Here is a 115,343-nt window from a genome sequence, read left to right as displayed (position 1 = left end):
GGCGCCCTCGCGGTGCGCCGGGGCGAGGCGGCCGATGCGGTCCTCGCAGCCGCCCGGCAGGCCGATGCGACGGCGGTCTGGGCGTCGCAGGAGTACACGCCGTCCGGCGTGCGCGAGCAGAAGCACGTCGCCGCGGCTCTCGAGGCCGACGGCCGCGAGCTGCGCATGATCGGCTCTCCCTATGCCGTGGCGCCCGGGCGCGTGACCAAGGGAGACGGCACCCCGTACCGGGTCTTCACGCCGTATCGCGGCGCGTGGCGCGAGCACGGCTGGCGCTCCCCCGCCGCCCCCGCCGATGCCGACGCCTTCGTGCGCCTCCCGAGGGACTCGGCCGACGCCGACCTCGACCAGATCGCCGCACACGCCGACGCGGAGGATCCCCTCGAGCGCACCGAGGAGTTCCGCGAGCGCCGCGTACGGGAGGACCTCGAGGCCTTCGTCGACGACAGAGTCGAGCACTACGGAGACGAGCGCGATCGCCCCGACCTCGACTCCACGTCCCGCCTGTCGAGCGCGTTGGCGTTCGGGCTCGTGCACCCGCGTACCGTGCTCGCGCTCACCGGCGCCGTGGACCACCCGGCGGCCCGCACCTTCGAGTCCGAGATCGCCTGGCGCGAGTTCCATGCCGACACCCTGTGGCACGAGCCGCAGGCGCGGCGCGAGTCGCTCTCGACCGTGGTCCTGGAGGACGACTGGGCGACCGGCGCGGAGGCCGACGCGGCCTTCGTCGCGTGGCGTGACGGCCGCACGGGCTTCCCGCTCGTGGATGCCGGAATGCGGCAGCTCGCCTCCACGGGATGGATGCACAACCGCGTGCGCATGGTGGTCGCGAGCTTCCTGGTGAAGGACCTCCACCTGCCGTGGCAGCGCGGCGCCGACTACTTCAGGCGAGCGCTCGTGGACTACGACCATGCGCAGAACCAGCTCAACTGGCAGTGGGTGGCCGGCACCGGCCGGGACGCCTCCCCGTACTTCCGGGTCTTCAATCCGGAGACGCAGGCGGGCAAGTTCGACCCGCATCGACGCTACGTCGAACGCTGGGTGCCAGAGCTGGACACCCCCGCCTACCCAGCACCGATGGTCGACCACAAGGTCGAGCGCGAGCGGGCTTTGGAGCTCAACCGGCGCGCGAAGGCCCGCGTCCAGCGGTAGCGTCGACACCATGCGGAGGGACGAGGTCGACCGGTGGATGGGCCACTACGACAATCCGATGAAGGACGTCGTGCAGCGCATCCGGCAGATCATCCTGGCGAGCGACGACCGCGTGAGCGAGTGCCTCAAGTGGTCCACGCCCACCTTCGTCTACAAGGGCAACATCGCGAGCTTCTTCCCCAAGTCCACGCACTACGCGACCCTCATGTTCCATCAGGGCGCGCTGATTCCCGGCCACTTCCCGAGCCTCGTAGGCAACGGGCCCGAGGCTCGCGCTATGAAGATCGTGTCGATCGCCGAGGCCGAGGAGCATCGCGACGAGATCAACGCCCTCATCGAGGCGTGGATCGAATGGAAGGACATGGACTCCTCGGGGACGTGACCCTCAGGCGGGGAACGCGCCCATCATGACGAAGTTGACCGGGTCGTCCCCGTGGCGCACCGCCTCGACCTGCTTGCGCACCAGCGCGATGTAGCGCTTGTCGGTGAGCAGCGCGAAGCCGGCGACGTGCGGGACGACGATGCACCCGGGCGCGGAGAACAGCGGGTGGCCGTCGGGAAGCGGCTCGGGGTCCGTCACGTCCAGCGCCGCACGCAGCCGTCCCGCCTGGAGCTCGCCCAGCAGCGCCTCGGTGTTCACGACCTTGCCGCGGCCCACGTTGACCACCAGCGCATCGTCAGGCAGCGCCGCCAGGAAGTCGGCGTCGACCAGGCCCTCGGTCTGCTCGGTGAGCGGAGTGACGAGGAACACGATCTCGGCGTCCGGCAGGAGCGCCGGCAGGTCGTCGATCGCGCGCACGTCGGTGCCGTCGGGCGCGGTCCGCGCCGACCTCGCCACGCCGGTCACCTGGGCCTCGCACGCACGCAGGCGCGCCCCCAGCGCAGCGCCGATGCTGCCGTAGCCGATGACGAGGCACCGGCGGTCCGCGAGCGACGGGGCGTAGACATCCGCATCCCACGTGCCACGTGACTGCGCATCCCAGAACTGCGGCAGGCGCCGCTGGCTCGCGAGCGCGAGGGCAAGCGCCATCTCTGCGGTCCGCGAGTCGTGCACTCCCCTGGCGTTCGCGAGCTTCTTTCCGGCCGGCACGAACGGAGCGGCGTGCTCGTAGCCGGCGGAGGGGATCTGGATCACCCTCAGGTCAGGGCACTCGGCGATGCGGTCGTAGACGGCCTTGCCACCGGACAGGTGCGGAATGCACGCGATGGTGACGCGCTCGCGCTCATCCTCGGGGACGGGGCCGGAGGTGGGGTCCCAGACGATGACCCGGGCGTCATCGCCGAGCTCCCCGAGCGCATCGGCGATTCTTTGGTGTGGGACAGCGACGGTGATCATGCGGCCAGTCTTTCACCCCGCGCGCCCTGGTCAGGGGATGGAGGCGGGGCGCACCGTGGCGGGCGGGGGCGCGGTGCTGCCGCGGACGACCAGCTCGGTCGACATCCGCACGTGAGTCTCGCGCTCGACGCCGTTGATGATGTCCAGCAGCATCTCCATCGCGGCACGGCCCATCGCCTGCATGGGCTGGCGCACGGTCGTGAGCTGCGGCACCGCGAGGGATGCCTCGGGGATGTCGTCGAAGCCCACCACCGACACGTCCTCGGGAACGCTGAGCCCGTACTCGTGGGCGACCTCCATCGCGCGAATCGCCGTCACGTCGTTCGCGGCGAAGATCGCGGTGGGGCGATCGGGCAGCTCGAGCAGGTCGCGGGTGATCTCGGCGGCGCGGTCGGGCGCGTAGCGGGACTCGCGCACGAGCGACGGATCCACGGGGACGCCCGCCTCCTCCATGGAGTCGCGGTAGCCGGCCTCGCGCAGGTGGGCGGAGTCCAGCTCGGAGCGGCCACCGAGGAAGGCGATGCGGCGGTGCCCCAGCGAGATCAGGTGCTCGGTCGCCTGCTTGGCGCCCGAGTACGAGTCGGCGTCGATGGTGGGCATCGACGACGGCCCGAAGTGGGGGTCGACCGCGACCGCGGGCACGATGGTGCGGGCGTCGAGCACGGTGGGGGTGACGAGCACGGCACCGGCGATCAGCGTGCCGCCCAGGCGTGACAGCGAGCGGCGCTCCCAGCCGTGCTGGTCGCCTCCCGAGTGCGACAGGAGCTCGTAGCCGCTTCCGCGGGCGCCGAGCGCGGCGCCCTTGAGGAGCTCAGCACTGAAGGGCTCGAAGTCCGGCACCAGGATGCCGAGCACGTTGCTCGTGTGGCTGCGCAGGGATGCGGCGATGAGGTTGGACTCGTAGCCCATGTCGTTGATGACGCCCTGCACGAGCTCCACCGTGTCCTTGGCCACGCCGTAGCGGCCGTTCACCACTTTGGACACGGTCGCGACGGAGACGCCCGCCTTCGCGGCGACGTCTGCCATCTTGACGCGAGGAGCGGGTTCCATGGGCTGATGCTACCGCGCCGACGGACTGCAACCTCGTTGTGACTAAAACGTTATCCATAACGATTGACACCGTAGCGAGCCGGGTGTCATAGTTCCCGTGTTCAGCTGGTCAACGAAGATCGAAAGGACAGGACATGGCGAACATGCGACGATTGGGTGCCTTCGCGGCATTCACCACATCTGCCGCTCTCCTGCTGGCTGCTTGCAGCAGCGGAGACGGCGAAACCACGGATCCCACTGATTCCCCCACCAACGGTGAGGCGGAGCAGAGTGCGGAGCCGGTCACCCTCACCTGGTGGCACAACGCGGTTGCGGGCGACAACGGGGAGAACGCCCTGGGCGACTACTGGCAGACCGTTGCCGACGCCTACACGGCGGAGAACCCGCACGTGACCATCGAGATCGAGCAGGTCCAGAACGAGGACCTGCAGCGCACGCGCATCCCGCTTGCACTGCAGTCCGGGGACGCTCCTGACCTCTTCCAGGCGTGGGGCGGCGGCGAGCTGGCGAGCCAGGTCGAGTCCGGCTACGTCCAGGATCTGTCGGAGACGCTTGCGGACGACATCGAACGCCTCGGCGGCGGTGTCTCTCCGTGGCAGCACGAGGGGTCGACCTACGGCCTGCCCTTCACGTTCGGCGTCGAGGGCATCTGGTACCGCGAGTCTCTCTTCGAGGAGGCCGGGATCACTGAAGAGCCCGCCACCATGGACGAGCTCAACGCCGCGGTGCAGGCGCTCAAGGACGCGGACATCACCCCCATTGCGGTGGGTGCTGCTGACGGATGGCCCGCTGCGCACTGGTGGTACAACTTCGCTCTGCGCTCGTGCTCGCAGGACGTCATGGCGGCCGCAGGCGTCGACCGTGACTTCTCGGACCCGTGCTGGGTCCAGGCTGGCGAGCAGCTCGAGGAGTTCCTCGGCACCGAGCCGTTCCAGGACCAGTTCATCTCCACGGTCGCCCAGACGGGTGCGACGTCCTCTGCTGGACTCGTCGCCTCCGGTGACGCGGCCATGGAACTCATGGGCCAGTGGAACGTCTTCGTGTACGAAGGCTTCACGGACGGCACCGACGAGGGCATCGCTGCGCTGCAGGATGACCTCGGCTGGTTCCCGATGCCCGCGACTGACGGCGGCAACGGTGACCCGAGCGCTGCCCTCGGCGGCGGCGACGGCTTCTCCTGCTACGTCGACGCTCCGCCGGAGTGCGCTGACTTCCTGTCGTTCATCGTGAGCGACGCGAACCAGATGGAGTTCACCGAGGCCACGGGCGCCCTGCCCGTCGCACCGGCCGCGGCAGACGCCGTGACCAACCCGGTGCTGGTCGAGCTGGCCCAGGTGGCCGGTAACGCTGAGTACGTCCAGCTCTGGCTGGACACCTCCTTCGGCACCAACGTCGGCGGCGCGATGAATGACGGAATCGTCAGCATCTTCGCCGGCACCGGTGAGGCTCAGGACGTGGTGGATCTCATGACCGCCGCCGCCCTGACCGAGTAGGACTCATCCACCCGACCCCCTGATCCCAAGAAAGCGAGGCTCCCTGGTGACTGCACTAGAGGCCTCGGGTACGGGAACGGGCCCCGCCACCGATGCCAAGGCATCGGTGGCGGGGTCCACCCCTGTCACCCCCGCCGCATACAACCCCCGCCGCGACCGCCGCCGCAAGTGGCTCGAGATCGTCATCTTCGTCGGCCCCGCCCTGCTGCTCTTCCTGGTCTTCGTGATCTTCCCGATGATCATGGCCGCGCGTTACAGCCTCTACAAGTGGGACTCCCGCCAGCCGTTCGAGCTCGCGGAGTTCATCGGATTCGACAACTACACCCGCGCTCTCATGGGCGGCACCGACCCCGAGACCAAAGAGATCTTCTGGAAGGCGTACGCACAGCCGTTCTGGAATGCCGTGGGCAACAACGCGCAGATCATCGCGCTGTCCATGCTCGTGCAGCTGCCGATCGCGATGATCATCGCGCTGGTGCTGAACCGCAAGTTCCCCGGCCGCTCGAGCGTGCGACTCATCATCTTCGCGCCCTACGTCCTCAGCGAGGTCGTCGCGGGCCTGATGTGGCTCATGCTGCTCGACCCTCGCGGTCCCGTGACGGAGATGCTGGCGGCGATAGGGATCTCCGATCCCGCAGGAGGGTGGCTCGAGGATCCACAGGCGGGCTTCTGGACGTTCTTCTTCATCGTGTCGTGGAAGTACATCGGCCTGGCGATCATCTTGTTCCTGGCAGGCCTGTCCGGCGTGCCGCCGGAGCTTCAAGAGGCCGCGTCGATCGACGGCGCGAGCTGGTGGCAGGTGCAGTGGCGCATCAACATCCCCCTGATCGGCCCCACCGTCCGCGTCTGGGCGTTCCTGTCGATCATCGGCTCGATCCAGCTGTTCGACATGGCCTGGGTGCTCAACAAGGGCGGCTCGACTGGCCAGTACTCCACCATCGCGACGCTGATGGTCGACATCGGCACGCAGCGCAACGACGGTGGCTACGCCTCCGCCCTCGCGATCATCATGTTCATCTTCTCCATGGTCGCCGCGATCACGTACATGACGATCGTCATGCGCCGTGACAACGGTGCTCGTGCCGGAAAGGGGGCCTGACATGGCCACCGCAGTCAAGGACGACGTCAAGAAGCGCCGGTCGAGCCAGTCACGCGCTCGCACCAGGCTTGGAGGCGACTCGTCGATCTACGTCACGATCTTCGTGGCCCTCATCGCGGTGGGACTCACGCTCGGCCCCATTCTCTTCCTGGGTCTGGGCGGGTTCCGCACCAACGGCCAGATCGCCGAAGACCCGACCGGCCTGCCGAACCCGTGGGTGTGGCAGAACTACTGGGACATCCTCACGGGATCCACCTTCTGGGAGTTCACGCTCAACTCGGCGATCATCTCCATCGCGACCACGGCCGGCGTGGTGCTGTTCGGCACCATGGCGGCGTACCCGCTGGCCCGGTACTCGTTCCGTGGCCGCGAGGGCGTGTTCCTGATGTTCACCGCTGGGCTGATGTTCCCCCTCACCGTCGCGATCTTCCCGCTGTTCCTGCTGCTGCAGGACCTGGGGCTGGGCGGCATGTGGGGTCTGATCATTCCGCAGATCGCCTTCGCGCTGCCGGTGACGGTCATCATCATGCGCCCGTTCCTCGCGGCGCTGCCGGACGAGCTCGAAGAGGCGTCGTTCATGGATGGACTCACGCGGGTGGGCTTCTTCTTCCGCATGGTCCTGCCGCTGGCGCGACCCGGCATGGTGACCGTGGGCGTGCTCGCGTTCCTCGGTTCGTGGAACGCGTACCTGCTGCCGTTGGTCATGCTCACAGGACGCGACGCGCCCACGACGCTGCCCCTCGGCGTGACTCAGTTCCAGGGCCAGAATGCCGCGAACTTCGCGGGCATCATGGCCTACACCTTCCTGGCCATGATCCCCGCACTGGTGTTCTTCCTCATGATGGAGAAGCGCATCGTCGACGGACTCTCTGGCGCGGTGAAGGGGTAATGACGATGAGCACCAATTTCATCAGCGCGCCCCCGCGCGCCGGCGAACGCCCGGAGGGCATCAGTCCTCGGGTGCGTGCGATCGTCGCGGAGATGTCGCTGGACGAGAAGCTGGCGCAGATCGTCGGCTTCTGGGAGGGCGAAGAGGGCGACTCCGTCGCCCCGCTCCAGGGCGAACTCGCCAGCACGGGCAAGCTGGACGATGCGATGGCGCACGGCCTCGGCCACCTGACTCGGGTCTACGGCACCAACCCCGTCGATCCCGACGAGCGGGCCGCGTACCTGTGGAAGCGGCAGCGGTCGCTGGTGACGGACACGCGGCCGGGAATCCCGGCGCTCGTCCACGAGGAGTGCCTCACCGGACTGGCGGCATGGAAGGCCGCCACGTTCCCCACGCCACTGGCATGGGGAGCCGCGTTCGATCACGCGCTCGTCGAGCGCATGGGGTCGCTGATCGGCGGCTCGATGCACGCCCTCGGCATTCACCAGGGCCTCGCCCCGGTGCTTGACGTCATCCGTGACGTCCGGTGGGGACGCGTCGAGGAGTGCATCGCCGAGGACCCGTACCTCGTGGGCACCGTCGGCACGTCGTACGTGCGCGGGCTCCAGTCCGAGGGCGTCGATGCGACGCTCAAGCACTTCGTGGGCTACTCGGCCTCGCGTGCGGGACGCAACTTCGCTCCCGTCCACGCGGGTCGACGCGAGCTGCAGGACGCCCTGCTCATCCCGTTCGAGATGGCGGTGCTCGACGGCGGCGTGCACTCGATCATGCACTCGTACGCAGAGATCGACGGCCTCCCCGTCGCGGCCGACCCGGAACTGCTCACCACCAAGCTCCGCGACGAATGGGGCTTCACCGGCGTCGTCGTCGCCGACTACTTCGGCGTCGCCTTCCTGCACCTCCTCCACGGGGTGGCCGCGGATCTGGGCGACGCGGCGGCGCAGGCACTGGCCGCCGGCGTCGACATCGAGCTGCCCACGGGCGACGCCTACCTGGCGCCACTCAAGGCCGCGCTCGAGTCCGGGGTCGCGGACATCGCGCACGTCGACCGCGCCGCCGAGCGCGCCCTGGCGCAGAAGGAGCGCCTGGGTCTGCTCGACGCCACGTTCGAGGAGGACCCGCCCACGGGCGTCGACCTCGACTCCCCCGCTCACCGCGAGGTGGCCAGGGAGCTGGCGGAGAAGTCGGTGGTGCTCGTCTCGAACGACGGCGCGCTGCCCCTCGATGCCACGGACGAGCGTCAGGTGGTGGGCGTCATCGGCCCCAACGCGGACACGTTCGCGGCGCTCTTCGGGTGCTACTCGTTCGCCAACCACGTGCTGTCACAGCGCCCAGGCGTCGAGCTGGGCTTCGAGGCGCCGTCGGTGCTGGAGGGCATCCGCGAGGAGTTCGCCGGCACGGTGCTCGCCGCTCAGGGCTGCGGCATCGACGACGACGACCGCTCCGGCTTCGACGAGGCGGTCACGATCGCACTCGAGGCCGACACGGCGATCGTGGTAGTCGGCGACGAGGCCGGCCTCTTCGGCCGCGGCACCGTCGGCGAAGGCTGCGACCGCGACGATCTCGAGCTCCCCGGCGTGCAGCGTGACCTGGTCGAGGCGATCCTCGACACCGGCACCCCCGTCGTGCTGGTGATGCTCACCGGACGCCCGTACGCGGTGTCGTGGGCCATCGAGCGCTGCGCGGCGGTCGTCCAGGCCTTCTTCCCGGGTGAAGAGGGCTCCGGCGCGATCGCACGGGTGCTGTCCGGACGGGTCAACCCCTCCGGCCGCCTGCCCGTGACGCTGCCGCGGTCGGTGGGCGCTCAGCCGTACTCGTACCTGCACCCCAAGCTCGGCGGCGATGGCGAGGTGACCAACCTCTCCACCGGCCCTGCGGCGTGCTTCGGCCACGGGCTGTCGTACACGACGTTCGCGCACGAGAGTCTCGAAACGTCCGACGCTCCGACCGACGGCGAGATCGTCGCTGCGGTCACGGTGACGAACACCGGCGACCGTCACGGCGAGGACGTCGTGCAGCTGTACGCACACGACGTCGTGGGATCCATCACCCGGCCCGTCGCTCAGCTCGTGGGCTACCACCGGGTGGCTCTCGGCCCCGGCGAGAGCGCGCGAGTGGAGTTCACCGTGCCGACCACGCGTCTCGCGTTCTCGGATCGCTCGTTCACGAGGGTGGTCGAGCCCGGCGCCATCGAACTCTGGACCGGCACCAGCGAGGAGCGTTTCGCAGAGGCGAGCCTCACGCTGGTGGGCGACGCTCACCCTGTCACCACCGCATCGGCCCGCTGGACCACGACGAGGGTCGTATGACACCTGTCCACGACGTCGACCACCGCATGGGCGAGGGGACGGTGACCGTCACCGACGGTGGCGGCGTCCCTCTCGCCGATGCGGTGATCACGGTGGAGCAGACGCGCCACGACTTCGCCTTCGGCAACATCGGGTTCGACCTGATCGAGTGGATCGGCGGCGACGGCGAGGCGGGCACGCACCTGTTCGGCGGAGCCTCCGCCGCATCGGCCCCCCTGCTGGCCGAGAAGTACCTCGAGCTGTACAACGCCACCACGCTGCCGTTCTACTGGCGGGGCTTCGAGCCCCGCCAGGGCGCCCCTGACACCGACCGGCTTCGCCGTGCCGCGCAATGGTTCGTGGACCGGGGGGTCGCCGTCAAGGGCCACCCGCTGCTGTGGCACACGCTGGCGCCCGAATGGCTGCTCGACCTCGACGACGTCGCGGCCGAATCGGTCATGCGTGCGCGCATCACGCGCGAGACCCGCGCATTCGCCGGCGTGGTGGACCTCTGGGACGCGATCAACGAGGCAGTGATCCTCCCCGTGTTCACGGCCGAGCACAACGCCGTCACCCGGCTGGCTCAGTCCAAGGGACGCATCGAGATGGTGCGCCTCGCGTTCGAGTCGGCACGCGAGGGCAATCCGCACGCCAGGCTCGTCCTCAACGACTTCGACCTGTCCGCCGATTACGAGCGCCTCATCGAGGAGTGTCTCGACGCGGGCATCGAGATCGACGCCATCGGCCTGCAGACCCACATGCACCAGGGGTACCGCGGCGAGGAGGCCGTGTGGGACATCCTCGAGCGGTTCGCGAGGTTCGGGCTGCCGCTGCAGATGACGGAGACCACTCTCGTCTCTGGCGACCTCATGCCCGCCCACATCGTCGACCTCAACGACTACGTGGTGGACGACTGGCCGTCGACGCCCGAAGGCGAGGCCCGCCAGGCGGACGAAGTGGTGCGCCACTACCGCACGCTCGTCTCCCACCCGGCCGTGGAGTCGATCACCTATTGGGGCCTGACGGACGAGGGCGCCTGGCTGGGCGCTCCGGCCGGGCTGCTGAGGCGCGACGGAACGGCCAAGCCCGCCTTCGACGCCCTGGTGGGGCTCATCAAGAGCGAGTGGTGGACGCACCCCACGGACATGAGAACCGACGCGGACGGTCGAGTGCACGTGCGCGGCTTCGCTGGTGACTACCGCGTCTCGCACGGCGGTCGCAGCGCCGAGCTTCACCTCGAACGGGGCGCCACCGCTCCCCTGCGCGTGGCGCTGGAGTAGGTGCCACGATGACCTCCGACCGACAACGACGTCGATCACCCCGGGTCACGATCTCGCAGATCGCGGAGGAAGCCGGCGTCTCCATGCCGACCGTCTCGCGTGTGCTCAACGGTCGGACGGGCGTCTCCGATGAGACCCGCGCCGCGGTCCAGGCACTGCTGGACGAGCACGGGTATCAGCGTCGCGGCACCGCGCAGCGACAGCGCGTGGGACTCATCGACTTCGTGCTGCGCGACCTCGATCCGATCTGGGCGATGCCGCTCATCCAGGGCGCGGAGACGGAGGCGATGAGGGCGGGCGCCAGCATCGTGCTGACCTCGACGCATGGGCGATCGGTCGGCAACCGCCGCTGGATCCAGCACCTCGCGAGCCGTCGCACCGACGCGGTCGTGATCGTCGTCTCCGAGCTCTCGGAAGGCGCCGCGGCCGAACTGGGGCGCCTGCACACCCCTGTCGTGCTCGTCGATCCCGTCGGCTCCGCCCCCGGGAACATGCCGACGGTCGCCGCCGCCAACCGCGCGGGCGGCCGCATGGCCACCGAGCACCTGTTCCGGCTCGGCCACCGACGCATCGGCATCGTGACAGGACCGCAAGGCGTCCGGTGCTCCGAGGACAGGCTCGAAGGCTACCGGGACGCGCATCGGCGCCATGGGATCCCGCTCGACCCACACCTCCAGGACTACGGGGACTTCATGCCGGCCTCCGGCCTCGCGTCCGCGCGGCGCATGCTGGGGATGTCCCGCCGCCCCACGGCGATCTTCGCCGGCACGGACCAGACTGCATCGGGCGTCTACACGGCCGCCCGCGAGCGCCACCTTCGCATCCCCGAGGACCTGTCCGTCGTGGGGTTCGACGACGTCATCCTGTCCGAATGGCTGCAGCCGCCGCTCACGACGGTGCGCCAGCCGCTCGAGCAGATGGCTCGCGCGGCGATCCGCGCGGCCGCCCAGATCGCCTACGAGGGCCGCGCTCCGTCCGGGCGTCTCGAGCTGCCGACGTCGCTCACGCTCCGCGCGTCGACGTCAGCGCCCATGCGTGCGGCCGCCTGACAGTCAGCCAGGCGCGAGCACCGAACGGCCGATGCGCACAGTGGCGGCGGTCACCGCGTCGCGTCCTCGGGGCGGAGGCTGACGCGGCGCAGCAACTGCGCATTCGCCGCCACCACGATGGTCGACAGGCTCATCGCGATCGCCGCCGCAGCCGGTGGCATCGTGACTCCCGCCCACGCGAAGGCGCCGGCCGCCACCGGAATGGCGATCACGTTGTAGCCCGTGGCCCACACCAGGTTCTGGCGCATCTTCCGATACGACGCTCGCGACAGGTCGATCACCGACAGCACGCCGCGCGGGTCGGAGCTCGCGAGCACCACGCCCGCGGCCTCCATCGCCACATCAGTGCCGGCGCCGATCGCCAGGCCCACGTCCGCGCGGGCGAGCGCCGGTGCGTCATTGACGCCGTCCCCGACCATGGCGACCTTCTTGCCCTGGCTCTGCAGCCTGCCCACGGCGTCGTCCTTGTCGCCCGGAAGCACCTGGGCGAAGACCTCGTCGATCCCCAGGTCGTGGGCGACCGCATCGGCCACGGCCTGCGAGTCGCCCGTGACGAGCGCGACCGCGATGCCCCTGGCATGGAGCGCATCGACGGTGGCGCGAGACTCGTCTCGCACCGGGTCCGCGGTCGTGAAGGCGCCCACCACCTCGGCATCGACCACCACGTGGAGCACAGCGCCGCCGCGCTCGTGCCACGGAGCCGTCGCCCGCGCCAGCGACTCGGGTTCCGACACGCCGAGATCGGCCAGCAGTGCGGGTCCTCCCACCGCCACCTCGTGACCGTCGACGACCGCACGCACGCCCTTCCCTGGCACGGTCTGGACGCTGTCCGCAGAGGGGACCTCGATGCCACGGTCCGCGGCGGCAGCCATGACGGCGCGACCCACGGGGTGCTCGGAGTCGCGTTCGGCCGCCGCCGCGAGCGCGAGCACTCGATCCAGCTGACCGTCGGAGACCGCCGCGGAATCCGTCACCACGTGGGATCCCTCGGTCAGCGTCCCGGTCTTGTCGAACAGCACCGTGTCCACCGTGCGCATCGCCTCGAGCGCCTGGGTGTCCTTGATCAGGATCCCGTGCTGGGCGCTCGAGGAGGTGCCGATGGCGATCACCAGGGGGATCGCCAGGCCCAGCGCGTGGGGGCAGGCGATCACCAGCACGGAGACGGCCCGCGTCAGACCGGTCGCAGGGTCATCGACGATCGCGGTCACGATGAAGGTCAGGGCGGCGACGACGAGCGCGATCCAGAACAGCCATGCAGCCGCGCGGTCGGCCAGTCGCCGCGTTCCGGAGCGCGATTCCTGCGCGGACTGCACCATGCGCTGGACGCCGGCCAGGGCGGTGCCCTCCCCCGTGGCCGTGACTCGGATCCTCAGCGAGCCGTCGGTCGCCACGGTGCCCGCGACGACCGCATCGTCCGCGTGCTTGGCGACGGGAGCGGACTCACCCGTCATCAGCGACTCATCGACGGCAGCGTCTCCCCGCAGGATCGTTCCGTCCGCCGGGATGCGGCCGCCCGGGCGGACCACCACCACGTCGCCTTCACCAAGATCGGAGATCGGAACGGTCTCGGTGGCGTCGCCGTCGACGACTCGCTCGGCGTCGTCCGGCAGCAGCTCGGCGAGCGCTTGGAGCGCGCCCCGCGCCTGTCCCACCGCCTTCATCTCCTGCCAGTGGCCCAGGAGCATCACGACGATGAGCGCCGCGAGCTCCCACCAGAAGTCGAGGTCGCCGAGGCCGAGGGTCGCGCCTGCCGACGCGAGGAAGGCGACCGTGATGGCGAGCGAGATCAGCGTCATCATGCCGGGCCGGCGCGACGTGATCTCGTCCCGCCACGCCATCGACAGGAACGGCCAGCCGCCCCATACGAAGATCACTGACCCGAGCAGCGGAGGGATCCACACGGTGCCGGGCAGATCGTAGCCGAACCAGTGCTCGACCATCTGGCTGGTCGCGATCACCGGAACGGCGATGACCAGGTTCCACCAGAACAGCCGGCGGAACATGTCGGCGTGGCCCGAATGGTCCGTGCCGTGGTGCTGCTGGTGCTGCTGGTGCGCCGTGTGCTGTGCGTGCTGCTGATGTTCCATGGGGACCTCCTGGTAGGAGAACGTCCCCTCACCGTAAACCTTCCAGTCAACTGGAAGGTCAAGCGGTCATTCGTCTGGCATTGCCGCGCGACTGCAGTCCTCGCCGCTGGACAGGCGGCTCAGACGGTTCACGCGGCGGCTCAGGCGGCTCCGGAACGGCGCCGGTTGACCACGTCGAACGCCACTGCCGCCAGGAGCACCAGGCCCTTGATGACCTGCTGCCACGCGGAGTCGATGCCCATGATGGACAGCCCCTGGTTCAGCACCCCCATCACGAGCGCGCCGATCACGGCACCCGACACCCTGCCCACGCCGCCCTGGACCGCCGCACCTCCGATGAAGACCGCAGCGATCGCGTCCAGCTCGTAGAAGTTGCCCGCGCCGGACTGCGCCGCACCCGCGCGCGACGTGGTCACCACCGCCGCGATGGCGGCGAGGACGCCGATGTTGACGAAGATGAAGAAGTCCACCCACTTGGTCTTGACGCCGGACATCATCGCGGCGAAGCGGTTGCCGCCCATCGCGTAGATGTGGCGACCGAACACCGTGCGGTTGAGGATGAACGAGTACGCGAGCACGAGCACGCCGAGCAGGATCAGCACGTACGGCGTGCCGTTGTGCTGGGCGAGCAGGTACGCAAAGAACAGCATCGCTCCGGAGATCAGGACGATCTTGCCGACGAAGAGCGGCATCGACTCGCGCGGCAGGCCGCGCGCCCTGAGCTTGGTGCGAGCCCTCAGCTGGGAGACCGCGTAGCCGACGGCGCCGAACGCGCCGATCAGCAGCGTCAGGACGTCGAGTTCGTTGACCGTGCCGAGCCAGTCGGGAATCCATCCCGCGCCGATGGCCACGTATCCCTGGGGCAGGCCGCCGATCGTGCCGCCGGTCAGGAACACGATGGCCAGGCCGCGGTAGATCAGCATGCCCGCCAACGTGACGATGAACGCTGGCACACGGACGAATGCCACCCAGAAGCCCTGCCACGCACCCACGACCGCGCCGACCAGCAGCGACACGAGGATGGAGACCCACACCGGCTGGCCCCACTCGCTGATCGCGATCGCCGAGACTGCACCGATCATGGCGACGAGCGATCCCACCGACAGGTCGATGTGGCCGGCGATGATGACCATCACCATGCCGATCGCGAGAATCACCACGTAGGCGTTCTGGCTGATCAGGTTGTTGAAGTTCGCGGGCAGCAGGAGCTTTCCGTCGGTGAACCAGAACTGGAACAGCGCCACGATGACGACGAGGGCACTGAGCAGGCCGTAGTCGCGCGCACTGACACCGACCGAGGACTTGCGCTTCTCGGCCGCTTTCTTGGTAGATGGCTCGGACATCGTCAGTTCTCTCCTACCGTCATGAGTTGCATCAGTCGTTCCTGTGTTGCGTCCTTGCGAAGCACATCTCCCGTGACGCGGCCCTCAGAGATGGTGTAGATGCGATCGGAGAGCCCCAGCAGCTCCGGGAGCTCGGACGAGATCACCACGATCGCCTTGCCCTGGGCGGCGAGCTTGTTGATGATCCCGTAGATCTCGTACTTCGCCCCCACGTCGACGCCCCGCGTGGGTTCGTCGAGGATCAGCACGTCAGGCGTCGTGTTGAGCCACTTGGACAGCACGACCTTCTGCTGGTTCCCGCCCGACAGGGTGCCGACGACGCGGCTGACCGAGTCCGTCTTGATGTTGAGCGACCTCCGGTACTCCTCGGCCACCTCGATCTCCTCATGCAGATCGATGACGCCGTAGTCCGACACACCACGGAGGTTCGCGCCCGTGATGTTGGCGGCGATCGTCGCGATGAGGTTCAGGCCGTACCGCTTGCGGTCCTCGGTGACGTACGCGACGCCGTTGGCGATCGCATCGTTCACCGACCGCGTCGAGATCTCCTTGCCGTGCTTCAGGACCCGTCCCGAGACGTGCGCGCCGTATTGGCGGCCGAAGAGGCTCATGGCGAGCTCGGTGCGCCCGGCGCCCATCAGACCCGCGAAGCCCACCACCTCGCCCGCCCGGACGTAGAACGACGCGTCCTTCACGACCTGGCGGCCGGTGTCGACAGGGTGGAAGGCGTTCCAGTTCTCGACGCGGAACACCTCCTCGCCGATGTCCGGCGTTCGCGGTGGGAAGAGGCTGTCCAGCGGGCGACCCACCATGGAGCGGATGAGACGGCCCTCCGAGTTGTCCTCGTCGGACATGCTGAAGTCGTCGACGGTCTCGCCGTCACGGATCACCGTGATCGTGTCCGCGACCGCGCGGATCTCCGCAAGCTTGTGCGAGATGATGATGCTGGTGATGCCCTCGTCCCTCAGGCCCCTGATCAGGTCCAGGAGGTGCGCAGAGTCATCGTCGTTGAGCGCGGCCGTCGGCTCATCGAGGATGAGGAGTTTGACGTCCTTCGAGAGCGCCTTCGCGATCTCGACGAGTTGCTGCTTGCCCACGCCGAGATGGAGGACCTGGGTCGTCACCTCCTCGTTGAGGCCGACTCGCTTCAGGAGCTCCTGCGCCCGCTCGTTGGTCTCGTGCCAGTCGATGACGCCGCGCGACGCGCGTTCGTTGCCGAGAAAGATGTTCTCGGCGATCGACAGGTACGGGGAGAGCGCCAGCTCCTGGTGAATGATGACGATTCCGGTGTGCTCGGAGTCGTTGATCGAACGGAACTCGACCGGCTCGCCGTCGAACTCGATCTGACCCTCGAAGTGGCCGTGCGGGTACACGCCCGACAGCACCTTCATCAGCGTCGACTTGCCGGCGCCGTTCTCGCCGCAGATGCCATGCACCTCGCCACGGCGAACATCGAGGGAGACGCCGTCGAGTGCACGCACCCCGGAGAACTCCTTCACGATGTCCGTCATCTTCAGGATGAGATCCGACACAGTGTTCCTTCCCATAGCGCCCACAGTGGGCAGACGGTGGCGGCCGCCGCGAGCGACGACCACCACCGTCGGTGGAGACTTACAGGCCCACGTCCGCGGGCTGGAGGAAGCCCGAGTCGATCAGCTTCGACTGCACGTCGTCCGCCGTCACGACCTCAGGGGTGATGAGGTACGAAGGAACGACCTTGACGCCGTTGTCGTACGTCTCGGTGTCGTTCACCTCCGGCTCCTCGCCCGCAAGGATGGACATGATCATCGTCTCGACGCGCTCGCCGAGAAGACGGGTGTCCTTCCAGACCGTCATGGACTGCTCGCCCGCGAGGATCTGCGTCACTGCGGCCTTGTCGCCGTCCTGACCCGTGAGGATCGGGAAGTCGTCGGCGGTGTAGCCGGAGGTGCGCAGGGCCTGGGCGATGCCCACCGCGAGGGAGTCGTTGGGCGAGAGCACCACATCGACCTTCTCGCCGCCGGCGTAGAACGAGCTGAGACGGTTCTCCATCTCGGCCTGAGCGTCATCGGAGCCCCAACCAAGGATGCCGATGGACTGCCAGTCGTCGACGGAGGCCGGAGCCTTGTTCGACGGCACGACGAGCTGTCCGCTGTCGACGTACTCGCTCAGGACGTCCCACGCGCCGGCGAAGAAGAACCGTGCGTTGTTGTCGTCCGGGCTTCCGGCGAAGGGCTCGAAGTTGTACGGACCATCACCGTTCGCGAGGCCGAGCTCCGACTCGATGTACTCACCCTGGAGGGTGCCCACCGAGTAGTTGTCGAACGTGGCGTAGTAGTCCACATTCTCCGACTCGAGGATCAGGCGGTCGTAGGCGATCACGGTCGCATCGGCGTCGCCGGCCGTCTGGAGCACCGGCCCAAGTGTGGTCCCATCGATGGCGGCGATCACCAGGATGTTCGAACCGTTGGCGATCATGTTCTGCAGCTGTGAGATCTGCTGGTCGGTCTCGTTGTCTGCGTACTGCAGGTCGACGGTGCAGCCGTTCTCCTCAAGGCGCGCCTTGAGGCCTTCACCGTCATTGATCCAGCGTTCGAGTGAGCGCGTGGGCATCGCAATGCCCACGTTGCATTCGTCTGACGCGGCCGGGGCGCCTCCGGACGTGGAGTCCGCCTCAGGCGTCTCCTCCGCCGACGAACATGCAGCGAGTGAAAGCGCCAAAGCGCTGAAGCCCGCGACGAGCGCAAGCCTGTTCCTCTTGATCATGCGTAGAACTTCCTTCCTTGAGTGCCGATCGGCACCGTGCGGTGGCGCTCGTTCACTCTCGGGGACCGCGGCGTCGCGCTCCCCGAGCAGATGAACGTGCGGATGATGCTGCCGCCGGAGGAGTGGGGAGTATCGAACGAGGCGTCTTCCAGCACTGGGTCAACCCCCCTGGTCACAGATGCTGTTGTCATACCTCACTCCTTTGTCAGGCTCTCGCATCGCAAACGTCACACTATGTTGACTTCGCAAACATATCGCTGGCGCGACGGGTCCGCAGTGTCAGAGCGCCACCGTTACGGGATCGTGACCAAAGGAGAATCACGAGCACCGGCGCGAAATGTTAACGCTACGCATTTCGATGCCTCAGGTGAGTGCTCACCGGACGCACGCGCGCATGCGGGCAACCACCCGCGGGCACGCGTGCCCGGGGTGTGACTGCTGCCTGCGTCAGCCCTCGACGCCTGCCCGCTGGAGAATGATCTCCCGCACCCGCCCCGCATCGGCCTGACCCCGGGTGGCCTTCATGACGGCCCCCACGATCGCGCCGGCCGCCTGCACCTTGCCGCTCTGGATCTTCTCCAGCACGTCGGGCTGTGCGGCGAGCGCCTCGTCCACGGCCTTCTCGAGCGCCGAGTCGTCAGAGACCACCTCGAGGCCTCGAGCAGCGACCACGTCCGCGGGCGACCCCTCGCCTGCCAGCACGCCCTCGAGCACCTGGCGAGCCAGCTTGTCGTTGATGCGGCCCTCGTCGACCAGTCCCTGCAGCTCGGCGACGTGGGCGGGCGTAACGGGGAGGTCGCGCATCGCCACGTCGCGGTCGTTCGCGGTCCGCGCGAGCTCGCCCATCCACCACTTGCGCGCCGCCTGGGGCGTGGCGCCCGCGGCGACGGTCGCGGTGATGAGGTCCAGCGCATCGGCGTTGACCGCGTCGCGCATCTCGAGATCGCTGAAGCCCCAGTCCTCCTTGAGGCGGGCCCGCATCTTGGCGGGGTGCTCGGGCAGCGTGCCGCGCAGCTCCTCGACCCACTCCCGGCTCGGCTCGACCGGCAGCAGGTCGGGCTCAGGGAAGTAGCGGTAGTCCTCCGCCTCCTCCTTGGATCGCCCGGGCGTCGTCGAGCCGGTGTCCTCGTGCCAGTGACGGGTCTCCTGCACGACGGGCTCGCCGGCGAGCAGCAGCCCAGCCTGGCGCGAGGCCTCGTGATGGATGGAGCGCTCGATGGCACGCAGCGAGTTGACGTTCTTGGTCTCGCTTCTCTTGCCGAACGGCACGGCGTTCTGGTCCTCACCAGGAGCGGCCTTGGGTCGCAGCGACAGGTTCACGTCGGCGCGCACCGAGCCCTGCTCCATGCGGCCATCGGAGATCCCGAGCGCCTTCACGATGTCGCGGATGGTCGCGACATACGCGCGGGCGACCTCAGCGGTGCGCGCACCCGCGCCCGTGATGGGCTTGGTGACGATCTCGACCAGCGGGACGCCGCCGCGGTTGTAGTCGACGAGCGAGTGGCTCGCGCCCTGGATTCCACCGGTGCCACCCACGTGGGTGTTCTTGCCGGCGTCCTCCTCGATGTGGGCGCGCTCGATGCCGATGGTCACGACGGTGCCGTCGTCGAGCACCACGTCGAGGCTGCCCTCGAAGCAGGTGGGCTCGTCGTACTGGGAGATCTGGTAGTCCTTCGCCAGGTCCGGGTAGAAGTAGTTCTTGCGGGCGAAGCGGCTCGATTCGCGGATCTGGCAGCCGAGCGACAGGCCCAGCCGGATCGCGGACTCGACCGCCTTCTCGTTGGTCACAGGCATGGACCCCGGGAGGCCCAAGCACACCGGGCACACCTGAGTGTTGGGCTCGGCCCCGAACTCGTTCGCGCAGCCACAGAACATCTTGGTCTTGGTGTTGAGCTCGACGTGGACCTCGATGCCGAACACCGGGTCGAACTGCTCCATGGCCTGCTCGTACGTCAGCGCGGTCACTTAAGCCACCTCCAGCTCGGGGGCCTGCGCAGCCAACGGGCCGCCCCAGTCCTCGGCGAGCGCCTTCTCGAGCGCGGCGCCGATGCGGTAGAGCCGCGCGTCCTCATGTGCGGGGGCGAGGATCTGGAACCCCGCGGGGAGCCCGTCCTCGGGTGCCGTGCCCGAGGGCAGCGACATGCCAGGAATGCCCGCGAGGTTGGCGGGGATGGTGGCGACGTCGTTGAGGTACATCGCCAGCGGGTCGTCGATGCGCTCGCCGAGCTTGAACGGCGTGGTGGGCGTCGTGGGGCTCACCAGCACGTCCGCCTTCTCGAAGGCGGCCGCGAAGTCGCGCTGGATGAGCGTGCGGACCTTCTGCGCCGAGCCGTAGTACGCGTCGTAGTAGCCGGCGCTCAACGCATAGGTGCCGAGGATGATGCGGCGCTTGACCTCGTCACCGAAGCCCTCCGCACGGGTCGCCCCCATGGTGCGCTCGATGTTTCCCTTCTCGACGCGCATGCCGAAGCGCACCGAGTCGAACTTCGCCAGGTTGGACGAGGCCTCCGACGGCAGGATCAGGTAGTACGCCGCGAGGGCGTACTCGAAGGACGGGCAGGACACCTCGACGACCTCGGCACCGAGGGCGCGGAGCTTGTCGAGTCCCTCCTCGAATCGCTGCTCGACACCGGCCTGATAGCCGTCGCCCGAGAGCTCCTTGATGACGCCCACGCGCACGCCTGAGAGGTCGCTCTCGCGTCCCTGACGCGCGGCGTCGACGCAGCCGGGGACGGGCTCGTTGAGGCTGGTCGCGTCCATCGGGTCGTGACCGCCCATGACCTCGTGAAGCATCGCGGCGTCCTCGACGGTGCGCGCGCACGGGCCGAGCTGGTCCAGTGAGCTGGCGAGAGCGATCGCGCCGTAGCGAGACACCCCGCCGTAGGTGGGCTTGACCCCCACGGTGCCAGTCACGGAGGCGGGCTGGCGGATCGAGCCGCCGGTGTCGGAGCCGATGGCGAGCGGGGCCTCCCACGCGGCGATCGAGGCCGCGGAGCCACCGCCCGAACCACCGGGGATGCGGTCGAGGTCCCACGGGTTGCGAGTGGGACCGAACCCCGAGTGCTCGGTCGACGAGCCCATCGCGAACTCGTCCATGTTGGTCTTGCCGAGGATCGGCATGCGCGCCTCGCGGACCTTGCGGGTCACCGTCGCGTCGTACGGCGGTTCCCATCCCTCGAGGATGCGCGAGCCGGCCGTCGTGGGCATGCCCTGGGTGACGAGGATGTCCTTGATCGCGATGGGGACGCCCGCGAGCGGCGGCAGGTCCTCTCCGGCGGCGCGGGCCTCGTCGACCTCGCGGGCCGTGGCGAGTGCGCCCTCGGTGTTGATGTGAAGGAACGCGTGGACATCGCCATCCACGGCGGCGATGCGGTCGAGGTGGGCCTGGGTGAGCTCGACGGAGGTCACCTCGCCTGCCTTCATGGCCGCGGCCATCTGCGCCGCGCTCAGGCGGGTCCAGTCGTGAGGGGCGGTCATGCCTCCTCCCCCAGGATCTGGGGAACGCGGAATCGGCCGTCCTCGGCCTCCGGCGCGCCGGACAGCGCTGCCTCCTGCGACAGCGAGGGACGGACCACGTCCGGGCGGTGCACGTTGGACATCGGGATGGGGTGGCTGGTGGCGGGGACGTCCTCGCCAGCGACCTCGGCGACCTTGGCCACCGAGTCCACGATGTCGTTCAGCTGACCACCCAGCCGGTCGAGGTCCTCGTCGGTCATGTCGATGCGTGCGAGCGCCGCGAGGCGCGCCACGTCTGCGCGTTCAAGAGACATGCCCCCGAGTGTAGTGGCGGCGCGCACGCCGTCTCCCCCGCGCATCGGCCGCCTGCCCGGCTGGCCGCGCTCTCCCCCACCGGGTTCGCGTCGGTGCGCGGGTGGCGGCTCAGGGCTCCCAGGAGTAGCCGATGAGGCGAATGCCGCCTTCGGCCTCCGAGACCTTGGAGACGCTGCCGTCGGCGTTGTCGATCACGGTCCAGTCGAGGTCCTCGCGGCGCGTGAACCCCATGCGCTCGTAGAGGCGGTGCGCGACGTGCATGGACTCCATGGTCGACAGCACGATGCGCGAGGCGCCCTTCTCGACGGCCAGATCCATCGCCGCGCGCGTGAGCGTCTGGCCGATGCCGCGCCCCCGCTCGATGGGTGACACCGCCAGCATGCGCAACTCGAACTCGTCGCCCTGCGCGAGCTCGACGAAGCTCGATCCAGGCGGCACCACCGTGATGGTGCCCACGACCGGGCCCTCACCCTTCTCGCCGTCGGCCATCATGAGCAGCAGGGCGTCTTCGGCGCGGGCGTGAGCGTCCTTGAGCTGCGGGATGTACGGGTGCGCCTGGTCGACGAGCCCGTCCGCCAGGTACGCCAACGCGGTCAGCTGCCCGATCTCCGTGAGCCGGCTGGACTCGCTGGGATCGACGATGCGGATGGTCTGGGCCATGACACTCCTTGGACGACCTGCGTGCGGGCTGAATCCAATGTAGCCCACCATCCGCGGGCGCGAGCGGGGCGGCGGCAGGGCCTAGGCGAGCGCCTCCGGCCCGCCGTCGAGGAGTCGTTCGAACTGCGCCTCATCGAGCGTGGGGACCCCCAGCTGCTCGGCCTTGGCCGCCTTCGAGCCGGCGTTCGCGCCCACGACGACGTAGTCCGTGTTCTTCGAGACGGACGATGCGGCCTTGCCTCCGCGCGTGATGATCGCCTCCTTGACGGAGTCGCGAGTGAAGCGCTCGAGCGACCCGGTGGCGACCACTGTCAGGCCCTCCAGGGTGCGCTCGACCGCCTCATCACGCTCGTCGGCCATGCGCACGCCGGAGGCCGCCCACCGCTCGACGATCTCAACGTGCCAGTCGACCGCGAACCAGCGCATCACTGACTCCGCGATCACGGGCCCCACGCCCTCGACTGCCGCAAGATCCTCCTCGCTCGCCGCACGGATGGCGTCCATGGTGCCGAAGGCGGTCGCGAGCGCACGTGACGCGGTGGGGCCCACGTGCCTGATCGACAGCGACACGATCACGCGCCACAGCGGCTGCTCCTTGGCGGCCGCGAGGTTGTCGAGCAGCCGCTGCCCGTTGGTGGACAGGTCGCCCGCCACGCGCACGACGCCGTCCTTCTTCGAGTCCGAGTCGAGGGTGAACAGCGGGACCCGCTGCAGGTCGGTCGCGGTGAGGTCGAACAGGCCGGCCTCGTTCACGAGCACGCCCGACTCCACCATGGCCGCCGCGGCCTTCTCGCCGAGCACCTCGACATCGAGCGCCCCTCGTGAGCCGATGAAGGCGATGCGATCGATGATCTGGGCCGGGCATGCCTTCGAGTTGGGGCACCGCAGGTCCTTGTCGCCCAGCTTCTGCTCGGCGAGCGCGGTGCCGCACGACGGGCAGTGGGTGGGCATGGACCACTCGCGCTCCTCGCCGGTGCGTGCCGCGACCACCGGGCCGACGATCTCAGGAATGACGTCGCCGGCCTTGCGCAGCACCACCGTGTCGCCGATCAGCACGCCCTTGCGCTTGACCTCGTGCTGGTTGTGCAGCGTCGCGTAGGTGACGGTGGACCCCGCGACCGTCACGGGCGTCATCACTCCGTACGGCGTGACCCGCCCGGTGCGCCCCACGTCCACGCGGATGTCCTCCAGCGTGGTGTGGACCTCCTCCGGAGGGAACTTGTACGCGATCGCCCAGCGCGGCGCACGTGAGGTCGAGCCGAGCTCAGCCTGCACGGCGCGGTCGTCGACCTTCAGCACCGCGCCGTCGATCTCGTGGACCATGGCGTGGCGCCGCTTCTCGAGGTCCACGAGGAAGTCCTCGATGGGCCCGATGCCGTCCAGCACCCGCGCGAACTCGCTGACCGGCAGGCCCCACTCGGCGAGCACCTCGTAGATGCCCGATTGGGTGCCGATGCTCGGGTGCGGGGTCGTGACGCCCCACTCGAGCGCGCCGAGGGCGTACGTGGTCAGCGCCAGCGGGCGGGTCGCCGTGACCTGCGGGTCCTTCTGCCGGAGCGACCCCGCCGCCGTGTTGCGCGGGTTCGCGTACGGATCCTTGCCCTCCTCGCGCAGCCGGTCATTGAGTTGCTGGAAGGCCTCGACCGGCAGGTACACCTCGCCGCGCACCTCGACCAGCGCGGGCACGTGATCACCGGCGAGAGCGTGCGGGAGCCCGGCAATGGTGCGCACGTTGTCGGTGACGTCCTCGCCAGTGGTGCCGTCGCCCCGGGTGACTCCCTGGGTGAGCTCGCCATCGACGTACGTGAGCGAGATCGACAGCCCATCGATCTTGGGCTCGCACACGATCCGACGGTCGCCGGCCTCCTTGCCGATGCGCGTGAGCCAGGCCTCGACCTCCACCAGGGAGAACGCGTTGTCGAGGCTCATCATGCGCTCGCGGTGACGGACCGACGCGAACCCAGTGTCTCCGCGCGCCGCGCCCACCACCTGAGTGGGGGAATCGGGCTCGACCAGCTCAGGATGGCTGGCCTCCAGGTCCTTCAGCTCGCGCTCGAGAGCGTCGTACTCGGCATCCGAGATGGTGGGAGCGTCGTCGCCGTAGTAGCGGGCACGATGCTCCTCCACCTGCTGCACCAGATCTTGGTGGCGGACTCGTGGGTCCACCTGCACGGGACGGGAATCGTTGGTCTCGCTCACCCCCCTATCTCACCACGCAGGTCCGACACCCGTGGCGCGAGCATCGGCCCTCGCCAGGCCCCTCCTCGCCCCCGTATCCTGGTGCGGTGCCTTCTCGTCTTGCCCTCCTGACCCTCGCTGCCGCCGTCGCCCTCGGCGGCTGCTCCGTCCTGTCGCCCTCCCCCACGCCGACGGTCACCGTCGAGGCCGTGACCACAGCGACGGCGACCCCCGAGCCGGAGCCCGAGCCGGTGGTCTCCGAGCAGCCGGACCGCGATGACCACGACGATCTCTACGCGCGACCGATATGGCTCGGCACCATCCCCCTCGCGATCCAGGAGGACAACCTGGGGCAGCGCAAGCCCACCCCGGAGGAGCTGCAGGACCGTCAGCTCGCCCCGCGCCCGTGGCTTCCCGACCCCGAGTCCGAGGAGTTCGCGTACGAGATCACCGAGGTGCCGGATGACGTCGCGGCGCGCTCGTCCTGGCGCCGCGAGTGCCCCATCGGTCTGGATGAGCTCCGCTACATCACCATGACCTACTGGGGCTTCGACCAGGAGCCGCACACGGGCGAGATGCTGATCCACCGCGACCGTGCCGAAGAGGTGGTGGGCGCGTTCGAGAAGATCTACGACGCGCGCTTCCCGATCGAGGAGATGCGCGTGATCTCCCTCGAGGAGCACCTGTCCCCGCCCACCGGCGACCAGAACGTCACGAGCGCCTTCTGGTGCCGGCGCGTGGTGGGCGCCGCGACCGTGTGGTCCGAGCACTCCAAGGGGCTCGCGGTCGACATCAACCCGTTCCACAACCCGTACTACAAGGGCGAGGAGCTGTTCCCCGAGCTCGCCGAGTCGTACAAGGACCGCGAGTGGAAGCGCGACGGGATGATCTACGACCCCAGCGTGGTCTACGACGCGTTCGAGGAGATCGGCTGGACCTGGGGCGGCCACTGGGACGGCCGCGAGGACTGGATGCACTTCTCGGCAGAGGGTGGTTGAGCGGCGGGATCCGTCCGTGAGTGCCGGACAGCGGGTTGAAGCCATCCGTAGGGGTCCGTGAGTGCCGGACAGAGTGCGGCCGATGCGCGGGTCCTGGGCGATTCGCCGCTCGGCACGGCAGACTGGTGGAGTGACCACGATTCCGACCGCTGACGACATCGCGCGCGCGGGCGAGGCCATCGCCGCCCACGTGCGCCACACTCCGATCATCGAGATCCCAGGAGAGACGCTCGGCATCGACGCCACCCTGGTGTTCAAGCTCGAGTTCCTGCAGGTGACAGGGGCGTTCAAGGCCCGTGGCGCAACCCACTACGTCGCGACGCAGCCCATCGCGCCCGCCGGGATCGTCGCGGCCTCGGGCGGCAACCACGGCGCGGCCGTCGCCTACGCCGCCCGCGAGTTCGGCCATGAGGCCCACATCTTCGTTCCCACCACCGCCAACCCCTCCAAGGTCGAGCGGCTCCTGAGCCTCGACGCGCAGGTCCACTCGATCGGGGTCTCCTACGGCGATGCCCTCGACGCCGCGGCGGAGTACCTCGCCGAGCACGACGCCACCAGCATCGAGGCCTTCGACGATCCGGTGGTGATGGCCGGTGCCGGCACCGTCGCGATGGAGTTCGACGAGGACTCCCGGGCAAGCTCAGGCCGTGCCCTCGACGCGATGATGCTCGCCATCGGCGGCGGCGGGCTCGCCGGCGGCGCTGCGGCCTGGTGCGGGGATCGGATGCGCATCATCGGCTGCGAGACCGTCGGCACCGCGTCCTACGCGGCCGCCGTCGAGGCCGGAGAGCCGGTGACCGTTCCCGTGTCCGGGGTGGCGGCGGACCACCTGGGCGCTCGGCGCATCGGCGACGTGCCGTGGGCCGCCCTCTCCCGGGCGAAGGCCGAGTCGGTCGTGCTGACCGACGATGAGGTCCTGGACGCGCAGGCCCGGCTGTGGCGGCTGCTGCGCGTGGTCGTCGAGCCGGGCGTCGCCGCCCCCTTCGCCGCGCTGCTCACCGGACGCTGGGTGCCGGAGCCGGGATCGCGCATCGGCGTGGTGCTGTGCGGGGCGAATGTCGTGATGCCCGCCGTGGGACGCGCCCCCATCGTCGAAACGATTTGATAGTCGGCGCGAACTCCGATTGGATGGGCGCATCACAGCGCCCAGGACAGTCGGGGGGACCGGCCTGGGCGCTGTGGGACCCCTCAGTCCGTGCGCGACCCTCGCTACATCTGCGTCGTCTGCCCCATCCCCATGCGGGCCAGCACCGTGTTCTCGACGATCTGGATGACGTTGTAGAGCACCAGCGACACCGCGGTGACCACCACCACTGACGCCCACATATCCGTGAATCTCGCCTGCGCGTAGTAGCCGTTGATGACTCCGCCGATGCCGCCGCCGGTGGCGAGCCACTCGGCGAGCAGCGCGCCCGTGATGGCGCCTGGCACGGAGATGCGCACGGCGGCGAAGAACGCGGGCAGCGACGCCGGCATGGCGATCTTGCGCAGCGCCGTGAGCGACGACCCGCCGTAGACCTTGACCACGTCGAGCATCTGCGGCGACGCGGACGACAGTCCGTAGGCGATGTTCACGAGCGCCGGGAACAGGACGACGATGCCTCCCATCACGGCCGTGGTCCACACCCCGCGGCCGAAGATGAGGATGACCACGGGGGCGAACGCGATCAGCGGGACCGTGCGCAGCAGCAGCGCGATCGGCATGAGCGCCGCCTCGACGCCCTTGGACAACTGGAACACCACCGCCACCACGATGGCGATGACAAGGCCGGCGATGAATCCGATCACCGCATCGCCCAGCGTCACCGCGAGGTTCGCTCCGAGCTCCGCGCGGTTGGCGGCGGCATCCGGTTCGGTCACGAGGTACCGCCACACGTCGACGGGCCCCTTGGCCACATAAGGCGAGAGCCCGAAGACGATCAGCGATCCCTGCCACAGGATCAGCACCGTGACGATGGTCGCGCCGAACGTGAGCAAGGACGAGCGCAGCGCCCGGACCGTGGCCGCACGGGCCTCGGAGCGCATGGTCGTGGCGAGGTCGACGGTCTGCCGCGGGTCGATGACGACGACGTCGGTCATGCCGCGCTCCCCTTCGCCCACGGCGCCGCCATGCGCGCCACCATCCCCACCGCGACGTACGCGATGAGCGCCACGGCACCGGAGGCGAGCGCGATGGCCCACACGCGCGGCGCGTTCAAGGACTGCTGCGCGATCACCATCGCGGGGCCGATGCCCACCTCGACCTTGCCCAGGTACTCGCCGAGGATCGCGCCCAGGAACGCAGCCGGCACCGCGATCTGCAGCGCGGTGAGGGTCGCGGGCAGCGCCGCGATCACGCGCACCTTCCGCAACTGCATCAGGCGCCCGCCGCCGTACACCGCGACCATGTCGAGGCTCGCGCGGTCTGCGGACTTGAGCCCCAGCATCGTGCCCACCACGGAGGTGAAGAACACGCTCATGGCCGCAAGGAAGACCGCGGTCGAGGACGGTTCGCCGGCCGTGGGGACGCCGAGGATGAGCAGCAGCAGCGGGCCGATCGCGACGATGGGGATGCAGTACGAGATCACGGCGAGCTGCATCGCGACGGTCTCCAGGCGCGGCAGCACCAGCACCACGGCGGCGAGCAGCAGCGCCAGTCCGTTGCCCCACAGATACCCCCACGCGGCCTCGGAGAGCGTCACCGAGAAGTTGCGCCAGTAGGACTCCCAGCCGGACTCGGCATAGCTGGCGAGCACTTCCCCTGGCCCGGGGATCGCGGGTGCGCCGCTCGAGCCGACGCTCGACAGCACGGTCACGGACAGCAGCCACCAGAGCGCCACGATGGCCACGGCGCCGATGAGGCTGGTCGCCCACGCCGGCAGCGACCGCGGCATCAGTCGTCCTGCGCTGACATCAGTCGTCCTGCGCCGCGCCGCCCGCGCCGAAGAGCAGGTCGGAGGCGTGATCCACGTAGGCGTGGAACTCAGGGGTGCGCTGAATCTCGGGGGTGCGCGGCCGCGGCAGGTCGATGTCGATGATCTCCTTGACGCGTCCCGGCCGCGGGCTCATGACAGCGACCTGGTCCGCGAGGAAGATCGCCTCCGTGATGCCGTGCGTGACGAGCAGCGTCGTAGCCGGCTTCGCGGCCAGGATCCTCATCAGCTCCATGTTGAGCCGTTGACGCGTCATGTCGTCGAGTGCGCCGAAGGGCTCGTCGAGCAGCAGCACCGACGGCTTGAGCACCAGGGAGCGCGCGATCGACACGCGCTGGCGCATGCCGCCGGATAGCTGCGCAGGCTTGGCCTTCTCGAAGCCCGTGAGGCCCACCAGAGCGATCAGCTCCGAGATGTAGTCCTCATCGACGCTGACGCCTGCGACCTCGAACGGCAGGCGAATGTTCTTGCGCACCGACCGCCACGGCAGCAGGGCGGCGTCCTGGAACGCGATGCCGAGCTCGTTGTAGGCGCGCAGATCCTCGGGCGAACGTCCGTCCACGCGGATGGTGCCCGAGGTGGGCTCCTCGAGACCCGCGAGGATGCGCAGAATCGTGGACTTGCCGCACCCGGAGGGCCCCAGCAGGGCGAGCAGGCTTCCCTGCTCGGTGCTGATGTGAGCGTCCTGCAGCGCGGCCACCGGGCCGCTGCGCGTGGTGAAGACCTTGCTGAGGCCGTCGATGTGCAGGCCGGTGCCCAGGGTGGTCCCCTGGGCACCGGCCTCGCTCGTGCGTGTCATATCAGTCAGGCGTCCGGTCGATCAGCCCGCGTAGTCCACGAGCTCGGGGTACTCCTCGTACACCTCGGCGAGCAGCGACATGTCGAACAGGTCCGCCGCGCTCACCTCGATGCCCGCTCCGGCGAGCGACGCGATGGTCTCCTCCTGAAGCGACTCGGTGATGGCGAACAGACCGAACTCCTCGGTGTCCGGCGAGACCACCAGCTGCTCCGCCTGGGTGGTCGACCCCAGCGCCGAGACCTCGGGGTTGAGCTCCAGATCCACGCCGTACTCCTCGACGGCCAGGCGCGAGCCCTCCGCCGGGTCGTTGACCGCGTCGGTCCAGCCCTTGATCTCCGCCACCAGGAACGCCTTGAGCATCTCGCGGTCGTTCGCGATCGCGTCGTCGGTCACCGTGAAGGTCTCGGCGACGAACGGCAGCCCGTTGTCGGCGAAGGGAAGGTTCGCCGTGGCATAGCCTTCGCTCTCCACGATGAGCGACTCGTTGGTGAGGTACGCGATGAAACCGTCGACCTCTCCCGAGATCAGAGGGGCCGGGTCGTACTGCACCGGGACGATCTCGAGCTCGTCCGGGCTGATGTCGTTGGCGGCCAGCAGCGCGTTGAACAGGGCGGTGTTCGAGTCCTGGACGCCGATGCGCTTGCCGATGAGGTCCGCTGGGGTCAGGATGTTGCCACCATCGGCCAGCGACAGCACCGTGAACGGGTTCTTCTGGTACGTCGCGCCGATGATCTTGAGCGGTGCGCCCTCGTTGCCGATGCCTGCGCCGATCGAGACCGCATCGGACAGCGCCACGTCAACGGTTCCCGACACGAGCTCGGCGACTCCGGTCGACGGTCCAGGCACCAGGTTCACCGTGTCGAAACCGGCCTCCGTGTAGTACCCCTTCGAGTCCGCGAAGAACTCGCCTGCGAACTCTTCGTTCTTGATCCACGACAGCTGGACGGAGATGTCTCCGTACGATGCCGCCTCCGCGGGGGCCGTGCCCGACGCGTCAGGCGTCGCGGAGCCCTCGTCGGATGAACCCGACGCGCAGGCCGCGAGCGACAGTGCGGCGGCGGCTGCGACGGCGGTGGCGGCCATCCGCTTGGCACGTGAACCGAATGCCTCAACAAGCAGGGACATGAATGCTCCTTCGTCCACAGTGACGCGCCCCAGAGCCCCGGGGCGCAGTGTCCCGCTCGCCATCAGCAGCGGGCTCCCCCTCCCTGGGGTGTCACTGCGCTGGACACTACGACCGGGCTGTTTCCGCCACCGATCCCCTGGTGTTTCGCGGACGTAAATTTCCCGCCGAATGGCGAGAGGAGGCGTCACACTCGTGGCAGATTCGTCAGGAGCACGGCCGATGCGATGGCCGGGGCACGGGGTTCAGGAGAAGGTGGAGACGTGGATCTGACGGCGGTTCAGGGGGTGAGGGTGGCGCGCTCGCGCGCGGACCTCGCTCTGGTCCCTGGCGAGCGCTACCTTGCCGGGGGCACGTGGCTGTTCTCCGAGGACCAGCCGGGCGTCACCGGCCTCGTCGATCTCTCCGCGCTGGGCTGGGACGAGCTCGCGATGACCGCCGAGGGCGGCCTGCGCATCGGCGCGATGACCACCATCGGTGCGCTCGAGCGATGGGCGGGCGCCGCGACCTTCCCCGCGGCGGCGCTGTTCGGCCAGTGCGCCGAGTCCCTGCTCGCGAGCGCCAAGGTGCGCGCGGCCGCCACCGTCGGGGGCAACATCGTGCGTTCCTACGCCGCCTCGTCCATGGTCGCGCTCGCCGCGACGCTGGATGCCACGGCGACGATCTGGAGCGCCGACGGCACCGAGCGTGTGGTTCCTGTCGCGGACCTGCCCACGGGCAATGGCACGACCGCGCTCGCCGCGACCGAGGTGCTGCGGGACATCCTGTTCCCTGCATCGGCCCTGGGGGCGCGCACGGCCCATCGCCGCATCGCGCTGGCGCAGCACGGGCGCTCCGGAGCGCTGCTGACCGGGAGGCGCGATGCGGACGGCGCCTGCACGTTCGTCATCACCGCCGCGACGCTCACCCCCACGGTGCTGCGGTACCCGACGCTGCCGCCGGCGGCCACGCTGGACGCCGATGTGCGCGGCGCCGACGGCTACTACACCGACCCCCTCGGGACGGCGGACTGGCGGCGCCAGGTGAGCGCGGTGCTGCTGGCCGAGGTGCGCGAGGAGCTCGTGCCATGAGGGTCGACGGCGATGAGATCACGGGAACGCCGGCGCCCGGTCAGTGCCTGCGGACATTCCTGCGCGAGGAGGGGCACACGGCCGTCAAGAAGGGCTGCGACTCGGGTGACTGCGGCGCCTGCACCGTGCTGGTGGACGGCACGGCGGTGCACTCGTGCCTCACGCCGGCCTTCCGTGCCATGGAAAGCGAGGTGACGACGGCGGCCGGGCTCGCCCCCGACGACGAGCTCAGCGCGATGCAGGAGTCCTTCGTGGACCACTTCGGGTTCCAGTGCGGCTTCTGCACTCCTGGCATGGTCGTGGCGGCGTCGGCACTCACCGAGGACCAGACGGATGACCTCGCGCGCCAGATGCGCGGCAACCTGTGTCGCTGCACCGGGTACCGCGCGATCCAGGACGCGATCCAGCACTGCGGCGATGCGCGCGAGGGCTGCGGCGGGTGCGAGCGCGGCCTGGTGCGCACGGCCGATGCGCGGGTCGGGGTCGAAGGGGTCGGGGCCGCGGCCTCTCCCCCGGCCGCGAGGCGCGTGGTGCAGGGTCGCGAGCCCTTCACGTTCGACGAGCTTCCCGAGGGCACCGCGCACCTCGCCGTGGTGGGATCGCCCCACGCCCATGCGCGCATCGTCGCGATCGACGCCTCCGCGGCGCTGGCGATGGAGGGCGTGCTCGCCGTACTCACCCACGAGGACGTGCCGCAGGGCCGGTTCTCGACGGCGCGGCACGAGCACCGCACGGACGATGCGGACGACACCCGCGTGCTCGACGACACGGTGCGGTTCATCGGCCAGCGAGTCGCGGCGGTGGTGGCGGAGAGCGCCCGGATCGCACGCGAGGCGGCGCGCGTCGTCCGCGTCGACTACGAGGTGCTGCCCGCGGTGCTCGACCCGGAGGCGGCACGCGCCCCTGGCGCACCGTTGCTGCACCCCGACCGCACGCCATCGGAACGCGTCGCGGACGCCGGGAGGAACGTCGTCGCCCAGGCCCACAGCGAGGTGGGCGATGTGGAGTCGGCCCTGGACGCCTCGGCCGTGACCGCATCGGGCACGTGGACCACCTCACGAGTGACGCACGCTCAGCTCGAGACCCACGGCTCGATCGCGTGGGTCGCGGACGACGGTCGGCTCACGGTGCGCACCAGCTCACAGGTGCCGTTCCTGGTGCGCGATGAACTCGCACGGCTGCTGGGCCGTGAACCGGCCACCGTGCGGGTGTTCACGGCGCGAGTGGGCGGTGGGTTCGGCGGCAAGCAGGAGATGTTCACCGAGGACATCACGGCGATCGCGACGCTGGCCGTGGGGCGACCCGTGGCCTACGAGATGACTCGCGACGAGGAGTTCACGCGGACAGCGGTGCGCCACCCGTTCCGGGTCTCGGTGCAGGCCGGCGCGGATGCCTCGGGACGGCTGACAGCGCTGGCGGTGGACGTGCTCAGCGACACCGGCGCGTACGGCAACCACGCCGCCGGCGTGCTGTTCCATGGCTGCCACGAATCCATCGCGATCTATCGGGTGCCCGCGAAGCGGCTCGACGCCGAGGCGGTCTACACCAACAACGTTCCCTCGGGCGCGTTCCGCGGGTACGGGCTGGGGCAGGTGATCTTCGGCATCGAGTCGGCGCTCGACGAGCTCGCACTCGAGCTGGACATGGACCCGTTCGAGCTGCGGCGCCTCAACGCCGCACGGCCCGGCGACCCGTTCGTGGTGGCGGGCGCCCCTGACGACGACATGGTGTTCGGCTCGTATGGGCTCGATGAGTGCCTCGAGCAGGCGCGCACGGGTCTCGCCGCCCCCGATGACGTCACTGCGCCCGACGGTCCGGCGTGGTCGATCGGCGAGGGCATGGCGGCCTCGATGATTGCGACGCTGCCGCCACGCGGTCACCGTGCCGTGGCGTCCGTGAGCGTGGGGTCGGACGGCGTGTATCGCGTGGGCATCGGCACCGCGGAGTTCGGCAACGGGTCCATCACCGTGCACTCCCAGATCGTGTCCGAGGTCATGGGCGTGCCACGCGACCAGGTGGTGCTGACTCACTCCGACACCGACGCGACCACGTACGACTCGGGCGCATTCGGATCGACGGGCATCACCGTCGCGGGCAAGGCGCTGCACGCGGCATGTCTCGAGCTACGCGAGGCGCTGATCGCGGCCGGGGCGCGCGTGCTGGGCGCCGAGGCGAGCGACTGCTCTCTCCAGGCCGACGGCGTACGGGGCCTGGGCAGGACGGCCCCGTGGGAAGTGGCGGTCGCCGCCGTCGACGCGGCGCACTCGGTTGACGGCGCGGCGCGCGCCGAGTCCTCCCTGGATCAGTACGTGCGATCCGTGTCGTTCAACGTGCAGGCGTTCCGCGTCGCCGTGAACCGTGACACCGGGGAGGTGCGGATCCTGCGGTCCGTGCAGTCGGCGGACGCGGGCACCGTGATGAACCCCGAGCAGTGCCGCGGTCAGATCGAGGGCGGCGTCGCGCAGGGCATCGGCTCGGCACTGTACGAAGAGGTCATGATCGACCCGGACGGTGCGGTGGAGAACCCCGCCTTCCGGCAGTACCGGGTACCGCAGATGGCGGACGTGCCTCGCACGGAGGTGCTGTTCGCCTCGACGTCCGACGAGCTGGGCCCCTATGGCGCGAAGTCGATGTCGGAGTCGCCGTACAACCCCGTGGCGCCCGCGCTGGCGAATGCGATCCGGCGGGCCCTCGGCACGCGACCGTATGCGCTGCCGATGTCCCGTGACCGCGTGTGGCGGCTGGCGGCCACCGCGGACTGACCGCACCCACCGCGAGGAGCTCGGATCAGGCGAGGGCGGCGCCCGCGTGGATCGGACCCACGGTCTCGCTGAGCCGCGGCGCTTGACTCGCACGCGCATCGGCGACGATCTCGGCGACGATCGAGATCGCGGTCTCCGCGGGAGTCACCGCGCCGAGGTCCAGGCCGATGGGGCTGCGCAGGCGTGCGAGTGCCTCTGGGTCGACGCCGGCCTCGCGCAGCAGCTCGCGCCGGCGCACGTCGGTGCGACGCGAGCCCATGGCGCCCACGTACGCGGCGTCGGTCGCAAGCGCAGCGGCCAGGGCGGGGATGTCGAACCGTTCCTCGTGCGTGAGGACGCAGATCACGTCACGGGGACCCACGTCAGTGCCTGCCAGGTACTCCCCTGGCCAGGCACGGATCACCTCGTGCGCATCGGGGTGGCGTGCGGCCGTGGCGAACGCCGGGCGCGCATCGACCACGGTGATGCGATAGCCGAGCGGGCGCGCGGCAGTGGCGAGCGCTGACGAGAAGTCGACGGCGCCCACGATGATCAGTCGCGGTGCTGCAGGGCGCCTCAGGTGGAGCACGCCGTCCTCCAGCCGGGTGGCGACGTCATCGGCGGCGATCGTGGTCGAGACCGTGCCCTCGGCGAGCGCGAGATCCAACGCGGCCGCTGCGCCGCCCACAGCCGCGCGCAGCTGCTCACGCACCTCCGCATCGGCCGGCGTGAGCACCGTCGCAATCACCGAGAGATGGCCGCCGCAGGACAGACCTGCCGCGAGCGCGTCGTCGTCGGACAGCCCCAGGGTCGCGGCGGGCGCGGCATCGCCGTCGAGAACGGCCGAGGCGAGCGCGTGCGCCTCGGACTCCACGCAGCCACCCGAGATGGCGCCGATCACCTGGCCGTCATCGGTCACCGCCATCGCGGACCCGACGGCGCGAGGCGCGGAGCCGTGCACGGCTGCGACCGTGACGACTCCCACCCGATGGCCGGCCTCGAGCACCCGCTCGAGCTCGGCGGCGATGTCCAGCATGAGCCCAATCTAGGCGGCGGACGTTTCGCGCGCGTTGCGGCTCGGAGGCGAGTCCGCGTCAGGACGCGTCGAGGTCGACCGCGAAGTCACGCCCGAGGAGCGACCCGAGCCTGCGCGTGGCCGCCCCCAGCTCGGCACGGGGGATGTCGCCCGCCTCCGGGAACCAGACGACGGCGAGGCTGTCGCGCTCTGCCCGCCACGTGCCAGCGACCCTTCCGGAGTGCAGCACCACGCTCGCCCCCCGGGTGACGGCCTGACGGCGCTCTGGCGGCACCACCACCGGGTCGGCCGTGCCGGGTCCGAGGACCCACTGGTCGTAGCCAGGCAGCAGCACCACCGACGTGTCGCCATGGTGGGACCGGAGCTCCCCCACATGCTCGCCCGCGCACAGCATCGGCTCGCCATCGACCTCCACCGTCACAAGCTCGGCGTCGAGCCCCGCCACCCACGCGGCGATGCTCCGTTTGGCGGCGCCGAGACCCTCGCCCAGCCAGTAGTGGAGGCGGCTCACGTGCGCGGGTCCGTACGCGCCCAGGTACGCCATGACGGCCGCAGGGCCGGCGACCTCGAGAGGGGGGAGTCCCTCCCAGCCCGCCAGCGCATCGGGCCGCTGATAGGTCACCACGCCGTCGCGGCCCGGGCCGAAGCACATGTCCCCCTGCCACGCGAAGGGCTTCAGGAACGCGTCATCCGGCTTCATGAAGGCCGGCCGCAGGTGAGAGAACCGCGCGATCCTGGTCACCTCGGTCGCGATCTCGTCGCGTGACAGAGGACCCGCCGCGAGCGCCTCCCGAACGGCGGCGCGCAGGTCCGGCCAGTCGGCGGGCTCGAGGCCGTAGTAGCTCACCCACGACGCGCGCTCCCACATACGGCTCGAGGCGCGGAGGGCCATCGCCACCCCGGCCGTGCGCGGAGTCATGAGGTGCGTCGCACCCCGGTAGGCGTAGGTCAGCATCAGCTCCCCCTCGCGCCGCGCCAACGCCGCCACCCCCGGTTCCGAGGAGCCGAGCCGCGCCCGAATCGCGAGGTCCGGGTCACCCGAGATCGCCGGCACGGCACCGAGCCGGTCCACGACTGCCACGGCGGACTCCGCGGGCGTCGTCAGGAAGTGCCGCCCGAGCCGCCACGACAACGCCTGCTCTCGAGTGATCGTCACCGCCGAGGCTCCGTCCCCGCGAGTCCGTGCTCGCTGACCACAGTGTCGGCCATGCGACGCGGATCGCGCCAGCGCAACGTCAGTGCGTCACCGCTTGGACACGCGCGCGCAACATCCAGGCCGTACCCTCACGCCATGACGGACTTCGACCTCGTGGTGCGCGGCGACCGCGTCCTGATCGACGGCACCTGGAAGCGCGCCGCCGTGGGAGTGAAGGACGGCATCGTCGCGCGCATCGGTCCTCGTCACGCGGAGTGGAGCGCGACCCAGACCGTGTCTCTCGCGACGGACGAGGTGCTGATCCCCGGCGTGGTCGACACCCACGTGCACGTCAACGAGCCGGGACGCACCCATTGGGAGGGATTCGCGACGGCGACCCGCGCCGCGGCGGCCGGCGGCGTGACGACCATCATCGACATGCCCCTCAACTCGATCCCGCCCACCACCACGGTCGCCGCCTTGGACGCCAAGCGCGCGGCAGCTGCGGAGAACGCCGCCGTGGACGTCGGGTTCTGGGGCGGCGCGATCCCCGCCTCGCTGGGAGCGCTCGAGCCTCTGCACGACGCCGGTGTGTTCGGCTTCAAGGCGTTCCTGTCGCCGTCCGGGGTCGACGAGTTCCCGCACCTCTCCGCAGCGCAGCTGCGCGCGGCACTCGCCGAGACCGCCCGGTTCGGCGGCATGGTGATCGTCCACGCGGAGGACCCGGCACGCCTGGAGAGGTACGCCGGCAGCCGCTATTACGAAGACTTCGTCGCCTCGCGGCCCGACGCGTCCGAGACTAGCGCGATCGCGACCATCATCTCGGCGCTCCGTGCGACCGGCGGCCGTGCGCACATCCTGCACCTCAGCTCCGCCGCTGCGCTCAATCAGATCCGCGGCGCCAAGGCCGAAGGCCTCCAGCTGACGGTCGAGACCTGCCCGCATTACCTGACGTTCGACGCCGACCACATCCCGGACGGCGCGACCGAGTTCAAGTGCTGCCCGCCGGTGCGCGACGAGGACAACCGCGAAGCGCTGTGGGGCGCGCTGGTGGACGGCACCATCGACTTCGTCGCCTCCGACCACTCCCCGGCGACCGCCGAGCTCAAGGTGGGGGCGGACGGCGACTTCGGCCGCGCGTGGGGAGGCATCTCGGGACTGCAGGTGATGCTCGCGGCGGTGACCAGCGGCGCCGCGACGCGCGGCATCCCGCTCGAGACGGCGCTGTCGTGGCTGACGTCCAAGCCGGCGGCTTTCGTGGGGCTCGAGGACAAGGGCACGATCCGTGAGGGCGCCCGCGGGGACGTCGTGGCGTTCGCGCCGGGCCGCGCGTGGACCGTCGACGCCGCGGACCTGCAGCACCGCAACAAGGTGTCGGCGTTCGACGGTCGCACTCTCACGGGACAGGTGACGCGCACGTGGGTGGGCGGCGCGCAGGTGCACCCGGCCGTGCCCGACGCGCCACTGGCGGGCCGCTTGATCGCGCGGCCAGCGCTCGCCGTCCAGGGCGCGGCGGCCGTCGACCAGCCCTAGTCCCGACGCCCCAGGGCGAACAGCGGATCGCCCGCGAAACGCCACCGAAACTCGGAATGGCTAACGTGAGGGGATCGGCAGGCGTGCCACCACGCCCGCACTCGTGAAAGGCGTGACCATGGCGATCATTCTGGGCGACCATCAGTACGGCAAGGCGGAGAACCGCATCGTGCGCATCGTGCGCGACACCGCTCGCCACACGATCGCGGACGTCAACGTCTCGACCTGCCTGCGCGGCGACTTCGACGCAGCGCACCTGACCGGCGACCAGGGCGCCGTGCTGCCAACGGATACCCAGAAGCAGACGGCCTACGCCTACGCCAAGACCATCGGACTCGAGTCGATCGAGGCCTATGCCCTCGCCTTGGCCACGCACTTCGTCGACGATGTGGAGCCCGTGCGCGAGGCACGCGTCGAGGTCGAGCGCTACGACTGGACGCGCGTGGACGCCGACGGCACGGGCGCGGGCCATGACCACACGTGGGTGCGCTCGGGCCAGGAGGTCAGGACCGCGTCGGTCACCGTGTCCGGGACGGCCGATGCGCGCCGCACCTGGGTGACGGGAGGACTCAAGGACCTGGTGATCCTCAAGTCCACCGGCAGCGAGTTCCACGGCTTCCTCGAGGACGAGTTCACGGTGCTCGAGCCCACTCACGACCGCGTGATGGCGACCGCCCTGAACGCCAAGTGGCGATTCGACGGCACCGAGGTGGACTGGAACGCGACCTACGCCGCGATCAAGCACGCGCTGACGTCGACCTTCGCCACTCAGCACTCGCTCGCGCTTCAGCAGACCCTGTACGCGATGGGCACTGCGGTGCTCGAGTCGGTGCCCGCGGTGGTCGAGGTGCGCCTGTCCGCGCCCAACAAGCACCACTTCGAGTACGACCTGGGACGGTTCGGCATCGAGAACCACGGCGAGGTCTTCCACGCCGACGACCGCCCGTACGGCCTCATCCAGGCCAGCGCGATCCGGGACGATGCGCCCGACGCAGGTCCCGCATGGACCCCGTACACCGGGCTCGTCTGAGCGGTGACGGCATGACTCACATCCCCGGCACGCGCATCTTCCGCGCGCACCTCTTCCACATCGCCGGCTCTCCTGCGCAACAGGACGTGACCCAGGCGCTGGTGTCGATCCCCGACGGCGCGCTGGTGGTGAGCGGAGACCACGGCGAGATCGCGTGGGTCGGACCGTGGGCGGACCTGCCCGCCGAACACGCAGGTGCACCCGTCACGCGGGCCGACTACCTGATCCCCGGGTTCGTGGACTCGCACGTCCACTACCCGCAGTCGTATGCGACCGCAGCCCACGGCGGCGGCCAGCTGCTCGAGTGGCTCGACCACTGCATCTTCCCCACCGAGACGCAGTACGCGGACCCCGAGTTCGCCGGGCGCGCGGCCCGATACTTCACGCGCCGCCGCATCGCTGCGGGAACGACCGCCGCGATGGTGTTCGGCAGCGCCTTCCCCGTGGCGCAGGACGCGCTGTACCGCGAGACGCTCGCCTCGGGACTGCGCGTCGTGTCCGGCCGCGGCATCCAGACCGTGGGCCCCGACGCCGCATCGGCACTCATCACCGACGAGAAGACGGCGATCGACCTGGTGGCGAAGGAGATCAACCACTGGCACGCCGTCGACACGGGCGACCCGCGCACCGCGCGCGTGCAGGTCGCGATCGTGCCGCGCTTCTCCCTGTCGGTCACAGCGCAGACTCTCGGCGCGCTCGGCGAGCTCTACGACGAGGCGCGCATGCGCGGCGTGTACTTCCACAGCCACCTGAACGAGAACAACCGCAAGGGCGACGGCGAGATCGCCGCGGTGCTGGCGACCTACGGAGTCGAGACGTACCTGGACACGTACGACGGCAGGTTCCTGAGCGGATCGCGCGAGGGCGGGCGCACGCTGCTTGGCCGGCGCTCATCGCTGGCGCATGCGGTGCACTCGCAGCCGCGCGAGCTCGCCCGCATGGCGGAGACCGGCACATCGATCGCCCACTGCCCCACCTCACAGCTGTTCCTGGGCTCGGGAACGATGCCGTGGCAGGCGACCATGGACGCCGGAGTCAACGTGGCGCTCGGCACGGACATCGGCGCGGGCGACGAGTGGCTGATCTCCCGTGTGGCGGGCGACTGCTACAAGGTCCACATCTCCGAGGAGGGCGACGCCGGCACCGCGCTGCACCCGGCCGAGCTGCTCTTCGCCGCGACCCTTGCCGGTGCCCGTGCGCTCGACATGGAGCACGCGTTCGGCAACCTCGACGTGGGCAAGGAGGCGGACTTCCTGCTCATCGAGAAGTCCCGCTGGGAGCCGCTGGACGGCATGCTCACCATGGGCATCCGCTCCGACGACGAGGCGGAGGCGACGCTCGAGGAGCTGTTCACGCTGCTCATGGGCCTGCGCCAGCCCGCGATCGCCGGGGTCTACGTGCAGGGCCAGGAGGTCGTGACGCCAGGCCTCGACCCCGACTGACCCTCCTCCCTACCCCCTGTCCGGCACTCATTGACGTCTACGCGACGTCTCGACGTGCTGTCCGGCACTGGTTGACGCCGGCAACGGGCCCGCGTCTCCTCGTGGGCACTCAGTGTCGCTCGCTACGGATCCGCCTGAAGAACACGAAGTGGCTCACGAAGACCGCCGCCGCCGGAACAGTCGCGAGCGCCGCACTGGCGACATACGCACCGCTGAGGTCACGGGTGTGGAAGCGCTCCGTGTGCTCGCGGAGGTCGGCATACATCGCCAGTTCCACGGGCCCCTCCTCCTCCACCGGCGGCGCCTCGGGCGTCGGGTTCAGCGCCGTCACGATGCCGATGAGCATCGCCGTGCCGGCGCAGTAGACAGCCACCGCGGGAATCGCGGCCTTCGCGACCAACGGCAGGCCGACCGCCTTCCGCATTGCGCCCAGGAGCAGCAGCTCAATGGCGCAGAGGACCACCGCCGCGACGACCATCAGCGGGCCGAACCACAGCAGCGTCCAGGCGATCTCAAGGAATGTGACGGTACCGCCGCCTACCCACACCGCCACGATGTAGACCGCGAAGGCGGCCGCGAAGCCGCCGATCCATGCGCCGAGGTGGGTGAGTGAGATCCGCGTCCAGGTGCGCGAGTCAGAGGTCATCCCTGTCACGGTATCTCGATCGTGCTGCGAGACCACGAGGCGACCCGCGTGCCGTCCACGTCTCCGCCTTAGCGTCCCCGTGGGCGCTTAGTGTCGGTTCCGACGGGTCCGCGTCACCTGGTGGACGCTGAGAGTCGCCTCGCCCACGTGGAACAATCGCGCTCATGGCCGTCATCACCGATCGCATTCGCGAGCACCTGGTCGAGGCGTTCCGCGCATCGGCACCCGGAGTGCAGAGCCGCCTCGAGCGCCTTCCGGTGGGCACCGGTGTCGACCCCGAGCGACTCCACGCCGGCGTCCTGATCGCAGCGCGCGGCAACCTCAGCCTGTTCGACGACGCCATTGAGCACGCGCGCGACGACTGGCGCGACCTGCTCGACCGCGCGAATCTCGCCGATGCGGACTGGCCGGAACGCATCGACGCTCAGTTCGGCAGCGCGTAGCGAGTGCCCGTGCGCGCTGTGAGTGCATGAGCCCACAGTCCGGGGCGAGTTCTTGCACTCATGCACTCGTGGGGCGAAGGACCGAGCGGATCGGCTGGGCACACCGTCCCGGTGACGCAGCCTCCGAACGGCACTAGCCTGGGAGGCGTGAACTCACCCATTGATGCCACCGCCACTTCCGCCTGGGCCGAGCTCGAGGCCCACCAGCGCGACTTCGCGCCCGACCTGCGCGGCTGGTTCGCCGCCGACGCGGGCCGCGTAGGCCGCATGAGCCTCCCCCTGGGCGATCTCCACGTCGACCTGTCCAAGAACCTCGTCACCGACGAGGTCATCGCGTCGCTGGTCAAGCTAGCAGACGAGACCGGAGTCCTCACCCGCTACCAGGCCATGCTCGCGGGTGAGCACATCAACACCACCGAGGACCGCGCCGTGCTGCACACCGCGCTTCGCCGCCCGGCCGATGCGACACCCGAGTTGGTCGTCGACGGCCAGAACATCGACGAGGACGTCCAGGAGGTGCTGGGTCGCGTCAACGAGTTCGCGGACCGAGTGCGCTCGGGCGAGTGGACCGGCGTCACCGGCAAGCGCGTCGAGACGATCGTCAACATCGGCATCGGCGGCTCGGACCTGGGGCCCGTCATGGTCTACGAGGCGCTCGAGCCCTACGCCAACGCCGGCATCTCGGCGCGGTTCGTCTCCAACATCGACCCCACCGACATGGGCCAGAAGGTCAAGGGCCTCGACCCCGAGACCACGCTGTTCATCGTCGCCTCCAAGACGTTCACCACGCTCGAGACGCTCACCAACGCGCGCCTGGCGCGCGCCTGGCTCTGGGAGCAGCTGGCCGAGGCGGGCGTCGACGTCTCCGACGATGACAAGCGGGCCGATGCGGTCGCGCACCACTTCGTCGCCGTCTCCACCGCGCTCGACAAGGTGGAGGCATTCGGCATCGACCCCACGAACGCCTTCGGCTTCTGGGACTGGGTGGGCGGCCGCTACAGCGTCGACTCGGCCATCGGTCTGTCGCTCGCGATCGCGCTCGGACCGGACGTGTTCGGGGAGCTGCTCGACGGCTTCCACACGGTGGACAGGCACGTCGCCGAGACTCCGCTCGAGCAGAACGTCCCCGTCCTCATGGGGCTGCTGAACATCTGGTACGTGAACTTCCTGGGCGCGCAGTCGCACGCCGTGCTGCCCTATGCGCAGCAGCTCCACCGCTTCCCTGCCTATCTGCAGCAGCTGACCATGGAGTCGAACGGCAAGTCGGTGCGGTGGGATGGCTCTCCTGTGACTACCGAGACCGGCGAGATCTTCTGGGGCGAGCCCGGCACCAACGGCCAGCACGCCTTCTACCAGCTCATTCACCAGGGCACGACGCTCATCCCCGCGGACTTCATCGCGGTCGTGAACCCGGCGTACGAACTCAAGGACGGCGACCAGGACGTCCACGCCCTGTTCCTCGCCAACTTCCTCGCGCAGACCAAGGCGCTGGCGTTCGGCAAGACCGCAGAGGAGGTCGAGGAGGAGGGCACCACGGGCGCTCTGGTGGCCGCACGGACGTTCGCGGGCAACAAGCCCACCACGTCGATCTTCGCGCCGTCGCTCACCCCCGCCGTGCTCGGCCAGCTCATCGCGCTGTACGAGCACATCACCTTCACGCAGGGCGTGATCTGGGGCGTCAACAGCTTCGACCAGTGGGGCGTGGAGCTCGGCAAGCAGCTCGCCGTGCAGATCGCGCCCGCCGTCGAGGGCGACCAGTGGGCATTCGCCGCCCAGGACGCCTCGACCCAGTCGCTGATCGAGTACTACCAGGCGCACCGCAACTAGCGCACACCAACGCTCGAAGGGGCCCAGCCAACCGGCTGGGCCCCTTCGAGCGTCAACGGGCCTGTCGCTCCTCGTACGGCGTGCGGCCGATGCGGTCGGCGGGTTGGGTGCGGCCCGGTCAGTCGACCGAGTTCAGGGTGAGCGTGCTCAGCTTGCGCGCGCCCAGGTACACGGCTCCCGCCGTGGTGAGTGCGAGCAGGATCAGCCCGGTCGCGATGCCCACCTCGGATGTGAACGACCACTCGGCGGCCTGGGATCCGAGCATCTGCTCGCCTACGGACAGCGCCCATTGGCGCACGCTCACCGCGCGGATCCCGGGAACGTATCCGCCGAGCACGGTCTCCCATAGGAGGGCGTAGAGCAGGCCGAACACCACGGCGTTGCGGGTGACGATGCCGAGCGTCACGAAGATGGCGGTGTACGCGACTGCGGCGAACGCCGCGGAGACGCCAAAGGCGAGCGTGAGCTGACCGCCCTCATCTCCGGCGATCGCCACCGCCGCCATGATGGGGAGCACCGCGAACAGCAGGACGGCGGCGAGGCCCACGGCGAGCTTCGAAAACAGGATCACCCGGCGCTTGAGTGGCTTGGCGAGCATGTAGACGATCGAGCCGTCGTCGATCTCGGCGCCGATGACTCCGGTGGCGACCAGCAGGCACATGAGCGGCAGCAAGGTGCCCATGGCGAAGCCGTTGGCCAGCATGCTGGACGCGCTGGGCGAGCCGTCGGACGCCCACCGGGTGAGCGCAGCGAGCACGAGCAGCAGCGCTGGCAGGATCACCAGGAGCAGCGCCCGGCGCCGTCCGAGCAGTCCCCGTGCGGTGAGTCGCATGACGGTGACGTTCATCGTGTGGGCCCCATTCCGTGCGCGGTCATCGCGCCACCAAGTACGCGAACACGCTCTCGAGAGATTCGTCGGCGGGTGTGACCTCCAGCAGTCGCACCTGGCCGTCCTGCGCAAGGCGGGGCAGCGCCGCGACGAACCGCCCGAAGTCCGCAGCCTGGACGGCGAGCGATCCGGACGAGACGTCGACGCTGTCCGCCGAACCGTCCGCGATGATGGCGGCCGCGAGCGCACGGTCGTCGCTCGAGCGGATCGTGTACTGGTGCGGGCGCTGCGTCATGAGTTTGCGGATGCGCCGGAAGTCCCCCGATGCCGCGTGCCTGCCGGCGACCATCACCTCGATGGTGCCGGCGATCTCCTCGACTTCCTCGAGAATGTGGCTGCTGAACAGCACGGTGCGGCCCTGTGCCGCGAGCGACTGGAGCAGTTCCATGAGGTGCAGGCGCTGGCGCGGGTCCATGCCGTTGAAGGGCTCGTCGAGCAGCAGCACGGCAGGGTCGTGAACGAGCGCGGTCGCCATCTTGATGCGCTGCTTCATGCCCTTCGAGTAGCCGGAGATGTCGCGGTCCTTCGCGTCCATCATGTCCACCTGCTCGACAGCTGCACGCGCGGCCGCGACGGGGTCAGCGAGCCCGTGGAGTCGCGCGTTGGCGAGCACGAACTCCCACCCCGAGATCATGTCGTACATGGCCTCGGTCTCCGGGACCAACCCGATGGACCGGTAGGCGTCGGTGTCTCGCCACACCGGTGCGCCGTCGAGCGTGACCGTCCCCGCCGAGGGCGGAAGGAACCCGCCCATCATCGAGATCAGTGTCGACTTCCCGGCGCCGTTGGGGCCGAGCAGTCCGGTCACGCCGGGGCCGACGGTCATGGTGACGTCGTTGACGGCCACCACGTCGCCGTACCAGCGCGAGACGCCCGTCAGCTGAAGCGTGCTCATGCGATGCCCACCTTCCTGTAGCGACGCATCAGCAGAGCGATGCCGCCCGCGACGATTGCGGCGGCCCACACCATGAAGACCAGCCCGCCCAGAGGACCGGGATCGGCGTCGAGGCCGATCGCCGAGTCCACACCGAACCATGACACCGCGATGCCGTCGACCAGCAGGAACGGGTCGATCGCCGCGAGGTACCCGCCGAGGGTCGCGCTCCCGTTCTCGGTCAGCAGTGTGGATACAACGGTCCCGACGCCGCCCAGCACCACGAGCGCCGTGATGATCACGGCCACCCCCATCCCGCGTCGAGGCGTGAGCGCCGCGAGGACGAGGCCGATGGCGCTGAGCACCAGCGCGACCAGGGCCGACGCGACGAGGCCCTGCGCGTAGCCGACGATCTGGGCGCCCACCGGCAGCTTGGCCAGCAGAGCGCCGACGAACAACAGGGTCTGCGCGGCGGCCAGCACAGAGAACAGTGCGAGCGCCATGCCCGCGAACTTGGCGAGCACGTAGTCGTCGCGATGGATCGGCCTTGACAGGTACAGCGGCATCACGCCGTGGCGAAGATCGCGGGAGACGCAGTAGGGAGCGCGGCTGGCGACGAACAGCGACACCACGAACCCCATGGTCGGCAGGTACTCGGTATAGGACGTCGGCAGCTCATCGAGCCCCAGCAGCACCGCGATGAGCGCGAAGATCAGCGGCGGAGCCATCAGGATGCCCACGAGGATCCACGGCATGATCTTGGCCTTGGCCGGGCGGCCGAAGCCGAACACTCCCCGGAAGGTCTCGACGAGCAGCGACCTGACGATCCAGCCGCGGCCGAGGCGGGGTCCGTCGTAGTGCCGGAAGCCGATGTCGTGGATGACGCCCTGAGACTGCGGGGCGGCGGGCTCCGCGCCACCGGGGGCGGCGCCGAGCGGCGGCGTGTGGTCAGCCATGGAGCGCCTCCTGCGGCGTCGAGAACATCTCGGTGAGGTGGTGACGGCCGCGCTGCATGCGGATGAGGCCGACCCCGAGGTCCACCACCACGCTACGCACGTCGTCGAGCACCTGCTCGTCCTTGATCGCCACCACGAAACTGTGGGCCTGAGCGCCGGTGGTCACCTTGGCCCCGAGCGCGTGGAGCCGCTCGACCACCTCCGGCCCGCGGTCGGTCACCTCGACCAGCATCATTCCGCTGAACTCCGTGGCCGCGGCCGTGGAGGTGGAGTGCTGGAGCACGCCCGCCTCGATGGACACGATGTGATCGGCGATGCGCTCGAGCTCGCCCAGCAGATGCGACGTCACGACCACGGAGATGCCGAAGTCCGCGCTGATGCGCCGGATGAGCTCGAGCATGTCGTCGCGGCCCGCGGGGTCGAGCCCATTGGTGGGTTCGTCGAGCAGCACCAGCTGGGGGTCATGCACGAGCGCCTGAGCGAGCTTGACGCGTTGGCGCATGCCCGTGGAGTAGCCGCCGATGGGACGGTAGCGCTCTTCGTACAGCCCCACGTGCCGCAGCGTGTCCGCGGTGCGCTCCCGCGCCACGTCCGTCGGCAGCCCGGACATGCGCGCCATGTGCACGATGAACTCGGTGGCCGAGACGTCGGGCGGCAGGCACTCGCTCTCCGGCATGTAGCCCACGACCTCACGGATCTTGAGACCGTCCGAGAGGCAGTCCAATCCCAGGACGGTCGCAGTCCCCGACGTGGGGGGAAGCAGACCAAGAAGGATCTTGATGAAGGTCGACTTGCCGGCTCCGTTGGCGCCCACGAGTCCTACCACCCCGGTGGGCATCTCGACGGTGAGCTGTGACAGCGCGGTCACGGGGCCGAAGGACCTCGTCAGGCCTTGCGTGGCGATGGCGGGCATGGTCCGAACCTACCGCGATGCCCCCGCCGCGCCCGTCCCCCACGTGGATGACCGTTCCCCTGACTTCGTCTCGGGGAGAACCCCCAGACGACCCGTGACGCGAGGCGGGAATGCGGCGGCTATCAGCGAGGTTATGAGCGGACAACAGGTCGGTTCACCGCTCAATGAAGAGGGACATCATGGACACCGCGCTCGCCAAGCTCCGCCCGTTCAACCTGATCGCCGGCCTGCTTCACCTCGCCTCGTTCGTCGCCATCGTGGCGCTCGCCAACGACGCCACCCTGCCCGTCCGTGCGACGTACCTCAACGGCCCACCCGGGTCCGATGCGTTCGGCGAACCGGTGACTCTGCTCGACATCAACATCGGGTACGCGGTGGCGGGGTTCCTGCTGCTCTCTGCGGTGTTCCACTTCCTCGTGATCTCACCGATGTTCTTCCCGCGCTACACGGCGGGACTTCGCGAGAACCGGAACACCTTCCGCTGGGTCGAGTACTCGCTGTCGTCATCGATCATGATCGTGCTCATCCTGCAGCTCAACGGCATCTCCGAGTTCACCGCGCTCGCCGGCCTCTTCACCGTCAACGCCAGCATGATCCTGTTCGGCTGGCTGCAGGAGCGCTATGCGACTCCCGGCGACGGCGACCTGCTGCCCTTCATCTTCGGCAGCATGGTGGGAATCGTGCCGTGGCTCATCATCGCGATCAACCTCATCGGCCCCGGCAACACCAGCGACGAGACTGTGCCCGGATTCGTGTGGGGGATCATCATCTCGCTGTTCGTGTTCTTCAACACGTTCGCGGTGGTGCAGTGGCTGCAGTACCGCGCGAAGGGGAAATGGGCGAACTACCTGCGCGGCGAGCGCGCCTACATCGTCCTCAGCCTGGTGGCCAAGACCGCTCTGGCGTGGCAGGTCTTCTCCGGCGCGCTCGCCAGCTAGCCGGGCGCGGCGCCGGAGCGACCCGCGCATCGGCCGTCCGCCCCAGAGCCCCCGGTCTCCGCTGCGCCTGGACCTCCTCGCCGCGATGTGGCTACGATGCAAGGGCAAACGCGGGGAGCTCGGGGCAACCGAGCTGAGAGGACGGCCACCAGCGCGCCGTCGACCCGAGAACTTGACCTGGGTAATGCCAGCGTAAGGACGTGTCGACGGCACGGGCGTGAGCATCGTGGGGCCTGCCGTGGCCCTGGAGCGCACTCGCCCTCACGAGCCGTCGACGGCTGACTGTGCGCCGTGCGGACCCCAGGTCCGACGCCAAGGAGTCACCCGTGATCGCCGAGATCCAAGTCCTTCCCCGCCCTGTCGGCACGCCCGACGACCGCTACGCCCACGTCGACGCGGCCATCGCCACCATCGAGGCCTCCGGCCTGTCCTACGAGGTGGGCGGCATGGGCACCACGTTCGAGGGCACGCCCGACCAGGTCTGGGCCCTGCTGCGCCAGGTCCATGAGTCCACCATCGCTGCCGGAGCGGAAGGCTGCCTGTCCGTCATCAAGGTCTCTGGCGCGGCCGGTGACCGCGGGCCGAGCGTCCAGGATCTGGTGAGCAAGCACCGCCGATGACGCGCGGCAGCCGAGGCCACGCCGCCCTCATCGGCACCGCCACGGTCGTGCTGCTGCTGGTCACCTGGGAGGCATCGGTGCGGCTGGGCGAGCTGCCCGAGTTCGTGCTGCCCAGCCCCTCCCAGGTGGTCAGCGCGGCCGTCGACCAGGCACCCACCCTCGGACGGCACATCGCGACGACCGCCACCGAGGCGGTGCTGGGGCTCGCCCTGGGCACCGCACTGGGCTGGCTGCTGGCCGTGCTGACCTCGGCCGTGGCCTCCGTCGGCCACGTCGCCCGGCCGGTGGTACTGCTCAGCCAGACCATCCCGACGGTCGTGCTGGCGCCGCTGATGATCCTGTGGGCGGGCTTCGGCCTCACCTCCAAGGTGGTGCTGGTCGCACTCACCGTGTTCTTCCCCGTCCTGGTCGCCGCCACCGCGGCAATACGCGAGGTGGACGCCGAGTACTCGGACACGGTGGCCGGCCTCGGTGGCGGTCGTGCCCACCAGCTGTGGCTGGTGCGACTGCCCGCGTCCATCCCGGGTGCGCTTGCGGGCCTGCGCATCGCGGCCACCTACGCCGTAGGCGCCGCGGTGGTATCGGAATACCTCGCGGGCGAGTCCGGCATCGGCGTCTTCATCCAGCGCTCCCGCAAGGCGTACGCCGTCGATCAGATCTTCGTCGGAATCCTGCTCATCGCGCTGCTTTCCGCAGTCATGGTCGCCGCGATCACGCTGCTGAGGCGCGTCGCCACCCCGTGGCGGGCCCCCGTGGCGCGCCACTGACCGCCCTCGCCCACCACTCGACACTCGACACTCGACACCTAGGAGAATCCGCATGAACCCCCTGTTCCGCACCGCATCGCTCGCCGCCCTTGCCGCAGGCACAGCCATCACCCTCGCCGCCTGCTCCAGCGCCCCGGCAGCGATCGCTCCCACCGACTCCCCCGCCGAGTCGACCCCCGTCACGGTGGTGCTCGACTGGACGCCCAACACCAACCACTCCGGCCTCTACCTCGCGCTGGAGAACGGCTGGTACGAGGACGCCGGGCTGGACGTCACAGTGATCGAGCCCGGTGAGACGTCGGGCCTGCAGCTGATCGCGGCCGGGCAGGCAGACTTCGCGTTCTCCGTCGCGGAAGGGCTGCTCCCCGCCCGCGCCGCCGGGGCCGACGTGGTGTCCGTCGCCACCGTCATCGAGCACAACACCTCGTCGCTGCTCTCGCTCGCAGAGGACGGCATCACCCGACCGCGCGACCTCGAGGGCAAGCGCTACGGCTCATACGGGTCAGACCTGGAGGAGACGATCATCTCGAGCCTGGTCGCATGCGACGGCGGCGACCCAGCGCTGGTGGAACACGCGCCGCTGGTGAGCAATGACTTCCGCATCGGCCTCACGCAGGACGAGTTCGATGCCGCGTGGGTCTTCGACGCCTGGGACACGGTGCGACTTGGGGAGGTCGACGGCCTGGACGTCTCGACCATCGCCTTCCGAGACTGGTTCGACTGCATCCCCGACTGGTACACGCCGCTGCTCGCCACCACCGGAGAGACCATCGACGGCTCGCCCGAGGTGGTCCGCGCGTTCGTCGAGACCACCGCGCGCGGGTACGCGACAGCCATGGAGGACCCCCAGGCCGCGGCCGATGCGCTCATGGACGTCGCTCCCGAGCTCGACCAGGAGCTGGTCACCGCGAGCGCCCAGTGGCTCGCCTACGAGTACGCCGCGTCTCCGGACGCTTGGGGCGTGCAGCAGGAATCGACCTGGACGGAGTTCTCGCAGTGGCTCACGGACGGCGACATGCTCGACGGCGACCCCGACGTCGACGGAGCGTGGACGAACGCGTTCCTGCCCTCGCAGCCATGACCGACGTCACCGTCACCCCGGCCGATGCGCGGGCCGGGTCGGTCTCCGCGCCCGTCCTGGCGGTGCGTGACCTGAGCATCACCTTCCCTCCGTCGCGCCGCGGCGAGCGCGGTCTCGAGGTGCTGGATGGGCTGGACCTCGCGATGGGGGACGGCGAGTTCGTCGCCGTCCTTGGGCCCTCCGGATGCGGCAAGTCCACGCTGCTGCGCGCGCTCGGGGGGCTGCTGGATCCACGTGCACGAGTCACGGGCGAGATCGCCGTGCCGCGGGACGCGAGTGGCCGTCGGGCGACGGCATGGATGCCTCAACGAGATGGGCTGCTGCCGTGGCGCCGGGCGTTGCCGAACGCGATGGTGGGTGCCATCGCGGCCGGGGTCCCTCGGGAGCGGGCCCTCCCGCGGGCGCGGCGGCTCTTCGATGAGTTCGGCCTCGGCGGGTTCGAGCGGGCCTGGCCGCACGAACTGTCAGGGGGGATGAGGCAGCGTCTTGCGCTGCTCCGCACCTGCCTCGCTGAGCGCCCCGTGCTGCTGCTCGACGAGCCGTTCGGGGGGCTCGACCCGGTCACCCGACGGCGCATGAACGCCTGGCTCGCGTCGGTCCGTCTGACCGAGCGTGCCGCCGATGCCACGGCTCTCGACGCTGAGGAGCCGGCCGCCGCGGGCTCCGGGGTGGTGCTGGTCACGCACGACATCGACGAGGCGATGATGCTCGCGGACCGCATCGTGGTGCTCTCGGACCGGCCGGGGCGGGTGGTGCACGAGTCTCGAGCGCGATCCGGCGACCGCTACGACCGCGACACGCTGCTCGCCGCCCTCGACTGCTGAGCACGCGAGCGTGCGGCGTCGATCTAGAGGGGCTCGACTGCGTCCTCCTGGTCGCCGTGTCTGCGGCGGAACAGGTTGCTGGGCCGCCGGCCGATCTGCTCGGTGTACCGCACGGCCCGGTCGCGGCCCTGCGCCTTGGCCTCGTACATCGCCAGGTCCGCCTCTTCGAAGACCTGATCGCCCGGAACACCGTCGTGGGGCCCGGCGAAGCCGTAGCTGACCGTGGGAAGCGGGAAGTCGAACGTGCTCGTTCGCGCCGCGAAGTCGTCGCTGATGGCGCGCAGCCGCACCAGCGCCTCGGCGTCATCCACGTCGAGGAGGACCAAGCCGAACTCCTCGCCGCCGAGCCTTCCCGCGCGCTCCCCTGGCCGGAGGTGGTCCGTCAGCACCGCAGCGAAGGCCATGAGCGCGCGATCCCCCGCGGCGTGACCATGGGTGTCGTTGATGTCCTTGAAGTGGTCCAGGTCCGCCACCACCAGCAGCGCGCGTTCCCCGCTGGACTCCGTTCCGGACAGCGCGCCCTTGGCCTGAGCACGGAACTCCGTCCGGCCCAGCAGTCCGGTGAGGTCGTCGTGCATGGCCCGGCTCCGCAGGTCGTGTGCCTGCTCATCCCACCCGATCGCCGAGACACTGAACGTGACGGCCACCAAGAAGACCAGCAAGAGCGCGTCTTCCGCACTGGAACCCACGACCATCTGAAACGCATCGCTCGCCGGTCCGAAGACGACGTTCATCACCGTGCGCAGAACGTAGAACGCTGCGAGGGCGCTCCCCGCGATGGCGATCACCAGGAGCGCCACGAGTGCCTCACGATTCAGTGCGTGCTGAGCCATGGCGCGCCGCGCCTTCCACGCCATCCACATCTCCACAGCGGTCGCGACGAACATCACCGCCATGTAGAGGCTGAGCGCGCCATGATCGACCCACGTGTCTCCGACAGGCTCATACCCGACCGCTGACACCAGAATCGCGACGGGCGCGACGCCCAATATCCATCGCGGCAGCCGCTCACGCCGCAGAGCCCGCGTCGCGAACCACACACACGTGGCGCCGACCGCAGCCAACGCCATCGATCCGGAATTGACGACGAGCTCCAGTTCGCCGCGGTTGAACAGCAGCAACGTGCTCGAGGTGCCCGCGCTCAACAGCGACAGCGTCCACCAGCCGGAGAAACTGGACCGGGTGGGCCGATACACGCCCAGGTAGAACAACAGGAGAACCACCAGCGACACCGCACCCAGGGCGATGCGCATGGTCTCGTCGTCCAACATGGGGCCAACCTACGCTGACGTAGGGCACGCCACGCAGAGCGCGTGACGTACCTCACCCGGGCGCCGCACGCGAGCGCACGGCATCGGACTAGAGGGGCTCGGCCACGTCCTCGCGGTCGCTCTGCCTCCGGCGCAGCAGGTTGCTGGGCCGCCGGCCGATCTCCTCGGTGTACCGCACCGCCCGGTCGCGGCCCTGCGCCTTGGCCACGTACATCGCCTGGTCGGCCTGCTCGAAGACCTGGTCCACGGAGTCGCCGTCGCGGGGCCCGGCCACGCCGTAGCTGACTGTGGGAAGCGGGAAGTCGAACCGAGTCGACCGTGACGCGAAATCGTCGCTGAGAGCGCGGAGACGCACCAGCGCATCGGCGTCATCGACGTCGAGAAGGACCAAGCCGAACTCCTCGCCGCCCAGGCGTCCCGCGCACTCCTCTGGCCGGAGGTGGCTCGTCACCACCGCGGCGAAGACCATCAGCGCGCTGTCCCCCGCGGCGTGGCCGTGCGTGTCGTTGATGTCCTTGAAGTGATCGAGGTCCGCGACCACCAGGAGGGCGCCCTCTCCCCTGGCCTGCGCTCCGGCCATGGCGCGCTTGGCCTGTGCACGGAACTCCGACCTCCCCCACAGCCCCGTCAGGTCGTCCTTCATCGCCAGGCGTCGCAGCGTTCGGGTCTGCTGATCCCAGCCCACGGCCGAGACGCTGAACGTCACCGCCACCATGCAGACCAGCAGCGTGACGTCCTCGGGGGCCGAGCCGGCCGTGCGCTCGAAGGCCCCACTGTCCGGGCCCGCCACCATCAGCATGACGAACCGGAGCGAGTAGAACGAGCCGAGTGCGGTGGCCGCGATGGCGATCACGAGGAGCGCGACCAGGGCCTCAGCGTTCGGCTCGCCGTCAGCGCTCACGCGCCGCGTCTGCCACGCCTTCCACGCCTCGGCCGCTCCCGCAATAAACATCGTCGCCATGTACAAGGACACAGGCCCCGTGGTCGCCATGCCGCTCTCATCAGGTGTCGCCATCGACGCCGGGACCAGGATCGCCAGCGGCCCGACGGCGAGCAGCCACCGCGGCAGTCGCCGGCTCCGCAACGAGCGCATCGCGAACCACACGCAGGTCGACCCCGCCGCGGCGAGCGCGGTCGACATCGGATAGGTCACCGCCCGCACGGGACTGTCGTTGAACAGGAGGAGCAGGATCGCCAACCCGGCGAGCAGCAGCGAGACGCTCCACCAGGCGGAGAAGCCGGACCGCGTGGGCCGGTAGACGCCCAGGTAGAACAGCACGAGCACCGTCAATGACACGGCACCGAGCGCGAAGCGCATGGTCTGATCGTCGAGCACGCGCCTAACCTACGCTGACGCGCGGCGCGACACGAGCACCCGGTGACTCACGCCACGCACCAGGGTCACCTACGCATGTCGGACGACGCACGCATCGGCCGCCATCACGGCACCGCCGCTGCCGGAGGCGCGCTGTCCGGAGTCGCGCTGTCCGAAGTCACCGGCGCACTCGGCTCGCGCCTCTCCCGCAGGGCGACGTCGGCGGAGTACCTCACCGCTCGGTCGCGGCCGTCTGCCTTGGCCACGTACATCGCCAGGTCCGCCCGCTCGTACACCTCCCAGAGCGAATCGCCGTCGTCGATTGAGGCAAACCCAAAGCTCACCGTGGGGAGCGGGAAGTCGACGCTGTTCGCATGTGCGGCATACGCGTCGCCGATGGCCCTCAGACGCGCCAACGCACCGGCGTCGTCCTCGTCGAGGAGCACCATGCCGAACTCGTCGCCACCCTGCCGTCCTGCCACTTCTCCGGCGCGGACGGAGTCCTTCAGTGCGGTGGCGAACGCTACGAGTGCGCCATCCCCCGCCGCATGGCCGTGAACGTCGTTGACCGCCTTGAACTGGTCGAGATCGGCCACCACCACCATTGCCCCCCGGCCGCTCGACCGCGCGTCCTCGAATGCACGCTCGGCCTGCAGACGGAACTCCATACGGTCCAGGAGGCCGGTGAGATCGTCATGCATCGCGCGGCGACGAAGTTCCTGCGTCTGCTGGTCCCAGCTCACGGCCGACACGCTGAACGTGACCCCCACGAGACAGACCAGCAGGACGATGCTGTCCGTGCCGGTGAACCCCGTCAGCTCGAAGCCACCGCTGCTCGGACGTTCCACCACGTGGGTGATCGCGCGGAGCACGTAGAACGTGGCGAACACGGTTCCTGCAATGGCGGTCACCAGAAGAGCGACCACTGCCTCCCCATTGCGAGCGGGCTCGGCTAGAGCGCGCCGCGCTCTCCACGCCAGCCACGTCTCCACGGTCCCCGCCCCGAACATCACGGACATGTAAAGGAACAGCGGACCATTCCCCGCCAGGACCCCACCAGCAGCACCCTCGACGAGCTTCGGCACCAGGATGGCGACGGGGGCCACGCCGAGCAGCCACCGCGGCAGTCGTTCACGGCGCAGCGACCGCGTCGCGAACCACACGCAGGTGACACCGATCACCGCGAGCAGGATCGATGCCGGGTTCGTGACCACCTGCAGGCCGCTGCCGTTGAGCAGCAGGAGCGCACGCGCGATGGCCGCGCACAGCAGCGCAAGCGTCCACCATCCGGAGAAACTGGATCGCGTGGGCCGGTAGACGCCCACATAGAACAGGATGAGGACCGTCAGCGTCACGCCGCCGAGAACGATGCGCATGGTCTGGTCATCGAGCACGCTCTCAACCTACGCTTGCGCACATCCTGTGGGGAGAGCGCGGTGACCCACACCACGCGGGGTGCGCACACACGAAGGGGACCCGGCCAGCCAGCCGGGTCCCCTGGGCGCGTCACGTCACGAGCGCACTGGCCCGTCGGATGCTAGATCCTGTCGAACGTGTCCGGGTCCGGGCCCACGCGACCCTCGGGGCCGCGGTCGAGCGCATCGATCTGCGCCATCTGCTCGTCCGTCAGCGCGAAGTCGAAGATCTGGAAGTTCTCCACCATGCGCTCGCGGCGCATCGACTTGGGGAAGATGATGTCGCCGCGCTGGATATGCCAGCGCAGGATCACCTGCGACGGCGCGCGGTCGATGGCCGCCGCGATGCCGCCCACCGTCTCGTCCTTCAGCACTGCGCCCTGGCCGAGCGGGCCCCACGCCTCGACGGCGATCGCGTGCTCGTGTGAGGCCTTGCGGGCGTCGTCGTTGCGGAAGTACGGGTGCGCCTCGATCTGGTTCACCGCGGGTGCGACGCCTGTCTCGCCGATGATCCGCTCGAGGTGGGCGGGCTGGAAGTTGGACACGCCGGCCGAGGCGAGGCGCCCCTGCTGGACCAGGTCCACCATCGCCTTCCACGTCGACACGAAGTCGCCGTCGTAACGCGTGGGCAGCGGCCAATGGATGAGGAACAGGTCGAGCTTGTCGACGCGCAGCTTCTCGAGCGTCTCGTCGAAGGAGCGGTAGACGTCATCGGGCTTGTGCTCGCCGTTGCCGACCTTGCTCGTGAGGTAGACCTCGTCGCGCGCGAGACCGGACTCGGCAATCGCCTGGCCCACCTCGGCTTCGTTCCCATAGAGCTGCGCCGTGTCGATGTGCCGGTAGCCCACCTCGAGCGCCGTGCCCACGGTGGCCGCGGTCTCCTCGGGCGGCACCAAAAAGGTCCCGAACCCCAGCTGGGGGATGGTCGTTCCGTCATTGAGTGTCGTTGAAGGAATCATGTGGGGGCCAACCCCGCACGGCGGTCCATGATTCCCGGCCGGTGCGCGGGCTCAGTCGCGCGCATCGGCCTCCTCCCAGCGCAGCAGGTCGCCCGGCTGACACTCCAGCACCTCGCAGATGCGCTCGAGGGTCGTGAATCGGATCGCCTTCGCCCGGCCATTCTTGAGCACCGCGACGTTCGCTGGCGTGATCCCGACTGCGGTGGCGAAATCCCCCACGGACATCTTGCGCCTCGCCAGCATGACGTCGATGTCGACGACGATCGGCATCAGATCACCTCGGCCAGCTCGCTGCGGTCCGCGATCGCCACCGCGAGGAGCCCGCGCATGACAACCATCAGCAGCACGAAGGCCGTGCCTCCCACCCACGAGCCGATCCACAGGAAGAGAGCCGGCGGCCCCCCGATGTTCTCCGCGACCATCATGTGCGAGGCGACGCCCACGCAGATCAGCGCGGCGATCGCTCCGCTCCACGCGATGACCTCGACCCAACGGAGCGCGTTGGCGGTGAACACCTCGCCCGTCGCGACCATCGTGAGCAGCCTCCACACCACCACGATCACGACCTGGAAGCAGGCGATGGCCGCGATGCCGGCGATCGTGTAGGGCAGGACGAGGTGGTCGACCTCGGGGTATTCCGCGCCCATGTCGGAAGCCGCGAGCGGCACGAGCGCCTGGCCCCCGACAGCTCCGAGGAACAGCAGGACGAGGAGCAGGCGGAGGGTGCCGCGCACAAGAGCGTTCATGTATTGATAATCGATAGATTTCTATCGATTGTCAAGTAGTGCAGCGGCACGCCCCGCGATGACTGCCGGGGAGTGTCAGGAGCCGCGGTACGTCGAGTAGGCGAAAGGGCTGAGCAGCAGAGGCACGTGATAGCGGTCGCCGCCGTCCACCTCGAACGTGATGACCACCTCGGGGTAGAAGGTCTCGACGTTGAGGTGCGAGAAGTACATCCCGGTGTCGAAGCGCACCTGATAGACGCCGTCGTCGAGGCGTTCGGGCCCGAACGCGCTCACCCGCCCGTCGTCGTCGGTGACCGCGGAGGCAAGCGGCTCCCAGCCCTCTCCTCTACGCTCGGACAGGGTCACGGAGACTCCCGCTGCGGGTGTGCCGCGGACCGCGTCCAGCACGTGTGTGGTGACGTGACTCATGCGTCCTCCCCTACCTGCTTCAAGCGCAGCGCGGCGATCTGCCGCAGCTGCTCGGCGACCTCGTCGGTCTCGACGCCGGGGTCGTTCATCAGCCGGCGATCCAGCTCTTCGAGGATCTCCCGGCGATCCCGACCGGCGGCCCGGATGAGGAACACCCGGCCGAACCGCGCCTCATACGCGGCGTTGCCCTCGCGCAGGCGCGCCTCGAGCTGCTCGTCGGGGTCCTGGCTCGCGGACTGCTCGGCACGCGAGAACGCGGCCTCTGCTCCCTCGCCCTCGGCCCTGTCGCCGATGCGCGGGTGCGCCGCGAGCGCCTCGTCCACCTCGGCCTCGGAGAGCGGAGTGGCCGCGTCGATGCCTGCCGCCACCAGCGCATCGGCCGTCTGAAAATTCTTGCCGGCGAGCGCATCGGCCCAGCGCTCCACGCGCAGGCACTCCAACAGTCGATCCCGTTCCAGCCGCATGCCCCCATCGTAGGGTGGGGGCATGGATGTCACGGGAGTCGTACTCGCCGCGGGAGCGGGAAGCCGCGCGGGCGGGCCCAAGGCGCTGCGCCGGACCGAGGACGGCACGCCGTGGCTCGAGATCGCGTGCGCCGCGCTTCACGACGCCGGGTGCCGCGAGGTGATCATCGTGCTGGGAGCGGAGGCCGATGCGGCACTCGCCTTGGTCCCGCGCGGAGCCCTCCCTGTGGTCGCCACCGATTGGCAGGACGGCCAGGCGGCGTCACTGCGCGTGGGGCTCGCGGCGGCAGCCACGTCCAGCACCGATGCGGTGCTGCTCACGTTGGTCGACCTGCCCGAGCAGACAGCCGCCGCCGGACGCCGGGTGCTCGATGCAGCGGTGGACGACCCCCGCGGCACGCTTGCCCGGGCACACTACGACGGCGAACCCGGACATCCGGTCCTGATGGGCCGCGACCATTGGGGCGACATCGCCGCCACCATCGTGGGCGACATGGGCGCGAGGGACTACCTGGTGCGCCACCTCACGGTCGAGGTGGACTGCTCAGACCTGGGCGGTGGGGCCGACCGCGACGACTGACGCTGCGTTCGGGCTCGCCGTGCTCAGGACCGCGGCGTGCGCACCCGGATCGCCGCTGGCTGGATGCTGAACTCCACGCGCGAGCATTCGCCCACGTCGTCGCCATCCAGCTCGAGCACCCGCGACTCGCCCAGCTCGACCGTCACGGCAGTGACGCGGCGGTGCATCACAGAGTCACTGCTTTCCGCCTTGTCGGTGGCGCCGACCAGGCGCTTGAGACCGTTGTCCCACATCATGCTGCGCATGGTGTCGAGCCACCCGGCGACGCCATCGGCGCTCAGCACCAGCAGGTCGAGCTCGCCGTCGACCGGGTCCGCGTCGGGGAGCAGCGTCACGCCGCCCGTCAGGATGCCGCAGTTTCCGACGATGAGCGTGTGCGCCTCTTCGTTGCCCGTCTTCTCCCCGTCGACGGTGAGCGCCATCGAAATCACGTCGCTCGCGGACACAGCGCGGCCCAGGGACTCCACGTAGGCGAGCCACCCGACCTTGTCCTTCAGGTCCTCGTCGGTCTCGGTGATCATGTGAGCATCGACGCCCACGCCTGCCATCACCGTGAATGCGTTGCGCTGAGGCGTGCCGTCCAGATCGGCCTCCGCCCACGCCAGGTCGATGGTGAGCACGTCGCCGGTGAGCGCGGCCTCCAGCGCCTTGCCGATGTTGCCCAGGGGAATGTCGAGGTTGCGGGCCAGCAGATTGCCCGTTCCCAGGGGGACCACGCCCAGGTGCGCCGAGGTATCGGCGTCCGCAAGGCACTCAGCTACGGCACGCACCGTGCCGTCGCCACCGGCCGCGATCACGAGGTCGGCACCCATGTCGAGCGCCTCCTGCGCCATCCCATGCCCGGGATCCTCCACGGTGGTCTCGAGCCACGAGATCCGCGGGCCGGGGCCGTCGAACTCGACGGAGTCGAGCTCCTTCTCGATGTCGTCCCTGCTGGTCTTGGAGGGATTGACCACGATCGCGACGTGCTGAGGAGTATTCACACGCTCAGGATAGGCGTCGCCGCACTCGGCCGATGCGCGGGTGTGGTCAGGCGTCGATGGTCCCCGTGATGGCGACGTGGGTGCGGCCGCCGATCCACAGGTCGCCACCCGCCTCGTCGACGCTCACACGGCCCGCGCGGTCCAGCATGGTCCCCTGCCTCGCGACGTAGGGTGCGGCGATGCGGCCGGACTCCGTGAGCCACTGGGCGAGCGAGGCGTTGAAGCTGCCGGTGATCGGGTCTTCGCGCAGCGGGCCGTCGGTGTCGTTGAAGAAGGTGCGCACCTCGACCGCGGACCCGTCAGGGCCGTCCCCTTCGTCGATAGCGGCGATGCCGACCATGCAGAGACCGGGCTGGTGCGCGCCGTCGGGCTCCACTGCCATCACCGCATCGACGTCCTTGAGCAGCAGCGCGATCCATCCGGGACCGTTGTCCGCCCATGCAGCGTCGAGCACCTCCGCCGGGGTGATCCGCAGCACGCGGCACGCGGCGTCGAGGTCGTCTGGGGAGACGGCGCCTGACCGGATCCGGGATGGGGCGGCGAAGGCGAGCTGATCACCGTCGACCCGCACCGGCACGAGTCCCGCGCCGCACTCCTGGATCACCACGCCCTCGTCGCGCGGCACCCCGCCCGCATCGAGCCACGCGCGCGCCGTGCCCAACGTGGGGTGGCCGGCGAACGGCAGCTCGTTGGTGAGGGAGAAGATGCGCACGCGGTAGTCGGCGTCCCGCGTGGTGGGAGGCAGCACGAACGTGCACTCTGACAGGTTGGTCCAGGCCGAGATCCGGGCCATCTGCTCTGAACTGAGGCCCTCGGCGTCCAGCACCACCGCGACGGGGTTGCCGGTGTAGGGATCGGTGCCGAACACGTCGACCTGGCGAAACTCGTGTGTGCTCATGCGACGACGCTAGTGCTGACTCGTGAGTCCTGCCGGGGTGCGACTGGCACCTGTGGCGCATCGTGGCCACACGTCACTCTGGATCAGGGCGCCTCTCGCCGGCCGGCGCGCTCGGCGAACCGATCGACCGCCGCCAGCACCTCGTCGGCTCGCCAGAATGGCCCAAGCCGGTGCTCGTTCTTCGATTTCACGATTCCGGCATCAGTCAACGCACGCAGCGGTGGGTAGATGTTCGGTGGGCTGACGTCAAGCTCTTCGGCCGCGAGCGCTGCCGACAACACTGGGCGTCGGAGAAAGACGTCCAAGAGTCGCCACGCGTTGGACTGCCTGCGGGCCGGCAGCCGGGCCTCCCACGACCGGCGGACATCATCGAGTTCCGCTGCCAGCGTGCGGGTGTTGCGGTTCGCGCGAGCAACGGCGTCCGCGAACGCCAGGACGATCGGCGCGATGTCGCCCTCGCGGTAGGCGGTCAACGCCTGGTGGTATCCCTCGATGTTGGCAAGGAGTCCCGCCGAGACGGGCAATGCCAGGTTGCGGGTCACACCGGTGCGGCGGAGCATCGCCTGCGCGAGTGCGCGGCCTGTGCGCCCATTGCCGTCCGTGAAGGGGTGGATCGTCTCGAACTGGGCGTGAGCAATCGCGATGCCCACCAGCGGGGGGACGTCATCGCGCATGCAGAACTCGACGAGGTCGTCAACGAGGGCCGGCACGCGCGAATGGTGTGGGGCGACGAACTCAGCGCCGGCGGGGCTCTCCGCGCTCGTTCCGATCCACACGGCCTCTTCACGCCAGACGCCTGGGGGATGGCGAGGCTGGTGCTCCATGAGCACGCGGTGCATCTCGAGGATTGCCTCTGACGAGAGTTCGTCCGACAGAGAGATCGCAGCCTGGAGGCTCCTCGTATTGGCGGTGACCTGCTCTGCGTTGCGCCCTGACTTCATCCCCAGCTCCGCGCTGAAGATCGCTCGCGCCGACGCGGTCAGGTTCTCGATCTGTGAGGACGACGCAGCCTCCGATCTCAGCAACACAGGCGCGAAGGAGCCGATGCGCGAGCCGAGTTCGGCGTCGAGGCGGCTCAACTCTTGCTCGGCCACACGCGCGTTGCCTGCGACACCGGGCTCAAGCGTCGGTGTGCGATGAGCAATGAAGGGCGGCACCGCGGCGGCGTAGCGCAGGGCCGCAGCGCTCTCCTCCGCCCGTGCGCCCCAGGACGCGGCCGAGCGCCACGTGTGCTGTTCCCACTCAAGGGCAGGCCACGCGAATGACGTCATACAACCTCCGTCCACTATTATGAGTTTCAGGGTAACTCATAATTTTCGCGAGAGAAGTTATGACTTACGAGGATTGCCCCGCGAGTTCCAGCACCGTCGCCTCTAAGGCGTCCAGCGCGACCTCGACGTCGTCGGCACACACCGCCTCGTCGCGGTGGTGCGAGATGCCGTCCTTGCAGCGGATGAAGAGCATGGCGTAGTCGCACAGGTCCGCGATCGCCATGGCGTCGTGGCCGGCCTTCGACAGGAGCCACATCGGCTCGGCGTCCCCCGTGGACCGAATGCCGGCCTCGACCGCAAGCGCCAGCTGCTCCCCGACCTGCGTGGCGCGAGCCTCATGTACCTGCCGCACCCCAAACGACAACTGCCGCGCGGCCGCTGACTTGAGACCCTTCTCCGCGATCTCGTCCCAGACCCGGTCGCGCACCGCATCGGTCTCGGCTCGCAGGTCGAGGGAGAACTCCACGCGGCCCGGGATCACGTTCACGGCCCCGGGGAACGCCTGCAGCCGACCGACGGTGCCGACGGCGCGGGCGTCGCGCGCCAGCACCTCGACGGCAGACACCACCTCGGAGGCGCCCAGCAACGCGTCGCGGCGGCGCCCATACGGCATGCCGCCCGCGTGGCCCGCCTCGCCGATCATCTCCAGCTCGAACCGACGCGCGCCCATGATGCCGCGCACCACGCCCAGCGACCGCTTGGCGTCCTGCAGCAGCGGCCCCTGCTCGATGTGCGCCTCGAGGTAGCCCACGATGGGCCGCCCCACCAACGACGCTTCGCCCACACGCGACGGGTCCAGCCCGAAGGCCAGAAACGCGTCATGCAGCGTCACGCCATGCGCGTCCTGCAGTGTCCACCACCCGTCCTCCCACGTGCCGGCCACGGCGCACGAGCCCAGCAGGGTGCGCCCAAAGCGTGTGCCCTCCTCGTCCGCGAAGCCCAGCACCTCGATGCCGAACGGCAGCTCGACCCCCCGCGCCCGCAGCCGCCCGACGACTGCCACGGCCATGAGCGTCCCCAGCACGCCGTCGTAGCGCCCCGCGCCCGGCACCGTATCCAGGTGAGAGCCCAGCAGCAGGACGGGCGCATCGGCCGTGGGCCCCGCCAGGGTGCCCCGCTGATTGCCCGCCGCGTCCTGCCAGGCGGTGAGGCCCGCATCGGCCATCCACTCGCCCACGGTCCAGTTGGTGCGCGCGTGCTCGGGTGTCAGGTAGCTGCGCTCGATGCCGTCCACCGCAGCCGAGATCTTCGCAAGAGCGTCGCACCGCTCCAGCACCTCGGCCGCGTCGAAATCGCTCATGCCGATGCCCCGTACACCTCGTACGCCGCGTCCACGCCGGCGCCCGCAGGAGCCCGGTGCCCTGCTCGACGCAGCACGGTCTCCAGAGACGCGAGCGTCTGCAGCACTGCATCGGTCCTCGCGTTGTAGCCCATGGTGCCGATGCGCCAGATCTTGCCGTGCAGGGGCCCGAAGCTGGTCCCGATCTCGATGCCGAAGTCCTCGAGCATCGCGCCCCGCACGGCGTCCGCGTTGACACCATCCGGGATCTTGACGCCCACGATGTTGGTCATCTTGTAGGCGAGCTCGCCGAACGGCTCGAGCCCCAGCGCCGTGGTCCCGTCCAGCATCGCGCGGCCGTGCAGCTGGTGCCGTGTCCAGGACTCGGCAAGCCCCTCTTGGAGCAGGATGCGGGCGCACTCGCGAGCGCCGAACAGCATGGTGGTCGCCTCGGTGTGGTGATTGAGGCGCCGCTCGGACCAGTAGTCGAAGATCTGCGCCATGTCGAGGTAGTTGGAGCGGATGGGGTGCGCGGAGACGGGGTCGCCCACGTCGCGGATGCCCTCCTCGATGGACTTGCGTCCCTCGATGACCGCGGCGGCGCGCTCGGAGAACGTCACCGGCGCGGAACCCGACGGACCGCCCAGGCACTTTTGCAGGCCGGAAGTGGCGACGTCGATTCCCCACTCGTCGACGCGGAACTCGTTGCCGCCCAGCGTCGCGGTGGCGTCGGTGTAGAGCAGCGCGCCGTGCTTCTCGCACAGATCGCCCAGCCCCTCGAGAGGCTGCGCCACTGTGGTGGACGTGTCGCCGTGCACGATGGCGACCACCTTGGGGCTCACATCGGAGATCGCCGCCTCGAGCGCCTCCTCCGTGAACACACGCCCCCACTCGGTCTCGATGGTGTGGACCTCGGCGCCCGCGCGGCGGCAGATCTCCGCGAGCAGGTGGCCGAACCGTCCGAAGATGGGCACCAGCACCCGGTCGCCCGGCTCGAGCAGCGACACCAGCGCCGCCTCGATGCCCGCGCGCGACGTGCCGTCGACCACCATGGTGTGCACGTTGTCGGTGACGAACACCTGCCGGTAGAGGTCCATGACCTCGTTCATCGTGTCCGTCATCCACGGGTCGTATTGACCCACCAGCTGCGCGGACATCGCCCGCAGCACGCGTGGATCCGCGTTGATGGGGCCCGGGCCCATGAGCAGTCGCGGCGGCGGGTTGATCGATCCAGGTATGGTCACCTGCCCATCATGCCAAGACCTACGTTACCTGTGGGTTTCGAGACGGCGGCCGATGCGCGGGCTGGCCTCTGCCCCCGGTGTCACCATGCGCGCGATCTACTGCAGCGCGTCGACCCACCCCAGCGCGATGTCGATCAGCGCCAGGTCGCTGCCGCGCGGGCCCACCAGGCTGAGTCCCACAGGCCCGCCGTCGAGTTCGAGCAACGGTAGGGACAGCGCGGGACGCCCGGTGATCCCGGCGACTGCGGTGATGCCGAGGGTCGCCTCGCGCACCTGCTGCAGGCGCTCGGCAGAGGCGTCGAGGGGCGGTGCGACGGAGCTCGCCGAGGGGAGCAGCAGGATCGCGTCGCCCAGCGCGGCGTCGATGGCCTCGCGAACCTGACGCTTGGCCTCGAGCGCCTCCTCCTCTTGCGCAGGCGTGACCGATGCGGCCCACGCGAAGCGTTCGGCGACGTCCTCCGCGAGCGCACCCGGGTGGAGGCCGATCCATTCCTGCCAGGATCGCGCAGCCTCCGCGGACTGCGTGGAGCGGAAGATGCGGAACAACTCGGCGGGGGCGGGCACGCTGACTGGCTCCAGCGACGCGAACAGCCCATGAGCCGCGAGAGCGTCGATCACGTCCCCCAGTCCGTGGCGCACGTCCGCATCGGCGACCTCGAACAGTGCGGCCGCCACCACGGCCTGGTCCGACGGAATCGCGCGCTGCGCTGAGGCATCCAGCGTCGCCGCGGCGGCCGCGCGCAGCGTCGCTCCGTCGCGGGCGAGCCATCCAGGGGTGTCGTACGAGGGCGCGAGCGGGAGCACGCCCTTCAGAGAGACGGCACCGTGCGTGGGCCGCAGACCCCAGAGGCCCTGATAGGAGGCCGGCACGCGGATCGAGCCCGCCGTGTCCGTGCCGAGGCCGAGGGTCGCCTGCCCGCTCGCGACGGCCGATGCCGGGCCAGACGACGATCCGCCAGGGATGGCTCCCGGCGCGGCCGGGTTGGGCGGCGTGCCGTAGGCGGCGTTCTTGCCCGCGATCGAATACGCGAACTGATCCGTCTGGGCGATGCCCTGCACGGATGCGCCGGCGCTGAGCAGGGCGGCGAGCGCATCGGCCGGGCTCTCCTCGACCGTCGCCTCGGCGAGGTAGGCCGGGACCCCGGCGCCGATGCGCTGGCCGGGTACGGCGACGATGTCCTTCACGGCGACGGTCGCGCCCGCGAGAGGACCGTCGGCGGTGGTCGCGGGCACCAGCGGCGAGCCGAGTACGCGCCAGATGCGCGTATCCATCGCGGGCGGTGGCGCGCTCACGTGCGCGGCGGTGATCACCCAGCCGCCCGGGGTGGCGTCCTGGTCTCCGCACCGCTCCCACAGCTGCGTCACGAGCCCCCGGCCGCCCTTGTCCGGTGCGTTGACGGACGTCACGTACGCGTGGGTCTCCGTGATCGGGCGCACCTGAATCTCCGTGACCGTGCGCGCCGGCGCTCCCCCGCGGCCGGTCCGGAACCGGTCGATGTTCTCCCGGCCCACCAGCAGTCCGCTGCCGTCGCCGCGCATCACGTCGGGTCCGGTCGCGAAGAAGGCGCCCAGTCGCTCGAGGTCGTCGTCCATCAGCGCGGCCTCGTAGGCCCAGAACGCGTCGAACAGTTGCGGCGGCGGCTCGACGCCGTCAGGCAGGCCCACGAACCCCTGGAGGTCGTGAGCGATGTCTTCTGCCGGGTGCTCGCTGGGGTCACTCACCGGGCACCGCCTCGAAGTCGCTCATTCGGATCATCGCGTGCACTCCTTGCACCAGGTCCACGACCTGGGAGATACGGAAGTCGGTGGCGGCGCTCAGGTACGCGTACGCCAGGTGAGGCTCCATGCCGTAGCGCGCGGCGAGGATCGCCACGGCCTGGCGCACGCACCCGCGCATGGCCTCGTCCAGGTCCGCATCGAGTCCGGTGGGGATCAGATAGTCAGTCGACTCACCGAGAGGGCTCGCCAGTTCGCCGAAGGACCGCAGCGCCTCGCGTTCCGGCACCACGTCGAACCGCACGGTGGCTCGCAGCGAGGCCTCCAGGGCCGTCAGCGCGACCTCGCCGTCACCTTGGGCGAAGTGCGGATCGCCCAGGTACGCGAGCGCATCGGGCACCTGCACCGGCAGGTAGAGCCGCGTGCCGGCCACCAGCTCCTTGATGTCGAGGTTGCCCCCGTGCGGGCCTGGCGGCACCGAGTGAGCGCGCTCGTCGGTGTCGGTGGCGACGCCCATGATCCCCATGAACGGCGCGAGCGGGAACCCCGTGGTCGGTCGCCCACCGTCCCTGCCGGGAAGCCAGCCGCGCCACGTGCCGGCGGTGTCCTTCCCAATCCGCGTGAACACGCTGACATTGTCCGGCCCCGGTGGCATCTCGCCAGGCAGTGCACCGCGACCGTGGCGGCTCGAGATCACGCCGTACGGCACTCGCGGGGTGAAGTCGAGGAAGTCGATGACCAGCAGGTCCCCAGGCTTCGCGCCGCGCACCGCGATCGGGCCGGTCACCACGTGCGGGCCGTCGTCTGCTGTGCGGGACCCCGACTCGGCGAACTCGGACGCCTCGGCCAGCACCGCATCGGCCGTCACGCCGTGGCTGCCGAAGAAGGCTCCCGGGTCCGACCCCTGATCGGGCAGCAGGCCCTCGTGCGACAGCGTGTCCACCACCACCGTGGCACCGGGATCGACCGTCAGCACCGGCGCATCGTGTTTCGCAGGGAGGCGGCCCCACAGTGCGGTGTCGCGTCCCGCGGGCAGGTAGACCGCGCCCTCGGGTACTCGTTCGCCCCTGCGCAGCACGCCCGCGAAATCGCCCATCCTCACGTCTCCCGCCTGGTCGGTGCCCTACTCTTGTTCGAGACTACCGGCGCCCCGGCCAAGGATGGCTCCACCGCAGTTCCGGTGCGGGGCCATCATCCACGAGGAGGCCGCCATGCGCGACGCCCTGCGACGAGACATCGCCCGCACGCACCTGGGGCTGATGCTCGCCCTCACGTTCTCCACCGGCGTGATCGACGCGGTGGGCTACCTCGGCCTCGACCGCGTCTTCACCGGCAACATGACGGGCAACGTCGTGATCCTCGGCATGGCCCTCACGGGAGTCGACGGCCTCCCCGTCCTGGGCCCCGTGCTCGCACTCGTCGGATTCCTCCTCGGCGCGGCCGTCGGCGGGCGCACGCTGCGCACCTTCGACGCGGGCTGGTCGCACAAGACCACCGTGCTGTTCTCGATCGTCTCGGCCGTGCTGGTCGCCTCCGCCATCACCGCTGCCGTCGAGTCCGAGCCCCCGCACGTGCTCACCTTCGCGATCACCACTGCGCTCGGAGCCGCCATGGGCCTCCAGGCCGCGGTCGCCCGTCACATCGCGGTCAAGGACGTCACCACCGTGGTCGTCACCTCCACCATCACAGGGCTTGCCGCGGACTCCTTCGCCGGCGGCGAGGGACTCAACTTCTGGAAGCGACGCATGGGCGCGATCCTGCTCATCGGTGCGGGCGCCTGCGCGGGGGCACTGCTGCTGCAGGTCGACATCGCTGTCGGCATGCTCGCCAGCGCGCTCATCACGGTGGTGGTCACCATCGTCGGCCACGTCTCGCGCCCCAAGCCCGGCGACCTCGCCGAGGCCACCGGCCTGTAGCTCCGCGGCTCCCAGCCGAGCTCTCGCATCGGCCGCTCCACCCCCTTGACTGCGAACCACTTTTCATTCGACGCGCCGCGCCAGGAACCGCGACAGCCCGTTGAACCGGCGCGTCGCGGCAAGAAGTGGTTCGCAGTTCACGGGTGCCCGATCTCCCTCAGCGAACACGGCCGCTCAAGAGTTGCGCGCCCTCGACTCAAGTCTTAACATGAGTGACATCGGCTCAACTTTGACGCCGACGCCGCCGAGGAGGCGGTGACACGACACTTTTCAGGAGGTTCACCATGGCACGAGAGGTCACTCGTCAGACGGTCCCGGCGACGGCTCAGTCGCTGTGGCAGGACGACTTCAACCGGATGGTCCGCCAGTTCTTCGGGGACTCCGACGCATCGCTCGCGGGCGCCTTCAGCCCCGCCCTCGACGTGGAGGAGAACGAGGACGGCTTCACCCTTCACGTCGAGATTCCCGGCGTCTCACCCGACCAGGTGGACGTGTCCATCGAAGAGAACGTGCTGACCGTCGCTGGCCAGCGCGACTTCTACTCCGAGTCCAACCCGGACGGCTTCAAGCGCGTCGAGCGCCGGTTCGGGCGGTTCCACCGCGCGGTGCGTCTGCCCGACCGCGTGGACCCCGACCGCATCGAGGCGGCATACCGCGACGGCCTGCTCACCATCACGGTGCCCAAGGCCGAATCCGCGAAGCCGCGCCGCATCCAGGTCGCGACCTCGTAGGACGCGACTCCACTCACGGCCTCGACGGCCGGCTCCGGCCGACCGTCGGGGCCTTCGTGCGTCATGGCCGAGGCGCACTCCAGTCGACGTCGCTCAGCTAGTGCACCCCCGCTCGACCCCTACACCGCCGACCACCCGCCGTCCGAGGGCAGGATCGCGCCGTTGACGTTGTGGGCGTCGTCAGACAGCAGGAACGTGATCGAGGCCGCCAGCGATTCGGGACCCACGGGACCGGGCATCGCCGCCATTGCGGTGCGGATGCGCCTGCCCCCCAGGTCCGAGTCGAAGCTCGCCTCGATCCCCGTGATGACCGGCCCGGGCGCGACGGCGTTGACGCGGATCCCCTGCGGTCCGTACATGAACGCACTCGACTTGGTGAGGCCCACGACCGCGTGCTTGGACGCCGTATAGGCCAGGCCCGCAGCGGATCCGCGCAGGCCAGCCTCCGATGTGATGTTCACGATCGAGCCCGCGTGCGCCTCGAGCATCACCGGCAGCACCGCCCGCGACAGCTTGAACATGCCCGTCGCATTGACGGCCATCACGCGATCCCACACCTCGTCGCTCACCTCGTGGAGCGGGGTCATGTTGTCCATGATCCCGGCCACGTTCGCGAGGCCGTCGATGCGCTCGCCCGCCGCCGCCACCAGCGCGTCGACATCCTCTTGACGTGTGATGTCCGCGACCACCGTCACGAGATCGACTCCCTCGAGCTCCGCCGCCAGCGCGTCGAGGCGTGAGCCGTCGATGTCCGCGGCGATCACCCGCCCGCCCTCACGAGCGATGCGCGACGCGGTGGCACGGCCGATGCCCGATCCCGCCCCCGTCACGATCACGGTCCTGCCAGCGAACCGGCCCTCCGTGATGACCTCCGCGAAGTCGGGAAGCTCGAGCTCGTCGTCCTCCCCAGAGTCCGGTGCGGCCGATGCGGGGGCTGGCTCAGCCGGGGCGGTGGACGGATCGTAGGCTTCCGCCTTCACCACCAGCTGGGCGATCTTCTCTTCGGTGAACTGGCCCTTGCTCATGGGGATGAGCCGCTTCATGGCGAAGTTCCGCACCGGCTTCAACTGTGACTCGTCGGAGCCCGCCTGGGCCAGCATCTCCCGGAGCACCGGCCCGCCCTGGGGATGCGACAGCCAGTCCTTGATCTTGGTGTCCCCGCCGAGGCCGGTGGCGCCCGGGCCGTCGGCGGCCGGACCCGTCGACGCCTCGGTGACGGGCGCCTGGTTCTCGTCGGTCTTCTTGCTGTCTCGTCTGCCGAACATGGTTCCCTCCGATCTGATCAGACTTTCGCACGGACTCGAGTGGCGGCGTGACGCGCGCCCAGGTAGCCGAAGACGGTGGCGGGGCCAATCGTCGACCCGGCGCCAGGATACGTGCGACCCATGACCGATGCCGTGGTGTTGCCCGCCGCGTACAGGCCCTCGATGGGCACCCCGTCCGTGTCGATCACCCGCGCATGCTCGTCGGTGAGGAGCCCGCCCTTGGTGCCCAGGTCGCCGGGGACGATCATGAAGGCGCGGAACGGCCCCTTCTCGATGGGACCGAGGTTGGGGTTCGTGAGCGACGGGTCGCCGTAGTAGTTGTCGTAGGCGGTGCGGCCGCGATCGAAGTCCTCGTCCACTCCGGTCGCGCAGAACCCGTTGAAGCGGTCGACCGTGCCACGGAGGACCTCGGGCTCCATGCCCAGGCGCGCGGCGAGGTTGTCGAGCGTGTCCGCCTCAACCACGGTGCCGGCCTTCTTCAACTTCTTCAGACCCGTGAGCGCGACATTGTTGAGGAACTTCTTCTGGTGACGGCGGTCGAGAATCATCCAGCTGGGAATCGCGGGCACCTCCTTGTCGCGCTCGAGGATCGCGTGGCCGACGTCGATGTAGCTCGCGGACTCGTTGCAGAACCTGCGCCCTGACTGGTCGACGATGATCGAGTACGGGTCCGACCGCTCGTTCACCACGAACTGCGCCTCACCGTTCGGCATCGGCACCGAAGCGCCCCACCAGGCATCATCCATGAGCGCAAGGTCGGCGCCGGCGTCGATGCCCACCTGGATCCCGCTGCCGAGATCGCCCTCGGGGGCCGACGTGAACCCCTCGGTGCCGTGGTACTTCTGGCGCCACTCCTTGTTGCGGGCGAAGCCTCCCGTGCCAAGCACCACGCCTGCGCGAGCCCGAATGCGCATCGGGCCGCCGGGCGCGGCGACTTCCGCGCCGACGACGGCGCCGTCCTCCTTGATCACCGCGGTGATCGGGGTCCGGAGCCTCACCTCGACGCCGAGCGTGCGCACGGCCATCATGAGGTGTCCGGCATACGCGCCGCCGAGACCGTAGAGACCCTTGCCGGTGAGCACGCCCTTGAGGGTCCGCCCCACGACCTGCGCGCCGCGCACGAACCCGGTTCGCGAGGACCATGCCCGCGACAGGAGCCAGACGTCATCGGTCTTGAGCGGTGCGGGGATCTGAGCGCGGGACGCGGAGAACCAACCGCCCAGGCGCTTGGAGTCGAAGGGCTCGGTCTCGATGGCCCGGCCGCCGTCCATGCCGCCGGGCTTGTCCGGGTAGTAGTCCGGATAGTCGGCACTGAGCGCCCACCGAATCCCCAGCCGTCGCCAGGCGTTGAATACCTCGGGGACGGCGTCGACATACGCGCTCCTGCGCTCGGGGCTCGACGCAGGCCCCACGTCGCCGATCACGGCGTCCATGTACTCGAGGACCTTCTCGCGCGAGTCTGACTTGCCCAACGTGCCCATGTCGGGATGGTTCGGCATCCAGAGGCCGCCGCCGCTGATCGCGGTGGTGCCGCCCCACTTGTCGGTGCTCTCGATGATCAGGACCGTCAACCCCGCATCGGCTCCCGCGATCGCGGCGCTCATCGCCGCGGCCCCCGAGCCTGCGACCAGAAGATCGACCTCTTCATCCCACGTGTGCTCTGCCATCGGTGTGCCTCCCATGCACTCGACTCCGGACAACGCTGTCCGGTATCTATCCTAAGGCTATGGCCACACCACGACGGACGAACCGCGGACCGAGCGCGGGCCCGCAGAACCGCGCGGCCCTGGTCGCGGCCGCCCGGACCGTGTTCGATGAGCGCGGCATCGACGCACCCTTGTCAGCCGTGGCGAAGCTCGCCGGGGTGGGACAGGGCAGCCTCTACCGCCATTTCCCCGACCGCATCTCCCTCACGGTGGCGGTCTTCGAGGAGAACCTCGTGGAGATCGAGCGGCTGGGAGAGAAGCCCGGCTCGACGATGCGCGATGTCCTCGACCTCGTCACGCACCAGGCTGAGGCCGCCTCGGCCTTCATCGAGACCATCGCCGTGGCGAGGGCCGACGCGCGGGTCGCCGAGTTCGACGCGCGCCTGCGCGCGGTGCTGGCACGCAAGTGGGCCGAGGAGGCCGCCTCCCCCGACGGCGGCACTCCCGGCGCCTCCGTTGACGACCTCATGCTCGCTGTCGGGATGGTCGCCATGGTGGTGAGCCATGCGCCGCGCGACGAGCGCCACGCGGTGTCCGAGAACGCGTGGCGCCTGCTGGCGCCCGGACTCCAGGGCGTCGCCCCGCTGCTGGACTCGTAGAACTGGACTCCTAGAGCGCGCCCTTGCGCGCATCGGCCCACAGGTCGACGCCCGCATCGGTCGCGTGCTCGTCGATGGCAGCCAGCTCGGCCTCGGTGAAGTCGAGGCGGTCGAGGGCGCCGACGTTGTCCTCGAGCTGACGCACCGAGCTCGCCCCCATGACGATCGACGTCACGCGGGGGTCGCGCAGGGTCCACGCCAGTGCCATCTGAGCGAGCGACTGGTCACGGGACGCGGCGATGTCGTTGAGAGCCCGCAGCCGGCGCACCACTTCGTCCGTGAGCCACGCGCTGTCGAGGGACGAGCCCTCCGACGCGCGCGAGCCCTCGGGGATGCCGTCGAGGTACTTGTCCGTGAGCATGCCCTGGGCCAGCGCGGTGAACGCGATGACGCCCGCGCCCACCTCGTCCGCCGCATCGAGCAGACCCTCGTGCTCGACCCACCTGTTGAGCATGTTGTAGCTGGGTTGATGGATCAGCAGCGGAGTGCCGAGATCGCGCAGCAGTCCCGCCATCTCGCGCGTGTGCTCGGCGTCGTAGGAGGAGATGCCGACGTACAGCGCACGGCCCGAGCGCACTGCGGTGTCGAGGGCGGCCGCAGTCTCCTCGAGCGGCGTGGTCGCGTCGTAGCGGTGAGAGTAGAAGATGTCGACGTAATCGAGGCCCATGCGCTCGAGCGACTGGTCGAGGCTGGCGAGCACGTACTTGCGGCCTCCCCCGCCCTGACCGTAGGGACCAGGCCACATGTCCCACCCGGCCTTGGTCGAGATCACCAGCTCGTCGCGGTACGGCTTGAGGTCGCTCTTCATGATCTCGCCGAAGTTCCGCTCAGCGGAGCCGTAGGGAGGCCCGTAGTTGTTCGCCAGGTCCATGTGGGTGACGCCCATGTCGAAGGCCCGGGTGAGGATCGCGCGCTGCGTCTCACGCGTCCGGTCGTCGCCGAAGTTGTGCCACAGCCCGAGCGACAGCACGGGAAGGTCCAGTCCGGAACGGCCCGTGCGGCGATACTTCATCTGACCGTCGTAGCGGGCGGGATCGGCGACGTACGTCATCGTGGGTCTCCTCAGTCGAGTGCGGTGGTTCCCCCGTCATCCACTGTGCCGCACGGACGCGCATTCCGTGCATCGGCGCTCCCAGGAATGAGGACGCCGTCACCGCACGTTGCCCTCACCATGCGAGCAATCACCTACGACAAGTTCGGCGGCGCCGACGTCATGGCCCTGACCGACCACCCCGAGCCGCACATCGGCCCCGACGTCATGGTCGTGGAGGTGCGTGCCGCCGGCCTCAATCCCGTGGACTACAAGATCCGGGAGGGCTATCTCGAGGGCCTGCTCGACGCGCGCTTCCCGGTGGTTCCCGCGTGGGACGTGTCCGGGGTGGTCGTGAAGGCGGGGCTCGACACGCCTGAGTTCTCCGTGGGCGACGAGGTGTATGCCTACGCTCGGACCGATGTGGTGTCAGGCGGGACGCTGGCCGAGCGCGTCGCCGTGCCGGTGAGGACCGCCGCCCGCAAGCCGTCGTCGCTCTCGCACGCGCAGGCCGCGGCCGTGCCGCTCGCCGGCCTCACCGCACTGCAGACCCTGCGTCGCGCCGGAGTGGGCCACGGGTCGACCGTGCTGATCCACGGCGCGAGCGGCGGCGTGGGCAGCTTCGGGGTGCAGATCGCGCGACACCTCGGCGCGGACGTGGTGGGCACGGCCTCGGCCCGCAACCACGACTACGTGTGCGACCTCGGCGCGACCCACCTCGAGTACGGCGACGGCCTCGTGGAGCGCGCACTGGAGGCGCGACCGCACGGCTACGACGCCATCATCGACTTCGCGGGCGGCGCGTCCCTCGACGGCACCGTTGCGCTGCTTGCCCCCGAGGGCGTGGTGGCATCGATCGCTGATCCGCGCGCCGCGTCGGAGTTCGGCGGGCACTACATCTGGGTGAGGCCCGATGCCCACGACCTCGCGGAGCTCGCGACCCTGATCGACGAGGGCCACGTGCGCGTCGAACTCGCCGGCACCTACCCGATCGAGAACACTGCCGATGCCTACCGCGAGCTCGAAGGGGGCCACGTCCGCGGCAAGATCGTGGTGACGGTCTAGGCGGATTCTCGGACGATCAGCGTGGTCGGCATGATCGTGGTGCGGGGTCGATCCGTGTCGCCGGAGAGCACGCCCAGCAGGATGTCCGCCATCTCGCGCCCCATCTCCTCCGAAGGCTGCCGCACGGTCGTCAGCGGGATCTCGCACGCTTCCACCGCGGGACTGTCGTCGTAGCCCACGAGCGCGATGTCTTCGGGGATGCGCAGGCCCCGCTCAAGCACCACTGGCATCGCGCCACTGGTCATGAGGTCGGACGCGACGAACACGCCGTCCACCTCGGGGTAGTTCGCGAGCACCTCGCGCATCGCGCGCGCGCCGCCGAGCATCGAGTAGTCGCCGTCGACCACGGGGCCCGGCATGAGGCCAGCATCGTGCAGCGAACGACGCCAGCCCTCGACGCGGTCGAGTGAGCTGTGCATCGACAGCGGTCCGGAGATGGTCGCAATGTTGGTGCAGCCGCGGTCGATCAGCCTCTGCGTCGCCTTGGCGGCCCCATCGACGTTGTTGACGTCCACCACATAGGCGTCCACGCCCGGAATCGCCGATCGCCCGCCGAACACCATGGGCATCAGTTCGCTGATCTGGCGGAGCGAGTGGTTGCTGGTGTGGTGCGAGACCACCACCACGCCATCGACGGCACCGCCGGCGAGGTAGCGCAGCATCTTGCCCTCGGGCGCCTGGCTGGCGACCATGAGGCTCAGCACGTAGTCGGACTGTTCCAGTCGGCTGGTGATGCCCGCCACGATGGATGCGAAGTACACGTCGCCCAGGAATCGCGTGATGTCCTCAGGCACCACCAGCGCGATCGCGTGAGACTGCTGGCTCACGAGCGACCGCGCCGCGCGGTTGGGCACATAGCCCAGCTCCGCGATCGCCTGACGCACCGCCTCGCGGCTGTCGGGATGCACCTTGGGTGAGCCGTTCACCACGCGCGACACCGTCGCGCGGGAGACACCCGCCCGGGCCGCCACCGCCTCCAGAGTGGGGGCAGCGGCCCGGACGTAGGCTCGGTCCTTGCCCGTGGCGCGCGCGGGACGAGCACTCACGTATGGCTCGCGCCTGCCCGCCTTTGGGCCGACGCTTGGGACCTGTGTCATGACCTAGCCCTTCAAGGCACCTTGCATAATGCCCGTCACGAGCTGGCGACCGGTGAAGACGAACAGGATGAGCAGCGGCACGGTGGCCAACAGCACGCCCGCGAGGACCAGCGAGTAGTCCACGAAGTAGTTCGCCTGCAGCATCGACAGCGCCACGGGCAGGGTCGGGTTCGACTGGTCCAGGATAATGAGCGGCCAGAGGAAGTTGTTCCATGCTGTCACGAAGGTGAACAGGAACAGCATGGACGCCGCCGGACGCGCCGCCGGGACGGCCACGTGCCAGAACGTGCGGATCATGTTGCACCCGTCCACGCGCGCGGCCTCGATGAGCTCAGTCGGCAGCGCCTGCTGCAGATACTGCGTCATCCAGAAGACGCCGAACGCCGTCACCAGCGCCGGGACGATGACAGCACCAAGGGTGCCTGTCCAGCCGTACTCGGCCATCAGGATGTACAGCGGGACGATGCCGAGCTGCACCGGTACGGCCATGGTCGCGATGACCGCGACGTACAGGACGCCGTTGCCCTTGAATCGCAGCTTCGCAAAGGCGAAGCCGGCGAGAGTCGAGAGCACGACGGTGCTGAGCGCCACCGTGGTCGAGACGATGATCGAGTTGCCCAGCGCCTTCCAGAAGTTCACCGCCGGGTTCTCAATGACCCTCATCGCGTTGTCGATGAAGTTCCCACCGGGGATCCAGGACATGTTCGGGTCCCGAAGCGTCGAGGAGTCACCGGATCCGATCAGCAGGGTCCAGTAGAACGGGAAGAGCGAGGCCACGAGGACCGCGGCCAGTGCCCCGTAGACGAACCAGGTGGGACGCTGGATGTTGGCAGCGCCATGCTTGCGTGAGCGAGCCATCACTTGCCCTTCGTGTTGTCAGAAGAAACCAGTCGTCGGGTCAGCCAGAAGTTCAGCAGGCCGAAGACGACGATGAGCAGGAACAGCAACCACGCGATCGCGGACGCGCGACCGAAGTTCAGCTCGCCCCAACCCGTGTTGTACATGTGCAGCGCGACCGTGAGCCACTGCTGATCCGCGCCGCCGTTGCCCGTCGTGTCGTACATGCGGGGCTCGTCGAAGATCTGCAGTCCACCGATGGTCGACGTGATGATCACGAAGATCGCGGTGGGCCGGATCTGCGGCAGGGTGATCGAGAAGAAGCGGCGGAGCTTGCCCGCGCCGTCGATCGCGGAGGCCTCGTAGAGTTCGCGGGGCACGGCCTGCATGGCCGCCAGGAGGATCAGCGCGTTGTAGCCGGTCCACCGGAAGTTGACCATGGTCGCGATCGCCCAGTGCGAGGCCAGGGGGTCCTTGTGCCACTGGACCGCGTCGATGCCGATCATTCCGAGCCACTGGTTGAAGATTCCGTACTCGTCAGCGAACAGCTGCGAGAAGATCAGGGCCACCGCAACGGGCATCACGACGTAGGGCAGCAGCACTGACATGCGCCAGAACGTCCTGGCCTTCAGGTGGTGGTCAAGCATCGCGGCGATGAACGTCGCGATGATGAGCTGCGGGATGGTCGAGAGGGCGAAGATCGAGAAGGTGTTCCGGATCGCGATCCAGAACTTGCGGTCATTCAGCACGTACTCGAAGTTGCCGAACCCGATGAACTCGCCGGAGTTGCGGATGGTGTCCCAGTCCATCAGGGAGATGACCGCGGTGTACGCGATCGGGAACAGGCCGAAGATTCCGAAGACGAGGAAGAACGGCGCGATGTAGAGATAGGGCGACGCCTTGACGTCCAAGCGGCCGAGACGCTGGCGCAAGGTGTACTTCTGCGCTGGCGCGTCCACGTGTGTCGATGCCATGAGGTTCCTTTGCAGGGTCAGGAGCAGGGGGGGATGAGTCCGGGCCGCCTCCCGGAGGAGGCGGCCCGGACCTCATGCATCGGTGTTAACCGATCGCCTCGATGTCGGCGACAGCCTTCTCCCACGAGGCGGCCGGGTCATCCGTGCCCTCCTCGACGCGAGTCAGCGCGTTGTTGATCGCGTCGTTCACCTGGAAGTAGAACTCTCCCTTGAACGGCGACGGCACGACGGCCTCCGCACGCTCGGCGAAGATCTCACCGATCGGTGCCTCGTTGAAGTACGCGTTCACGGCGCCGGTGACGGCCGGGTCGTCGTACGCGGCGACCTGGCTCGGGTAGGTACCGGCGTTGGCGAATGCCTTGGCCTGCTGCTCGGGGGCGGTGAGCCACTCGGCCAGCTTGGTTGCCTCTTCGATGTTCGCGCCGGAGGCGGGAACGGTCAGCCAGGATCCACCCCAGTTGCCGCCACCGTTCGGGTAGACGTTGGCGAGGTTCCAGTCGGTGGTGTCGGGGGCGTTGCCCTCGATGACGCCGAGCATCCACGGCGGGCACAGCATGGTCGCGTATGCACCGTTGGAGAGACCGGCGAACCAGTCCTCACCCCACTGGCCGAAGTGCGACGACTGCGTCTCGGACGCTGCGGTCACCTGGTCGTAGAGCGCCTTGACCTCGGGGTTGTCCAGGACGACGATCTCGCCGGAGTCTGCGTCTTCGTACGCGGTTCCGAGCTGGTTGATCATGCCCTGCCACACGCCGGCGGCCGAATCGTAGAACGCGGAGCCGGTGGCGTCGACGTAGTCATCGCCCACGGCGAAGAAGTTGTCCCAATCGCCGTCCAGAAGCTCAGCGACCTCAGCGGGGTCGGTCGGAAGACCGGCCTCTTCGAACAGGTCGGCGCGGTAGCAGACGCCCTGGGGGCCCGTGTCCGTGCCGTAGCCGATCAGGCGGCCATCGGCGTCGGTGGCGCCAGCCTCGACATAGTCGACCCAACGGCCTTCGACGGCGTCGGAGGACAGGTCAGTCAGGAGGTCCGAGTACTGCATGACCTCGGGCATCCAGTCGACCTCGACCATCTCGACGTCGGCGAGACCGCCGGGGCCGAGCTTGGTGAAGAAGTTCTCACGAGCGTCACCCGACTCGGCGGCGCGGTTGTACGTGATGTCCACGTGGGGGTTGAGCTCCATGTACTCCTCGATGAGGTCGTACTGGTAGTCAGCGTCGGTCTCGGAGTCCGAGAGGCCCGGCGTGTTGAAGGTCGCGATCGTCAGCGATACGGGATCGCTGCTGGTCTCTTCACCAGCCTCGGCGGTGTTCTCGGTGGTCGAGCCCTCTTCGGGCTCGTCGCCGCTGGCACAGCCAGCGAGGGTCAAAGCGAAGATGGCGGCACCTGCGGTCAGGGCCAGCGTCTTCTTACGTCGCGTGAAACTCACGTCCACTCCTTTGTGATGAGGGTTCTTATCGGACCCATGAGAGCGCTCTCCCCTGCGTGAGAGCGCTCCCACGAATCGCGTTCACGCTATGCCCCCTGCACCCAGGTGTCAAACTCCGTACGCGCTTGCAAAACGTTTCGATGCCGATTCGTTATCAACACTGGTCAAAACGTTACGATCGCGCCACTCACCGCGACGAGACGGCTCTCATGAGCCCCCATCAGGCCATCAGCTCAGTGCCCTCGGCCGCCGCGTGGGGCGCCCGACGCCAGCCCGCGCGGAGATTCCTCGTCGCCGTCGCCGGCGTCGGGATCGGAGGTGGGACTCGGCGAACTGCGGAGTCAGATGTCGCGCTTGGCGAGCGTCGCCTGGCCGAGCACTCTGGTGCCGTCGTAGACCACCAGCGACTGGCCTGCGGCCACCCCGCGCATCGGCTCGTCGAGCTCGACCACGAGGCGATCGCCGTGGCGCGTGACCGTTCCGGGCACCGGCGCACCGTGCGCGCGCACCTGGGCCTCGCAGCGCGTGGCTTCACCCGCCGGGACGTCCGGCGCGAGCCACACCGCCGCATCGGCCTCCAGGGTCGTGACGGACAGCAGCGTCTCCGGACCCACCGTCACGACGTTGCGCGACGTATCGACGCCGGTGACGTAGCGCGGCGCTCCGTCGGGGGCGGGCCGTCCGATCCCGAGCCCCTTGCGCTGGCCCACCGTGTAGGAGTACGCGCCCTCATGCTCACCGACGACGGCGCCTGTCTCATCCTGGATCTCACCGGGGCTCTCCCCCAGCGCGCGCTGCAGGAACCCCTTGGTGTCACCGTCGGCGACGAAGCAGATGTCGTACGAGTCGGGCTTGTTCGACACTCCGAGTCCCCGAGCGGCGGCCTCGGCGCGCACGTCCGACTTCGTCTCCGCGGTCCCGAGCGGGAACATCGACCGTGCGAGCTTGTCCGGTCCCATCACCGCGAGCACATACGACTGGTCCTTGGCCGCATCGGCCGCGCGGTGGAGCTCGCGCACGCCGTCGTCGCGAATCTCGATGCGCGCGTAGTGCCCGGTGCACACCGCGTCGAAGCCGAGCGCATGGGCGCGCTCCAGGAGAGTGTCGAACTTGATGTGCTCGTTGCAGCGCACGCACGGGTTGGGCGTGCGCCCGGCGGAGTACTCGGACAGGAAGTCCTTCACCACGGTGTCGTGGAACTCGTCCGACAGGTCCCATACGTAGTACGGGATGCCCAGCTTGTCGGCGGCCCGGCGAGCATCATGCGAGTCCTCGATGGAGCAGCAGCCGCGCGAGCCCGAGCGGAACTCGTCACGGTTGCGGCTGAGCGCCATGTGCACGCCCACCACGTCGTGCCCGGCCTCGACGGCACGCGCGGCGGCGACGGCGGAGTCGACTCCACCGGACAGGGCGGCAAGAACGCGCATGAGGACCTCGGGGACGGCGGCGTGGGACCCGTCCATGGTACGCGGCGTCGCTCCATGACCACACGCTCAGTGGCCACTCGCTCGCAGTCCTCGCCGCGCTCGCGGTGCTCGGCTGCCGCGAGCGCAGGGCCGATGCGCGGGCGGCTCAGGCGAGAAGGCGGCCGCGCAACGTGGCGAGGGTGGCACGGTCGCCGCCATGCGCGAGGTACCAGCCCTCGACGCCGCCCTCATGCGCGTCCCATGCGTGCAGCACCGTCTCGATCGCTGCGGCGGGGGCCGCAAGGATCTCCCGCGGCACCGACGTCAGCGGGGTGCCGCCGATGGAGCTCCGGGTTCCTGCGAGCATCCGCGCCAGCACCCGTGGCATGTGGTGCTGGGTCAGGACATAGTCGGCCACGACGCGGTCGTGCTCGACCCCGAGCAGCCGCAAGGTGAGCGCGGTGACGACCCCGGTGCGGTCCTTGCCTGCCGAGCAGTGCACGAGCACCGGGGCCTCCGCCCGCGCGAGCTCGCCCACGGCCCGCGTGAGACGGGGCGCGGCGGCGGGTGCCGTCATCACGGCATACAGATCGGCCAACGAGTCGAGGGAACCCCGCGTGCCGCCCGTGAGCGCGGCGGCGTCGAGGACGTCGATCCCCACGATCCGGGACGCTCCGGCGAGGGGGTGGGAGGGCTCCTTCTCCCCCGCGCCGCGCAGGTCCACCACCGTGGCAGGCGGCCAGCGCAGGTCGCCGCCGGGAGCGGCGTCACCTGCCATCGGCGCATCGGAGCGGTACGCCATGTCTCGCACGATCCCCGGGCCCGCATCGGCGAGATCGCGGACGTTGGCGAGACGTGGGGTCGCGCGGCTCATCACCCGGTGACGCAGATAGATCCCGCCCCACCCGAGCACGCTCCGCAGCCGCCGCACGGCGTCACCGGACCCGCGTGACGCCGGCATCCCGCACCTCGATGATTCCCGTGCGCTCCCCGAGCGCGTCCACCGTCGCGCGTGCGGCGGCGTCGATGTGCACGGCGTGGTCGCCCGCGGGTGTGGGGCTCCAGGTGCCGTCGCCGTAGAAGGCGCCGTACCGCAGCACCAGGCCGGACGCACCGAGCACGGTGGTCTCGAGGTGGTCGATGGGCCGTCGCGCCACTCGGGGCAGCGGGAACGCCACCGATTGGGCGATGACGCGCGCGTCGACGGCCGACGCGGCCGCCACCAGGTTGTCCGTGCCGCGAGTCCGCACGCGCGCCAGTCGACGCAGGCGGAAGGGAAGCAGCGCCCGCGAGCGCGGCAGGTCGGTGACCTGGTGCATCACGACGTCGGGGGCGAAGTCCCGCACCGCGGCGGCGAGGCCGTCGCTGTCGAGGATGTCGACAACCATGCCCACGACGCCGCCGTGGTCGAGGGTCTGCCCGCCCGCGAGGGACTTGACGCGGTCGATGGACCGCGAGGTCGCCGCCACGTCGTGCCCCTGCACGGCGAGCAGAGCTGCCACACGCGAGCCGATGACGCCGGTGCCTCCCGCGATGAAGACCCGCACGCGCTAGCCGAACACCCGTGCGTCGAAGACGCCCGCGACCGTGCGGGCGCGGTTCACGGCCTCCGGCAGCACCGCGAGCAACGCGTCGAGGTCGTCCTGCGTGGTGGTGTGTCCCAGCGAGAACCGCATGGTGGAGGCCGCGTCCCGCTCGGACCGGCCCATGGCGATCAGCACGTGGCTCGCCTGTGCAACTCCCGCCGAGCACGCCGAGCCATTGGAGGCCTCCACGCCGTGGGAGTCGAGGACGAACATCAGGGCCTCGGCCGCGCAGCCGGGGAACACGAAGTGCACGTTGCCGGGAAGCCGCTCGGGACCGGGCTCGGGACCGGACAGGCGCGCCTCCGGCACCGCCTCGCGCACGCGCGCGATGAGCTGACGCTGGAGCCCTCCCAGGCGGTCCGCCTCGGACTCGAGGGTCGCCACCGCCTCGGTGGCCGCCACCGAAGCGGCGTGAAAGCCCGCCGCGTTGAGGGTGCCCGAGCGGACCTTGCGCTCCTGCCCCCCGCCGTGGGTGAGCGGAGTGATGGTGAGGTCGCGCCTCGCCACCAGGGCGCCGACGCCGACCGGCCCGCCGAACTTGTGGGCGCTGACCGCCATCGTGGCCAGGCCAGAGGCACGGAAGTCGACCGGGATGTGGCCCACGGCCTGCACCGCGTCGGCGTGCACCGGGATGTCGTGCTCGGTCGCGATGTTGACGACCTCGCGCACCGGCTGCACCGTGCCCACCTCGTTGTTCGCCCACATGACGGAGATCAGCGCGATCTCATCGAAGTGCGCGGCGACCTCAGCACGCAGCGCATCGAGATCGACACGGCCCTCGCTGTCCACGGGCAGCACCACCGTGACGGCGCCATGCTCGGCCTCGAGCCAGTGAACCGGGTCAAGGCCCGCGTGGTGCTCGATCGCGGTGGTGACGATGCGGGTGCGACGCGGATCAGCCTGGTGCCGGGCCCAGAACAGGCCCTTGAGCGCGAGGTTGTCCGCCTCCGTGCCGCCCGACGTCCAGATCACCTCGGTGGGATGCGCGCCCAGTGCCGACGCCATGCGCTCGCGCGCGTCCTCGACGACGGACCGGGCCAGGCGGCCCGACTTGTGCAGCGCCGACGGATTGCCCACTCGCGCCAGCTCCTCGACGTAGGCGGCTCGCGCCGTCGCCAGCATCGGCGTCGTCGCGGCATGGTCGAGGTAGTGCGGGGCCATGCGGCGCAGTCTAGCCAGCGGGCCGCACGGCTGCCCGGCCGGGCGGCCACGCAGCGCGACGGCCGATGCGCGGGTGAGCGCGCATCGGCCGTCGCGGTGACGAGTCGGCTATCGGGTGACCGTCCTGCTAGGGGGCCACCGCGCAGGGCAGGCCGTTCAGCGTGAACTCGTCGACGTCGAGCGCGCCGGTGCCGGTCGATCCGATGAAGCCGAAGGTGGTGCGCTTGCCGGGCTTGATCGTCCCGTTCCATGGCATCGACTCGACGCTCACGTCAGCGCCGGACTGCGTCACCTGGCCGCTCCACAGGTGGGATACCTGCTCGTCGCCGGCGAACGTCCACTCGACGTCCCAGCCCTTGATGGGCTCGTCGCCGATGTTCTTCACCCAGACCTGGGTGTTGAAGCCGTGCGGCCACTGACCGTGGATCGTGTAGCTGATCTCGCAGATCGGGGTAGGCGCGGGGCCCGAGTCGAGGTCGAGACCCACCAGCACCGGGTCGTGGTCCGACGTGCGGTACCAGTCGGGGGCGTAGAGGGACTCGATCTGCGCCTCGGACTTGAAGTCGGTGTTGTAGTCCAGTACCGACGGCTCGTCCGCGTTGATGTTCACGTGCGCCGACCCCGTCACCTGCTCGGCGAGGCTGGAGGACGCGAACACGTAGTCGAGCGAGCCCCACTGGCCGTCGAAGACGTACCCGTAGCCCTCGGCGGCCATGTCCACGTAGCCCGCGTCACGCAGCACGTCGATCGGGTCCTCCTGCGCGTAGGAGTTGAGGTCTCCGAGGATGAAGACGTCAGGGTCCTCGACGCCGGTGGGCGACGTGGCCACCCAGTCCACGATGGCCTCGGCCGCGAGCGTCCGAGTCTCGTTCCAGCACGAGGCGCCATCCCCGAGATCAGCGTTCGCGCCGGTGGCGGAACCGCAGCCCTTGGACTTCCAGTGGTTCGACACCGCAGTGAAGGTCTCGCCGGTGGCGGTCTCCTCGAAGGTCTGCGCGAGCGCGGGGCGGTTGTTGTCGTCGTCGAATCGGGGGTCGACGCTGGAGTCCAGCACCGCAATGTCGCCCGCCTCGGAGACCGTCGTGGTGTTGTACAGGAAGCCCACGCGGATCACGTCGGTGCCGATGGCGCCGGAGTCCACGTAGGAGTAGGTGCCAGCGCCGACCTCGGCGTTCAGCGCGTCGGAGAGGTACGCCAGCGGCTCGACTCCGGGGGTGTTCTCCATCTCCATGATGCCGATCACGTCCGCGTCGAGCTCGAGCATCGCGTCCACCAGCTTCTCGGTCTGGCGCTCGAGCTCCAGCTCCGAGTCCGCCCCGCGGCAGAACTGCTCGGAGCCGACCGGGCCGCAGATGGGCCCCGAGCCGTCGATGGTCGTGAAGTAGTTGAGCACGTTGAAGCTCGCGACCTTGATGCTGCCGCCCACCTCCGGCGCACTGGCCGGACGCGGGGTGTTCGACTCGAACACCGGGGTGTCGGCCGTCGGCGAGGCCGGGCGCACGCGCCAGGCGTTTCCTGACGCCGAGTTGCCGGCCCAGGTGTAGGTCATCACGCCGGTGAGACCAGTCACCGAGTCGCCGCCGCGCAGCGGGTTGTCTGCGGTCAACGGGTCCCCTCCGCCACCGAAGATGATCGGGTCGGGGTTCTGGTTGTTGAGGGTGTCGTCGATCTTGATGCGGTTGAGGTCGTTCGCCGCCTGCACGGCGTTCGCGTCTGCGCCGGGCTCGGCGACAGTGGTGGGCTGGTCGAGGCGGTCGCCGCTCGAGACGGTGATCTCACCGAACCTGCCGAGCAGGTAGAACTCGGTGACGTACAGCTCCTGGTCGAACTCGACGGCCATGCCCTCGTAGCGCTCCGCTTCTGCCGCATCGGCGAAGGGCAGCGAGACGGAGGCGGGCGTGACGGATGCTCCGGTGTCGAGCACCTCGACGTCGGCGAAGCTCACCTGGGTCTGGCCCTGGTACTCGGAGACCTCGCCCGTGATCGAGACGACGTCCCCGAGGCCGACCTCGTCGGCGCCTGCGTTGAAGACGAAGATGCCCTCCGAGGTCGCGGGGTTGTCGTCAGCGTCTTCATCGCGCGACTGCACGTAGAAGCCGCGCAGGTTCGGGCTCGCGCCCTCGTAGTCGCCCACGACGACGCCTTCGAACGTCACCGTCTGCCCGTCGAGCGGGGACGTGTCGCCTTCGCCCTGGATCGTGCTGATGGTCACAGGGCCGTCCGAGACGGTGAACGTCACCGCGACGTCCTCTTCCATCGCGTCAGGCGGGTCGATCTCGTCCACGTCGGTGACGGCCGATGCGGTCACGGTGAGCGTGCACTCCTCGCCCTCCGCGAGCTCGGCCTCCGGGGTCAGCGTGAACGTGGTGGGGCCGCCATCGGCCGCGAGCGCGAGCGCTCCGGACTCCGTGCACTCGAGTGCGAACGCGCCGTCGGCGACCACGGGCTCGGTGAACTCCACCTCGAGCGACGCCGAGGGGCTCACGCCCAGCGCGCCGTCGGCGGGCGTCGTCGAGGCGACGGCCGGGGCCGCGTCCTCGACCGGCCCACCGTCACAGGTCGTGGTGTGCGCGCCCAGCCCGTCGAAGGTGTTGACCGGCAGCACCTCCCACTCCTCAGCGGCGTCGAAGGCGTCGAACGGGTCGGTGTCGCCCGCACACACGGCCGGAAGCCGCCGCAGCGTGTCGTCCGCGCCACCTCCGGGCCACTGCGAGCCAGGGTCCACGCCCACCTGGCCGAACGAGTCGACCACGGCCTCGTCACGGAACAGCACCAGGGCGTCGTCTCCGTTGAACAACCCGGCACCGCTCGTGAGGTCCGCCTCGGCGAGGATCGCAGGGTCTGCGCTCGAGTGCGCCACCACGAAGACGTCGCCCGCGGCCAGGGTCCCGGTCAGGTCGAGGTTCACCGACGCCGAGGTGTTGCCGTTCGAGTACTGGGTGAGCACGTACGGCTCGAGGTCCACGGCCTCCCCCGTGCCGTTGTAGATCTCGACGGCCTTGTTGAAGCTCGAGCCCTCGATGTACTCGGAGAGGAGGAGCTCGGTGGGGGTGTCGGCGACGGAGGGTAGCGCCGATGCGGCGGTCACCCCCAACGCGATCACGACAGCAGAGGCGGTGGTGCGACGACGCATGTTTTCTCCCTGTTTTTCCGGTTGTCTCCACCGTAGGGACCAGCGTCGCGACGCGCGCGACGAATGAGGAAACTCTGGGTGAAACCTGGATGTCCGTCATGTTGCGCAGGGCGCGGGCCACCGGTCCCGCTCGACTGAGAGCCGCTCGCGATAGCGTGAGAGCAGGATCACTCGAGGAGGACTCATGGCCACCTGGTTCATCACCGGATGCTCGACAGGGATCGGCCATGCCACGGCATGGGCCGCCGCCGACGCCGGTCACACGGTGGTCGCGACCGCGCGCCGACCGGAGACGCTGGACGACCTCGCGGCCGCGCACCCCGAGCGGGCCATCGTCCTCGCGCTTGACGTCACGGACCAGGCCGCCGTGGAGGCCGCCGTCGCCGAGGCCGAGAGCCGCACGGGCGGCGTCGACGTCGTCGTGAACAACGCCGGCATCGGGTGCTTCGCCACCATCGAGGAGACGCCGCCGGCCGATGCGCGGGCCGTGATGGAGGCGAACTTCTGGGGAGCCGCGGCAGTCACGACGGCGTTCCTGCCGCACCTGCGCGCACGGCGCGCCGGCCACATCATCACCATCTCGTCGATCGCAGGCGTGCGGGGATCCGCGGGTCTGGGCTACTACAGCGCGTCCAAGTGGGCGGTGTCCGGCTTCATGGAGTCGCTGTGCAAGGAGGTGGCGCACCTCGGGATCAAGGTCACCATCATCGAGCCTGGCCCCGTCCTGTCGCAGTGGATCCCGTCAGGCGCCAAGGTCCACGACGGCCTGCACGACTACGCGGAGGTCATGGAGCCGTACTGGAGGCGCATCGACGCCCTCCCCGGCAACCAGCCCGGCGACCCGCACGCGTTGGCGCGGGTGATGCTGCAGATCTCCCAGATGGACGAGCCCCCGCTGCACCTGCTCGCCGGCCGCCACGCGATCACTCACGGGCGAGGCAAGGCCGAGGGTCTCGCGGCCGAGATCGACACATGGGAGGACCTGGGACTGTCGATCGACACCCGCGGCTGACTACTCGCCGCGGTGCGCCTTGATGGTCTCGATCGCCTGAGGGATCACGTCGAACAGGCTGCCCACGACGCCAAAGTCGCTGATCTCGAAGATGGGCGCATCGGGATCCATGTTGATCGCCACGATGGTGCCGGAGGCCTGCATGCCGCCGCGGTGATGGACGGCGCCCGAGATGCCGCACGCGACATAGAGCGCCGGGGTCACCGTGGTGCCGGTCTGGCCCACCATGTGCTCGTGGCTGATCCAACCCTCGTCCGTCGCGTCGCGACTCGCGCCGACGGCACCGCCCAGGACTGCGGCGAACTCCTCGATGAGCGTGTAGTCGCCGTTCGTGCCGCGTCCACCCGAGACCACCACCGGCGCCTCGGCGAGCGGCACGCCCTCACCCTGTTCGACGGGCTCCACCGAGACGAGGCGCTCGCGGGTCTGCGGCAGCGCCACCTCGACCTGGGTGACGGTCGCATCGCCGGGGTTCTCCGCCGGCGAGGCCTGGGTCGTGTTCGGCCGCACGCCCACGATGGCGCGCTCCGCATCGATGCGCGTGCGCACGTTCCAGGTGGCGGCGAAGACGGTCTGGAAGGTCTCGATGCGACCGTCGACCCGCGAGGCTCCAGCGGCGTCGACCACGACGCCGGCTCCGTTCAGGACGGCCAGTCGGGTCGCGATCTCCTTGGTGACGAACGTCGAGATCACCACCAGCACGGGCGCGTCCTCCGTCGCGGCGGCGATCGCGGCCGCGGCCTTGGCGGGAAGGCGCGCATCGTCCCCGATGCCCACCACGCGCACCTCGGAGGCGCCGTACTCGCCCAGCCGCGCGACCGCATCGGCCGCAGGCGCATCCCCGAGCCACAAGGCGATCGGAGTGCCCAGCGAGCGGGCGAGCGTGAGCGCCTCGAGCGACGGCGGCGTGACCGCGCCATCGCGGTGCTCGATCAGGACGGCGACGGTGTCGGTGCTCATGCGAGGCCCTTCTCGATGAGGAACTCAGCCAACTCGCGGCCACCCTCACCCTTGTCGGTGACTTGACGGCGGTTCTCGCGCGGGGGCCGCTCGGAGGCGTCGACCACGGTGGCTCGTGCCGCCCCGCCACCGACGAGAGCCGGATCGATGCCCAGGTCGGCGAGCGTCCACACGGGGACCTCCGCCTTGCGGGCCGCCATGATCAGCTTGAAGTTGGGGTAGCGAGGCTTGTTCGCCTCGTCCGTGACGGAGACGACCGCCGGCAGCGGCGCGGTGACCGTCTCGTGCGCATCGGGCAGGTGACGCTCGATCGTGGCCTCCCCATCGGCGACGCTGACCGCCGATGCGAGGGTGAGCTGCGACCAGTCGAGCTCGGCCGCGAGCGCGGTCGGGAACATCGAGGTGAGTCCGTCGAGAGCCGCCATGCCGGTGATCACCATGTCGAGCGGAGCCTCGGCGTGCACCTTGCGCACGGCCGCGCCGATGACCATCGCGGTGCCGAACACGTCGGAGCCTGCCACGGCCTCATCGCTCACGTGGATCGCATGGTGAGCGCCCAGCTGGAGGGCCTTGCGCACAGCTGAGACCGCATCGGGCCCGCCCAGAGTGAGCGCGTAGACCTCGCCTTCGCCGGCTTCCTCGACCAGCTGCAGCGCGGCCTCGACGGCGTGCTCGTCGAGCTCGTTCATCGAGCCGTCCTCCGCCGTCCGCGTGACCGTGCCGTCGGTGAAGGATCGGTTCGACTGCAGGTCGGGGACGTGCTTGACCGTGACCAGGATTCGCATGGGCCAAGCCTAGCGGGGGGAACGCCGTGCGCCGTCGGCGCGTTGTTTCTCTCACCCGACTGGGAGGAACCGCCATGGCCCTGCTCCTCGACCACCAGATCGACTCCTACGCCGCTGCGGGGCTGCCCGCGCTGGCGGGCCAGAGCGAGAGCGCGTTCCGCGCACTCTTCGAGCCACTGCGCACCCCTGCATCCAGAATGTCCCAGACGGCCGACGCGAGGGAGGGCTCAGTCCCGTACCTCGCCGTGGTGAGCGACGGCCTGATCGACCCCGCTGCCCGCGTCCCTGGCCTGCGCCTGCCAGGGTCCTCGAGGACCGGCATCCTCGACCGCAACCACGGCGACGAGGGCCTCGCGCCCTACCGGTCCCGCGACGAGATGTCGGTCCCCGATGCTGGCGTCTACCTGCTGATCGAGGTCGATCGCGGCGATGAGTGGCGCGACGTCCCCCCACGCGACGCCAGGCCGGCCATCGAGGGCCGCGGCCGCACTGCGCTCACGATCGCGGAGGGCCTGTCGCTCCTGACCGCCCATCCGGGCGTCCTGCGCACGAACCACTGCTTCATGCTTGCCGGCTCGACGAGGGGAGACAAGCGAGTGCCGGCGCTGTGGATCTCGAAGCGCGCACCCAAGCTCGGGTGGTGCTTCGAGGGAGTGCCGCACTCCTGGCTCGGCGTCGCCTCCGCCGGTGGGCGCATCGGCCCCACGATTGTCTAGGTCCTGGGCGACCTAGTCCCGGGCGATCCGGTCCTCGAGCCGCGCCACCTGCTCGCGCAGCGCCCGCAGCTCGCCGAGCACCTCGCCAGAGACATCGTCGGCGCGCTCATCTCCGTGGCCACCGGCGAGGTCCGCCTTCGGCTCGTGGCGGCGGTTCATGGCCTCGACGGTGACGGCGACGAACAGGTTGAGGGCAATGAAGGTGGTGACCACGTTGAACACGATGAAGTAGCCCGCGATCCAGCCGGCCTCCTGCGTCATCGGCACCACCAGATCCGGCCAGCCGTCCGAGATCATGATGCGGAACAGCGAGGTGTTCGAGGTCCACAGGTCGCCGAAAGCGTCGGGCCGCATGTCAGCGAAGAGCATGGTCGAGCTGACGGCGAACATGTACATGATCATCACGAGGAGCGCACCGATGCTGAGGATGCCGGGTATCGCGGCGCCCAAGGCATTGACGACCAGGCGCATGGACTTGACCGCCGACAGCAGCCGCAGCACCCGCAGCAGACGGAGCACGCGCAGCACCTCGGAGCCCGTCCCCGTGGGGATGAGCGCCACCACCACCACGAACAGGTCGAACAGGCTCCACGGATCGCGGAAGAACGCGGCTCCGTTGCCGTAGATGCGCAGGACGATCTCGATCACGAAGACGGCCACGATGATCGCGTTCGCGGTCTCGAGCACCCCGCCCCAGCTCTCCATGACACCGGGGTAGGTCTCGGCGCCGAGGATGGCGGCGTTGAGGACGATCAGCGCGATGATGACGCGCTGGAAAGGAGCAGACTCCGTGAGCGCGAGGACGCGGGCGCGCGTGGGGGACGCGGATTCGGGGACGAGCATGGCGGAAGGCTAGCCTGCGCCGCGACGGCGGCGCGAGACGCGAGGCGTTCCGGTCACCGCGCGGACACGCTCGGCAGGCACAATAGGACCATGTCCCGTGAAGGTGTTACCCCCTCCCCCACGCCGCACCGCCTTGGCGTCCACCTCGTTGACGGCGGCGCGGTGGTCGGCGTGTACGCCGGCCACGCCACCGCAGTCGACCTCTGCCTGTTCGACGACGAGGGCACGGAGGAGCGCGTCGCGCTCCACGGCCCTTCCGCAGGCGTCTGGCACGCGTTCGTCCCCGAGATCGCGGAAGGTCAGCTCTACGGCTTCCGCGCCGCCGGGCCGTGGCAGCCCACCAAGGGCCACCGGTACAACCCCGCGAAGCTGCTGCTCGACCCGTATGGCCGCGGCATCGCCGGCGACTTCACGCCCATGAATGCCGAGGGCGCCCAGACGCTGCTGTCGAACCGCGATGCGACGGACACGGCCCCGCTGATGCCCCGCTCGGTTGTCACGGTGGAGCCCGGCGGCTCGTGGCAGACCCCGCACCCGTGGGTGCCGTGGGAGGACACCGTCATCTACGAGCTGCACGTCAAGGGCTTCACCAAGCAGATGGAGGCCGTGCCGGAAGAGCTGCGCGGCACCTATGCCGGCCTCGCGCACCCGGCCTCGGTCGAGTACCTGAAGTCGCTGGGCGTCACCACCATCGAGTTGCTGCCGGTGCACGCGTTCGCCTCCGAGCCCCATCTCGACCACAGCGGCCTGAGCAACTACTGGGGATACTCCACCGCGGGCTTCTTCGCTCCCCACGCCCCCTACGCGACAGCCGAGGCGCGGGCACGCGGTGCGCAGGGCGTGCTCGACGAGTTCGTGGGCATGGTCGACCTGCTCCACCAGGCCGGGCTCGAGGTGATCCTCGACGTGGTCTACAACCACACCGCCGAAGCGGGCTGGGGCGACCGCGTGCTGAGCTGGCGCGGTCTCGACAACCACGACTACTACAAGCACCAGCCGCACTCCCCCGGCCACTACGACGACACCACGGGCACCGGCAACACGCTGGACTTCACGCACCCTCGCGTGGTCCAGATGGCGCTGGACTCGCTCAAGTTCTGGGTCGAAGAGGTGGGCGTCGACGGCTTCCGGTTCGACCTCGCGGTCACGCTGGGGCGCACCGGTCACGGCTTCTCGACGCGACACCCGTTCCTCGTGGGTCTCACGATGGACCCGGTGCTCGGCGGCGTGAAGCTCATCGCCGAGCCGTGGGACACGGGCCTGGGCGGATGGCAGGTCGGCAACTTCCCGGCGCCCATGACCGAGTGGAACGACCGGTTCCGCGACCGCATCCGCTCGTTCTGGCTGACCGACACCGCCAAGGGCGGCCGTCACCACCCCACCGCCCCTGAGCTCGCGACAAGGCTCGCCGGATCCTCGGACCTGTTCGGCCACACCGAGCCGCCGCTCATGCGCGGACCGCTCGCCTCGGTCAACTTCGTCACGTGCCACGACGGCTTCACCGCGCACGACCTCACCGCGTACAACGGCAAGCACAACGAGGCCAACGAAGAGGACAACCGCGACGGCACGGACAACAACCGGTCGTGGAACCACGGTTACGAGGGCCCGACGGGCGACGAGGACATCCTCGCGCTGCGACGGAGGTCGATCCGCAATCTCCTGGGCACCACGCTGCTCTCGGCGGGCACGCCGATGCTGTTGGCGGGAGACGAGTTCGGCAACTCCCAGGGCGGCAACAACAACGCCTACTGCCAGGACAACGAGATCTCGTGGCTCGACTGGGAGCACGCCCCGTGGCAGGAGGACCTTCGCGCCACCGTGGCCCACGTGGTCGGTCTGCGCCGTGCACACCAGGTGCTGCGACCCGCGACCTTCTACGAGGGCCGCGACCCTCGTCCCGACGACACCAATCCCCGCGCCGACTCGGCGTGGTTCGCCTCCTCCGGCGAGCCCGAGACCGAGGACTGGTGGGAGGACCCCGCCACCCGCGTCGTGCAGTTCATGAGGTCGCTCTCCGACGTCGGCGAGCCTGACGCTCTGCTCGTGATCAATGGGTGGCGCGATCCGGTGGACGTGACGATCCCCTTCGACGACGGCAAGCCGTGGCGCCTCGTGTGGGACTCCGCATGGGAGACCCCGGAGGGCGTCGATGTCGAGGTGATCGCTCCCGGTCAGACCGAGACGCTCGAGGCACTCACCGTGAGGCTGTACCTCTCAGAGGTGTGACTCCACGCGGCGCGAGACGCGCCGGTGCGGTGCGGCTGCCACGAGAGGGCTGCCGCACCGCACCGGGTCACACGTCGCGGGTCAGACCTCCTGACGGCGCGAGCGCAGTGCCAGCACTCCGCCGACCGCCAGCAGGAGCAGCGCGACCGCGAGCGGAGCGAGGATCTCCGCTCCCGTCTCCGACAGTGCGCCGTCGCCCTCGGCGGCGGCCAGCACCGTGATCTCGTACTCTGCGAGCACGTTGCCCTCGGCGTCGAGCGCCATCAGGTGGTGCACGCCGGGCGCGAGATCGAGAGGGATCGTCACCGTGGCGGTGGCCACGCCGTCGACGACAGCCACCGTCGCGAGCCGCTGATACTCGCTCGCGACGCCGAACTCGACGGTGTCACCGGTGACACCTGCGACCGTGATGGTCACCTCGTCACCTGGGCGCAGCGTCGAGTCCGAGACCTGGATCTGGACCTCATCTGTGCCTGGGTCGGTCGGATCGGTCGGGTCCGTCGGATCGGTCGGGTCCGTCGGATCGGTCGGATCGGTCGGATCGGTCGGATCGGTCGGATCGGTCGGGTCCGTCGGGTCCGTCGGGTCCGTGGGATCCGTCGGTTCGACCGCGACGAGGCCGTCGATGGCAGCCACGATCGCATCGACCGCCGCGTCGACATCCGCCTGCGACGTGAACGACGACGCCAGGACGATCTCGCCACGCTCGACCGCAAGATCGAGATCGGCCAGCGACTCTGCCGTGAACTGCTCACGGTCCACCGCTGCCGCATCGGCGACCGCAGCCTCCAGAGCCGAGGTGTCGACGCTCGTGTCCGCATCCGCGATGCGGGTGAGCGTCACGTCGTCCACGTACGACCAGTCGCCGCGGACGATGTCCGCCGAGACCGACACATCGACCGTCGTAGGCTCGTCGAGCGTGAACTCGACCGTGCCCTCGTCCTGCGTGGGCCAGCCCAGCAGGGCGAGCTCGTCGGTGAGGTAGGCGGAGCCGTCCCAGACCCCGAGGTCGTAGGTGGTCGCGGCGGCTCCCCCGGTCACGTCGTTGCCGCCCGCCGAGATGGCGCTGAGCTCGTACGTGCCCGCGGGAAGCTCCGCCGTGGTCTGGGCAGCGCTGATCCAGAAGTCGGGACCAGCGGTGGCGTCGGACCAGCCATTGAGCGCGAAGTCGCCCTCGATGTCTGCGTACGCCGCTACCCAGGCCGTGCCGACGGCCGCATCGGGCCACTCGTCGCCCGCCGTGATGGTCCACGGCGAGACGTCGTCGGTGCCCTTCTCGAATCCGCCGTTCTCGATCCAGTTGCGCTCGGTCACGGTGATCGTCGCCGTGGCCTTCCAGCCGTTCTTGGTGGTGCCGGTCACGGTGTAGTCGCCGGGGGAGGTGATGAGGTCGAGCACGTCGTTCCACACCACGCTCTCGGTCGACGTCGAGTCGTCGTACGCCGTCACGGTCACCGTGGACGGCAGGACGATCTCCTCGCCCTCCACCACGGTCACTGACACGGGCTGCACGGTGGGGTCGGGCACGCCGCCGTCACCCTCCTCGAGCCCGTCGATGGCCGACTGAAGCTGTGCGGTCGCCCCATCCACGGCGTCCTGTGAGGGCGCCGAGGATCCGAGCACGAACGACGCACGCCGCAGAGCACGGTCGAGGTCGACCACTGATGCGGCCGAGTACGCGTCGCGGTCCACTGCCTCCGCCTCGGAGACCAGTGCCTCGAGAGCACCCGTGTCAGCATCGGGCAGGTCGGCCCCGAGCACGAAGGACACGTCGTCGAGCGTTCCCCACGCGCCTGCGCTGAGGTCCCACTCGATCCAGATGTCCACGGTGCCGCCCTCGGAGACCGAGAGCAGCGGCGTCGTCGGGTTCTGCCAGACCTCGTAGCCCTCGACGGTCGCGGGAGCCGAGACCGTGCTGATGCCGTGCTGGGCGTACAGCGTCACCGAGTCCTCGGGACCGGTGCCGCCGCCCTGCAGATACGCCGAGAGTCGGTAGGTGCCAGCGGGCACGTCGGTGAGCGTCTGCGCGATCTCGAACGAGTTCGCGGAGGCGCTGTACCAATGCGTCGACTGCGAGCCGGTGTAGGGGTCCTCGGCACGGCGAATCGTGAAGCCGGAACCCGTGCCCTCCCACATCGACACATCGGCGTCCTCGAAGCCGCCGTTGATGACGAGGTTCTCCCCCGCCGTCGCCGACGAGAGCACCTCCACGGTCGCGGTCGCAGCGATGTCGTCGCCCGCGGTGCCGTTGACGGTGTACAGGCCGGTTCCCGTGATCCACTCTGCATTCGCCGACCATGTCACCGGCACTGACTCCGACGTTCCATCCGTGTAGCGCACGGTCACCGTGCTCGGAAGAATGACAGCCTCGTCATCGAAGACGGTGATCGAGGGCGATGACACCGAGTCGACCTCGCGTGGCGCCACGGAGCCCGTCACCGCGTAGTCGTAGACCTTCAGGGACTCGAGCGGGTATCCGTCGAAGTCGAAGAGAGCCTGGTTGTCCCACGAGCTGCCTCCGTAGTAGACGCCCGCATCGGCCGGGTCGTACTCGCCGGCATAGCTGGATGCCCAGCCGGAGCCGTGCTGCTCCCACAGCTGCTGGTTCGATGCCAGCGCATCGGGCGGACCGACGGGAAGCCAGGCCGGCTCCCAGTAGAAGGTGCCGATGCCGCGGCCGTTCTCCACATTCGCGACGGCCTGCATCACGTCGCGGATGGCGAGGGCCTGACCCTGGACCGAGATCGAGTACTGGTCGTACTGGGTACGGATCGTGTTCTCGTGGCCGTCCCCGTCCTCGAGCGTGTACGCCCACGACACCTCGGCCACGGCGACGTCCTTGTCGTACGTCTGCGCGATCGTGTTCAGGCTGCTCGTGAGGTCCTCGAGCGATCCATGCCAGAACGGGTAGTACGAGCTGAGGAACACGTCGTAGTCCACGCCACGCTCGTCGAGCGCTGCAGCGAAAGACGGGTGGTTGCCCCGCTCGGGGTTGGTGAAGTGCACCGCGACCTGAGCGTCCGGCACGACCTCACGCACCGCGGCGGATCCGGCGCTCACCACGGTGGCGAAGTCATCCCAGCCGCCCACCTCGACGATCTGCTCGCTGGCATTCGGCGTGGTCTCGTTGCCGATCTGCACCATGCCGATGTCGACGCCCGCGTCCTCCATCTGCTGAAGAGTGGTGGCCGTGTAGGCGCGCACGGCGGCGGCCCGTTCCTCGACCGTGTCGAGGTCCTTCCAGGCCTTGGGCAGCTGCTGCTGGCCGGGGTGCGCCCAGAAGTCGGAGTAGTGGAAGTTCACCAGCACGCGCATGCCCGCGGCTGTCGCGCGCTCGGCGATCTCCGTGGCACGTGCCGCGTCCGTGTTTCCGCCACCGTAGCCGTCACCATCAGCCGTCCACGGGTCGTTCCACACACGCACGCGCACCCAGTTCACGCCGTTGTCGGCGAGCACCTCGAACAGATCCGCCTCTGCGCCTGAATCGTCGCGGAACACCACGCCGGATTCTTCGAGAGAGAGCACCGACGAGACGTCGACGCCGTTGATCCACCCCTCGCCCATGCCCTCGACCTTGGGGACGGTGATCCCCGCGTCGATGGGCTCGTCCTCTGCAGCCGATGCTGTGGTCACCAGTCCGGTGACGGCGAGCGCGGAGGCGGCCGCCGTAGCCGTGACCGCTCTCAGTCTGTGTCGCAATGCCATCTGCATGTCCTTTCGATCCTCATTGATCTGTGCGGTGTCGCCCGCGGTCGCGGGCGGGAGGGCGCTGCGCGGTCAGCCCGTGCGCGCGAAGGCTGTGACCGCTCCCAGTGCAGTCCAGCCGAATACCAGGCGTGTGAGTGTCATGAGTGGCGGCTGCCTCAGCCCTTGACCGAGCCGGACGACAGTCCGCCCACGATGAACCGCTGAAGCGACAGGAACAGGACCAGCACGGGGATCGCCGCGATCACAGCGCCGGCGGCGAACAGGCCCCAGTTGCTCGTGAGCTGGTTCGACACCCATTGATACATGCCGACGGCCAGCGTCCATTGATCCTCGGAGACGAGCACGATCCTCGCCAGGATGAAGTCGCCGAATGCGGAGATGAAGGCGAGCAGTCCGACCACCGCGAGGATCGGCGTGACCAGCGGCATGATGAGCTGCCAGTAGATCTGCGAGTGGGTGGCGCCATCGATCTTGGCAGCCTCATCGATCTCGACCGGAATCGAGTTGAAGAAGCCGTACATCAGGAAGGTGTTGGCGCCGAGAGCCCCGCCCAGGTACACGCAGATCAGTGCGATCTTCGAGTTGATCCCGAGGGCCGGAGCGACGTTGCCGAGCGCCGTCAGCAGCAGGAACACCGCGATGAACGCGACCGTCTGCGGGAACATCTGAATGATCAGCAGAGAGGTCAGCCCGGGACGCCTGCCGGTGAAGCGGAACCGCGAGAAGGCGTACGCGGCGGCCGCACCCATGATCACGGCTCCGAACGACGACGCGCCTCCGACGATCAGGGTGTTGGCGACCCAGGACCAGTACGACGTGTCGCCGAGGGCGGCGAAGTTCGCGAACGAGATGTCGCTGAACAGCGCCGCGCCGCTCGACAGCGTGCCCGAATCGGACAGGGCCGCCGAGAGCACATACACGAGCGGGAAGACCGAGTAGAAGATGATGACGGCAGCGACCGGGTACTTCCACCCGAGTTCGCCCCACCACCGGGACCGGCGAGTAGGTGCCTTGCGCTGTGCGAGGGCGTTCTGAGCAGACATCACTGGATCTCCTCGAGCTTGCGGGTCTGGCGGAAGGCGATCGCGGAGATGATGCCCACCACGATGAACACCACGATCGACAGCGCCGATGCGAGTCCATAGTTGGCCACTCCGCCGTCCACGCCGGAGATGCTGTAGATCGCGGAGATGAGGATGTCCGAGGATCCGAGCCCACTCGTCCCCGGGAACGGGGGGCCACCCTCGGTGAGCATGTAGATGATCGTGAAGTTGTTGAAGTTGAAGGCGAACGAGGCGATGGCGAGCGGCGCCGTCGAGACCATCAGCAGCGGTAGCGTGATCGAGCGGAACTGACGCCAGCGTCCGGCCCCGTCGATGCGCGCCGCCTCCATGGTCTCGCTCGGGAGCGCCTGCAGGGCACCGGTGCAGACCAGGAACCAGTACGGGTAGCTGAGCCACAGGTTGACCCAGAGGATCACCACCTTGGCGAGCAGTGGGTCACCGAGCCAGTTGATGTCGGCCCCGAAGAAGAACCAGTCGTTGATGATGCCGAACTCCCGGTTGAACATGCCTCGCCACAGCAGCGCGGACATGAAGGCCGGGAACGCGTACGGGAGGATGAACAGGGTGCGTAGCGAGCGCCTGGCGCGAATGCGCGGGTCGTTGTAGATGATCGCGAAGAGCAGGCCGAGGCCGAACGAGGTGAGCACCGTGAGGATCGCGAACGCGAACGTCCACAGCGTCACCTTCAGCAGCGGCCCTGACAGGGCCGTGTCGGTGACCGCATCCACGAAGTTGTCGAATCCCACCGTGACGACCCAGCCGGCGGGAAGGGAGCTGCCGTCAGCCGCGACGAAGTTGCCGGTGTCGGTGGCCTCGTAGACCGTCCCCGTCTCGGTGTCGGTCAGGGTGCGCGCGTCGGGATCCCACTCGAGGGTCGAGTTGTAGATCGCGCCCGACGACCCGTCGCGGGTGCGGATCGACCCTGACTCGGCGTCGTCGGAGACCGGGACGCGCAGCGCGACGACCTGGTTCTGCAGGTCCTGGTCGGTGAACAGCGCCGAGCGGGGGACGATCTCCCACCCCTCGACCTCGACCGGCGTGCCGGCGTCATCCACGACCGCACCGCCCACGGGCTCGAGGGGCTGCGTCTCGGTGCCGACGCTCACCTCGCCGTCGGCGTTGATCGCGAAGCCGATCTCGTCGCCGTTGTCGACGACGGCCAGTGGATAGGTGGGCGAGTCCTCGACGCGCTGCTCGTCCTGAATGAGCGCGGCGTCGACCGCCTGCTGCATCGAGCCGGCGTGCCCGGTGCCGTAGTTCGTGAAGGCGACGTACCCGGTGTAGCCGAGCACGAACACCTGGAAGACGAGAAGGAAGACGAGCCCGGGGAAGATGTACTTGAGCGGCAGCGTCCGCCTCATGAAGTAGATGACGTCTGCGGCGATCAGCAGCGCGGTCGAGGCGACGAGGATTCCCCACGCCTCCACGTTGAGCGCGGCGAAGATGATGCTCAGCCCCAGCGCGTTGACGAGCGCCATCATGAGGAGCTTCGCCACGAAGCCCCACCCGACGCCGCGCCAGCCGCGCGCGTGCGATTCTCGCAGGTCGCGTTCCTGGCGCGGTGCGCCCGTCTCCACGGTCATGAGTGCTCCTGTCGTGTTCGTGCAGTCAACCAGGGAACCGGTCGCGAGGGCGGATCTCCGCCCTCGCGACCGGGCCGTGCAGTAGTGCTAGCCGATGCTCGCTTCGAGCTCGGCGACCATGTCGTTCCAGGTCGACACGGGGTCAGCGCCCGTGATGATCTGGATCTCTGCGGCGTTCCACAGCTCCCACACGTTGCCCATCTCGGGGATGGACGGCATCGGGACGCCGGCTGCGGCCGACTCGACGAAGCCTGCCGTGATCGGGTCGGCGGAGACCTCCTCTGCCAGCGCGCTCAGCGCGGGCAGGCGGGGGTCGGCCTCGTAGAGGGTGCGCTGGGCGTCCTCGGTGGCCATGTAGTTGGTGAGGAACTCGTTCGCCAGCAGCGCGTTCTCGCTCTGTGCGCTGAGGTAGAAGCCCTGCACGCCCACGAACGGCGCGGCGGTCTCGCCACCGGCCGAGACCATCGGCGAGACGACCAGGTTCATGTCGCCCTCATCGAAGAACGGCATCCACGGACCCTGCAGGATGAACGGCGACTCGCCGCTCGCGAACAGCTGGTTCGAGGTGTCGTAGTCGATCGTGTCGGAGAACACCCCGGTGCCGGCCGAGCCGTTGTCGTAGAGGAACTGCGCGAAGGCCTCTCCAGCCTCGCCGCCCATGCCGACCTCAGTGGTGTAGGACCCTGCCTCGTCCTGAACGAACACAGGCGACCCGAACGAGGTCTGCAGCGGGTACGCGCTGTAGCCGTCGCCGGCGGTGCCGTTCGTGAACAGGATGAACGGACGGTCCTCGAAGCCCGCCTCGTTCGACATCTCGATCATCTCGTCCCACGTGGTCGGCGCAGTGTCGCCCACCAGGTCGGCGTTCTGGATGAGGGCGATCGCCTCGGTCGAGTACGGCAGGCCGTAGAGCTGGCCGTCGTAGGTCATCGCGTCGAGAGCCACCTGCTGGAAGTCGGCCGCCTTGTCGCCGATGTCCACGGTGTCGACGACACCAGCGGTCACGAGCGCGCCCAGCCAGTCGTGAGCGCCGACGGTGATGTCGGGACCCTCGCCGGTGGGAACCTGCGCGATGAAGTCGTTGCGGAGGTCCTCGAAGTTCTTCTGGACCAGGGTCACCGTGGCGCCCGTGTCGGCCTCGAACTGCTCGGCCGCGGTCGCCAGCGCCTCTTCGCGCTCCGCGTCCGTCCAGATGACGAGCTCGGCGCCGGTGCCGTCGATGGCGGGCGCCTCGGACTCCGAGGTCTCAGGTGCGGCCGAGGTCTCAGCGGGCTCCGGGTCTCCTGAGCTGCAACCGGCGACGAGCGCAGCGGTCGCCGCGAAAGCGGCTCCCCATGCAATCTGCTTGCGCATGATGTTTCCTTCCGAAAGTGGGCCGCATCGCGCCTCTCGGGCGAGATCGCGTCGGTGCGACCGCTGGTGTGGTGCGACATCGCCGTCAGTGGCGCTGCCGCGTCGTTGATATCGAGGTTTCTGAGGTGAATCGGCGGCGCAGGTGCCGCCGGGTGGGAGCGGACGTCAGCGACCACCCCCCTCTCGAGCGTGCGAGGTCCGCACGACGGCGACGTCGCCGGCCTGCAGCTCGAGACTTCCGTCGACCCTGGCACCGGTGATGAGGTCGGTGCCGTGGATCGGAAGATCAGCGTGAGTCTCGCCGTGGTTCACGGCGATGACGTAGTCGGAGGCCTCGCCGTGGCGCGTGACGACCTCGACGCCTGCGGGCGTGCCAGGCAGGTCGATGTCAGCGTCGGCGTAGACATCGGCCATGACCGCCGCGAGCGCATCCGCACCGAGGCGAGTGCCGATGTACCAGCCGTGGCCCTCGCCATGGGAGTGCCGCGTGATCGCAGGCATGCCCGAGCCGGGTCCGTCGACGAAGGTGCCGCGCACCTCGGCGCCCGCGAGCGTCATGTCCTCGGCCCACACGTCCGCGGGCAGCGACTGCTCTCCGTAGGTCACGGTCATCGATCGCCCCGCACGGAGCGGCAGGTACTCCTCGACCGTGAGGCCCAGCGCATCGCGCAGGGGCGCTCCGAACCCGCCCTCGTGCACGGCATCGTGCTCGTCGACCACGCCCGCGAAGCACGACACGAGCAGGGTGCCGCCGTTCGCGACGAAGTGGGTGAGGTTCTCGCCGGCCGATGCGGTGAGCAGGTAGGACGCGGGCGCCACCACGAGCTTGTAGCCGCTCAGATCGTGCTCGGGGTGCGCGAAGTCGATGGTGACGTTGTCGCGCCACAGGCGCTCGTAGTACGCCCTCATGCGCTCACGGAACTGGAGGTCGTCGGACGGTCGCCACTCGAGGTCCTGCGCCCACAGCGAGTCCCAGTCGTACAGCACGGCGACGTCTGCCTTGACGGTGCTGCCGCGGAGCTCCGCGAGGTCCTTCAGGTGGGCGCCGAGCTGCGTGACCTCGCGGAACACCCGCGAGCCGGGGCCGGCGTGCGGCACCATCGCGGAGTGGAACTTCTCCGCGCCAGAGCGCGATGCCCGCCACTGGAAGAACATGATGGCGTCCGCGCCGCGGCCCAGGTGGGTGAGCGCGTTGCGACGCATCTCGCCCGGGCGCTTGGCGACGTTGCGTCCCTGCCAGTTGACGGCCGAGGTGGAGTGCTCCATCAGGATCCACGGGCGACCGCGGCCCACGGATCGCGTGAGGTCGGCCGCCAGTGAGAGACCGATGTGGGAGTCCTCGTCGGGCGCCCAGAGGTAGTGGTCGTCCGAGACGATGTCCATCTCCTCGGCCCACTTCCACAGGTCGGTGTTCCAGGACTGGTGCGCCATGAGGTTGGTGGTGATCGGCTGGGTGGCGTGAGCGCGAATCGCGTCTCGCTCGATGCGGAAGCACTCGCGCAGCTGCTCGTCGGTGAAGCGCGCCCAGTCCAGCTTCATCGCCGGGTTGGCGACCGACGGCATGGCGGCCGGTGCGACCACGTGCTCCCAGTCGTCGTAGTGCTGGCCCCAGAACGCGGTGCCCCACGCGCCATTGAGGGCGTCGAGCGTGCTGTAGCGGCGCTGCAGCCAGCTCTGCCACGAGGCGACGGCGCGCGGCGAGAAGTCCTCGCCCACCGGCACCCCGTACTCGTTGTGGACGTGCCACATCACGACGGCCGGGTGGTCGGCGTAACGGGTCGCGAGCTCGGTCGCCAGGCGCTCGATCGCGGCCCGGTACTCCGGCGAGGCGTGCGAGGCCATCCCGCGAGAGCCGAAGCCCATGACGGTTCCGTCCTTGGCGACCACACGCGCATCGGGGTACGCGTGGAAGAACCATGCGGGCGGCGACACGCTCGGCGTACCGAGGTCAACGGCGATGCCGTGGGCGTGCAGAAGGTCGAGGAGCTCGTCCATCCACGCGAAGTCGTAGAGGCCCTCCTTGGGCTCGAGCAGTGCCCACGAGAAGATGCCGACGCTCACCAGGTTCACCCCGGCCTCACGCATGAGCGTGACGTCCTCGTCCCACACCTCGCGCGGCCACTGCTCGGGGTTGTAGTCGCCCCCGTACGCAATGCCTTCGAGTGCGGGCCAAGCAGACTGCGTCATGACGCTCCGTTGAGTCGGGCGGCGCGAGCCGCGTTCGTGTAGCCACCTGAGGCAAACCTGTGACCGGTCACAGTTCTACGCCCCGCCCGCCGGAAAAGCAAACTCCCGCGAAGGATCGTGACCCAACTGTGACGGACTGCCCGCCCGCGAATGGAAACGCTTACATTGTGCGATCACACTCGCCGCGACGCAAATTTCTGACCCGTTTGTGACCATATCGTCACCGCTTGCACGGGCGCTCGGAGGTCCGTCGGTGCCGCCGCACCCAAGAGGGCTAGGCTCAGGCGTCGTGGAGACCCAGATGAGCCAGATGACGAACACGGGGCGGCGCAAGCCGACGATCCGTGACGTCGCCGCGGCCGCTGGGGTCTCGCGCGGCACCGTCTCGCGGGTCCTCAACGGTGGGCACTGGGTGTCCCCCGAGGCGCGCACCGCCGTCGAGCAGGCGATCCAGACCACGGGGTACTACGCCAACCACCACGCCCGCTCCCTGGCCACCGGCCGCGCCAACTCGGTCGCCTTCCTCCTCACCGAGGAGCACCAGCTGCTCTTCGACGACCCCACGTTCCCCCTGCTCCTGCGCGGAGCCGCGGAGGCGCTGGCGCAGCGACACAAGACCCTCGTGCTGCTCGTCGCGGGCACGCCGGAGGAGCGCGAGAACGTCGCCCAGTTCGTGGGCGCCGGGCACGTCGACGGCGTGCTGCTGATCTCCTCTCACGAACGCGATCCGCTGCTCGAGTCCCTGCTCGCCTCTGGCGTGCCGACCGTCGCCTGCGGAATCCCGCTCGGGCATCAGGCCGAGATCACCACCGTGTCGGTGGACGAGATCGGCTCCGCCCGCACCGCGACGCGCCACCTCATGGACTTGGGCCGCTCGCGGATCGCCATGATCACCGGCCCGCCCGACACTCCCGGCGGCCGGTTCCGCGTGGTCGGCTTTCGCGAGGAGCTCGGCGACCGGTTCGACCCCGCGCTCGTCGAGGAGGGCGACTACTCACGCCAGTCGGGGGCCGATGCGATGGCCCGGCTGCTCGAGCGCGCACCAGACATCGACGCCGTCTTCGCGGCCTCCGACCGCATGGCGGCCGGCGCCATCGCCACGGTGCGCGCCGCGGGCCGTGTGGTCCCCCAGGACGTCGCGGTGGTCGGATTCGACGATTCCGGCCTCGCGGCCACGCTCGATCCCCCACTCACGACCATGCGCCAGCCGTTCGGCGAGATCAGCTCGACCATGGTCGAGCTGCTGCTCGAGCTGGTCGAGGGCCGCTCGGCGGAATCGGCGACCCTGCCCACTGAACTGATCGTTCGCGGGACCGCCTGAGTCCTCTTCCCCCCGCATCGGCCGCCGTCCGAGCCTGCGGATCGGGCGAGGCGCTACCGGCCGTCGCGATCAGCCGGTAGGTTCGATACATGCCGTTCTATGGAGAGCAATCCGTCGGACGCATCCCGATTGTCGGGGTGGGTCCGTCGCTCGAAGAGGGTCGCTGGCCGGCCCGCGCCGTCGTCGGGGAGGCGGTTCCCATCTGGGCGACCATCTTCCGCGAGGGCCACGACGCGGAGGGTGCGACCGTCGTCGTGACGCGACCGGACGGCAAGCGGGACGTCCTCCCGATGCCGTGCACGGACTGGGGCAACTCCCTGTACGAGGCCGCATGGATCCCCAAGCTCGAGGGCCACCACACCTTCCACGTCGAGGCGTGGTCCGACCCCTACTCCACGTGGGCGCACGCCGCGGAGGTGAAGGTCAGGGCCGGTGTGGACGTGCAGCTCATGCTCGACGACGGCGTCACCGTCCTCGCTCGCGCGCTCAAGGAGGTGCGTCGCACTGCGGCCGGCAAGGCACTCCTGACCGCGGCCATCGAGACGCTGAACGACCACTCGCTGGATCCAGAGGTCCGGCTCGCCCCCGCGATCAGCGACGATGTCGCGGACGAGCTCACCGCACGACCGCTGCGCGAGTGGGTGACGCCCTCAGCGGTCTACCCGCTGCTGATCCAGCGAGAGAAGGCGCTGATCTCCGCCTGGTACGAGATCTTCCCCCGCTCCGAGGGCGCGCGATACGTCAAGAAGACGGGCGAGTGGCGCTCCGGCACGTTCGCCACGGCCGCGAAGCGCCTCCCGGGGATCGCCGACATGGGGTTCGACGTCGTCTACCTCACCCCGATCCACCCCATCGGCGACACCCACCGCAAGGGACGCAACAACTCGCTCAAGGCTGAGCCCGGCGACCCCGGCAGCCCGTACGCGATCGGATCGGCGGAGGGTGGCCACGACGCGATCCACACCGACCTGGGGACGATGCGCTCGTTCAAGACCTTCGTCGCTCGCGCCAGGGAGCTCGGCCTCGAGGTGGCACTCGACCTCGCCCTGCAGTGCTCGCCCGACCACCCCTGGGTGACGGAGCACCCCGAGTGGTTCACCACGCGCACGGACGGCACCATCGCCTACGCGGAGAACCCTCCCAAGAAGTACCAGGACATCTACCCGCTCAACTTCGACAACGACCCCGAGGGCATCTACCAGGCCGTACGCGATGTCGTCCAGGTGTGGATCGATGCTGGCGTCACGCTGTTCCGCGTCGACAATCCGCACACCAAGCCCTTGACCTTCTGGGAGCGGCTGCTCACGGACATCGCGCGGCGACATCCCGAGGTGATCTTCCTCTCGGAGGCGTTCACCCGCCCGGCCATGATGCACACCCTCGCGCGCATCGGCTTCCACCAGTCGTACACGTACTTCACCTGGCGCCAGAGCGCGACGGAGATGGGCGAGTACCTCGAGGAGGTGTCCGACCGCGAGTCGTCGTTCTACATGCGGCCCAACTTCTGGCCCACGACGCATGACATCCTGACCTCGGACATGCAGGCCGGCGGCGCTCCCCTGTTCAAGGCCAGGGCCGTGCTCGCCGCGACCGGATCGCCCAGCTACGGGATCTACACCGGGTACGAGTTCGTCGAGAACGTGCCGCGGCCCGGTGTCGAGGAGCAGATCGACAACGAGAAGTACGAGTACAAGCCCCGCGACTGGGCCGCAGCGGACCGCTACGGCGTGCAGGACGTCCTGACCCGCCTCAACAGCGCGCGTGCGCGCCACGTGGCGCTGCGCCGGCTTCGCGGGCTCACCCTGCACTCCAGCTCGAACAGCGACATCCTGTGCTTCTCCCGGCACGTCCCCGCCGCCGAGTCCCCCACGGGCAAGGCGGACACGGTGATCGTGGCCGTCAGCCTCGACCCGCATGTGGTGCGCGACGCGATCATCACGCTCGACATGGCAGCGCTCGGCCTGACGGACGACGCCCGCATGGTGGTCGACGACGCCCTGACCGACGCGACCTACACCTGGGGCAAGGAGTTCTACGTGCGCTTCGACCCCGCCGTCACGATGGCGCACGTCGCCGGGGTGCGCGGGCTGTGACGGACACGCACCACGACGGCTCCCGCAAGGACGCTAGGGTGAGTGGAACGAGTGTGAACTCTTCCCTGCTACGCGGGGCGACGGCGACCACCCGGCGCCGCGCGACCAACGACGACAGGCTGGTGATGCGCGATGGCTGCTCAGGACATCGATAAGGCCGCGCTCGCCGAGATCGCGGCTGGCACCCACCACGAGCCCCACGCGGTGCTCGGCCCGCACGTCGGCGCGAACGGCGTGACGGTCCGGGTCCTGCGACCGCTCGCCGGTGAGGTGACGATCGAGACTCTCGAGGGCTCCTTCCCCGCGGTGCACGAGTACGAGGGCATCTGGCGTGCCGAACTGCCAGGAGACGAGGCGCCCGACTATCGCGTGCACGTCACGTATGCCGGCGAGCCGCTGGTGCAGGACGACCCATACCGGTTCCTCCCGGTTCCCGGCGAGCTCGACCAGCACCTGTTCCGAGAGGGACGCCACGAACGCCTGTGGGACGTGCTGGGTGCGAACGTCAAGCGTTTCCCGTCCGTGCTCGGCGATGTCACCGGCACCTCGTTCGTGGTGTGGGCGCCGAATGCCCGCGCCGTGCGGGTGGTCGGCGAGTTCAACAGCTGGAACGGCGTCACCCACGCGATGCGCTCGCTCGGCTCGACCGGACTGTGGGAGCTCTTCATCCCCGGCGTCGGCGACGGCACCAAGTACAAGTACGAGATCCTCGGCAGAGACGGCCACTGGAAGCAGAAGGCCGATCCGATGGCGCGGTGCACGGAGGTGCCGCCGAAGACCGCATCGGTCGTCACCGAGTCCTCGTATGAGTGGCGCGACGCTGACTGGATGGCGAAGCGCGCGAACTCGGAGCCGCATCGCGCCCCCATGAGCGTCTACGAGGTCCACCTGGGCTCGTGGCGCCAGGGCCTGGGATATCGCGAGCTGGCCCGCGAGCTCGTGGAGTACGTGTCGGACATGGGCTTCACGCACATCGAGCTCATGCCGGTCATGGAGCACCCCTTCGGCGGGTCCTGGGGCTACCAGGTCACGTCGTACTACGCGCCCACCTCACGGTTCGGGTCCCCCGACGAGTTGCGACACCTCATCGACGAACTCCACCAGGCGGGCATCGGCGTGCTGCTGGACTGGGTGCCCGGTCACTTCCCCAAGGACGAGTGGGCGCTCGGCCGGTTCGACGGCACCCCGCTCTACGAGCACCCCGACCCGCTTCGCGGCGAGCAGCCCGACTGGGGCACCTTCATCTTCGACTTCGGCCGCCGGGAGGTGCGCAACTTCCTGGTCGCCAATGCGCTGTACTGGCTGCAGGAGTTCCACGCCGACGGTCTCCGCGTCGACGCGGTCGCGTCGATGCTCTACCTGGACTACTCGCGCAGCGCAGGACAGTGGCGCCCCAACATCCACGGCGGTCGCGAGAACCTCGACGCCATCGCCTTCCTGCAGGAGACCAACGCGACGGCGTACCGGGCGAGCCCCGGCATCGTCATGGTCGCGGAGGAGTCGACTGCGTGGCCGGGCGTCACCGCCCCCACGTCCGGCGGCGGGCTGGGATTCGGTCTCAAGTGGAACATGGGCTGGATGAACGACACCTTGCGCTACCTGCGCGAGGAGACCGTGAACCGCTCGTACCACCACCACACCATCACGTTCTCGTTGATGTACGCGTTCTCCGAGCAGTTCATGCTGCCGCTCAGTCACGACGAGGTCGTGCACGGCAAGGGATCGCTGCTGACCCGCATGCCCGGCGACCATTGGCAGCGGGTGGCCGGCATCAGGGCGCTGTTCGCCTACCAGTGGACGCACCCCGGCAAGCAGTTGATCTTCATGGGAGACGAGTTCGGCCAGGAGGCCGAGTGGTCCGAGGGCCGCTCTCTCGACTGGTGGCACCTCGATGACCATCTCCACGCGGGTCTGAAGGACTTGGTCCGCGACCTCAACCGGCTCTACAAGGAGGTGCCGGCGCTGTGGGAGCGCGACTCGGACCCTCAGGGCTTCACGTGGATCGATGCCGATGACACGGATCGCAATCTCATCGCATTCCTGCGGTGGGACAGCCGGGGCGAGCCGGTGGCGGTCGTCATCAACTTCGCGGGCGTGCCTCACGAGCGCTACCGGTTGGGCCTGCCCTCAGGCGGCATCTGGGAAGAGGTGCTCAACACGGACGCGGAAGGCTACGGCGGCTCCGGCGTCGTCAATCTCGGCGACGTGAAGGCGGCCGACAAGCAGCACGGCACGTGGGAGCACTGTGCCGAGCTGCGGATCCCGCCGCTGGGCGCCGTGGTGCTCCGTCAGCGCCGCTGACAGCACCCCTGCCCTTCCCTGTCCGGCACTCACGGTCGTCTACGGGATGTGGCTGAGCCCTGTCCGGCAGTCAGCGTCCATCAAGGCCGGACAGGAGCTCCTGACGTGCCACAGGGGTCAATGAGAGCCGGACAGGAGCGGGGCTAGAAGAGCGCCGCCGCGAGCGCCTGACGAGCCTTGACCACGCGGGCGTCGTCCGTGCCGACCACGTCGAACAGCTCGACGAGCCGCACGCGCACCTGCTCGCGCTCGGGCCCGGCGCTTGCGCGCACCACGTCGATCAGACGCGCGAACGCGTCCTCGACCTGTCCGCCCATGACATCCAGGTCCGCCACGGCCATCTGCGCCTCCACGTCGTGCGGGGCATCCGCCGCCGCGCCGCGCACGGCGTCCACGTCCGCGAGCCGGCTGCGCTCCATGAGAGCCACCTGAGCGCGGCCCGCCCGCGCATCGGCGTCCTTGGGGTTCTCGCGCAGCGCGCGGTCGTAGGCGTCGATGGCTGCGACGTAGTCCTCGCGCTCGATCGCGTCGTACGCCTCCTGATGCAGCGGCGGCAGGGGCGGCGGCTCCGGCTCGCCCTGGGGCTGCTGAGGGGCGCCGCCCACCGTTCCGGTCACGCCGTTCTGACGAGCGATCTCGAGCACCTGGTCCAGCACGCCGATGATCTGCTCGTCCTCGGCGTTGCCCTGGAACAGCGGCGCGGGACGCGCGGCGATGAGTGCCATGACCGTGGGGACGGCCTGCACCTGGAACGCCCCCGCGACTGACATCTGCGTGTCGATGTCGCACGAGGCCAGCACGAAGGCGCCGTTGTAGCGCGCCATCAACCGCTGCATGCGCTCGACGAGCTCCTTCGACGCGGGTGAGGCGCTCGACAGGAACACGATCACCACGGGGACCTGCGCCGAGGACTGCGCCAGCTCCTGGAGGCTCTGCTCCGTCACCTGGATGACGGGAGGTGCGCTCTGTTGACCCCCGGCCGTCGCCTGCTCGGCAGGCGCCGCAGGCTCGTCCTTCTTCACGAACTGGGAGAGGTCGACGGAACCGCGCAGCGGAACCTCAGGGTTGTCAGCAGTCATGCTCGCCTAACTGTCGGAGACGTTGATCAGCGTGTGCTCGGCCGCGACCACTGCGGGCAGCGCGTCGACGTCCGGGCCGGGAATGTACAGGGCCACCATGTCCAGGTACTCGTGGGTCACGGTGTCGTCGAGCTCGCCGTCGAGGAGCGGCTCGTCCTCGTCCGGGATGGATACGGTCGCGTCCTCCACGGTGAACGAGGAGGTGAGGCTGATGGGAGAGAAGACCAGCGCGCCGCCGTCCGCCGTGCCCATGACGAACGAGCCTTCGACGTCGGTCTCGATGGTCTCGGTGTACTCGCCGTCGGAATCCTCGGCGGCCTCGGTGAGGGTCTCGCGTGCCGCGAACAGCCGCTCGCGGTAGGAATCGGCGGCGAAGGACTCCTCGAAGTCCGATCCCTCACCCTCACGGAGCAGCTTCACGTAGTTGGTGAGGACCTGCTCGGGGTTCGGGTCGAGAGTGTCGGTGCTCATCTCGAGCTGCGCCGCACCAGAGGAGGTGCCGGGCATCGCGGGCAGGGTGGCGCCCGGGATCATGTGCGCCCAGCCGCGCAGCTGGTACTCGGCGTCGATGGAGTCCTGGACCCAGAGCAGCACCACCGGGGTGACGTCCTCCGATGCCTGCTCCGTGACCGAGACGAGCGTGCGCGGCCATGTGTCCGCGCCCGAGACGTAGACGGCCTGCATCTCGGAGGGGATCTCCGTGGGGTCCGGTCCGTCCTCGGCGTCGGCCAGCGCGTACTCGATCTCGCGCAGGATCTTCGCGTCGCCTCCGACACGGTCGACGAGGAGGTCGGCGTCGCCCGCGCGGTCGGCCGCCGCGAGCTCCGCGAGGGTGTCGTCGATGATCTGGGTGCTCTGCGGCTCGAGCAGAGCCGCAGCCTCCGTCATCGGCGGTGCGGAGGTGACCGGTGCGGGCACCTCGGCCACGCATCCGGTGAGCACGACGGCTCCCGCGGCGGCCATTGCTCCGGTGATCATGAGGCGGTTCATGGCCGCTCCTCTCCCGGGTGGTCGTCCGATGGTGGGGCCGGTGGTGGGGGCGACTGCTCCTCGTCGTCAAGGCTGGCGTCGGGGAGGTGCTCTCCCTTGGCCCGGCGAGAACGGCGGGTGCCGGGACTCCGGCCCGCCTCGTCATCGCCAGCGCGCTGGCGCTTGGCCATCCACTCCTCGCCCTTGGCCTGGGCCGGGCGCAGGTCGACGAACCTCAGCACGAGCGCGATCACGCCGACGGCGGTCAGGAAGGCGCCCCACCAGATGAGCGGAGTGATCCAGCCGTCGTCGACGTCGCGGGTCAGCGCGAGGTCGGTATCGGTCAGCGGCGAGCCATCCTCGCTCACGATCACCAGCGTCTCGCCGGGGGGCACATCGGAGGCCTGGATCGACAGCCGACCTTCACCGCGCCAGTCGCTGCGCCAATGGTCCTGCGAGGTGGTCGCCAGGATGTCGACGGGCTCCGCCTCGTCGGAGCCAGCCTCGTCGGCGTCCCCGGACGGAGATGGGCTCGGGCTGGGCTCCTCCTCCGGCTCCGCCGAGGCGGACGGGGAGGCCGAAGGCGAGGGGGACGGAGCGACCGGCTCCATGGCCTCGGTGGCGAGCGTCTCCCAGGCTGGCAGTCCGGACACTCGCGTCGCGCCGTGGTCGGCGAGCCACGCTTCGGCGTCGACCGGGCGTGCCGTCACGGCGACGATCGTGCCGTCGCCGGAGACGCCCAGGCGAGAGTCGCCTGCGAAGGCGATCATCTCCGCCTCGTAGACCACCACGGCGGTGTCGACGCTCGCTGATGCGGTGACGTCCCGCGGGGGTCGCTGCGACTCGGCGATCAGGCCCGCCGCCAGGAGCAGCACACCGATCACGCCCGCCACGAGCGCGGTTGTCCTCAAACTCACACAAACCTCCAGATGTACGCGTCCACTCTAAGAGACAACGGGGTAACGTCGCACGATGCCGCTTTGTCTCACCTCAGGCCGCGCATTACCCTGGGGAACGGACCGCGCGGCCAGTTCCGACCGCGCGAGAGGAGACCAGCATGCCTGATGAGACCCTGCCCTTTCCAGTAGCGATGCGCGGGTACGACCGCGAAGCCGTCGCTGCGCACATCGCGCGGCTGGAGGACTCGGTCAGAGAAGCCCAGTCCACCGCGCAGCAGGCACAGCACGACGCGGCACAGATCCGCGCTCAGTTCGACGACGCACAGCGCAGTCTCCGGGAGTCGGAACAGCCCACCTACAAGGGACTGGGCGCGCGAGTGGAGCAGCTGCTGCGCTCCGCCGAGGAGCAGTCGTCCGACGTGGTCCAGCGGGCGAACACCCACGCGCAGGACACCGTCGCGCGTGCCAACGTCGCGGCTCAGCAGCTGCGCGCACGCGCCGACAACGAGGTCGCCGAGATCCTGGCGCAGAGCCGCCGCGAAGCGGAAGAGATCCGCACCGCGGCCGAATCGGACTCCACCAACGTCCGCGACGCCGCATCGCGCCAGGCCGCGGAGATCGTGGAGAAGGCCCGGCGGGAGGCCGAGCGGCTGTCGTCCGCGATGGAGGCCGAGGCCGCCGAGCGGCGCGCGACGGCCGATCGCGAGGCCCACACGCTGCGTGCGACCGCGGAGCGCGAGGCCACGGAACTGCGTGTCACGTCTCAGCGCGAGGCCACGGAACTGCTCGACAACGCGCGCGGCGAGGCCGATGCCCTCGTCCAGGGCGCTCAGGAGGATGCCGACCGACTGCACGGCGAGGCCGACGCGGCTCTGGCGGCAGCGCGTGACGAGGCCAAGGCGATCGCGACCGAAGCGGCCGACGCCCTCGCCGCGGCTGAGGCGGAGGCCTCCGACGTTCGCACCACCGCCGATTCGCAGGCGGCCAGCATGCGCAACGAGGCGCAGACGTTCCTGACCCAGGCGAACCGGGATGCCGAGGCCGTCCGCGCGGACGCCGAGATCGCAGCCCGCGAGCTCCGCCAGCAGGCACAGCGCGAAGCCGATGCGCTGCGCGCCGAGACCGACGAGTACGACGACCTCACTCGCGGCGACGCCGAGGACTACGCGACGGCAAGCCGCCGGGAGGCGGACAGCTATCGCGCAGACACGCGCGCCGCGGCGGACGCGTACCGCGACACGACCGTGGGCGACGCCGACCGTGCGGCCCTGGAGATCCGCACCCAGGCGGACGCCGACATCGCCGCGCTGCGGTCCGACGCGGACGCCTACGACGCCGAGACCCGCGCCGACGCGGACCGCTACTCCGATGCCACGCGCGCATCGGCCGACGACGATGCGGCCGCGACCCGGGCGGCAGCCGACCAGTACGACCAGGCGAAGCGCACGGACGCCGACCAGTACCGCGACGACACCCTCGCCTCGGCGGATCGCGATGCCGCCGCCACCCGCGCCGCTGCCGACGAGTACGACCAGGCGACGCGTGCGGACGCCGACCAGTACGGGGACGAGACCCGAGCCGCAGCCGACACCTACGCGGAAGGCACCCGCGCATCGGCCGACGACGATGCCGCCGCCACCCGCGCGGCAGCGGACCAGTACGACACCGACACCCGCCAGGGCGCCGACGCGTACGCGCTGTCCACCCGTGAGGCGGGCGAGACGTACGCACGAGGAGTCCGGAAGGACGCCGACGGGTACGACGTCACCACGCGCAAGGCGGCGGACGACTACGCCCAGACCACTCGCGGAGAGGCCGACGACCACGCCGCGCGTGTGCGCCGAGAGGCCGAGAACTACGACGCCCACCTGCGCAACGAGACGGATGTCTACGCCGAGACCACCCGCCGGGAGGCGGACGCCTACGCACAGCAGACGCGCGACGCCGCCGACCGCGACGCCGCCAAGACGATCGCGGCGGGCGAAGCGCAGGCGGAGCAGCGCGTCGCCGATGGCGAAGCCGAGGCCAAGCAGATCCTCACGGTCGCCCGCAAGGACGGCGAGGAAGAGCGTGCCGCGGCCCATGCCGACGCCGAGGCCGCCCGCGAGGAGGCCCGTCGCACCCGCGAAGACCTGCAGGTCGAGATCGCGCAGCGCCGCGAGAAGGCCGAACAGGATCTCAGCCGGCGCCTTGCGGAGGCACAGGCTGAGGGGGCCGAGATGGTCGCCGATGCACGCCGACGCGCAGATGAGGCCGAGGAGCGGCTCAGCGCCTCTCTGGAGCGTGCGGAGACGGTGCGACGGGAGGCCGAGGTCCACTCGCAGACGCTGCTCACCAACGCCCGCAACAACGCGGACGAGATCGTCTCCGGCGCCCGCGAGCACGCGGAGTCGATCATCTCCGAGGCCGTGTCCGACGCGGAGCGCGAGCGCAACGCCGCCTCGCACGAGGTCGACGAGCTCAACCGTCAGCGCGAATCGATCACCGGGTACCTGGACGACCTGCGGGGGCTGCTCGGAGCGGACCCCGTGGCGAGCCTCAAGAAGGCCGCCGGCGCCGCCTCCAAGGACGACTCAGGGCCGTCTGCCGCGTCAGCACCGTCCGCCGCGTCGGCAGACGAGACGTCCGAGCCGGAATCCACCCCCGCTGCGGACCGCGGGTGAGCACGGCCCCCGAGGGCTCGCGCCACCCATGACCGACGACTCGCCCGTCTCGCCGCACCTCAGGCGTGCACAGGCGCTCGAGCGCCAGCGGCAGGGCGAGACGCGCCGCGCCGCCGAGCTGGTGCGCCAGTTCGCTGCCGACGCGGCTGCGGCCGGGCTGACGCCCGAGCGGCTCACCGCACGCACCTACGATGGCAGGTCCCGTCTGCGCACGACTCACGAGGGCTGGTACCTCAAGCGGGACAGGAGCGTCGCCGTCGGCACCGATGGCGAGTTCTACGTGATGTCGGCCCCGCGCAGCCTCCGTGGCCTCGTCAGAGGCGTGACGCTCGATCCGGGCGAGCCGCCGCTCGAGCTCGGCCGCGGGGCACGCGACGGCGAATCCATGCCGCTCACCGAGGCGCTCGCGAAGCGGCTCGCCGGCGGCGACGACTGGGCGGCATGAGCCTCGCCCCGAGCTGAGGAGTCTCCGCCGCGCTGCGGCGGGCGGTCTCCTCCGCGGACGTGGTCTACTCGGCTCTGCGCTTCGTCCGTGCGCTTCCTCCCGGGCTCAGGCTCGCAGCAGGGGCTCGAGCGCATCGGCCGTCGCCGCCGGCGCCTCGAGGGCCGCGAGATGACCGACCCCGTCGAGCACCACGGGCTCAACCCCGGCAGCCGCCGCCATCGCGTCTGCATCGGCCCGGTCCACGATCCCGTCAGCACCACCGATGACGGCCACGACGGGCGCGTCGACCGCGCGCAGCACCTCAGTGCGATCGGGCCGCGCGGCCATCGCGCGCTGACCCCACGCGATGCCGTCGCCCCGCTGAAGCGCGACATTCGCCGCCACCCACTCCACGAGCTCGTCGCGACCGGCGCCCTCCATCCCGACCATGCTCTCTGCTGCGGCGTGCGGGTCGGGGTGGCCGTTCGCGCCCTCCGCTGCCAACGCGACCTGCTCGCGCTTGGCGCGTGCCTCGTCGCCGTCCGCGGTCGCCTTGGTGCAGATCAGGCCCAACCCCGCCACGGCATCGGGCCACCGCTGCGCGACCGCCAGGGCGACGTAGCCGCCCATCGAGCAGCCGATCCACACGGCGGCGTCCGCTCCCGTGGCCTCGCGCATGGCGAGCACCGCGGCATCGGCGATGAGGTCCAGCCCGGGATCCTCGTCCGTGAGCGGCATCTCGCCGATTCCGGGCATGTCGAACGTGATCAGGTCGCCGCGCACGCGGTCGCCGAGCACGGTGATGAGAGGCTCCCATTGCTGGCGGTCCAGCGGGAACGCGTTGAGGAGAACGATCGGGGCGGCGTCGGGGATCAGGCTCATGGAAGCTCCCTCGTGACGGGCGGGCGGTCTCCCCTATTGCACCACGGCTGCCGCACCATGGTCATGGACCCACCCGGTCACTGCACGATGTCCGCGGCGACCTCGGTCGGGAGGGGCGCGCGGTCCGGCGCCACTTTCTCCACGATCGCGTCCAGCACGATGCGGACGTAGGTCTCCCCCACCCACAGGTGCTTGGCCTCATCGACCGCGACCAGGTCGAGCTGTGTCAGGGGCGCGAACCGTTCGCGCGCCTCGGCGGGCTGGAGGAAGTCGTCGTGCTCGGGCACGAGGGCCGTCACGGGCTTGCCGGAGGCGGCCCAGTGCTCGAGGTGAGAGGTCTCGGCGCGGCGCAGCGGGGGCGAGAGGAGGATCGCGCCCTCGACGTCCAGATCCGCTCCGTGCATCAGCGCCAGTTCCGTCCCGAAGCTCCAGCCGACGAGCCACCGGTGGGGCAGCCCCCGCGCGACGGCGAAGTCCACCGCGGCGCGCACGTCCGCCGCCTCGCCGTCCCCCTCATCGAACTCGCCCTCACTCGTGCCCCGCGGCGACGAGGTCCCCCGGGTGTTGAAGCGGATCACCGCGACGTCCGCCAGGTGCGGCAGGCGCCACGCGGCCTTGCGCAGCACGTGCGAGTCCATGAAGCCACCGTGCGTGGGCAGCGGGTGCAGCGTGATCAGCGTGGCGCGGACCTCGCCCGAGGCCGGCAGCGCGAGCTCGCCCACCAGCTCGAGGCCGTCGTCGGTGCGCAGCACGATGTCCTCGCGGATGGCA

97 protein-coding genes and 1 riboswitch (2 of these 98 running past the window's edge) are annotated in these 115,343 nt (G+C 69.5%); of the genes, 35 read left to right on the top strand and 62 right to left on the bottom strand.

The annotated features are described in order from the left end of the window. Together QQX02_RS09835 and QQX02_RS09830 are read left to right on the top strand one after the other, a co-directional pair. Positions 1-1,152, top strand: the 3' portion of a protein-coding gene (locus tag QQX02_RS09835) for a cryptochrome/photolyase family protein (protein ID WP_301142773.1). 183 nt of this gene lie to the left of the window's left edge; only the last 1,152 of its 1,335 coding nucleotides appear in the window; the start codon falls outside the window, past its left edge; its stop codon occupies positions 1,150-1,152. 10 nt (positions 1,153-1,162) lie between these two features. After that, positions 1,163-1,534 (top strand): DUF1801 domain-containing protein, encoded by a 372-nt coding sequence (locus tag QQX02_RS09830; RefSeq protein ID WP_301142771.1) that lies wholly within the window; start codon positions 1,163-1,165, stop codon positions 1,532-1,534. A gap of 3 nt (positions 1,535-1,537) precedes the next feature. Here the strand turns inward: QQX02_RS09830 and QQX02_RS09825 are convergent, their stop codons facing one another. Both QQX02_RS09825 and QQX02_RS09820 read right to left on the bottom strand, forming a co-directional pair. Beyond that, positions 1,538-2,488: a 2-hydroxyacid dehydrogenase gene (locus tag QQX02_RS09825; RefSeq protein ID WP_301142770.1), complete on the bottom strand. Its 951-nt coding sequence runs from the start codon at positions 2,486-2,488 to the stop codon at positions 1,538-1,540. 30 nt (positions 2,489-2,518) lie between these two features. Then, positions 2,519-3,538 carry a LacI family DNA-binding transcriptional regulator gene (locus QQX02_RS09820; protein WP_062132449.1) on the bottom strand — a complete coding sequence of 340 codons (1,020 nt, stop codon included), beginning with the start codon at positions 3,536-3,538 and terminating at the stop codon, positions 2,519-2,521. A gap of 134 nt (positions 3,539-3,672) precedes the next feature. Between QQX02_RS09820 and QQX02_RS09815 the strand changes: the two genes are divergently transcribed. Genes QQX02_RS09815 through QQX02_RS09790 form a run of 6 tightly spaced genes read left to right on the top strand, consistent with a single transcriptional unit; the run spans position 3,673 to position 11,636 of the window. Continuing rightward, positions 3,673-5,031 carry an ABC transporter substrate-binding protein gene (locus QQX02_RS09815; protein ID WP_301142769.1) on the top strand — a complete coding sequence of 453 codons (1,359 nt, stop codon included), beginning with the start codon at positions 3,673-3,675 and terminating at the stop codon, positions 5,029-5,031. A 46-nt stretch (positions 5,032-5,077) separates the two neighbouring features. Next, a complete protein-coding gene (locus QQX02_RS09810; protein WP_301142767.1) occupies positions 5,078-6,130 on the top strand; it encodes a carbohydrate ABC transporter permease in 1,053 nt (350 codons plus the stop codon). A gap of 1 nt (position 6,131) precedes the next feature. Continuing rightward, positions 6,132-7,019, top strand: a complete 888-nt coding sequence (locus QQX02_RS09805) for a carbohydrate ABC transporter permease (protein WP_301142765.1) — start codon at positions 6,132-6,134, stop codon at positions 7,017-7,019. A 5-nt stretch (positions 7,020-7,024) separates the two neighbouring features. Next, positions 7,025-9,328: a beta-xylosidase/alpha-l-arabinosidase gene (locus QQX02_RS09800; RefSeq protein ID WP_301142763.1), complete on the top strand. Its 2,304-nt coding sequence runs from the start codon at positions 7,025-7,027 to the stop codon at positions 9,326-9,328. Beyond that, positions 9,325-10,587, top strand: a complete 1,263-nt coding sequence (locus QQX02_RS09795) for an endo-1,4-beta-xylanase (RefSeq protein ID WP_301142762.1) — start codon at positions 9,325-9,327, stop codon at positions 10,585-10,587. The genes QQX02_RS09800 and QQX02_RS09795 overlap by 4 nt, the downstream gene beginning before the upstream one ends. An 8-nt stretch (positions 10,588-10,595) precedes the next feature. Next, positions 10,596-11,636 carry a LacI family DNA-binding transcriptional regulator gene (locus tag QQX02_RS09790; RefSeq protein ID WP_301142760.1) on the top strand — a complete coding sequence of 347 codons (1,041 nt, stop codon included), beginning with the start codon at positions 10,596-10,598 and terminating at the stop codon, positions 11,634-11,636. A 50-nt stretch (positions 11,637-11,686) separates the two neighbouring features. Here the strand turns inward: QQX02_RS09790 and QQX02_RS09785 are convergent, their stop codons facing one another. From QQX02_RS09785 to ligA, 9 genes are all read right to left on the bottom strand, one after another. Continuing rightward, positions 11,687-13,723 (bottom strand): heavy metal translocating P-type ATPase, encoded by a 2,037-nt coding sequence (locus QQX02_RS09785; protein WP_301142758.1) that lies wholly within the window; start codon positions 13,721-13,723, stop codon positions 11,687-11,689. A 140-nt stretch (positions 13,724-13,863) separates the two neighbouring features. Then, complete coding sequence (mmsB, locus tag QQX02_RS09780) at positions 13,864-15,066, bottom strand: multiple monosaccharide ABC transporter permease (RefSeq protein ID WP_301142756.1); 1,203 nt, start codon at positions 15,064-15,066, stop codon at positions 13,864-13,866. Positions 15,067-15,068: 2 nt separating this feature from the next. Further along, positions 15,069-16,613, bottom strand: coding sequence for a multiple monosaccharide ABC transporter ATP-binding protein (mmsA, locus tag QQX02_RS09775; protein ID WP_301142755.1), 1,545 nt, complete (start codon positions 16,611-16,613; stop codon positions 15,069-15,071). 64 nt (positions 16,614-16,677) lie between these two features. Next, positions 16,678-17,811 (bottom strand): multiple monosaccharide ABC transporter substrate-binding protein, encoded by a 1,134-nt coding sequence (gene chvE, locus QQX02_RS09770; RefSeq protein ID WP_301142753.1) that lies wholly within the window; start codon positions 17,809-17,811, stop codon positions 16,678-16,680. A 447-nt stretch (positions 17,812-18,258) separates the two neighbouring features. Beyond that, positions 18,259-19,776, bottom strand: a complete 1,518-nt coding sequence (gatB, locus tag QQX02_RS09765) for an Asp-tRNA(Asn)/Glu-tRNA(Gln) amidotransferase subunit GatB (RefSeq protein WP_301142751.1) — start codon at positions 19,774-19,776, stop codon at positions 18,259-18,261. Beyond that, positions 19,777-21,288 (bottom strand): Asp-tRNA(Asn)/Glu-tRNA(Gln) amidotransferase subunit GatA, encoded by a 1,512-nt coding sequence (gatA, locus tag QQX02_RS09760; protein ID WP_301142749.1) that lies wholly within the window; start codon positions 21,286-21,288, stop codon positions 19,777-19,779. It lies immediately after the preceding gene. Then, positions 21,285-21,581, bottom strand: a complete 297-nt coding sequence (gatC, locus tag QQX02_RS09755) for an Asp-tRNA(Asn)/Glu-tRNA(Gln) amidotransferase subunit GatC (protein WP_301142748.1) — start codon at positions 21,579-21,581, stop codon at positions 21,285-21,287. Before gatC ends, gatA begins: the two co-directional genes overlap by 4 nt. A gap of 109 nt (positions 21,582-21,690) precedes the next feature. Continuing rightward, positions 21,691-22,242, bottom strand: coding sequence for a GNAT family N-acetyltransferase (locus QQX02_RS09750; RefSeq protein WP_301142747.1), 552 nt, complete (start codon positions 22,240-22,242; stop codon positions 21,691-21,693). Between the two features lie 81 nt (positions 22,243-22,323). After that, a complete protein-coding gene (ligA, locus tag QQX02_RS09745) occupies positions 22,324-24,441 on the bottom strand; it encodes an NAD-dependent DNA ligase LigA (RefSeq protein WP_301142746.1) in 2,118 nt (705 codons plus the stop codon). Between the two features lie 86 nt (positions 24,442-24,527). Here ligA and QQX02_RS09740 point away from each other — a divergent pair, with 86 nt between their 5' ends. Together QQX02_RS09740 and QQX02_RS09735 are read left to right on the top strand one after the other, a co-directional pair. Beyond that, positions 24,528-25,418 (top strand): M15 family metallopeptidase, encoded by an 891-nt coding sequence (locus tag QQX02_RS09740; RefSeq protein WP_301142745.1) that lies wholly within the window; start codon positions 24,528-24,530, stop codon positions 25,416-25,418. Positions 25,419-25,548: 130 nt separating this feature from the next. Further along, positions 25,549-26,523 (top strand): serine/threonine dehydratase, encoded by a 975-nt coding sequence (locus tag QQX02_RS09735; RefSeq protein WP_301142744.1) that lies wholly within the window; start codon positions 25,549-25,551, stop codon positions 26,521-26,523. 104 nt (positions 26,524-26,627) lie between these two features. Here QQX02_RS09735 and QQX02_RS09730 read toward each other — a convergent pair whose 3' ends face one another. Genes QQX02_RS09730 through QQX02_RS09715 form a run of 4 tightly spaced genes read right to left on the bottom strand, consistent with a single transcriptional unit; the run spans position 26,628 to position 30,254 of the window. Further along, positions 26,628-27,497 (bottom strand): ABC transporter permease, encoded by an 870-nt coding sequence (locus QQX02_RS09730; protein ID WP_301142743.1) that lies wholly within the window; start codon positions 27,495-27,497, stop codon positions 26,628-26,630. After that, positions 27,494-28,291 (bottom strand): ABC transporter permease, encoded by a 798-nt coding sequence (locus QQX02_RS09725; protein WP_301142742.1) that lies wholly within the window; start codon positions 28,289-28,291, stop codon positions 27,494-27,496. The genes QQX02_RS09730 and QQX02_RS09725 overlap by 4 nt, the downstream gene beginning before the upstream one ends. Positions 28,292-28,310: 19 nt before the next feature. Further along, entirely contained in the window at positions 28,311-29,129 is an 819-nt protein-coding gene (locus QQX02_RS09720; protein ID WP_301142741.1) for an ABC transporter ATP-binding protein, read from the bottom strand. Positions 29,130-29,150: 21 nt separating this feature from the next. Next, positions 29,151-30,254, bottom strand: coding sequence for an ABC transporter substrate-binding protein (locus QQX02_RS09715; protein WP_301142739.1), 1,104 nt, complete (start codon positions 30,252-30,254; stop codon positions 29,151-29,153). A 261-nt stretch (positions 30,255-30,515) separates the two neighbouring features. Between QQX02_RS09715 and QQX02_RS09710 the strand changes: the two genes are divergently transcribed. Both QQX02_RS09710 and QQX02_RS09705 read left to right on the top strand, forming a co-directional pair. Continuing rightward, the gene (locus QQX02_RS09710; RefSeq protein WP_301142737.1) at positions 30,516-31,322 is read left to right on the top strand and encodes an FAD binding domain-containing protein; all 807 of its coding nucleotides are present in this window, start codon (positions 30,516-30,518) and stop codon (positions 31,320-31,322) included. Further along, entirely contained in the window at positions 31,319-34,084 is a 2,766-nt protein-coding gene (locus tag QQX02_RS09705) for a molybdopterin-dependent oxidoreductase (protein ID WP_301142735.1), read from the top strand. Before QQX02_RS09710 ends, QQX02_RS09705 begins: the two co-directional genes overlap by 4 nt. 25 nt (positions 34,085-34,109) lie before the next feature. Here QQX02_RS09705 and QQX02_RS09700 read toward each other — a convergent pair whose 3' ends face one another. Together QQX02_RS09700 and QQX02_RS09695 are read right to left on the bottom strand one after the other, a co-directional pair. After that, positions 34,110-35,099, bottom strand: coding sequence for an XdhC family protein (locus QQX02_RS09700; RefSeq protein WP_301142734.1), 990 nt, complete (start codon positions 35,097-35,099; stop codon positions 34,110-34,112). Between the two features lie 58 nt (positions 35,100-35,157). Beyond that, entirely contained in the window at positions 35,158-36,255 is a 1,098-nt protein-coding gene (locus QQX02_RS09695; RefSeq protein WP_301142733.1) for a DNA glycosylase AlkZ-like family protein, read from the bottom strand. 135 nt (positions 36,256-36,390) lie between these two features. On the opposite strand from QQX02_RS09695, the gene allB reads away from it, so the two are divergent. The 3 genes from allB (at position 36,391) to QQX02_RS09680 (ending at position 40,239) form a co-directional block, all read left to right on the top strand. Continuing rightward, a complete protein-coding gene (gene allB / locus QQX02_RS09690) occupies positions 36,391-37,767 on the top strand; it encodes an allantoinase AllB (RefSeq protein WP_301142732.1) in 1,377 nt (458 codons plus the stop codon). A 118-nt stretch (positions 37,768-37,885) separates the two neighbouring features. Continuing rightward, the gene (gene pucL / locus QQX02_RS09685) at positions 37,886-38,797 is read left to right on the top strand and encodes a factor-independent urate hydroxylase (protein ID WP_301142731.1); all 912 of its coding nucleotides are present in this window, start codon (positions 37,886-37,888) and stop codon (positions 38,795-38,797) included. 11 nt (positions 38,798-38,808) lie between these two features. Beyond that, a complete protein-coding gene (locus tag QQX02_RS09680; RefSeq protein WP_301142729.1) occupies positions 38,809-40,239 on the top strand; it encodes an amidohydrolase family protein in 1,431 nt (476 codons plus the stop codon). Positions 40,240-40,348: 109 nt separating this feature from the next. Here QQX02_RS09680 and QQX02_RS09675 read toward each other — a convergent pair whose 3' ends face one another. Then, positions 40,349-40,885, bottom strand: a complete 537-nt coding sequence (locus tag QQX02_RS09675; protein WP_301142728.1) for a hypothetical protein — start codon at positions 40,883-40,885, stop codon at positions 40,349-40,351. 164 nt (positions 40,886-41,049) lie between these two features. Here QQX02_RS09675 and QQX02_RS09670 point away from each other — a divergent pair, with 164 nt between their 5' ends. Both QQX02_RS09670 and pgi read left to right on the top strand, forming a co-directional pair. Next, positions 41,050-41,328, top strand: a complete 279-nt coding sequence (locus tag QQX02_RS09670) for a hypothetical protein (protein ID WP_301142727.1) — start codon at positions 41,050-41,052, stop codon at positions 41,326-41,328. Positions 41,329-41,475: 147 nt separating this feature from the next. Continuing rightward, positions 41,476-43,155 carry a glucose-6-phosphate isomerase gene (pgi, locus tag QQX02_RS09665; RefSeq protein WP_301142726.1) on the top strand — a complete coding sequence of 560 codons (1,680 nt, stop codon included), beginning with the start codon at positions 41,476-41,478 and terminating at the stop codon, positions 43,153-43,155. Between the two features lie 118 nt (positions 43,156-43,273). On the opposite strand, the gene QQX02_RS09660 is transcribed toward pgi, so the two are convergent. The 4 genes from QQX02_RS09660 to QQX02_RS09645 are packed head-to-tail and all read right to left on the bottom strand — an operon-like array spanning position 43,274 to position 46,787. Beyond that, on the bottom strand, positions 43,274-44,002 hold the full coding sequence (locus QQX02_RS09660; protein ID WP_301142724.1) for an ABC transporter permease: 729 nt from the start codon (positions 44,000-44,002) through the stop codon (positions 43,274-43,276). Between the two features lie 25 nt (positions 44,003-44,027). After that, positions 44,028-44,939, bottom strand: coding sequence for an ABC transporter ATP-binding protein (locus QQX02_RS09655; RefSeq protein WP_301142722.1), 912 nt, complete (start codon positions 44,937-44,939; stop codon positions 44,028-44,030). Then, positions 44,936-45,874, bottom strand: coding sequence for an ABC transporter permease (locus QQX02_RS09650; RefSeq protein WP_301142720.1), 939 nt, complete (start codon positions 45,872-45,874; stop codon positions 44,936-44,938). The genes QQX02_RS09655 and QQX02_RS09650 overlap by 4 nt, the downstream gene beginning before the upstream one ends. Further along, a complete protein-coding gene (locus tag QQX02_RS09645) occupies positions 45,867-46,787 on the bottom strand; it encodes an ABC transporter ATP-binding protein (protein WP_301142719.1) in 921 nt (306 codons plus the stop codon). The genes QQX02_RS09650 and QQX02_RS09645 overlap by 8 nt, the downstream gene beginning before the upstream one ends. 179 nt (positions 46,788-46,966) lie before the next feature. Here QQX02_RS09645 and heR point away from each other — a divergent pair, with 179 nt between their 5' ends. The 5 genes from heR (at position 46,967) to QQX02_RS09620 (ending at position 51,017) form a co-directional block, all read left to right on the top strand. Further along, positions 46,967-47,725 (top strand): heliorhodopsin HeR, encoded by a 759-nt coding sequence (gene heR / locus QQX02_RS09640; protein WP_301142717.1) that lies wholly within the window; start codon positions 46,967-46,969, stop codon positions 47,723-47,725. A 101-nt stretch (positions 47,726-47,826) separates the two neighbouring features. Then, positions 47,827-47,941: riboswitch (TPP riboswitch) on the top strand. 110 nt (positions 47,942-48,051) lie between these two features. Next, positions 48,052-48,345: a thiamine-binding protein gene (locus QQX02_RS09635; protein ID WP_301142716.1), complete on the top strand. Its 294-nt coding sequence runs from the start codon at positions 48,052-48,054 to the stop codon at positions 48,343-48,345. Next, positions 48,342-49,112, top strand: coding sequence for an ABC transporter permease (locus QQX02_RS09630; RefSeq protein WP_301142714.1), 771 nt, complete (start codon positions 48,342-48,344; stop codon positions 49,110-49,112). The genes QQX02_RS09635 and QQX02_RS09630 overlap by 4 nt, the downstream gene beginning before the upstream one ends. A 52-nt stretch (positions 49,113-49,164) precedes the next feature. Further along, positions 49,165-50,193, top strand: coding sequence for an ABC transporter substrate-binding protein (locus tag QQX02_RS09625; protein ID WP_301142713.1), 1,029 nt, complete (start codon positions 49,165-49,167; stop codon positions 50,191-50,193). Beyond that, positions 50,190-51,017 carry an ABC transporter ATP-binding protein gene (locus tag QQX02_RS09620; protein WP_301142711.1) on the top strand — a complete coding sequence of 276 codons (828 nt, stop codon included), beginning with the start codon at positions 50,190-50,192 and terminating at the stop codon, positions 51,015-51,017. Before QQX02_RS09625 ends, QQX02_RS09620 begins: the two co-directional genes overlap by 4 nt. A 23-nt stretch (positions 51,018-51,040) precedes the next feature. Here the strand turns inward: QQX02_RS09620 and QQX02_RS09615 are convergent, their stop codons facing one another. From QQX02_RS09615 to uraD, 8 genes are all read right to left on the bottom strand, one after another. Then, positions 51,041-52,288 (bottom strand): GGDEF domain-containing protein, encoded by a 1,248-nt coding sequence (locus QQX02_RS09615; RefSeq protein ID WP_301142710.1) that lies wholly within the window; start codon positions 52,286-52,288, stop codon positions 51,041-51,043. Positions 52,289-52,376: 88 nt separating this feature from the next. After that, positions 52,377-53,624, bottom strand: coding sequence for a GGDEF domain-containing protein (locus QQX02_RS09610; protein WP_301142709.1), 1,248 nt, complete (start codon positions 53,622-53,624; stop codon positions 52,377-52,379). A gap of 104 nt (positions 53,625-53,728) precedes the next feature. Continuing rightward, positions 53,729-54,997: a GGDEF domain-containing protein gene (locus QQX02_RS09605; protein WP_301142708.1), complete on the bottom strand. Its 1,269-nt coding sequence runs from the start codon at positions 54,995-54,997 to the stop codon at positions 53,729-53,731. A 143-nt stretch (positions 54,998-55,140) separates the two neighbouring features. Next, complete coding sequence (locus tag QQX02_RS09600; RefSeq protein ID WP_301142704.1) at positions 55,141-55,977, bottom strand: aldo/keto reductase; 837 nt, start codon at positions 55,975-55,977, stop codon at positions 55,141-55,143. Between the two features lie 51 nt (positions 55,978-56,028). Further along, positions 56,029-56,247: a helix-turn-helix domain-containing protein gene (locus QQX02_RS09595; RefSeq protein WP_301142702.1), complete on the bottom strand. Its 219-nt coding sequence runs from the start codon at positions 56,245-56,247 to the stop codon at positions 56,029-56,031. Then, positions 56,247-56,723, bottom strand: coding sequence for a DUF2975 domain-containing protein (locus QQX02_RS09590; RefSeq protein ID WP_301142701.1), 477 nt, complete (start codon positions 56,721-56,723; stop codon positions 56,247-56,249). The genes QQX02_RS09595 and QQX02_RS09590 overlap by 1 nt, the downstream gene beginning before the upstream one ends. A gap of 75 nt (positions 56,724-56,798) precedes the next feature. Continuing rightward, a complete protein-coding gene (gene uraH / locus QQX02_RS09585) occupies positions 56,799-57,131 on the bottom strand; it encodes a hydroxyisourate hydrolase (protein WP_301142700.1) in 333 nt (110 codons plus the stop codon). Further along, complete coding sequence (gene uraD / locus QQX02_RS09580; RefSeq protein WP_301142699.1) at positions 57,128-57,595, bottom strand: 2-oxo-4-hydroxy-4-carboxy-5-ureidoimidazoline decarboxylase; 468 nt, start codon at positions 57,593-57,595, stop codon at positions 57,128-57,130. The genes uraH and uraD overlap by 4 nt, the downstream gene beginning before the upstream one ends. A gap of 22 nt (positions 57,596-57,617) precedes the next feature. Between uraD and QQX02_RS09575 the strand changes: the two genes are divergently transcribed. Next, on the top strand, positions 57,618-58,175 hold the full coding sequence (locus tag QQX02_RS09575; RefSeq protein ID WP_301142698.1) for a nucleotidyltransferase family protein: 558 nt from the start codon (positions 57,618-57,620) through the stop codon (positions 58,173-58,175). A gap of 23 nt (positions 58,176-58,198) precedes the next feature. On the opposite strand, the gene QQX02_RS09570 is transcribed toward QQX02_RS09575, so the two are convergent. The 7 genes from QQX02_RS09570 to QQX02_RS09540 form a co-directional block, all read right to left on the bottom strand. Continuing rightward, positions 58,199-59,158 (bottom strand): diacylglycerol/lipid kinase family protein, encoded by a 960-nt coding sequence (locus QQX02_RS09570; RefSeq protein WP_301142697.1) that lies wholly within the window; start codon positions 59,156-59,158, stop codon positions 58,199-58,201. A 46-nt stretch (positions 59,159-59,204) separates the two neighbouring features. Next, positions 59,205-60,056: a PhzF family phenazine biosynthesis protein gene (locus QQX02_RS09565; RefSeq protein ID WP_301142696.1), complete on the bottom strand. Its 852-nt coding sequence runs from the start codon at positions 60,054-60,056 to the stop codon at positions 59,205-59,207. A gap of 83 nt (positions 60,057-60,139) precedes the next feature. Continuing rightward, positions 60,140-61,327, bottom strand: a complete 1,188-nt coding sequence (locus QQX02_RS09560) for a Fic family protein (RefSeq protein ID WP_301142695.1) — start codon at positions 61,325-61,327, stop codon at positions 60,140-60,142. Positions 61,328-61,391: 64 nt separating this feature from the next. Next, a complete protein-coding gene (locus QQX02_RS09555) occupies positions 61,392-62,627 on the bottom strand; it encodes an allantoate amidohydrolase (protein ID WP_301142694.1) in 1,236 nt (411 codons plus the stop codon). Further along, positions 62,624-63,850: a pyridoxal-phosphate-dependent aminotransferase family protein gene (locus tag QQX02_RS09550; protein ID WP_367304236.1), complete on the bottom strand. Its 1,227-nt coding sequence runs from the start codon at positions 63,848-63,850 to the stop codon at positions 62,624-62,626. Before QQX02_RS09550 ends, QQX02_RS09555 begins: the two co-directional genes overlap by 4 nt. A 96-nt stretch (positions 63,851-63,946) precedes the next feature. Further along, on the bottom strand, positions 63,947-65,572 hold the full coding sequence (locus QQX02_RS09545; protein ID WP_301142693.1) for an AtzH-like domain-containing protein: 1,626 nt from the start codon (positions 65,570-65,572) through the stop codon (positions 63,947-63,949). Further along, positions 65,565-66,662, bottom strand: a complete 1,098-nt coding sequence (locus tag QQX02_RS09540; protein ID WP_301143709.1) for an acetamidase/formamidase family protein — start codon at positions 66,660-66,662, stop codon at positions 65,565-65,567. The genes QQX02_RS09545 and QQX02_RS09540 overlap by 8 nt, the downstream gene beginning before the upstream one ends. A gap of 115 nt (positions 66,663-66,777) precedes the next feature. On the opposite strand from QQX02_RS09540, the gene QQX02_RS09535 reads away from it, so the two are divergent. After that, entirely contained in the window at positions 66,778-67,482 is a 705-nt protein-coding gene (locus QQX02_RS09535; RefSeq protein ID WP_301142692.1) for a YoaK family protein, read from the top strand. A 284-nt stretch (positions 67,483-67,766) separates the two neighbouring features. Further along, positions 67,767-68,213, top strand: a complete 447-nt coding sequence (locus QQX02_RS09530; RefSeq protein WP_301142691.1) for an Hsp20/alpha crystallin family protein — start codon at positions 67,767-67,769, stop codon at positions 68,211-68,213. 119 nt (positions 68,214-68,332) lie between these two features. Here the strand turns inward: QQX02_RS09530 and QQX02_RS09525 are convergent, their stop codons facing one another. Both QQX02_RS09525 and QQX02_RS09520 read right to left on the bottom strand, forming a co-directional pair. Then, positions 68,333-69,478, bottom strand: coding sequence for an SDR family NAD(P)-dependent oxidoreductase (locus tag QQX02_RS09525; protein ID WP_301142690.1), 1,146 nt, complete (start codon positions 69,476-69,478; stop codon positions 68,333-68,335). A 17-nt stretch (positions 69,479-69,495) separates the two neighbouring features. Beyond that, positions 69,496-71,145 carry an FAD-binding protein gene (locus tag QQX02_RS09520; RefSeq protein WP_301142689.1) on the bottom strand — a complete coding sequence of 550 codons (1,650 nt, stop codon included), beginning with the start codon at positions 71,143-71,145 and terminating at the stop codon, positions 69,496-69,498. A 59-nt stretch (positions 71,146-71,204) separates the two neighbouring features. Here QQX02_RS09520 and QQX02_RS09515 point away from each other — a divergent pair, with 59 nt between their 5' ends. Next, on the top strand, positions 71,205-71,783 hold the full coding sequence (locus QQX02_RS09515; protein WP_301142688.1) for a TetR/AcrR family transcriptional regulator: 579 nt from the start codon (positions 71,205-71,207) through the stop codon (positions 71,781-71,783). Positions 71,784-71,793: 10 nt separating this feature from the next. On the opposite strand, the gene mgrA is transcribed toward QQX02_RS09515, so the two are convergent. Then, the gene (mgrA, locus tag QQX02_RS09510; protein ID WP_301142686.1) at positions 71,794-72,834 is read right to left on the bottom strand and encodes an L-glyceraldehyde 3-phosphate reductase; all 1,041 of its coding nucleotides are present in this window, start codon (positions 72,832-72,834) and stop codon (positions 71,794-71,796) included. Between the two features lie 120 nt (positions 72,835-72,954). On the opposite strand from mgrA, the gene QQX02_RS09505 reads away from it, so the two are divergent. Next, positions 72,955-73,878, top strand: coding sequence for an NADP-dependent oxidoreductase (locus QQX02_RS09505; protein WP_301142685.1), 924 nt, complete (start codon positions 72,955-72,957; stop codon positions 73,876-73,878). Here QQX02_RS09505 and QQX02_RS09500 read toward each other — a convergent pair. The 9 genes from QQX02_RS09500 to QQX02_RS09460 form a co-directional block, all read right to left on the bottom strand. After that, positions 73,875-74,975 carry a LacI family DNA-binding transcriptional regulator gene (locus QQX02_RS09500; RefSeq protein ID WP_301142684.1) on the bottom strand — a complete coding sequence of 367 codons (1,101 nt, stop codon included), beginning with the start codon at positions 74,973-74,975 and terminating at the stop codon, positions 73,875-73,877. The genes QQX02_RS09505 and QQX02_RS09500 overlap by 4 nt on opposite strands. Positions 74,976-74,978: 3 nt before the next feature. Continuing rightward, positions 74,979-75,833 (bottom strand): carbohydrate ABC transporter permease, encoded by an 855-nt coding sequence (locus QQX02_RS09495; RefSeq protein ID WP_301142683.1) that lies wholly within the window; start codon positions 75,831-75,833, stop codon positions 74,979-74,981. After that, positions 75,833-76,786 (bottom strand): carbohydrate ABC transporter permease, encoded by a 954-nt coding sequence (locus tag QQX02_RS09490; RefSeq protein ID WP_301142682.1) that lies wholly within the window; start codon positions 76,784-76,786, stop codon positions 75,833-75,835. Before QQX02_RS09490 ends, QQX02_RS09495 begins: the two co-directional genes overlap by 1 nt. An 85-nt stretch (positions 76,787-76,871) precedes the next feature. Next, positions 76,872-78,215 carry an ABC transporter substrate-binding protein gene (locus QQX02_RS09485; protein ID WP_301142681.1) on the bottom strand — a complete coding sequence of 448 codons (1,344 nt, stop codon included), beginning with the start codon at positions 78,213-78,215 and terminating at the stop codon, positions 76,872-76,874. Positions 78,216-78,556: 341 nt separating this feature from the next. Continuing rightward, on the bottom strand, positions 78,557-79,642 hold the full coding sequence (gene mnmA / locus QQX02_RS09480; protein ID WP_301143707.1) for a tRNA 2-thiouridine(34) synthase MnmA: 1,086 nt from the start codon (positions 79,640-79,642) through the stop codon (positions 78,557-78,559). A gap of 145 nt (positions 79,643-79,787) precedes the next feature. Then, positions 79,788-80,582 carry a tyrosine-protein phosphatase gene (locus tag QQX02_RS09475; RefSeq protein WP_301142680.1) on the bottom strand — a complete coding sequence of 265 codons (795 nt, stop codon included), beginning with the start codon at positions 80,580-80,582 and terminating at the stop codon, positions 79,788-79,790. Beyond that, on the bottom strand, positions 80,557-81,168 hold the full coding sequence (locus tag QQX02_RS09470; protein ID WP_301142679.1) for an NAD-dependent epimerase/dehydratase family protein: 612 nt from the start codon (positions 81,166-81,168) through the stop codon (positions 80,557-80,559). Before QQX02_RS09470 ends, QQX02_RS09475 begins: the two co-directional genes overlap by 26 nt. A 3-nt stretch (positions 81,169-81,171) precedes the next feature. Beyond that, positions 81,172-82,368, bottom strand: a complete 1,197-nt coding sequence (locus QQX02_RS09465; RefSeq protein ID WP_301142678.1) for a cysteine desulfurase family protein — start codon at positions 82,366-82,368, stop codon at positions 81,172-81,174. A 127-nt stretch (positions 82,369-82,495) separates the two neighbouring features. Beyond that, positions 82,496-85,501 (bottom strand): ExeM/NucH family extracellular endonuclease, encoded by a 3,006-nt coding sequence (locus QQX02_RS09460; protein WP_301142677.1) that lies wholly within the window; start codon positions 85,499-85,501, stop codon positions 82,496-82,498. 184 nt (positions 85,502-85,685) lie between these two features. Here QQX02_RS09460 and QQX02_RS09455 point away from each other — a divergent pair, with 184 nt between their 5' ends. Continuing rightward, complete coding sequence (locus QQX02_RS09455) at positions 85,686-86,513, top strand: oxidoreductase (RefSeq protein ID WP_301142676.1); 828 nt, start codon at positions 85,686-85,688, stop codon at positions 86,511-86,513. Here the strand turns inward: QQX02_RS09455 and QQX02_RS09450 are convergent, their stop codons facing one another. Both QQX02_RS09450 and QQX02_RS09445 read right to left on the bottom strand, forming a co-directional pair. Further along, on the bottom strand, positions 86,514-87,473 hold the full coding sequence (locus tag QQX02_RS09450) for an electron transfer flavoprotein subunit alpha/FixB family protein (RefSeq protein ID WP_301142674.1): 960 nt from the start codon (positions 87,471-87,473) through the stop codon (positions 86,514-86,516). Next, the gene (locus QQX02_RS09445) at positions 87,470-88,258 is read right to left on the bottom strand and encodes an electron transfer flavoprotein subunit beta/FixA family protein (RefSeq protein WP_301142672.1); all 789 of its coding nucleotides are present in this window, start codon (positions 88,256-88,258) and stop codon (positions 87,470-87,472) included. Before QQX02_RS09445 ends, QQX02_RS09450 begins: the two co-directional genes overlap by 4 nt. Before the next feature lie 74 nt (positions 88,259-88,332). Between QQX02_RS09445 and QQX02_RS09440 the strand changes: the two genes are divergently transcribed. After that, on the top strand, positions 88,333-88,974 hold the full coding sequence (locus QQX02_RS09440) for a DUF5701 family protein (RefSeq protein WP_301142670.1): 642 nt from the start codon (positions 88,333-88,335) through the stop codon (positions 88,972-88,974). 12 nt (positions 88,975-88,986) lie between these two features. On the opposite strand, the gene QQX02_RS09435 is transcribed toward QQX02_RS09440, so the two are convergent. Continuing rightward, entirely contained in the window at positions 88,987-89,817 is an 831-nt protein-coding gene (locus tag QQX02_RS09435) for an ion transporter (protein ID WP_301142669.1), read from the bottom strand. A gap of 90 nt (positions 89,818-89,907) precedes the next feature. Between QQX02_RS09435 and glgX the strand changes: the two genes are divergently transcribed. After that, positions 89,908-92,046, top strand: a complete 2,139-nt coding sequence (glgX, locus tag QQX02_RS09430) for a glycogen debranching protein GlgX (RefSeq protein WP_301142667.1) — start codon at positions 89,908-89,910, stop codon at positions 92,044-92,046. A gap of 81 nt (positions 92,047-92,127) precedes the next feature. Here the strand turns inward: glgX and QQX02_RS09425 are convergent, their stop codons facing one another. The 5 genes from QQX02_RS09425 to QQX02_RS09405 all read right to left on the bottom strand — a co-directional run bounded on the left by QQX02_RS09425 (position 92,128) and on the right by QQX02_RS09405 (position 101,941). Next, positions 92,128-95,751, bottom strand: a complete 3,624-nt coding sequence (locus QQX02_RS09425) for a glycosyl hydrolase 53 family protein (RefSeq protein ID WP_301142666.1) — start codon at positions 95,749-95,751, stop codon at positions 92,128-92,130. Positions 95,752-95,909: 158 nt separating this feature from the next. Continuing rightward, on the bottom strand, positions 95,910-96,797 hold the full coding sequence (locus QQX02_RS09420) for a sugar ABC transporter permease (protein WP_301142665.1): 888 nt from the start codon (positions 96,795-96,797) through the stop codon (positions 95,910-95,912). Continuing rightward, positions 96,797-98,401: an ABC transporter permease subunit gene (locus tag QQX02_RS09415; RefSeq protein WP_301142663.1), complete on the bottom strand. Its 1,605-nt coding sequence runs from the start codon at positions 98,399-98,401 to the stop codon at positions 96,797-96,799. The genes QQX02_RS09420 and QQX02_RS09415 overlap by 1 nt, the downstream gene beginning before the upstream one ends. A gap of 87 nt (positions 98,402-98,488) precedes the next feature. Beyond that, on the bottom strand, positions 98,489-99,754 hold the full coding sequence (locus QQX02_RS09410) for a sugar ABC transporter substrate-binding protein (protein WP_301142661.1): 1,266 nt from the start codon (positions 99,752-99,754) through the stop codon (positions 98,489-98,491). A 165-nt stretch (positions 99,755-99,919) separates the two neighbouring features. Then, positions 99,920-101,941 carry a beta-galactosidase gene (locus tag QQX02_RS09405; RefSeq protein WP_301142660.1) on the bottom strand — a complete coding sequence of 674 codons (2,022 nt, stop codon included), beginning with the start codon at positions 101,939-101,941 and terminating at the stop codon, positions 99,920-99,922. 301 nt (positions 101,942-102,242) lie between these two features. On the opposite strand from QQX02_RS09405, the gene QQX02_RS09400 reads away from it, so the two are divergent. From QQX02_RS09400 to glgB, 3 genes are all read left to right on the top strand, one after another. Beyond that, on the top strand, positions 102,243-103,262 hold the full coding sequence (locus QQX02_RS09400) for a LacI family DNA-binding transcriptional regulator (RefSeq protein WP_301142659.1): 1,020 nt from the start codon (positions 102,243-102,245) through the stop codon (positions 103,260-103,262). An 89-nt stretch (positions 103,263-103,351) separates the two neighbouring features. Then, positions 103,352-105,355 carry an alpha-1,4-glucan--maltose-1-phosphate maltosyltransferase gene (locus QQX02_RS09395; RefSeq protein ID WP_301142658.1) on the top strand — a complete coding sequence of 668 codons (2,004 nt, stop codon included), beginning with the start codon at positions 103,352-103,354 and terminating at the stop codon, positions 105,353-105,355. A 132-nt stretch (positions 105,356-105,487) separates the two neighbouring features. After that, positions 105,488-107,656 (top strand): 1,4-alpha-glucan branching protein GlgB, encoded by a 2,169-nt coding sequence (gene glgB, locus QQX02_RS09390; RefSeq protein ID WP_301142657.1) that lies wholly within the window; start codon positions 105,488-105,490, stop codon positions 107,654-107,656. Positions 107,657-107,799: 143 nt separating this feature from the next. On the opposite strand, the gene QQX02_RS09385 is transcribed toward glgB, so the two are convergent. Genes QQX02_RS09385 through QQX02_RS09375 form a run of 3 tightly spaced genes read right to left on the bottom strand, consistent with a single transcriptional unit; the run spans position 107,800 to position 110,621 of the window. Further along, positions 107,800-108,735 (bottom strand): tetratricopeptide repeat protein, encoded by a 936-nt coding sequence (locus tag QQX02_RS09385; protein ID WP_301142656.1) that lies wholly within the window; start codon positions 108,733-108,735, stop codon positions 107,800-107,802. A 6-nt stretch (positions 108,736-108,741) separates the two neighbouring features. Beyond that, positions 108,742-109,725, bottom strand: coding sequence for a DUF8094 domain-containing protein (locus tag QQX02_RS09380; protein ID WP_301142655.1), 984 nt, complete (start codon positions 109,723-109,725; stop codon positions 108,742-108,744). Continuing rightward, positions 109,722-110,621 carry a hypothetical protein gene (locus QQX02_RS09375; RefSeq protein ID WP_301142652.1) on the bottom strand — a complete coding sequence of 300 codons (900 nt, stop codon included), beginning with the start codon at positions 110,619-110,621 and terminating at the stop codon, positions 109,722-109,724. Before QQX02_RS09375 ends, QQX02_RS09380 begins: the two co-directional genes overlap by 4 nt. 140 nt (positions 110,622-110,761) lie before the next feature. On the opposite strand from QQX02_RS09375, the gene QQX02_RS09370 reads away from it, so the two are divergent. Next, positions 110,762-113,266 (top strand): hypothetical protein, encoded by a 2,505-nt coding sequence (locus tag QQX02_RS09370; RefSeq protein WP_301142651.1) that lies wholly within the window; start codon positions 110,762-110,764, stop codon positions 113,264-113,266. Positions 113,267-113,294: 28 nt separating this feature from the next. Then, on the top strand, positions 113,295-113,711 hold the full coding sequence (locus QQX02_RS09365; protein WP_301142650.1) for a hypothetical protein: 417 nt from the start codon (positions 113,295-113,297) through the stop codon (positions 113,709-113,711). Between the two features lie 105 nt (positions 113,712-113,816). On the opposite strand, the gene QQX02_RS09360 is transcribed toward QQX02_RS09365, so the two are convergent. Together QQX02_RS09360 and QQX02_RS09355 are read right to left on the bottom strand one after the other, a co-directional pair. Next, on the bottom strand, positions 113,817-114,572 hold the full coding sequence (locus QQX02_RS09360; RefSeq protein ID WP_301142649.1) for an alpha/beta fold hydrolase: 756 nt from the start codon (positions 114,570-114,572) through the stop codon (positions 113,817-113,819). 77 nt (positions 114,573-114,649) lie between these two features. Then, on the bottom strand, positions 114,650-115,343 hold the 3' portion of the coding sequence (locus QQX02_RS09355) for an alpha/beta hydrolase (protein WP_301143705.1). The gene runs 14 nt beyond the window's last position; 694 of the gene's 708 nt are visible here — the last part of the coding sequence; its start codon lies beyond the right edge, outside the window; its stop codon occupies positions 114,650-114,652.

Origin of the sequence: Demequina muriae (assembly GCF_030418295.1) — a bacterium.
In the GTDB taxonomy this organism is placed as follows: domain Bacteria; phylum Actinomycetota; class Actinomycetes; order Actinomycetales; family Demequinaceae; genus Demequina; species Demequina muriae.
This window is presented reverse-complemented; position numbering and strand designations above follow the sequence as displayed.

Excerpts from the sequence above, each read along its gene's own strand:
- QQX02_RS09600 (WP_301142704.1), bottom strand. The coding sequence starts at position 55,977 with ATGATTCCTTCAACGACACTCAATGACGGAACGACCATCCCCCAGCTG.
- glgX (WP_301142667.1), top strand. The coding sequence starts at position 89,908 with ATGTCCCGTGAAGGTGTTACCCCCTCCCCCACGCCGCACCGCCTTGGC.
- QQX02_RS09450 (WP_301142674.1), bottom strand. The coding sequence starts at position 87,473 with ATGAGCACCGACACCGTCGCCGTCCTGATCGAGCACCGCGATGGCGCG.
- QQX02_RS09365 (WP_301142650.1), top strand. The coding sequence starts at position 113,295 with ATGACCGACGACTCGCCCGTCTCGCCGCACCTCAGGCGTGCACAGGCG.
- QQX02_RS09460 (WP_301142677.1), bottom strand. The coding sequence starts at position 85,501 with ATGCGTCGTCGCACCACCGCCTCTGCTGTCGTGATCGCGTTGGGGGTG.
- QQX02_RS09705 (WP_301142735.1), top strand. The coding sequence starts at position 31,319 with ATGAGGGTCGACGGCGATGAGATCACGGGAACGCCGGCGCCCGGTCAG.
- QQX02_RS09820 (WP_062132449.1), bottom strand. The coding sequence starts at position 3,538 with ATGGAACCCGCTCCTCGCGTCAAGATGGCAGACGTCGCCGCGAAGGCG.
- QQX02_RS09785 (WP_301142758.1), bottom strand. The coding sequence starts at position 13,723 with ATGGAACATCAGCAGCACGCACAGCACACGGCGCACCAGCAGCACCAG.
- QQX02_RS09595 (WP_301142702.1), bottom strand. The coding sequence starts at position 56,247 with ATGCCGATCGTCGTCGACATCGACGTCATGCTGGCGAGGCGCAAGATG.
- QQX02_RS09630 (WP_301142714.1), top strand. The coding sequence starts at position 48,342 with ATGACGCGCGGCAGCCGAGGCCACGCCGCCCTCATCGGCACCGCCACG.
- QQX02_RS09465 (WP_301142678.1), bottom strand. The coding sequence starts at position 82,368 with ATGGCCCCGCACTACCTCGACCATGCCGCGACGACGCCGATGCTGGCG.
- QQX02_RS09720 (WP_301142741.1), bottom strand. The coding sequence starts at position 29,129 with ATGACACGCACGAGCGAGGCCGGTGCCCAGGGGACCACCCTGGGCACC.
- QQX02_RS09660 (WP_301142724.1), bottom strand. The coding sequence starts at position 44,002 with ATGAACGTCACCGTCATGCGACTCACCGCACGGGGACTGCTCGGACGG.
- QQX02_RS09815 (WP_301142769.1), top strand. The coding sequence starts at position 3,673 with ATGGCGAACATGCGACGATTGGGTGCCTTCGCGGCATTCACCACATCT.
- uraH (WP_301142700.1), bottom strand. The coding sequence starts at position 57,131 with ATGAGTCACGTCACCACACACGTGCTGGACGCGGTCCGCGGCACACCC.
- QQX02_RS09500 (WP_301142684.1), bottom strand. The coding sequence starts at position 74,975 with ATGACACAGGTCCCAAGCGTCGGCCCAAAGGCGGGCAGGCGCGAGCCA.
- QQX02_RS09520 (WP_301142689.1), bottom strand. The coding sequence starts at position 71,145 with ATGGCAGAGCACACGTGGGATGAAGAGGTCGATCTTCTGGTCGCAGGC.
- QQX02_RS09805 (WP_301142765.1), top strand. The coding sequence starts at position 6,132 with ATGGCCACCGCAGTCAAGGACGACGTCAAGAAGCGCCGGTCGAGCCAG.
- QQX02_RS09440 (WP_301142670.1), top strand. The coding sequence starts at position 88,333 with ATGGCCCTGCTCCTCGACCACCAGATCGACTCCTACGCCGCTGCGGGG.
- QQX02_RS09795 (WP_301142762.1), top strand. The coding sequence starts at position 9,325 with ATGACACCTGTCCACGACGTCGACCACCGCATGGGCGAGGGGACGGTG.
- gatA (WP_301142749.1), bottom strand. The coding sequence starts at position 21,288 with ATGACCGCCCCTCACGACTGGACCCGCCTGAGCGCGGCGCAGATGGCC.
- QQX02_RS09515 (WP_301142688.1), top strand. The coding sequence starts at position 71,205 with ATGGCCACACCACGACGGACGAACCGCGGACCGAGCGCGGGCCCGCAG.
- heR (WP_301142717.1), top strand. The coding sequence starts at position 46,967 with ATGGACACCGCGCTCGCCAAGCTCCGCCCGTTCAACCTGATCGCCGGC.
- pucL (WP_301142731.1), top strand. The coding sequence starts at position 37,886 with ATGGCGATCATTCTGGGCGACCATCAGTACGGCAAGGCGGAGAACCGC.
- QQX02_RS09395 (WP_301142658.1), top strand. The coding sequence starts at position 103,352 with ATGCCGTTCTATGGAGAGCAATCCGTCGGACGCATCCCGATTGTCGGG.
- QQX02_RS09830 (WP_301142771.1), top strand. The coding sequence starts at position 1,163 with ATGCGGAGGGACGAGGTCGACCGGTGGATGGGCCACTACGACAATCCG.
- mmsA (WP_301142755.1), bottom strand. The coding sequence starts at position 16,613 with ATGGGAAGGAACACTGTGTCGGATCTCATCCTGAAGATGACGGACATC.
- QQX02_RS09825 (WP_301142770.1), bottom strand. The coding sequence starts at position 2,488 with ATGATCACCGTCGCTGTCCCACACCAAAGAATCGCCGATGCGCTCGGG.
- QQX02_RS09725 (WP_301142742.1), bottom strand. The coding sequence starts at position 28,291 with ATGCCGCGGTCGCTGCCGGCGTGGGCGACCAGCCTCATCGGCGCCGTG.
- QQX02_RS09475 (WP_301142680.1), bottom strand. The coding sequence starts at position 80,582 with ATGCCGGCGTCACGCGGGTCCGGTGACGCCGTGCGGCGGCTGCGGAGC.
- QQX02_RS09750 (WP_301142747.1), bottom strand. The coding sequence starts at position 22,242 with ATGGCCCAGACCATCCGCATCGTCGATCCCAGCGAGTCCAGCCGGCTC.
- QQX02_RS09680 (WP_301142729.1), top strand. The coding sequence starts at position 38,809 with ATGACTCACATCCCCGGCACGCGCATCTTCCGCGCGCACCTCTTCCAC.
- QQX02_RS09730 (WP_301142743.1), bottom strand. The coding sequence starts at position 27,497 with ATGACCGACGTCGTCGTCATCGACCCGCGGCAGACCGTCGACCTCGCC.
- QQX02_RS09575 (WP_301142698.1), top strand. The coding sequence starts at position 57,618 with ATGGATGTCACGGGAGTCGTACTCGCCGCGGGAGCGGGAAGCCGCGCG.
- QQX02_RS09435 (WP_301142669.1), bottom strand. The coding sequence starts at position 89,817 with ATGCTCGTCCCCGAATCCGCGTCCCCCACGCGCGCCCGCGTCCTCGCG.
- QQX02_RS09490 (WP_301142682.1), bottom strand. The coding sequence starts at position 76,786 with ATGGCATCGACACACGTGGACGCGCCAGCGCAGAAGTACACCTTGCGC.
- QQX02_RS09670 (WP_301142727.1), top strand. The coding sequence starts at position 41,050 with ATGGCCGTCATCACCGATCGCATTCGCGAGCACCTGGTCGAGGCGTTC.
- QQX02_RS09655 (WP_301142722.1), bottom strand. The coding sequence starts at position 44,939 with ATGAGCACGCTTCAGCTGACGGGCGTCTCGCGCTGGTACGGCGACGTG.
- QQX02_RS09615 (WP_301142710.1), bottom strand. The coding sequence starts at position 52,288 with ATGTTGGACGACGAGACCATGCGCATCGCCCTGGGTGCGGTGTCGCTG.
- QQX02_RS09530 (WP_301142691.1), top strand. The coding sequence starts at position 67,767 with ATGGCACGAGAGGTCACTCGTCAGACGGTCCCGGCGACGGCTCAGTCG.
- QQX02_RS09565 (WP_301142696.1), bottom strand. The coding sequence starts at position 60,056 with ATGAGCACACACGAGTTTCGCCAGGTCGACGTGTTCGGCACCGATCCC.
- mnmA (WP_301143707.1), bottom strand. The coding sequence starts at position 79,642 with ATGCGCGTTCTTGCCGCCCTGTCCGGTGGAGTCGACTCCGCCGTCGCC.
- QQX02_RS09800 (WP_301142763.1), top strand. The coding sequence starts at position 7,025 with ATGAGCACCAATTTCATCAGCGCGCCCCCGCGCGCCGGCGAACGCCCG.
- glgB (WP_301142657.1), top strand. The coding sequence starts at position 105,488 with ATGGCTGCTCAGGACATCGATAAGGCCGCGCTCGCCGAGATCGCGGCT.
- QQX02_RS09385 (WP_301142656.1), bottom strand. The coding sequence starts at position 108,735 with ATGACTGCTGACAACCCTGAGGTTCCGCTGCGCGGTTCCGTCGACCTC.
- QQX02_RS09625 (WP_301142713.1), top strand. The coding sequence starts at position 49,165 with ATGAACCCCCTGTTCCGCACCGCATCGCTCGCCGCCCTTGCCGCAGGC.
- QQX02_RS09370 (WP_301142651.1), top strand. The coding sequence starts at position 110,762 with ATGCCTGATGAGACCCTGCCCTTTCCAGTAGCGATGCGCGGGTACGAC.
- QQX02_RS09590 (WP_301142701.1), bottom strand. The coding sequence starts at position 56,723 with ATGAACGCTCTTGTGCGCGGCACCCTCCGCCTGCTCCTCGTCCTGCTG.
- QQX02_RS09540 (WP_301143709.1), bottom strand. The coding sequence starts at position 66,662 with ATGGGCGATTTCGCGGGCGTGCTGCGCAGGGGCGAACGAGTACCCGAG.
- QQX02_RS09420 (WP_301142665.1), bottom strand. The coding sequence starts at position 96,797 with ATGTCTGCTCAGAACGCCCTCGCACAGCGCAAGGCACCTACTCGCCGG.
- uraD (WP_301142699.1), bottom strand. The coding sequence starts at position 57,595 with ATGCGGCTGGAACGGGATCGACTGTTGGAGTGCCTGCGCGTGGAGCGC.
- QQX02_RS09675 (WP_301142728.1), bottom strand. The coding sequence starts at position 40,885 with ATGACCTCTGACTCGCGCACCTGGACGCGGATCTCACTCACCCACCTC.
- QQX02_RS09620 (WP_301142711.1), top strand. The coding sequence starts at position 50,190 with ATGACCGACGTCACCGTCACCCCGGCCGATGCGCGGGCCGGGTCGGTC.
- QQX02_RS09400 (WP_301142659.1), top strand. The coding sequence starts at position 102,243 with ATGAGCCAGATGACGAACACGGGGCGGCGCAAGCCGACGATCCGTGAC.
- QQX02_RS09495 (WP_301142683.1), bottom strand. The coding sequence starts at position 75,833 with ATGGCTCGCTCACGCAAGCATGGCGCTGCCAACATCCAGCGTCCCACC.
- QQX02_RS09560 (WP_301142695.1), bottom strand. The coding sequence starts at position 61,327 with ATGACGTCATTCGCGTGGCCTGCCCTTGAGTGGGAACAGCACACGTGG.
- QQX02_RS09455 (WP_301142676.1), top strand. The coding sequence starts at position 85,686 with ATGGCCACCTGGTTCATCACCGGATGCTCGACAGGGATCGGCCATGCC.
- QQX02_RS09445 (WP_301142672.1), bottom strand. The coding sequence starts at position 88,258 with ATGCGAATCCTGGTCACGGTCAAGCACGTCCCCGACCTGCAGTCGAAC.
- QQX02_RS09645 (WP_301142719.1), bottom strand. The coding sequence starts at position 46,787 with ATGCCCGCCATCGCCACGCAAGGCCTGACGAGGTCCTTCGGCCCCGTG.
- mmsB (WP_301142756.1), bottom strand. The coding sequence starts at position 15,066 with ATGTCCGAGCCATCTACCAAGAAAGCGGCCGAGAAGCGCAAGTCCTCG.
- QQX02_RS09650 (WP_301142720.1), bottom strand. The coding sequence starts at position 45,874 with ATGGCTGACCACACGCCGCCGCTCGGCGCCGCCCCCGGTGGCGCGGAG.
- QQX02_RS09715 (WP_301142739.1), bottom strand. The coding sequence starts at position 30,254 with ATGTCCCTGCTTGTTGAGGCATTCGGTTCACGTGCCAAGCGGATGGCC.
- QQX02_RS09410 (WP_301142661.1), bottom strand. The coding sequence starts at position 99,754 with ATGCGCAAGCAGATTGCATGGGGAGCCGCTTTCGCGGCGACCGCTGCG.
- QQX02_RS09415 (WP_301142663.1), bottom strand. The coding sequence starts at position 98,401 with ATGACCGTGGAGACGGGCGCACCGCGCCAGGAACGCGACCTGCGAGAA.
- QQX02_RS09700 (WP_301142734.1), bottom strand. The coding sequence starts at position 35,099 with ATGCTGGACATCGCCGCCGAGCTCGAGCGGGTGCTCGAGGCCGGCCAT.
- QQX02_RS09505 (WP_301142685.1), top strand. The coding sequence starts at position 72,955 with ATGCGAGCAATCACCTACGACAAGTTCGGCGGCGCCGACGTCATGGCC.
- QQX02_RS09380 (WP_301142655.1), bottom strand. The coding sequence starts at position 109,725 with ATGAACCGCCTCATGATCACCGGAGCAATGGCCGCCGCGGGAGCCGTC.
- mgrA (WP_301142686.1), bottom strand. The coding sequence starts at position 72,834 with ATGACGTACGTCGCCGATCCCGCCCGCTACGACGGTCAGATGAAGTAT.
- QQX02_RS09790 (WP_301142760.1), top strand. The coding sequence starts at position 10,596 with ATGACCTCCGACCGACAACGACGTCGATCACCCCGGGTCACGATCTCG.
- chvE (WP_301142753.1), bottom strand. The coding sequence starts at position 17,811 with ATGATCAAGAGGAACAGGCTTGCGCTCGTCGCGGGCTTCAGCGCTTTG.
- QQX02_RS09525 (WP_301142690.1), bottom strand. The coding sequence starts at position 69,478 with ATGTTCGGCAGACGAGACAGCAAGAAGACCGACGAGAACCAGGCGCCC.
- QQX02_RS09555 (WP_301142694.1), bottom strand. The coding sequence starts at position 62,627 with ATGAGCGATTTCGACGCGGCCGAGGTGCTGGAGCGGTGCGACGCTCTT.
- allB (WP_301142732.1), top strand. The coding sequence starts at position 36,391 with ATGACGGACTTCGACCTCGTGGTGCGCGGCGACCGCGTCCTGATCGAC.
- QQX02_RS09535 (WP_301142692.1), top strand. The coding sequence starts at position 66,778 with ATGCGCGACGCCCTGCGACGAGACATCGCCCGCACGCACCTGGGGCTG.
- gatC (WP_301142748.1), bottom strand. The coding sequence starts at position 21,581 with ATGTCTCTTGAACGCGCAGACGTGGCGCGCCTCGCGGCGCTCGCACGC.
- QQX02_RS09360 (WP_301142649.1), bottom strand. The coding sequence starts at position 114,572 with ATGAGCCTGATCCCCGACGCCGCCCCGATCGTTCTCCTCAACGCGTTC.
- QQX02_RS09405 (WP_301142660.1), bottom strand. The coding sequence starts at position 101,941 with ATGACGCAGTCTGCTTGGCCCGCACTCGAAGGCATTGCGTACGGGGGC.
- QQX02_RS09425 (WP_301142666.1), bottom strand. The coding sequence starts at position 95,751 with ATGGCATTGCGACACAGACTGAGAGCGGTCACGGCTACGGCGGCCGCC.